Below are 115343 nucleotides of genomic sequence, written 5' to 3'. Positions count from 1 at the left end.
TCCTCCGCTGAACCTTCCGACCAGGGCGGGCGCGCTCGGCGACCGCCGTACGGACGGTGCCAAGGCGGGCACCGTCAGGCCCGGGATCGTCGTCGCGAAGGGTGACGACGACTCCGGAGACGGAGGGGGGTCGGGCTCCGGCAAGGGCACCATCCGCCCGACCTCCTGGACGGGGCGCGGCGGAACCGGCGGCGGTGTCTCCGGTGGCGGCGGCTCGGGCGGCAGTGGCGGCTCGGGCGGCGGCGGTGGTTCGGGCGGCGGTTCGGGCCGTTCCGGCCGTTCCGGCGGCTCTGGCGGCTCCGGTGGTTCGGGCGGTTCGGGCGGCTCCGGTGGTTCGGGCGGCGGTTCCGGCGGCGGCGGTGGCTGGTTCTCCGGCGGCGGACGCTCGTCCGGCTCCGTCGACCGCGGCCGCGGACGTTCGGGCGGCGGCTCGGGTGGCGGTTCAGGCCGTTCGGGCGGCGGCGGTGGCGGCGGCTGGTTCTCCGGCGGCGGCAGCGGCGGTTCGGGCGGCGGTTCGGGCGGCGGTTCCGGCGGCGGGAGCGTCCCCCGGCAGCGCGGCCGCTCCGGCGGCGGTTCGGGCGGCGGCCCGTCGCGTCCCGAGCCGGGCGGGCGGCGGCAGCCCCCGCCGCTGTGGGGCAGGAGCGACTCCGACGCCTCCCCGCCGATCCCGTTCTGGCTGCGTCCGGCGGACCGCCGGTCCGGTGAGGCGGATCGGGACGAGTGATGAACCTGACCGACCGGCGGCGCAAGCTCCTGTTCGCGGGTCTCGTCGTACTGCTGGCGGCCGTCGGCGTCTACCTGACGCTCGCCGCGCCGTCGGACGAGCACGACGACGAGCCGCAGGCACGTCCGAGCGCCACGGCGTCGCAGGCGCCCGCGTCGCCGCCGCCGGGGATCCAGAGCACCGTGGACCCGGGCGACTTCGACGTCTACCGGCTGCTGCCGTTCTCCCGGCAGGAGTTCGCCGCGGCGGCCGACCTCGCGCAGCGGTTCGTCGCCGCCTACGGGACGTACCGCTACGACGAGACCCCCCAGGCCTACGTGGCGCAGTTCGCCGGCCTGGCCACCGACGACCTCGGGCAGCGCCTCGGCCAGGGGATGGCGACGCCCGCGATGGTGGAGGAGCGCCGCAAGGAGCAGTTCGTCGCGCAGGGCACCGCGTCCCTCGACGAGGTCCGCGACATCGAGAAGAACTCGATCATCTTCCTGGTGACCGGCCGCCAGCAGGTCACCAGGAGCGGCCGGACGAGCAGCGACAGCAAGCAGTACGCGGTCACCGTGACGAGGGACGGCGGCTCGATGAGGGTCTACTCGTTCGAGCCGGCGGACGCCGGGCAGGCGGGTGACACGGGATGAGCTCGCGGATCCTGCTGCTCGTCGGCGGCATCGCGGTCGCCGGGGTCATGTTCATGGCACTGATCTTCGTCCCGATCCTGTTCGGCGCGGGCCAGTTCCTGTTCGGCGGCGGGGTGGGCGGCGGCGGATGCGTGGACACCGCCGGCGCCGGCGCGCAGCCCGCGGCGGCGAACGACGCCAAGGCGGTCCCGGCCGACTACCTGAAGCTGTACCAGGAGGCGGGCAGGAAGTACGGCATCCCCTGGAACGTCCTGGCGGGCGTCGGCAAGGTCGAGACCGACCACGGCAGGTCGACGATGCCGGGCGTCTCCAGCGGGGAGAACTACGCGGGTGCGGGCGGCCCCATGCAGTTCCTGGCGGCGACGTTCAAGGCGTTCGCGGTGGACGGCGACAACGACGGCAAGAAGGACCGCTACAACCCGGCCGACGCGATCCCGACCGCCGCGGCCTACCTCAAGCACAACGGCGCCCCGACCAGGATGCGCACCGCGATCTTCCAGTACAACCACTCGTGGGACTACGTCGACCTCGTCCTGACCTGGGCGAAGCGCTACGTCGGCGGCGAGTTCAAGGTCGTCCAGGCGAACGGGATCAACTGCGAGGACAACCGGCTCCCGGCCAACGTCAGCGCACTCGTGAAGACGATCATCGCGTTCGCCATGGCGCAGCGGGGCAAGCCGTACGTGTTCGGGGCGAACGGCCCGGACGCCTACGACTGCTCCAGCCTCATCCAGGCCGCGTACCGGCAGGTCGGCCTGAACCTCCCGCGCACGACGTTCGAGCAGTGGCCCTTCGGCGTGAAGATCGCCAAGGGCAAGGAGCAGCCGGGCGACCTGGTGTTCTTCAACTCCGGCCCCGGGACCTCGCCCGACAACCCCGGCCATGTGGGGATGGTCATCGGCGGCGGCAAGATGATCGTGGCGAGCTGCTCGGCGTGCGTGCCCGCGATCGGCGTCAAGACCTACAAGAAGGCGAACTGGATCGGGGTGACCCGCCCGCTCGCGCGGCCCGACTTCAAGAGGAAGGTGTCGGAGCTGGCCGCGCGGCGGTGACCGCCCGGCCGGGTCAGCGGAACCGGCGCCTGCCGATGACGAGCAGGATCTCGCGCAGCGCGTCGGCGGCGTCCCGGACGTCCTCCGGCGGTACCCGGGCCATGACGTCCTCGTGGGCCGTGCCGGACGCGACCAGGGCCCGTTCGGTGACGCGCAGCCCGTCCTCCGTCAGCTGGACGAAGCGGCTGCGGGCGTCGCCGGCGTTGGCCTCGCGTTCGACGTAGCCCGCCTTCTGGAGCCGCTGCAGGACGTTGCTCGTCCCGCCCGAGGTGAGGAACGCCGACCGCGTGAGCTCGCTCGGACGCAGCCGGTACGGCTCGCCCTCCCGGCGCAGCACGGTCAGGACCTCGAACTCGGCGTAGGTGAGGCCGAGGTCGGCGAGCGGCCCACGGAGGGCCTGCTGCACCAGCATGGACACGCGCCCGGCGCGCTTGCTCAGCTCCAGCATCGCGATGAGCGGCTCGGACAGCCCGTCCCGCCGCCACGCGTCCGCCACGGTGTCGATCTCGTCCCTGCGGGCGTCGGCTCCGTCCGCGGGTGCGGGGACGTCGTCCCGGCGCGCACTCTCGTCCTGCACGCCCCGAGCGTACTCGCTCACCGTGTTGCTTTTTAAAAAGCTAACTCTTAAGCTTTCGCGCATGACAACGACTCTGCTGCTCACGAACGGCCTCGTCATCGACACGGCGCCCGAGCCGGCCGTGCTGGGGACCGCCGACGTGCTCGTCGAGGACGGCCGCATCGCCGCGGTCGGCCCGGGACTCGCCGCACCCGAAGGCGCCGAGACCATCGACGCGACCGACCGCATCGTCATGCCGGGGTTCGTCGACACCCACCGGCACACCTGGCAGACCGGGATCCGCGCCTCCGTGTGCGACGGCACGCTCCCCGCGTACCTGCGACGAGTCCTGGGCGAGATGGCGCCCCGCTACCGTCCCGAGGACGTGTACGCCGGGACGCTCGCCGGCGCCCTGGAATGCCTCGACTCCGGCATCACGACGCTGGTCGACTGGTCGCACATCCAGCTCGGCCCGGGCCACACCGAGGCGAACGTCGCGGCGCTGCGGGCGTCGGGCATCAGGGCGGTGTTCGGGTACTGCTACGGCGGCGGCGACCTCGACGCGCTCGCCGCCGAGACGGGCCGCGTCCACCGCGAGTACTTCGCAACCCCCGGCGGCGCGGTCACGATGGCCCTGGCCGCGCTCGGGCCCGAGATCGCGGGGGACGAGCGCGCGCTCGCCGAATGGCGAACGGCCCGCGACCTCGGGCTGCCGGTCACCGCGCACATGGGCGGCCACGGCGCGCCGAGCGCCGCGCGCGGTCTGGCGTTTCTGGAGACCCACGGGCTGATGGACCACCCGGCGACGTACGTGCACGCCAACTTCTACACCGATGACGAGCTGAAGCGGATCGCCGGAAGCGGCGGGACGGTCTCGGTCGCCCCCGGCATCGAGGCCGCCCTGGACATCGGCGCCCCGCCCACCGGACGCGCCCGCGGCGCGGGCGTCCCGACCGGGCTCGGCGCCGACACGGTCGCCTCCGGCCCGGGCGACATGTTCAGCGTCATGCGCGCCGCCTACGTCCTCGAACGGGGCCGCGCGGGCGGCGCCGGACTCGGCTTCACCACCGCCGACGCCCTCCGGATGGCCACGATCGAGGGCGCCGAGGTCGCCGGGCTCGCGGGCGTCACCGGGTCGCTGGCCCCCGGCAAGCAGGCCGACCTGCTCGTCCTGCGCACCGACACCCTCGGCGTCGCGGCGGCCCACGACCCCGTCGCGGCCGTGGTGCTGGCCGCTGACACGCGCAACGTCGACGCCGTCCTCGTCGGCGGCCGGGTGGTCAAGCGCGGGGGAGCGCTGCGGGGCCACGACGTCCCCGGCCTGCTGGCGTCCCTGAAGGAGTCCGCCGCGCACGTGGCGGCCTGACCCGCCGGGAATCGTCGGCCGCACGTGGCATGCTGATCTGCGTGGAGTCAGAGATAACGATCCGCGTCGCCGACGAGCTGCTGATGTTCCTGCCCGCCACCCGGCGGGAGACCCCGGCCCGCGTCCCCTACGACGGGACCTCCACGCTGGGGCACCTCGTGGAGTCGCTGGGCGTGCCGCTGCCCGAGGCGGGTCCGATGACGGCCGACGGCGAGCCCGCCGGGCCCGCCACCAGGCCGGACGTCGGGGCCGAGGTCCGCGTGGCCGCGGTGCCGCGCCCGCAGCCCGTCCCGCTCGACCCGGGCCAGGTCGCGCCCCGCTTCCTGCTCGACGTCCACCTCGGGACGCTGGCCCGGCGCATGCGCCTGCTCGGCCTCGACACCGCCTACCACAACGACATGGACGACCCGGCGCTCGTCGTGCAGGCCAACGAGGAGCGCCGCGTCCTGCTCACCCAGGACCGCGGCCTCCTGCGCCGCCGCGCGCTGTGGTTCGGCGCCTACGTCCGCGGCTCGCGCCCTGACGACCAGCTCCGCGACCTGCTCGACCGGTTCGCGCCCGTCCTGCGGCCGTGGACGCGCTGCACCGCATGCAACGGCGAGCTCGTCCCGGTCGACAAGGAGGAGATCGAGCGCGAGCTGCAGGCGGGCACCCGCCGCAGCTACGACGTCTACGGCCGCTGCGCGGGATGCGGCCAGGTCTACTGGCGCGGCGCGCACGGCGACCGCCTGGAGGAGATCGTCCGCGACGCGACGCGCCTGGTCGACTCCCTCCGGGGCAATGGAACCGGACGGACCGGCGCCGCGGTCTGAGAGAGAGCACGGAGAGGAGCTGGTCGCGATCGATCTCGTGGTGGTGGGGGCGGCGATCCTGTCGGAGGGCCGGCTACTGGCCGCCCAGCGCGCCGAGCCGCCGCACATGGCGGGCGGCTGGGAGCTGCCCGGCGGCAAGGTCGACCCCGGCGAGTCGGACGAGGACGCCCTGGTGCGCGAGTGCCACGAGGAACTGGCCGTGAAGGTGCGCCTGGGCCGCCGCGTGGGCGGCGACTGGCGCCTCGGCGAGCGCAGCCTCCTCCGCGTGTGGACGGCCGAGATCACCGAGGGCGAGCCGCAGGCCCTGGAGCACCTGGAACTCCGCTGGCTGCCCCCGTCCGACCTCTACGCCGTCCCGTGGCTCCCCGGCGACCGCCCGGTCATAGACCTCCTGTCGGCTCAGGGCCTCACCTAGTCCGGCACGGATCGCGCCGACCTCAGCCTCGCCGCAACCACGCGACGACCTGATCGCGCAGTGAGCCGCTAGGCGAGTCGGAGCGATGCCAGCGATCGCCCGCGTTTTTCGACGATGGAGGGCCGCTAGGCCCGAAGGAGGAGAAAGACGCTAGGAAATACGGTTGGCGCCGGCGTAGTCGGAGCGCTCGCTGAGTTTGGAGATCTTCACCACGTCGCCGGTCTGGGGGGCGTGCAGGTACTTGCCGTCGCCCAGGTAGATGCCCATGTGGTGCAGGTTGCCGCCGAAGTAGACCAGGTCGCCGGAGCGCAGCGCGCCGCGCGAGACCTTCGACCCCATGGCGAACAGGTCGCCGGTGTAGTGCGGGAGGCCGGGCTTGCCGACCTGGGTGTAGGCCCAGACGACGAGGCCGGAGCAGTCGAAGCTGCTCGGACCGGCGGCGGCCCACACGTACGGGGAGCCGAGCTTGGTGAGCGCCTTGCGGGCCATCTTCGCGGGCAGGTCCGAGCCCTTCACCGTGGCGGTGAGGCCGGTGCGCGGGTCGCGGGCGTGGGTGGTGGTCAGCTTGTCGAGGCGCTTCATCACCTCGGAGACCTTGGCCTTGGCCGCCTCGCGGGCCTTCTTGGCGTCGTCCCAGGCCTTCTTGACCTGCGCGGTCTTCGCCCGCGCGGTGCGCTGGGCGGCGTCGGCCTGGTCGATCTGCTTCTTCAGCGCGAGGACGGCGGTGGCCTGGCTCTGCGCGAGGTAGGCGCTGTCGGACAGCCCCTCGGCCGACCCGCCGGAGCCGAAGAGGGCGTCGGGGCCGCCGGCCATGTAGTTGGCGGCGGCCAGGCTGCCGAGCCGCTGGCGGGCGGGTTCGGCGAGCGCGCGCAGCCGCTCGGCCTCCCTGGTGGCGTCCTGCTCGGCCTTGCGGGCCTTGCCGAGCTCCACCCGGGCCTTGTTGAACTTCTCCGTGAGGATCTCGGCCTCTTCGTTCAGCGCGTCCAGGCTCTTGCGCAGGCCCTTCTCCGTGGTCGGGGTCGGGCTCGGCGCGGGCGGCGCGGCGGCGTGCCGGGAGGGCTGCGCGGCGCGGGCGACGTTCGGCGCGGTGGCGCCGAGGCCGATCAGGAGCAGGGTGGCGGTGGCGGTCGGCACGACGCGGCGCCGCCTACGGGAATCCGGAACCAAGCCGGTGCTCTCCTCTCCTCGCACGCCTACCGGGTTAGCTGACGGGTTCGGGCCAGGAGTCGCCCTACGACGTGCGTCGATTCACCCCGAGGGTGGTGGGTCCCCGGTTCTCCCGATGCCCGGGAGATTCGGCGTTCCGGTCGCAGTCCCGGGGGATGGGACTCCGGACGACCGATCTCGGAGAGTACAAAGAACGCGCAAAGTTTGCCAATCGGGGCCCCTGGGGCGGGCGTGGCGAACGGCTCGGGATGGGTGGTACGCGCGGCCAAGTAGAATGGGGGCTGCCGCACGTCTGCGGCGTTCCCCGAACTCTCACGCAAGGCGAACCCGCATGCCCATCTCCACGCGCGACGACCTCCGTAACGTCGCGATCGTCGCCCACGTCGACCACGGCAAGACGACGCTGGTCGACGCCATGCTCTGGCAGTCCGGGGCCTTCCGCGAGAACCAGGACGTCGACGACCGCGTGCTCGACTCGGGCGACCTGGAGCGCGAGAAGGGGATCACGATCCTCGCGAAGAACACCGCGGTCCTGCACGACGGGCTGACGATCAACATCATCGACACCCCGGGGCACGCCGACTTCGGCGGCGAGGTCGAGCGCGGCCTGTCCATGGTCGACGGCGTCGTCCTGCTGGTGGACGCCAGCGAGGGCCCGCTCCCGCAGACCCGGTTCGTGCTGCGCAAGGCGCTGGCCGCGAAGCTGCCGGTGATCCTGGTCGTGAACAAGACCGACCGCCCCGACGCGCGCATCGACGAGGTCGTGGACGAGACCTACGAGCTGTTCATGGACCTCGACGCCGACGAGGACCAGATCGACTTCCCGATCGTGTACGCCTCCGGCCGCGCCGGGCGGGCCTCGCTCGACAAGCCGGCCGACGGCGCCATGCCCGGCAGCGACGACCTGGAGCCGCTGTTCAAGGTCATCACCGAGACGATCCCGGCGCCGTCCTACGACCCGGACGCCCCGCTCCAGGCGCACGTGACGAACCTGGACGCCTCCAGCTACCTCGGCCGGATCGCGCTGTGCCGGGTGCACGCCGGCACGATCAAGAAGGGCCAGCAGGTCGCCTGGTGCCGGCACGACGGCAGCGTCGAGCGGGTGAAGATCACCGAGCTGCTGATGACGGAGGCGCTCACCCGCAAGCCCGCCGACGAGGCCGGGCCCGGCGACATCATCGCGATCGCCGGCATCCCCGAGATCATGATCGGCGACACCATCGCCGACCCGGACGACCCGCGCCCGCTGCCGCTGATCACGGTGGACGAGCCGGCGATCTCGATGACGATCGGCACCAACACCGGGCCGATGGCGGGACGCGAGAAGGGCACCAAGGTCACCGCCCGGATGGTCAAGGACCGGCTCGACCGCGAGCTGGTCGGCAACGTGTCGATCCGGGTGCTGCCGACCGAGCGCCCCGACGCCTGGGAGGTGCAGGGCCGCGGCGAGCTGGCCCTGGCGATCCTGGTGGAGAACATGCGCCGCGAGGGCTACGAGCTGACCGTCGGCAAGCCGCAGGTCGTCACCCGCGTCGTCGACGGCAAGAAGCACGAGCCGGTCGAGCGGCTCACCGTCGACATCCCCGAGGAGCACCTCGGCGCCGTCACGCAGCTGATGGCGGTCCGCAAGGGCCGCATGGAGCACATGACCAACCACGGGACGGGCTGGATCCGGATGGAGTTCCTCGTCCCGGCCCGCGGCCTGATCGGGTTCCGCACCGAGTTCATGACCGAGACGCGCGGCACCGGCATGGCGCACCACGTCTTCGAGGACTACGAGCCCTGGTTCGGCGAGCTGCGCACCCGGCCGTCCGGCTCGCTCGTCGCCGACCGCTCCGGCGCCGCGACCGCCTACGCGATCACGAACCTTCAGGAGCGCGGCACGTTCTTCGTCGGCCCGACCACCGAGGTGTACGAGGGCATGATCGTCGGGGAGAACTCCCGCGCCGACGACATGGACGTCAACATCACCAAGGAGAAGAAGCTCACGAACATGCGGTCGTCCACCGGCGACGAGCTGGAGCGGCTCACCCCGCCCCGCAACCTGTCGCTGGAGGAGGCACTGGAGTTCTGCCGCGAGGACGAGTGCGTCGAGGTCACCCCGGCCGCCGTCCGCATCCGCAAGGTGGTCCTGGACGCCAAGGAGCGCGAGCGCACGCGCGCCCGCACCAAGCGCGCCGGCTGAGCAGGGGCCCACGCGAAAGGGGCGGCCCCGCGGTTCTCCGAGAACCGCGGGGCCGCCCCCTTTTCGCTCGTGGCGCTCAGTTCAGCTGGACGGTGCCCGTCACGTCGGCGGCCAGACGGAGCTGGTCGCCGTCGCGGAGCGGGGCCTCCACACCGCGGGGGAGCCGCTCGCCGTTGACGAACGTCCCGTTGGTGGAGCCCTCGTCGCGCACCCACGCCGTGCCGGACGGGTCGAGCCACACCGTCGAGTGGCGCCGCGACACGTTGTCGTACTGGGTGAACGTGGCCGCCACCGGCGACTGGCCCGCGTCCCGGCCGAGGACCAGGTGCTGCCCGACGGAGACCTTGAGCTCGCCCGTCGGGAACTGGACGCGCAGGATGGGCGTGCCCTTCTGCGGCAGCGGGCGCAGGCACGAGTCGCATTGCGCGGCGCCCGGGTTGGTCAGCACCGCCTCGCAGTACGGGCACATGAACGCCGTGCTGTCGGGTGCGGGCGGGCGCTGGCCCTGGCCCTGGTTGTGCTCGTGCGGCAGCAGCGTCGCCTCACGGCCGTGCGGCGGCAGCGGAGGCTGGCCCCCGTGCTGCGGCTGGCCCCCGTGCTGCGGCTGGCCGTGCTGGGGCTGACCGCCGTGCTGGGGCTGACCGCCGTGCTGGGGGCCTCCGTGCTGCGGCTGCCCGTACGGGGAGTGCTGCTGCGGCGGACCGAACTGGTGGTCGCCCGGACCGGGCTGCGGAGCGCCGTACTGCTCCTGCGGCTGGTACTGCGGCTGCTGGTACTGGTCCTGCGGCTGCTGGTACTGGTCGGCCGCCGGTGACTGCTGCTGTTGCGGCGCGCCCCACGGATCCTGCTGCTGCTGGGGCATGCCCCAGGGGTCGGCAGGCTGCTGCTGCATGGGCGACTGGCCCCCGTGCTGGCCATGCTGCGGCTGACCGTGCTGCCCGTGCTGGGGCTGCCCGTGCTGGGGCTGGCCGTACTGGGGCTGCCCCTGCTGGTCGGCGGGAGGCTGCTGCATGGGCGGCCCCCACGCGTCCGGCTGCTGCTGCTGCTGCTGCGGACCCCAGGGGTCCTGCGGCTGCCCGGAGGGACCCTGCTGGTTCGGGGCCTGCTGCTGGTACGGGTCGTTCGGCTGAGGCTGGCCGTACTGGGGCTGGCCGTGCTGAGGCTGGCCGTACTGCCCCGGCTGGGGCTGCCCGTGCTGGGGTTGCCCGTACTGCCCCGGCTGAGGCTGGCCGTGCTGAGGCTGGCCGTACTGCCCCGGCTGCGGCTGGCCGTGCTGAGGCTGGCCGTACCCGCCCGGGCCCGGTTGGGGCGCGCCGCCGGCGCGCGCCAGGTTGGCCCCGCAGCTCATGCAGAGCAGATCACCCGGCTGGACCGGTTCGTCGCAGACCGGACAGTTCAAGGTCGCCATGACACATCCCCCGAGCGCACGCCGGCGCGGTCGAGCCTCGACGTGAGGTGCTCCATGTCACCCCGTCGCGGGATCCCGATGTAGAACACCCGCCTTCCCTCCGGCCCTTCGTCCACGGACACCTGTACTCGGGGCCCTCTTCCTTCAGTGTCGCCGACTTCAGTGTCACCGACGCCGGCCACTGCCCCGTACCGCTCGCGTCCCAGCGGGGACACCGGCACGACACGCTGGTTGGCCGACCCCCTCCAGAGTAGAGAGCCGTCCTCTGGGTGTCGCCCCTTCGGGTTGAGCCGGTCGACGTAGGGCCCCGTGACCACGGCGTCACACATGTCCACGATCTCGCGCGTCACACCGGCGCGCGAGAGCCGAGAGTAGACATATCCGCTGTACACCAATATGTCCATCGCAATCGTCTCACGGCCTCGGGTCTCCCGCCACGCGCGGATCCCCCGCACCAGGGCCGCGAGCGCGGCCGGCTGCTGGAAGGGTTCTCCGCCCGAGATGGTCACCCCGTCGACCGGTTCCGGAAGGGACGCGAGCCATCCTAGGACCGCCTGGACGGGGATCGCCCGCCCCGGGTCCGCGTCCCACGTGTCGCGGGAGAGGCAGCCGTCGCAGTGCAGCGTGCAGCCCTGCGTCCAGATTCCCGCACGGGTTCCGGGGCCGAGTGTGGTCACCGGATAGTGCGCCTTGGCGAGCAGGAGCGTCTCGCCCGCGCCCGCTCCGGACGCGGCGGGCCGGCCCGTGCTCACTGGAGGTCCAGATGCACGATGCTGCCCTCGCGCCGGATGCCCGTGACGGTGACCTTCTCGTCTGGGACGAGCTCCCGGTCGAAAAGCGCGCGCGCCAGCGGGTTGACGAAGTGCGACTCCAGGGCCATGCCGATGCCGCGCCCGCCCTTGTCGAGCTCCTCCGTGCACCACCGGCGGAGCGTCTCGAGCGCCTCGCCCTTCACCGCCAGGACGAGCCGGTGCTCGTCGGTGACCCGCCGGCAGATGTTCGCGAACTGCAGGTCGAAGATCTTGTGCGCGGCCTCGGCGGAGATGAAGTCGAACACCACGATGTTGTCGCCGAACCGGTTGAGCAGCTCCGGCCGGTTCAGCACCTCGGTGAAGTGGTCGGCCACGGCGCCCTTGATGCGCTGCTCCACCTCGTCGTAGGTCATCCCGGTTGTGATGTTCTGCACACGTTCGGGGGTACCGAGCGGGAAGGGGTCGCGGGCCGTCAGGTCGCGCCCCGGCACGTACATCCCGAGGTTCGAGGTGAAGATCAGGATCGACTCGGAGAAGTGCACGGTGTTGCCGCGGCCGTCGGTGAGGCGGCCGTCCTCCAGGATCTGGAGGAACTTGTCCAGGATCCGGGGGTGCGCCTTCTCGATCTCGTCGAAGAGGATCACCCGGAACGGGTCCTCGCGGACGGCGTTGGTCAGCTCGCCGCCCGCCTCGTGGCCCACGTACCCGGGCGGCGACCCGATCAGCCGGTCGCCGGACCCCTCGCCGGAGAACTCGCTCATGTCGAAGCGCAGGTAGGCCGACTCGTCCCCGAAGACCAGCTCGGTGATCGCCTTCGCCAGCTCCGTCTTGCCGGTGCCGGTCGGGCCGGCGAAGAACAGCACCCCGCGCGGCCGGCTCCCGGACCGGGTCGCCTGCGCGCCCGACAGGCCGAGCACCGCCCGCTTGAGTATGTCGAGGGTCTTGGTGACGGCCTGCGGCTGCCCGATCACCCGCTCCGGGACGCGCTTCTCCCCGTCCAGCACCCGGCGGCGCAGGTGGCCGCGGCTCCACGGGTTGTCGAGCACGCCGAGCTTGTAGGTGCGGACCGCGTCCGGCAGGTCGGCGAGGTCGACACCCCGCTCCTTCGCCAGCCGGGTCACCTCGATCATCGACTGGAGGGTGAGCCCGTCGGCCTGCTCGGCGAACGCGTCGCAGGCCGCCGCCGCGGCCTCGTCGGCGGCGACGTCGCCGACCCCGAACGCGCGGGCCAGCAGCCGCGCCGTCTCCTGCCGGTCGCCGAGGTGCGGGCGCGGGATCGTGATCTCGCGGATGTTCTCGTTGTCGGCGGTGAGCCACGGCGGCAGGTCGCCCGGCCGCTCCACCAGCCAGACGACCGGGTTGTAGAGCGGCTTCGGCCGCGCCCCGGCCACCCGGACGGGGCGGGCGCTGCGCGACAGCTTCGCGCAGAACCGGAAGAAGTCGCGCTCGGCCGGCTCCAGGTCGGTGGGGGTGCGGGCGATGCGCGACGCCGAGTCGATCACGAACGCGGCGCGGACGTTCTCCTTCGGGCGGGCGACCCCGGCCAGGTAGCGGGTCAGCCCCTCCAGCGACGGCTTCTCGTCCGCCTTGGTCTTGCCCAGCAGCCGCTCGGCCGCGGCGGCCGCCTCGGCCCCGGCGGCGTCCTCGGGACCGGGGACGATCTGCAGCCCGTCGACCGGGTCGTACACGGCCATGAAGGACGCGCCGCTGGAGCGCAGCGTCTCCCACAGCAGGGCGCGCAGCGGGAGGAGCTGGGCGGGCGCGCCGTCCGCCGCGGGGGAGAGGAAGCTGTCGTAGAGGTTGCCCGACAGGACGTACTGGGAGTGCACCGAGAGGGTCGCGTCCAGCTCGCGGATGAATGGCGGCCAACCCTGCAACCGCCCCCCGAGGGTAGGCGAATCAATGCTCATCTAGCGTGCTCCCCAATCCGCTCCGTCCGTGCCTCCGCATCTCACTTGTGACGCTCGCGAGAGCGCTCGCGTTGGCCGACTCGGCCCCTAGTCTGCCTGTTCCGGGTCGAAACCGGCAGCTCACGGACGCCCGGGTCGAGGCGCCAGCCCACGTCGGAGCGGATCCCCGCGTCCGCGAGGCGCTCGCGCGCCGCCTCGAACGCCTCGCACCACTCGCGCTCGCGCTCGACGTCCAGCCGCCGGTCGTCCTCGCTCTCGGCGGGCCGCTCGCGCACCATCGACGCCCGCACGTGCGCCGCGTCCTCCACGCGCATCCGCACGCTGTGGTCGGGCCAGCCGCCCCTGGTCAGCGTCAGGGTGCCGTCCTCGGCCGTCAGCGTCTCGAACCCGGCCTGGACCTCGTACCCCATGTCCTCGAAGGCGGCGGTGATGGAGTCGAGGACGTACCGGCGCTCGGCCTCGGCCTGCTCGGCGGCCTCGCGCTCGGCCGCGCGGCGCCGCTCCTCCTCGCGCCGCTCCCGTGTGCGGCCGTTGGCGTCCTGGATGCGCAGCCGGACCTCCTGGAGGACGCCCTCCGCCTCGTCCGCCGTCGCGACGCCGGCCAGCAGCCGCGCCGCCTCCGCCACCGCGCGCCGCTCCTCCTCGGCGGCGTCGGGCAGCAGCCGCGCCATGATCCGCTCCAGGTTCCCGCGGACGTCGCCGTCCTCGCGCCGGGGCGGCGGGGGGCCCTGCCCGAGGTCGGCCGCCAGCCCTTCGGTGGGCACGGCGAAGATCTGCGTGCTGACCTGCGCGGCGAGGTGCTCGGACAGGCGCCGCTCGGCCTCGTCCAGGACGGGGTCCGTGGCGGCGCACCAGGCGGTCAGCTCCGCGGGGGACAGGCCGGCGGGGTCGAGGGGCTCGGGCAGCGCCACGTCCGCGCCGATCTTCGCGCGGGTCTCGGCCAGCGCCGCGATGCGGGCGCTCCGCTCCACGACCTCGCGCAGCGCCCGCTCGTGCGTCTCCACCTCGGCGAGCGCGGCCGCCCGTGCCTCCGCCCGTCCGGCGGCGCGGGCCGCCAGCGCCTCGGCCGCGCTCGCGGCCAGCCCCGCGCCGCGCCCGAGGACGCGGTTCATGCCGAGGCTCAGCACCACCGCGGCGTCCAGCGCGATGTCGGCGTCGATCCCGCTGCTCACAGGGCTCCTCCGTTCTTGCGCGCCAGCCGCCAGTGATGCAGCCGCACGCCCGCCGCGACCACGTGCGCGGCGGGAACCGCGACCATGACGAGGATCCACAGCATGCTCGCGATCGACGTCAGCGCCCCGATCACGAGGAGGAGCAGCACCGCCGGCACCGTCGCGACGAGCAGCGCGATCACGCAACCGGTCCGGCAGCCGCGCCGGCCGCCGCGCCGCGCGGCGCCCGACATCGTCTGGGACGCCTGGGACAGGCCGCGGCCGCCCGCCCCGAGGATTCCGGAGACCATCGCCCACGGCCCCTGCCGGAGATAGTCCGCGCCCTGCGTGCGCGCCACGAGGACCTCGGTGCCGCAGTGCACGGCCCACGCCAGCACCGATATGACGGCCAGGACCCCGAACGAGATGCCGGAGGGGGAGGAGCTGTGGAGGCCGACCGACGAGGTGCCGTCGCCGTCGCCCCCGCCGAACAGCGACCCGACGACCCAGCTGCCCGCCAGCCAGAACGGCAGCAGCGGAACCGTCAGCGCGGCCGCCTTCGCCATGGCGGCGCCGCGCCCCGCGAGCCGCCGGCGTTCGAGGTCGCTCCACCGCGCGCGCAGCGCCTCCTCGCGCTGCGCCGCGGCGTGCCGCTCGCGCGCCCGGGACTCGGTCTCCGCGACCGCCTCGGGCGCGGCGCGCGCGACCGCGAGCAGCCGCAGCGGGTCGTCGCCCGCGCCGTCCGCCATCCAGATGAGCCACGGCACCGGCTCGGAGACGGACGCGCGCGCCCGCGCCGCGCCCTCGGCGATCAGACGGTGGGTCTCCGCCGGGCGCGCCGCCAGGGCGAGCAGCGTGAGCAGGACGACGGGCGGCTCCTCGGCCTCGGCACCGGGCAGGCGCCTCGCCAGGCCCGGCGGTGTGGCGCCCTGCTCGCGCAGCCAGCGCGCCAGGTCGTCCCAGGCCGCCACGTGAGCGCGCCACTGGTCGTCGACGCGGGCCAGGTCCTCGCCGCCCTCGAACCCGGCGAGGACGTGCAGCAGGCGGTGCCTCCACAGCGCCCGTCCGATCAGGCAGGCGGTGCGGTGGTCGGGATGGCGCCGGTCGTCCGCCAGCGCCGCCAGCCCCGGCAGGTCGCCGGAGCCGGTCCGGCGGCCGAGGAAGTGCGGGGGCAGCGACGGATCAAGCCACAGCACCAGATGCAGGAGCTTCACGTCCGGCGGCAGCGCCGTCGTCAGGTAGCCGTCGACGAGTTCGGCGCGGCCGTCGCCGGTCACCCGCGCCAGCCACTCCCGCAGGCTCCGCCACGCCTCGCCCGCCTCGCCGCGCCCGAAGAAGTACTGGGCGGCGTGCTCCCAGCTCCCGACGAGCGCGCGCGCCAGCTCCCGCCGGTCGGAGTAGCGCCGCCCCTGGAACGCGAGCCCGTCACCCGCCTCGACGCTCTCCTCGGCGACCTGCGGGGAGCCGCCGTCCAGCCACTGCCCCACCTGCTCGCCCGTCCACCGCCTGCGCGGATCGCGGGTCAGCAGCCCCTGGCACAGCAGCCGCAGCCGCGGGTCGCGGACGTCGTCCGCGCCGACAGGCCGCGTCGCGAGATGGTCGACCACGACGGTCTCGCTCAGCCCCTCGAACGGCGCCCGGCCCGTCGCCAGCTCCCGGACGATCATGCCGAGCGACCACCAGTCGCGCGCCGGCGACACCTGGCCGGACAGCGACTCCGGCGCCGCGTAGGCCAGCGTCCGCGACGACGAGGCGAACACCACGCTCTGGTCGAGCACCCTGCTCAGCCCGAAGTCGGCGATCGCGAGCCGCAGCGGCTCCCTCTCCAGCACCAGGACGTTCTCGGGTTTGAGGTCCCGGTGGACGATGCCGGCCCGGTGCAGGGCCCGGAGGCCGTCGGCGAGCTGGGCGGCGACATCGCCGACGGCCGCCGCGGACAGCGGCCCCTCGTCCATCAGCGCCCGCAGGTTGCCGTCAGGCGCGTACGCGGTGATCTCGTAGTCGCGCCCGCCGGCGTGCCCGGTCTCCAGGATGCGCAGCACGTTCGGCGCCTGGAGCGCGGGCAGCTTCGCCCACACCTCCCGGTCGGCGCGGTACCCGCGGCGGAAGATCTTCGCCACGAACTCGGCGCCGTCGTCGTCGCGCACCAGGAGCAGGTCGGACTCAGCGCCCTGCACGGGCAACTCGGCGACCACCGTGTAGCGCTCGCCGAGCTCGGCCGGCAGCCGTACCAGCGGATCCCCAGGGCCGTGGCCCTCCCGCCTGGTCGGCGACGCCGGGCGCGGCCCGGGCACCGCCGCGTCCCGCCTCGTCGTCCCGGCGTCGCGCCGGGTGTCGTGCGGCGGAGTGCCATCGAACTCGCCCACAGCAGTCCCGTCCAGCCTCGTCCTCGACGGCCCGACGATACCTGATGATCTTGAACTGGTTGACCGTCGTCTCCAGTGTGGAGGCCGCTACCCGGAGACTCTAGGGCCTGGCCCCGCCGCTCGCCTGATCCCGCCGCGCGACGATCCCGTATCGCGCGCGGACGGGGGCGAACGCCCGGACCGGCGGCACCAGGGCTCTGGTGCCGCCGGCCTGCGCGGACGGTGCGAGGCGCGGCGCCGGACCGCGCCGGGATCAGGCCACCGGCGCGCCGGTGGTCGGCTGCACGGACCGCACCTCGGCGTGGTGCGGCTTGGCGGCCAGGCCCGGGAGGCCGGTGGTCGCGGTGCGCAGGCGGGCGATTCCCTCGGCCTGGAGGTCGCCCAGCATGATGTCGTAGGCCAGGTCGCGCACCGTGTCGGCGCCCACGGCCGAGTGGAGCATGGCGCCGATGGTCTCGGTGAGCACCCGCTCGTAGGACTCGAACTTCACCGTCTCGGCCACCGCCGGGTTCCACTCCAGCTGGTCGCCGGCCGTGACGTGCAGCTGCAGGCCGCCGGTCACCGGGTCCACCTGGTCCAGGTCGATCTCGGCGGCGACGTGGCCGCGGGCCGCCGGCGTCCCGTCGTCGGTGAACAGCAGCACCGGCACCGCGAAGGTCACCCGCTCGGAGGGCTTGCGCTGCCGGACGGCGTTGCCGCGCGGCGCGGCCGGGACGTCGATGTGGTCCAGCTGCGAGAGCATGCGGAACGTGGCCAGGCCGAGGATGCTGTTGATGGCCAGCGCGGTCGCCCGGGTCACCGTTTCCATCTCACCGGGCTTGCGGGTGAGGTAGCCGCTGAAGCCGTAGGCGATGAGGCGGTCGCGGACCGGGGAGCGCAGGAAGATCCGCAGCCGCACTCCCGCGACCGGCAGTTCGAACTCGGTGTCGGACTCGCTGAGCTCGGACCGGACGAAGCCGCCCTCCGACCTCGTCAGCTTGCCGGCGAGGGTGAGCGTCCCCTCGTTGCCGGCGCGGGTGAGGGTGAGGAGGTAGAGGTCGCCGTCGAGCTCGGTGATCACTTCGTCGCCGAGGACGACCGACAGGGCCCGCGCCGTCTCGTTCAGGCCGTGCAGGGTCCTGCGGGGCATGCGCAGCCGCAGCTGGTTCTGCGCCGTCACACGCCCGCCGACGGTGGTCTCGACGTGCTCGACCTCGCGCTCGGCCTGCTTGCCGGTGTAGTTGCGCAGGCTGAACGCCAGCACCTCGTTGTCCGTGCGGACCCCGCAGGTCGCCTTCAGCGCCTTCTTGGCGCTGAGCGGGTAGGGAAGGTCCTGCCGGACGTATCTGGTGGCGTCCACGAACACGGGGACGTCGTCGTCGAAGAGGCGCCGGACGTAGAACTCTTCCTTGGTTTGCGCTGGCACTGTGCACCCTTCTCCGTGTCCTGCCGCCTGCCGCGCGAACGGCCGGCGGTAATCTCGGCACCCGGCCGGACCCGGCCAGGTGCGGCACCGGTCGCCCCGGCCGGTGTCCACTCTTCAGTCATAACCGTTTCGGGCCAGGCAGGATCGGCAAGTACCAGAGGACCGGAGGGCGAGCACCGCCGCACCGGTTGACAAATAAAACATGCGGCTCGCCATCTCGCGTGGACGGTCATGCGTGACACACACGAGCAGCGCGCTGCGAAGCACACCACAAAGGAGACCGGATGCAGCAGTTGACCGATTACGTGCTGGCCGTTCGTACCACCGGCTCACCTCCGGCGCTCGAGGGGATCAAGTCGGTCGACCTGGTTCCGGGCGACGACCAGGACGTGATCGCCGCGACCATCGCCGGCCTGCGGGCGAGCGGCCTGACCGCGGCCGACTTCCGATCGCGGGTCATCTACCTCGCCCCCGAGGACCCGGCCTGCATCGTGCCGTACGCGGCACTGTGCGGCTTCGCCGGCCGCCGCGTCGACGCCTACGCCGGCGGGACCGTCCTCGAGTTCTCGCGGCTGGACCCGCAGGGGGAGGCCTTCCCCGACGCGGGCCGCCCCCCGGGCTACCTGGAATGGGGCCAGGTCGGCGGCCAGGACGCCGAAGGCGTCCCCACCGTGCACATCGGCTCCGGCCCCCAGCAGCTCGTCACCCCGGAGGCCGCCACCGTGATCAGGTACGCGGCGCGGCTGCGCATGGTCCCGCCGGAGGCGGCCAGGGACGCGCTCGCCACGTTCGTGCTCGTCGCGGCGCTGCGGCGGCGGGCCGACGACCGGTTCCCCTACCTGTCCACCGGGAACGAGCCCCCGCCCGTCACCAAGGACGACCCGGCCCAGGGCATCGACCTTGAGAAGCTGCGGCGCGAGGCCGCCAAGTACCGGCAGGAGCTGCGGGCCGGGCGCCGCGGCGCCGACATGGTGCCGCCCGTCCCCGTCTCGCCGCACAACAAGCGGATCGCCGAGGCCAAGTCGGTGGACATCAAGACCGTGCTCACGCGGCTCGGCTCCTCCTCCGACGACGGGAACCTGTGGCACTGCCCCCGTCCGAGCCGGCACAGCAACGGCGACAAGAACCCCTCGATGAAGGTGTACGGAGACAACCGGACGAGGTGCCACCGCTGTGATGCCGAGAAGGTCGGTCCCATCCGGCTGGTCATCGACGTCCTGGGGGTCACTCCGGACGAGGCCGCGAGTTTCATCCTGGACTCCGACCGCGTCGTGGACATGCGCACCGCCTGAGTCGTCCCCGGCGGCCGGGGGGCCGCCAGGGCAAGGGGAGCCGATGGCCGATTCGCAGGGCCGCACGAATGTGGTGCTGCTTACCGTGGACGGAGAACGCGTGGGCCATGTGCACCGCAGTGTCCTCGATCGGGTCGCCGAGATCGCGGGTCGGCTCGGCTGCCGGGACGCGGTCGCGCTGGGCAGCCCGCCGGTCACGTTCGGCGGCTCCTGCGTGCCGCGGCTGCGGCGAAACTTGGAGCAGGTCATCGCCTACGCCGACGCGGCGCAGCGGACGGGCTGGGTATTAGGCGAGATCGCCGTCGCCCCCGGCGATCGAGCGGTGCCGGTGATGGAGACGGCGCAGGGCAGGCTCTGGGCGCATCCCGTCCGCGGCTTCGAGTTGCACGATGCGGCCGGGGTGCGCCGGGTCACCGAACTGGCCGAGATGCCGGGCACCCCCCGGCGCGCCCCCCTGGCCTGTCTCATCGCGCCGCTGGCCGAGGCGGCGGCGCGTGCGCAGGTGCTGGAGATAGGCGATGTGGAGCTCAAGCGCGCCGTGCACCTGAGCTGACCCCAGAGGGGCGCCGTTCGCCGGAGCCGGCGAGTCGGCGCCCCTCGTCAGTCCTGAGGAACCGCGACCGGGGCGCCGCGGGCCCGCGAGGCGGGGCCGCGGATCCGGCGGCGGTCGGTCAGCGGTCGACCAGCCGCTCCGGCGCGGCGGAAGGCCCCGTGACGGCGAATCGCAGCGCCGCGGGGAACTGCGTCTCCGGGTTGGCGATGAGGCCGCCGACCTGCCCCGCGCCCGCCATCTCCTCGGCCACCGCGCCCGGGCGCACGCCGAGCACGTAGTCGGCCTCCATCGGGCTCGCCGCCGTGACGCACCCGGCGGGCAGCGTCGCGTACGCACCGAGGAAGACGCGGCTGCCCTCCGGAATCAGCGAGGCCAGCGCGCGGATGACGATCCGCGCGGCCGGGCCGGTCACGGTCACCGCCTGCATCTGCTGCAGCGCCCCCCGGATCCGGGCGAGCTGGTCCGCGCTGACGACCCGGCTTGCGACGAGGGCGCCCGTGTTCGGGGCCGTGCCGTTCCGCCGGCTGATCACGACGGAGTCGTTGACCTTCGAGACGACGAGACCCTGCTTCTCCCGGGAGGCGGCGATCGTCTTGACCGCCCGGCGGGACGCCGCGAGGGTGGGGAACCCGGGGATCTGGCGGATGCCGTGCGCTCCGCAGACGGTCACCTGGGTCCCGTGGACGTGGACCTCGTCGATCGTCTCGTCTCGCATCAGCTCGCCGAGCAGGTGGGTCCCGTTCAGGACGTGGTACACCCTGCTGGCCATGGCCGGATCCCCGCCCGTGTGCCGGGTGAGGACCTCCAGCCAGAGTTCGGCCACCCGCGGGCGGAGCGCGGTGGCGATGCGCTCCGCCGTGGTCCACGCGGGGTCCGCTGCGAGCGGGGGCTGCGGTGCGGCGCCGTCCGCGGGCTCCTGCGGAGCCTGGGGAGCCTGGCTGGCTTGCGGAGCCTGCGTGGGTTGCGGAGCCTGGGCCGTCTGCGGAGTCTGAGCGGGTGTCGCGGACGGTGCCGCCTGCTCGGCCGCTCCGAAGGGCGTGCTGCGCGTGGTCCGCCACTCCTGCGCGGGAGCGGAGGCCTGGGCCGCCGCGCCCGCCTCCGGGGCGGGCGCGGCTCCAGCGCTCCGCGCGTCCCCGGGGGGCTGCTCGGCCGGCGGGGGCGCGGACTCTCGCGGCTCCTCGTCGCGGGACTTGTTCCGCGCCTTCGGCTTCGCGGCCGGCGCCGCGCCCGCCTCCGCCCCGCTCTTTCCGGTGGCCGGCTGCGCCGCGGCCGCCTGCCCCGCGGCGGGGGCGCCGCCGTTGGAGGAGTCGTCCCAGGCGGAGAACAGCGAAGCCCAGTCGGCCTGCGGACCCTGCTGGCCCTCCTGCGTCCCGGAGCCCGCGGCGGCGCCCGTGTCCGCCGGTGCGGCGGAGGCGGGGGCGCCGGTCACCAGGAGCTTGTCCTGCTCGGGTTTCCCGTCCGGCCCGTCCTCCTCCTGGCCGACGCCGATGGCCGCCCAGAAGTCCATTCCGGTGGCGGGCTCATTTTGCGCTGCCATACAGCCGCTTCCTTTCTGATGATCTGGCCGGCTCGAGAATGATCACTTGGGGTCCATGCCGAGGAGCCTTCTCCAGACGCCGCCCCGGCCGCTTCCCGGCTGCGCGGCCATGGGCTGGCCGAACACCGGGTCCCCGGTGACGAACTGCAGGATCTCGCGGAAGGTCGCATCCAGGTCCGGGCCGACCCGCATCGCGGCCAGCCGGCGGTTGTTGGCGGCCTGCATCCACTCCTGGTCCTCTGGGATCATGCCGACGAACCGCCATCCCGGCATCAGGTCCATGACGTCCTCGGGGCTGCAGTCCACGTCGGCGCGGGCCCGGTTGAGGATGAGCGACAGCTTCTCGGGCGGGACGCCGCCGCTGCGGGAGTGCCGCGCCATGGTGATCGCGCTGAGCCAGGCGCGGGCGGCCTCCAGCGTCACCCGGTTGGGCTCGACCGGGACCAGGATCGCGTCGGCCTCGGGAAGGATCAGGTCGGTGAACGTCAGGTGGAAGAGTTCGGCGACCGGCGTGTCGACGAACACGAAGTCGAACGCCTGCCTCAGCACCGCGATGATCCGCCGGTACAGCATCGCGTTGATCAGCGCGGGGTCGGCCATGGTGACGTCCTGCGGCCCGAGCAGGGCGAACAGGTCGGCGTCCGGAAGGTGCGCGAGATGGGTGCGCACGTTCTCCACCCTGAGCGACCCGTTCACCCGGAGCAGGTCGAGGATCGTCGGCGACTCCACGCTCAGGTACCGCGCGATGTCGGCCTGCTGGAAGTTGGTGTCGACCAGCGCCACGCTCCCGGGGCGGCCGGCCGCCTGCAGATGCCTGGCCGCGTAGACCGACAGGTTCACGGCCGTGGTGGTCTTGCCCACCCCGCCCTTGGCCGAGGCGATGGCGATGACCCGCCCCCGGGCCGGGGCGGCCCCCTCCGACCTGACCGGTGCGGCCGGCGTCGGCTGCGGGCCCGGCCATCCGTTCGAGGACGGCTGGGACGGCAACGCGTTGTGGTCGTGCCTCGTGGCGGAACCCGATTGCGGCCCCGGCTCCGCGGGGGCTCCCGGGACGGGCTGCTGGTCCGCGAACCCCTGCTGACCCGGGGCCGGGGCCGGCCACGGCTGCGGAGCCGGAGCCGGAGCGGAGGGCGGGGGCCCTTCGGGAGCCTGCGGCGGAACGGGACCCGTCCCCTGGGCGAAGGACAGAGGCCGCGCCGGGGCCGGATTCCAGCCCCCGGTAGCGGGCGCCTGCCCAGTGGGCGCCTGGGCGGCGGGCCCCGGTTGGGCGGGCGGCTCGGCGGCGGGCGGTTGGGCGGCGGGCGGTGCGGCCTCGGCGGGTCGCGCCTGCTGCCGCCCGGCGGTCGGAGCCTGCGGCGGGGCCTGCGTCTCGGATACGGCCGGGGCGGGCTCGGCCGGGGCCTGGCCGGTGACCCCGAAGATCGCCAGCAGGTCCGACATCTTGAGCTGCCCGCCGGTGACGTGCACGGCCGGATCGAAGACGTCGCCGCGCTCGGCGAACCGCCCGTGCACGAGCACGGTGAATCCGCTGGCGGCGAGCCCGTTCGCGAGGACCGCCACGTTCGCGCCCGGGAGGTCCTCGACGAATCCCGGGGCGAACATGAAGGCGGCGGGGGAGCCGACCCTCCCGCTCTTGGACAGGTCGCGAAGTTCCGCCGCGGAGGCGGCGTCGTACACCGCGGAGAACCGGCCGGTCTCCCGCAAAGTCCGGGCGACGCCGGGGTCCCCCGCGACGACGAGGTTCGGCGCAGTTGCCATCACTCAGTGTCCTCAGCGCTCTGGTTGTCACCCGGCCGCCGAAGCGGCCGGAATCTCTATTAGCGACTGTGCGGACAATGATGGATGCCGCCAGCCCCAGATGCCGGACTGTCTCCCTGAGAGCCAACACGACCAGGGAGATGACAGCACATGGTCAACCTGAGGGCGGCGCTCGGACGTCTCACCGGGACCAGCCGCGCAGGCCGTTCCGAAGCCGACACCGCCACCATGTGGACCACTCCGTACGCCTGGCGTACCGCCGACGGCGTCTACATCGGCTACAACGGCGAGGTGTGGATGTACCGCACCGTGCGGCTGTCGCCGATGAAGTGGGAGGACCCGGCCGAGCAGCTGTCGATGGCCGCGCCGCTGGCCAGGCTCCTCGGTGACCTGGGGCGGACGTCGCGCCAGCCCGTGGGCGGGCTGGCGACCCTGTCCAACAACCGGAACGTCCACCTGGTCTCGATCACCTGGGACGACCTCGTCACGCCGCCGAAGGACAACACCGAGGAACTGCGCGCGTACCAGGCCGAGGCCTTCGGCTTCCTGGCTCCGAAGCGCGCTCTGTTCGTCGGCGTGCAGCTGCGGTCGTCGCTCATGGACAAGACGTCCCGCGCCGGCAAGGGCTCGCAGGGCGGCATGGCGACGCTGAAGGCGATGACGGACCTGGTCAAGGACTCCATGGCCGACGACGTCCCCGACCTGTCCGACTACCAGAAGGACATGGAGCACATCGCCTCGATCTTCAAGCGGGCGGACGCGCAGCTGCCGACCCGTCAGGAGCTCGACCAGCTGGAGTCCTGGTACAACCTCGGGCGCGGCCCGGACGCGGTGATCGAGGAGATGCCGACCCGGCTCGGCGTCACCGGCATCGGGGAGCTGGAGATGGCCGCGGTCATGCGGTTCGACCAGCCGGTCATGCCGTCCCCTGAGGCCCAGTGGGCGCTGGACGTGATCAGCCATCCCGGCGACGCCCCGCACGTCATCTCGATCCGGGCCGAGCTCGAACCGGCGAACCTGACGCGGGCGCGGGCCCGCCGGGCGCAGCGCCGGATCATGTCCAACATGGAGGAGGAGCGCAAGACCCAGGACCTGGAGAAGGTGGAGCTCTCCCAGACCTTCCAGCAGGCCAAGGAGGTCGAGGACTACCTCGCGAACTCCAACCAGCCCATGCTGGCCAGGTGCAGCTTCATCATGGCCCGTGAGCTGACCGACGCCACCGAGACCTACATGGAGTTCCTGGCCCAGTACTACGGGATCCAGATGAAGGCGCTGGAGCACCGCCAGATCCAGGCACTGGAGGAGACCCTCCCCTGCTCCTCCGTGCGCGTGAACCCGTTCCTGCAGGACGTCAACGTCCCGATGGTCTCGCACGCCGGGCTCCAGGCGTTCTCCGACCTCGGCGACGACGTGGGCGTCTACGGCGGGCTCATCGACCCGGACGGCACGCCGTTCTTCGTCGACCCGCTCGGCGCCCCCCGCAAGAACCTGCCCCCGGTCTTCGGGATCTTCGGCGACCCGGGCAGCGGCAAGACCTTCTTCGCGCAGTCCGTCGCCACCCAGGCCGCGCTGAACGGCCTGCCGGTGATCTTCGTGAACCCGAAGGGCGGCGACTCCCTCTACGGGATGGTGGACTACGTCCAGAGACTGGGGATCCCCGCCGGGCGCGTGTCGATGTCGGCGCTGGAGGAGTCGCCCGGGGCCTTCGACCCGTTCCGGTACGCGCCGCCGACGATCGCGGCCGAGATCGCGAACGTGCACATCCTGTCCGCGCTGGACGACTCCCGCGACGGGCTCACGCTGTCGGAGCGGCTCGCGCTCGGTTCCGGGCTGAAGCGGGGCGCCCTCAACGGCGCGCGCTGCGTCTGGGACGCCCTGAAGTACGTCCCCGGCGACGACGCCGAGCGGGTGCGCAGCCTGGTGGAGCAGCAGATGGAGGCGTCCTCCATGTTCTCCCTCGGCATCGCCCTCCAGCCGCTGCCCCGCCTGGACATGTCGCAGAGGCTGACGCTGGTCGACTTCGACCGCGAACTCGGCCTGCCGGAGGGCAAGACGCCGAGCGAGTACTCGGTGTCGGAGCGCATCGCGCTGGCGGCGGTGCGCCTGGTCATCCGCGCCTCCCTGGAGATCCTCATCGCCAACCGCTCGGGTGTGCTGATCGTGGACGAGGCGTGGACCTTCCTCTCGCAGGCCGAGGGGCTGGCCTCGCTGCAGCGCATCTCCCGGGAGGGCCGGTCGCTGAACATCATGCCGGTGTTCCTCACCCAGCGGATCGCGGACGTGGTGACCAAGGACCTGGAGTCCTACCTCAGCCGGGTGCTGGTGCTGAAGCTGAACGAGAAGCGCGAGGCGGAGACGGCGCTGAACCTGTGCGGCCTGAAGCCGACGGCCGAACGGCTCGCGCAGATCCGCGAGTTCGGCCCGCTCCCGGCGGAGGACGGCAAACCGGCGCGCTGGGCCCGGGGGATCTTCCGCGACCTGTTCGGGCGGCACGCCCAGGTCGTCCTCGGTCCCACGCCGCCCGAGGCGGCGGACGCCTACAGCACGAACCCGGAGGACCGCCGCAGACGCGAGGAGGCCCGCAGGCTCCGCGAGGAGGCCGAGCGGGAGGAGTACGAGGCGGCCGTCGCGGCGGCCGCGCGGATGGAGCAGGCCGGCGCGCTCGCACCGCCGGGACAGGACATCACCGCCCCGGGGCACCCGGGGCGGAACGGCGCGGCCCAGGTTCCGCCGGGGCAGGACGCCGGCGCCGCGGCGTACACGGGGTCCGACCTCACCACGCCGCCGCAGACGGGGGAGGAGCAGAACCCATGGCTCGTCGGCTGAGGCCCGGCCCGGCCCACCGCGGTGACCCGCTGGGCAGGAGCCGTTCCGACCGGGCTGAGCCGGCCCGTGCGAAGGCGGCGGGCCGCCGCCCGCGGCGCGGGCTGCAGCTGGTGGTGTGGGCGCTGGCGCTGACCGTCTTCGGCGGTCTTGCCCTGCTCTCCGGGCAGACCGAGGGTTTCACGTCGGACGGCCGGCCGTCGCAGGCGGCGGCCCCGGCCCCGGCCCCGGCCGCGGCCCCGGCCATGCCCGCCGCGTCGTCGCCGCCGGCCTTCTCCGCCGCGCCGGCGGCGCAGACCGCGGCGGGACCCGGCGGGCGCCTGCTCGCCGCGGCCCCGGGCGGCGACGTCCCCACCTACACCATCAAGCAGGACGGCTGCGACGTCTACAACGAGGCGAGGTCGTTCCTGCCGCTGCACCGGTGGACGTCCTTCGAGCTCTTCGTTGTGGACAACGCCAGGATCTTCAAGACCCAGCGCTTCGTCTCGATGATCGCCAGCCTGATGTTCATGGCGGCGGCCCTGTGCTGGCGGATCATCGGCGTGCTCATGGGGTTCGGCTACTCGTTCGACATGATCTGCCGGGCGGCGGATCCGATCAACTCCGTCGTGCGCACCTTCTCCCTGTACGCGGCGTGGTTCCTGATCCCCGCATGGCTGTTCGTCCTGGCGGCGGTGGTCCGGCGCTGGTCCAGCCACGGCGGCCGCAGGGGACCCGCGGCCGGGCTGCGCCTGATCATGGTGTTCCTGGCCGCGAACGGGTTGATCTTCTTCATGGGCGACCAGGCCGACAAGCACCAGGACAATCCGACCGCGGCGTACACGGCGCCGTGGATGGCCTCGACGGTCCAGGGCTGGTTCGGCACCGCCTCGGACTCGCTCTACAACCTGCAGCAGATCGGCAGGGTCAACAACGGCGTGCAGACCAATCCGGTCTTCTACGACAACCATCCGGAGGGCGGAGCGGGTCCGGTCACCTGTGCGCAACTCGATGAGAAACTCAACGACGAGTACCTGAGCCGGAACGCGGGGACCTCGCTCGCCAGCGGCAAACAGGCGATGGTGCAGGTGAGCAAGATGTGGGAGATCTCGCTCGTCCGCTCCTGGCAGGCCGCGCAGTTCGGCGAGGGCACGAAGGAGTTCCCCTCCCCGGCCCATGCGTCCTGCCGCTGGCTCGAGGCCAACGCCGATGTGGACACCGCCAGCAAGCTGGAGGCCTACGACCTGGCGACCGGCCATCCCAAGGGCACCACCCAGCCGTCGATGGCCCGGGGTTATTTCATCGACCCCGCCGCGGACGAGCAGATGATCATGATCGCCTGGGGTGCCTGCAAGGCCAACGACGACGGGCTCGGCAGCAGCCACACGATCCCGCAGTGGGACAAGGCCACCGACACCAAGAACAAGGCGAAGGCCTGCGAGAAGCTCTACAGCCAGATCACCTACGAGGACGACAAGAGCGGGCATCAGTTCAGCGTCGCCGGCGTCGACCTGCTCTGCTTCCTCTGCGACAACGGCACGATGGGCACGTTCTACTTCAACGGCGACGACGAGCTCAAGGAGAAGCTGGGGAACTGCTACGCGAGCGAACCCGCCTGCCAGGCCGACTGGAACTACGTCAGCGCCTGGCTGGGCAAGAACCAGGCGCAGCGGCTCACCCAGGGCCTGATGTCGATGATCGTCGCCTTCGTCTTCCTGTTCGTCATGGGACCGATGGCGATCGGTATGACCGTCTCGAGCGTGGGCCTGGCGGCACTCGTGATGATATTGCCGCTGACATTACTGCTGATCGGCGCGGGCCTGCCGCAGGGCATGAGACTGCTCAAGCTCACGGGTGCGGCGGCGGCCGGTGACGCGCTCTTCACACTCGGCCTGACGTTCCTGACGATGCTCACCGATACCACGTACCAGGCCATCGAGGCGACCACCGACGATGCCACGCCGAACTTCTTCCAGCAGGTCGCCCAGGGTGCCGCTCCGCTGGTGGCGCTCTACCTCTTCAGGAAGATCAGCAAGATCCTGAGCCTCGGGGACATCTCCACCACCACCGGGGCCACGGGATTCGCATCGGCGATCGTGTTGCGGAGCAGCGGCGACCGGAGACTCTCGCGCAACGCCGGCCAGCAGGTGTCCCAGCGCCTCGGCCGCCTCGGCGCGGGACGGGCCCGGCTGGCGGCCCTGGACGAGCGGTCGTTGCAGCGGCGCATGCTGAACAACCGTGCGACGCGTGCGGTGGCCGGGGCCGCGGGGCGGCGTGCGCAGCGGGCCGTCCGCCCGGTCACCGACTGGGCGAGGGACAGGTACGACGGCGGGCGCGCTCGTCTGCAGCGGGGCCTCAACAACCTGCAGCGCAGGGCCGCCTCGGGGTCGCCCGCGCAGCGGGCGGCCGCGTACGCCGGGCTGACCGCGGGCCTGGCCGGGCTGACGATGGTGGCGCCGCCCGCGGTACTGGCGACGCTGCCGCTCATGGCCTTCACCGGCACCGCCGCGTACGGCCGCGGCCTCCAGGCCGCCGTCAGGGGCATCCCGAACATGCCCGGGATACCAGGCGCGGCACCGGTCGCGACGGGCATGCCCATGGCGCAGGGCGGCCGGACGGGCATGCGGCAGGCCGATGACTGGCACCGCAACATCATCCGCGTCAGCGACTCCGCGGAGCAGCGGCGGCTGACGGCCGAGCACGCCGAGGACGGGCTGAACATGCTGCGGGCCCGGCAGTGGGGCGGAGCGCAGCCCAGCGGCCTCGACCCGGAGTTCACCGGGTTCGTCAACGACGAGGAGAAGATGCAGGCGCTCGCCGACATGGCGAACGCGACGGGTCTGTCGACCGACCAGCTCCTGATGGGCAACCACGGCCTCGCCATTCCCGTTCCGGCGCATGTGGACAAGCGGTCCGGGCAGCGGGTCTTCCCAGAGGGGACCAGCATCGAGCAGGCCTCGCACCCGGTCCACTTCCTCGACCGGTACACCCTGCAGCGCCAGATGGTCGACGGGGTCGAGGAGAACGACGACCAGTACATCGCCCGGCTCACCGCGCAGCTGAGAGAACGCGGCTACGTGACCGACGGCGGTCAGTTCGTCGACGTCTTCGCGGCGCACGGACTCGACACGCGCGTTCCCGAGGTGCGGGAACGCGTGGCGCGCTTCATCTCCGGCGGCAGGGACGAGGAGCTCTCGAGGATCGTCATCACCTCCCGCCGGGCCGAGGACTCGGCCGTCACGGCGTCCCGGCAGTGGGCCGAGATGAGGCTGCCGGATGTGGACGACCGCCGTGCACGCGACATGGAGGCCGTGGAGAACGTGCTCGCCGCCGCGAGCACGGAGATCGGCAGCCTCAACAACAGGCGGGTGGACCTGCCGAACGGGACGACCATGTCGCTCGGTGATCTCCGTGGTCAGCTCAGGACCGACTTCGGCGGCCTGAAGACGATCGCCACGCAGATCAGGGATCTGCACGAGGGACGGGATGCGGGCACGATCCCCCAGGACCTCTTCGACGCGGAGATCGAACGGATCAGCAACCAGCAGCGGCAGGCGGCCCAGCAGGTCGACATGCTGTGCGCGTCGCTCCGTGACGCGGTCGACGCCTCCCGGACGGCGCGCGGTGTCTGCGATCTGCGGGTGAGACTGGCCGATCCGGGCACCATGATCGACGGCGATGAGCTGTCCCGGCTCACCGACCAGATCGCCAGGCAGAACCAGCAGGAGCAGCAGCGGTGGCACGAGGAGATCGACAGGCTGGCCGGCGCCATCTCCAGAAGGCCGCCCGACGCCGCGTCCGCCGCCGAGTTCCTGCGCGACATCGACCGCCTGGAGGACGTTCTCAACAAGGAGTCGGGCAAGGAGCGCCGAGCGAACAGGGATGTCTTCAACCGGCTCAAGGAACTCCAGGACTCCCTGGAGGACAGCAGGCGGATGACGCAGACCGATCCCCGGCTGTCGGCGAGCCGACCGGTCGACATGCGCAGGCTGCTGAGGGACATGTACAGCCGGACATGAGCAGGACGTAGCCCGGGAGTCCCCGAGAACGGAACCGGCCTCCACCCCGTCGCGGGGTGGAGGCCGGCTGCTGTTGTCGGCGTTCAAGTCACGTCCTCACAGGGTCGAGGGGCCCTGTGCCCGTGCGAGCGATCAAGCCACGCCCTCACAGGGGTTGACGTCCTGCTTCTTGGAGCAGTCGTTGAACCGTTCGGCGTACTTCTTGACCGCCGCGTCGAACTTGTCCTCGGAGGGGATGATCGTCCAGTCGTACTCCTCCACTCCGAAGGTGTCGTCGAAGTGCAGCTTCGCGTTCGGTGAACCGTCTCCGACGATGTGGGCGGAGAGGGGCGCCTCGTCGTATAGGCCCTGGAACTGGAACGTGGTGTTCTGGCCCGTGCCGCCGAAGTACTTCTCTTCCTTGACCACCTTGCCCTGGCCGTCGAAGTGCACCAGCGTGTACTTCGCCTGCTCGCCGTCATGGAGGCCGGTCAGTTGACCGGTCGGCATCACACGGAAAGCCAGCATGGCGTGCTGCTCGCCGTGCTCGACCATCGCGATGACCGGACGGGGCTGAGCCTCCGGGGGCTTGGTCGTGGTCACGGTGCCGGGTCGGTCGTCGTCACCGTCCGAGCCGGCCGTCAGAGCGACAGCGGCCCCCACGCCGGTGAGCAGAACGATCGCGGCGAGGATGGCGAGGAGAAAGCGTCGGTTGTTGGGCTTCTCGCTGTTCACGGTCTGTCCTTTCGGTAAAGGCGCGAGAAGCCGGATGATGGACCCGGCCTCTGTACGCGTCTGATGAGACGCAAACAGGCCGGGTCGGCTCTGTTTGCGATGTGCTCATCAATTGTCGCGCACAGCGCCTCATAAGCGCAAGCGAACGATGGGCCTTCCAGGTATTCGACGGGCGCCCTGAACGGACCCGCCAGCATAATGCAAATGGCGGCGCCGTCGATTCCAGTGATCATGATCACATGGAATCGACGGCTGTCACCGTGAGCTTTTCACACCTTGCTGGCGTCGACCCAGCCGACCCAGTAGGCGCTTGTGTAGGCGCGCTCCACCTTGGAGACGTCTCCGGTCCGGTTGGTGTGCACCTTGTAGCCGTCGGCGAGCTGCATCGCGACATGGCCGGAGTGGGGCTCCACCAGATCACCGGGTTTCGCCTGGCTGATCTGGATCTTGTGCATCCATCTCACTTCCCGGAAGGTCCCGGTGACGGGGGCGTTGCTGCCCTTCGGGTACAGGTTCGGGATGGCGCCGCTATCGCGATAGGCCCTGGACACGAAACTGGAGCAGTCTGCCCAGCCCGGGTCGTTGCGCTTTCCCGAGTCGAGCGGGGCGTAGGGCCAGTTGAGATGGTTCAGTGCCCACTTGATGGCCATTGCGGCCTGGGGGGTGCGAGCCTTGGCCACCGAGTCCACGCACAGCTTGTGGATAGTGATCTGGTCGGGATTCGTCGCCTTGTTCACTACTCCATCGTGCAGAGCCCTTGTGCCGACCTCTATCGGACAGCCGTCGGGGCCCACCGTCGTCTGGGTGGTGCCGACGTTCTCGATCGCCCCCCCGCCCGTGGCGAGCGATCCGATCAGTTTCCCGGCGCTGTCGAACGGGGGGATGACGCCGCCGAAGAACCAGGCGTACTCGACGGCGACCTGCTCCAGGGGGAGCAGTACCCCTTCGGTGTTCCCGAGCCGGGACCATGCCTCGGCGGCGTCCTCGCCCACCGGCGCGCCGACCGGCTTCAGCGGCCGCAGCGCCAGACGCGGGATGACCAGGGTGTCCTCACCGACGACCGGTGGCATCTCCGTGTTGGCGTCCTCCCGGCCTTGGTAGTAGTTGCCCAAGCCGTTGAGATTGGCCGAGTTCGCCCCGTCCGTCAGTCCCGCGGCGATCTGGGCGAGGGTGGCGTTGTATCCCGGGGCCCAGGACCCGATCATGCATTTGGGGTCGCTGCCCGGGTCGGTGATGCCGTGGGCCTTCTCCAGATTCTCGAGCTTCGTCTCCCACTCGCTGTAGACCGTGTCGATGCCCGGGGGCTTCTTCAGCGAGGCGAACTCGTTCGCGTACGGGGCGATGTCGGTCAGGAACTTCCTCATCACCGCGGTGCACTCGTCCGTCCCCTCGAACGTGTTCTGGCCGGGGCCGATCAGAGAGAACAGTTCGAGGTCGGTGCCCATGGCGATGCTGAGCTTCTGCCAGCCGCCGATCATCGGCTGGAAGACGCCGAGGTCGTGCGGGCGCTCCTCCGGGGGGACCTTCTCGACGGAGAGCACCAGCTTGGCGGCCCCGGCGATGTTCTTGTCCACATCGCACCGGTCCTCGACGCCGGCCTCCTCCGCCTCCTTCTTGGTCATCGGGAAGATGCCCTGGCGCGAGTCCTTGCCGTTGTCGCACCCCTCGGTCTTCCACTTGCCGGCGCCGTAGCTGACCGACATCGCCTCGTTGACGAGCGTCTCGACGGCGGCGGCCCGGTTGTCCTGTACGGAGTACTTGAACTGGCCCTCCATGTACTTCCCGCCGGTGACCAGATAGAGGTCCTGGATGCGGTTGGTCTCGCAGCGCCAGATCGAAATGATCTTGAAACTGATCGACCAGGGCTTCTCCGGGTCGTCCGGTGTGGGGACGGCGCAGGGACCGTCGGGGTTGGCCGTGCGCTCCACGAAGATGCCGGAGGTCGCGATGACCTTGCTCCAGTACTTGCGGGCGTTCGCCTGGTCCTTCTCGTCGCCGTCGGGCTTCCACTGGGGACTCTTCGGGTCGCGGTGCACCCTCTCCGCCGCCTTGACGAGCTCGAAGGCGACGAAGTACGAGGACTGGCACGGATTCTGGGGATCGAGGCCGTGCAGCCGCATCTGTCCCGCGGCGGCGGGGCTGAGCAGGTACGGTCCGGAGCCCTGGCTGCCCTTGCCCCCGATCTTGGGGTCCGGGTTGGGGACGTCGCATCCCCAGGCGTAGGTGCCGGGGCTCGCCGCCGTCCCCGAATCCGCGCGGAGCGCGGCGGTCGTCGCGGAGGGCCCGCCGGGCGCGGCGCGGAACGAGGCGGGCTGGACGCCGCCGGAGCCGGCCGGGTGCGCCTGTGCCGCGGCCCGCATCTTCGTCATGACGCCGTCGACGTACTTCCAGGCCGTCGGGTTGAAGTCGCACGCCGCCGGGCACTGGTCCCACTTCTCCGGGTAGGGGCCCCAGCTCCCCGTGAAGTGGTCGACCGCCACCGGCTGCCACTTGTGGTACTTGTTCCACTTCTGGAGGATGTCCCGCTTCGCCCGCTCGTCCTGGATCTCCGGAGGGGCGTCGCAGGCTCTCGCGTAGCCCCTGTAGTTGTTCCAGGTGCTGGTGATGTACTGGTAGGCGCCGCAGGCGCTGCTCTTGCTCGTCCCGGCGCTGCGGTCGTAGTGGCCGCCCGACTCCTGCATCCGCAGGGCCCAGAGGAACCAGCCGAGCTGGTGGCTGAGATCTCCGTCCGGCGGCGCGACGTGGCCGTTCTCGGTGCCGGGCACGGTGGCGGCCGAGCCCGGGCCGGTCACCCCCTGGACCGGGCCCGGACCGGCGCCGACGGTGTTGCTGACGTTCACGTCCACGCCGCCGCCGTCGCCGGAGCCGTTCCCGCCGGGGACCTCCTTCGACTTGCGGCCCGGGTCGCGGTCGATGTTGTCGTACGGGCTGTAGCGGGCGAAGTCGGTCTGCGCCTTGGCGAGACCCGCCAGAATGGTCCAGGGGACCTCGGAGTAGTCCTGCGCGTTGCCCGAGGTCTGCTCCGACGCCTTCTTGAGGATCTGCTGCCAGTTCCCGGGGAAGTACTCGGCGACCTTCACGTCCGAGGCCTGCTCGGGTTGGGACTCGGGGACGTCGTCGTCCATGCCGACGCCCAGGATCAGAGCGGCGATCAGAACGATGGACAGGAACGCGGCGAAGATCGGCAGTCCTACGGCCAGCAGTACCTTGAGCTTGCCCCGCTCGGTCTCGCTGCTCGACCCCGAGCCGCTGGCCGTGTCCTTCCTGTTCTTCTGCTTTTTGTCCTTGGTGTACTTGCTCTGGAAGCCCTCGAAGAACGCCTCCGTGTGATCCGGCGCCAGCGCCCGGGCGGCCATCCCGGCGACGGAGTTCTTCATGCTGCGAACCCCGAGCCAGCGGACGAACCTGTTGCCCATGAGCCTGTCGTAGAGTCCGGGCGCGTAGGCGTCGGCAGCGCGCGCGAGCGCGAAGTTGGCGCCCTGGCCCGTGCCGTGGGCGACCTTCTTGCCTGTGGTGTCACCCTTCGGCAGCGTCAGGCCGAACTGGCCCAGTGCCTCCTCGGCGGCGTTCGTCGCGGCGTCCTTGGCCGCGGCGCCCGCGGCCTGCTTGATTCCGTCCCAGCGGTTCTCGCCGCTTTCCGAGTCCTTGCCCGGAGCCTTCGCGGCGCCTCCGGCGGCGCCTCCGAGGGCGCCGTTGGCGGCTGCGCCGCGCCCGGTGAGCGGATTGAGCTTGGTGAGGTTGACCTGCCCGCCCCGGAGCGCCGCGTCGCCGTAGGGATTGATCCCCTGCCCGTCCACGCCGCGGTCGCCGGCGGACTGGGCGGCGAGGATGTCCGCCGAGTTCTGCGGCTGCTGAGCCGCTGCGGCGATCCGTGGGTCGGATTCCAGTGCGGCGACATCCTCCGGCTCGAGCACGGCCGTGTCGTCCGGAAGCGCGCCCTCCGCCACCGGCTGCGGTGCCGTCGACCCGGACGGCGGCGGACCCTCCTGCTCGGGTGGAGCGGAGGGCGAGTCGCCGAGCAGTTCACCGCCCTCCAGAGGCGGCGGTGAGCTCTCGGAGCCCTTCCAGGGGCTGCTGTCCTCGTCCATCCAGGGCATTAGCCGCTACCTCGGTTCCGGTGCCATGCTCGGCTCTCCACTCACCCCCCGGCGCGAGAGATGATCGAACATGACCGTCCGAGGATTCGCGGTCGGGGCAAGGGGGTCCCGCGGTACCGGGCGGAGCCGCTAGCCCGCCCGCATGGCGTATCCGTCGCCGTCGGGCTCGACGAGGAGGTCCACGACATCCGGCCTCGCCCCACCCGGATGCGTGATCGTCGCGCTGAACAGGTACTGGCTGTTGCCGGTCCTGGTGGGATCGGCGACGGTGATCCCCTTCACCGCCGATCCCGGCGGCATGCGAACCTTGGCCGGAGACGGCCGCGCCGTACCGATGAAGGGGATGCCCTTCCAGTCGCCGCTCACGGTGGCCTTGGCGGCGGCCGAGGCCACGTTGAGGGCGCCGGCCGGGACGACCGTCGCGCCGCCGCCGGTCATCAGAACCCTGGCGGCGGCGGTGGCCGTGAAGTCCTTCGCGGAGACCCCGGTCGGAAGCGCCTGCGAAGGGCCCGCGGGCGCGGTGGGCGTCGTGTCGTCCGGGGTGGGCGAGGCACTGAGAGCGCGGGGATCGAGCGTCTGGACCGGGTAGCGCGGCGCCTGGTTCGCGGCGGTGGCGGCGCCGGAGGAATCACCGCGGTCGAGCACCGCGCCGACCACCAGCATCAGGACGATGCCGCCGACGCCGGCCCACACCGCGATGTTCCACCACTCGGGCAGCTCGGTCTCCTTGGCCAGGCGGCGCCGCCGGAAGCCCTGGCGGGCGTAGTCGGTCAACTTCGGCATGTCTCTGACCGTCGCCCGCGAGTGGGTCAGGGCAACCGGCTGACGGGGATGTGTCGCGAATCGTTATGGCGTCCGGGCCGCGACCGCGCACGGTCCCAGGCATGAGCGAGGAGGACGACCGCGTCAGGGGGCCGGCGATGCTGGCCGCGACCAACATGCTGAAGCCGCCCCCGGCGGTGATCGGAAGCCTGAACAAGGAGATCACCCTGCCGCGCACGGTCAGGCTGACCACGCTCATCGCGGTGGTCATCGGAGCGGCGGCCGGCTTCCTGATCGCCTTCTTCGTCCTGGGGCCGGGGTTGAACGCGCTGATGTACGGCCCCGTGCTCGGCGGGGCGGCCGGCTGGGCGACGGTCAACCTGTCCCCGCTGCAAGGGGAGTCGCTGGCGACGTGGCTGGGGCTGCAGATCAACGGGACCCGCACCCGCAGGCTCTACGTGGACGGCCGGCAGGTCCGGCTGTACATCGGCATCGCGCCGCTGCGCCGCACCGCCGCGGGCACCGTCCGCATGCTCCCCGGAGGCGTTCAGGTCGACGCCGTCCGCTGGGACCCGCGCGGCTACCCGCAGCAGGAGATCCCCGGGGCGAACCGGCTGCGCACGCCTCGCCGCAAGGGCCGCGGGCTGACGGCGTCCACCCGGCTGTCCAGCGGACGCGGCCGCGCCCGGGGCGATCGCCGCCGCGGGTGAGCCGGCCCGTACTTGCACATCCGTGTGAGGGCCGCACGGTCCTGGCTGCAGCGTGACAAATAGAGGAGGGACGATGCCGGAACAGTCACCCACTCGTTTCACCATGGTGCCCGCCCGGCGTTCCAGTGAGCCGACCGCTCGCAGGCGGGCCAGGAGGATCCTGAGTGCGCTCTTCCTCGCCGCGGGGCTGAGCCTCGTCGCCGTGGTCATCGCCCTCGCCAAGGGGAGCAACGAGCCCGACCTGTCAGGGGTGGACCCGCAGGGCCGCGACCTGGCCTACACCGCTGCGGTGAACTTCCTGGCGGCCAAGAAGCAGGACGTTCCGCACGCCGACACCTTCGACCCGGAGGAGGCGTACGTCGAGCAGACCTCCGGCGGGACCGGCACACCGCTCGCCTACCGCTCGCTGAGCTGGGTCGGGTTCTCCCCGCAGCATTTCGGGTCGGAGAAGCTGGGCTTCACCGACTTCGAGGTCCACCACTTCCTCGTCGTGCTGGACGCCCCGGCGCAGGGCGCCACCCAGGCTCCGTCCGCGCCGCAGGGCGGCAGGCCGTCCTCGTCGCCGAGCGGTCCGGCGTCCGCCGCGGGAGTGACCGCCACGCCGTCCGCCGGGTCCACGCCCTCCCCGCAGGGCAGCCCCACGATCTCGTCGGGTCCCACCCCGTCCGGCGGCGATGCGTCGCCGTCACCGTCGGCGGCCTCGGACGTGCTCCAGCTGGACGTGACGGTCCTCCTCGACCCCTCGGGGCCGCGGCTGGCGGCCGCGCCCGGCTTCTCGGTCTGGAAGAACGGAGCGGGCAAGCCGAAGGGAAAGGGCGACTACACCAATTACGGCTCGCTGTCCGTCGATGTCAGCGACGCGTCCAAAAACCAGATTCTGCGGTGGGCGGCGGCGTACGCCGCCGGTGATTCGACCGGCCTGCTGGCCGTCACGGGCGACCAGGACGCCGCGCACCGCTACGAGGGGCTGTCGGGCTTCGGCCTGGCGAACTCGTCCCAGGCCGTGCAGATCCTCTCTGCGATCAAATCCACCGACGCGCAGCTCATCGTCCGGGTGCGGCTCATGCTTGCCAAAGCGCAGCCGGTCGGGACGGTTTCTGGAAAGAAGGGCAACGTTCCCCCATTCACGAGCTTCGCCGACTTCGATCTTCTGGTGGGCGCGAACGGGGCCCAGCCCCCGGTGCTCGCCTGGGGGCCGGCCGGTTCCGCGGCGGATCTTCAGCCCTACTTCAACGCACTCAACAACTGACCGGGAACTCCCAAAAATGGAGGGAATGAGGATGTCGGCTCCTGGTTTCTACGTACTGGCGGCACCGATCGGGGACACAGGTGCCAACAGCTTCCTGAACGACTCGCCCGCGGGTAAGGCGCTGGTCGCGATCTGCGGCGCCGTCGCGGTCGTCATCGTGGTCTTCGCCGTGTTCCGGATGATCAATGGCATCGGCCGCGGCCGTCCGGGCGAGGCGTTCAAGTCGCTCATCTTCGGTCTGCTCATCGGCGGCCTTCTGTTCAACCTCAACCTCACGCTCACCGGGGTCAACATGATGGGCGACCTCGTCGGCAAGATCTTCACGAGCGTCGACAAGGTCAGCAACAGCGGCAACTGACGCAGGCCTCCCAGCGTAAGGAGTGAACGTGGCGGACCCGAGAGGGCCGGAGAGCAGGCCCACGGACCTGGCCGGTGGCGGCTATGTCTTTCCCACCGTGGTCCTCCTGGTGTTCGCGGTCATCCTGACCGTGCTCATCCCGGCCCTCTGCGCCTGGGTGCTGCTCATCCTGCTGCGCCGGTTCCTGGCCAAGCGGGACTGGGCGATCGTGATGCTCTCGGGCGTGGTGGGATTCGCCCTGCGGGCCAAGGAGAACGCGTACGCGTACGGCTACTGGCTGGCCAGCTTCGCGGACTTCGGCCCGGGGCAGCCCGGGAAGGTGCCCGTCACCGTGCTGCTGTCGCTGACCGCGGTGCTCGCGGGCCTGCTGGGGATGATCGTCGGCAGGGCCCGGGGGTCGGCAATCATGGCGCTCTCGTCCTTCCTCCGCAAGAAGAAGAAGTTCTTCGACATCCTCGACGGCACCTGGTTCCGGCAGAAGGAACTGGCGGACGATCCGATCACTCCCCGGGACGGCCGCCGGGAGATGCTGAAGAAGCGGGTCTCCACGCGGGTGACCGTGGCCGACATCCCGGCGGTGCACGGCCCGTACGCCACGGAGAAGGCCAGGAAGACGCCGCTCAAGGCCAAGACCATCCCCCTCGGGCTCGGAGCCAACGACCGTCCTGTATGGCTGAGCGCCCAGGAGATGGGCATGCACGGGGCCGTGGTCGGCTCCACCGGCAGCGGTAAGACCGTCACGCTGATGTGGATCATCGGGGCGGCGCTCGACATGGGCTTCGACGTCACCGTCCTCGACATGAAGGAGGACACCGAGCCGGGCGGTCTGCGCGACTTCCTGCGCGCCTACGCGCAGACGCACCGCATGCCGATGCAGGAGATCGCGCTGGGCGACGAGCAGCCGGCCTTCTGGTTCAACGCCCTCGCGGGCATGTCCGCCGACGAGGCGTTCGACACCATCATGACGATGGTCGAGTTCGACGACGCGTACTGGCAGGCGCTGAACCGCAAGGTCCTCCAGCAGGTCGTCCAGATGCTCCACGAGGCCGCCGAGATCGCGCCCGACCGGTTCGCGCCGCCCAACATGCTCGAGATCGGCAAGATCATGGAGCAGGGCGAGAGTATGAAGGGCGCCGTCAAGGAGCAGGTGCTCGCGATCGACGCGGTGCGCGGCTTCGGCTCCTGCACCGAGCGCTACACCAACGTGCTCCGGCCGTCCCGTGACGAGGCGGCCTCCGCCGCCAGCTTCGGCACCAAGCTGACCGGGCTGTACGACTCCGGCGCGGGCCGCCGCATCCTGGTCCCGGCCCAGGACCGGCAGATGATCGACGTCCGGCGGGAGGGCCTGACCTACATCGGGCTCAACTCCCTCGGCCAGCCCGACATGTCGAAGATCCTTTCCTCCTCGGCGCTGCAGCGGCTGTCGGTGTACGCCGCCCAGCGGATCCAGGGCCGCGCACCCAAGGACCGGCCGCGACTGATCGTGGTGGACGAGGCGAACTTCATCGACCGTGAGATCGCCATGAACATGCTCTCGCGAGTCCGGTCCGCGCTGTTCAGCATGATCCTCTGCACCCAGGGCCCGACGGACTGGATCGACAAGGACGGCGACGACTGGTCGCGGCTCACCCAGAACATCAACTGGCTGGTCGCCATGGCCCAGTCCTCCCCGGAGGCCGCGGAGAAGTGCGCGGAGTTCCTCGGCATGCGCGACAACAACAAGCTCGGCGAACGGGTCGACCAGACGGGCCAGACCCAGAACCTGCAGGCCATGGGGGAGGAGCAGTTCATCGTCTTCCCGAAGGAACTGCGGGCCCTCGGCACCGGTGAGGGGTACCTGCGGGTCAACAAGCCGGCCAGCCGGGTCGAATACGTGATCATCCCGATGCGGAAGCAGGAAATGGAGCGGTACCAGCCGCCCGCCCCGCAGGGCGTCCCGGAGACACTTCCCCTGGAGGCGCCGCAGGGGACGAGGGGGCGGGTGTGAGGCCGCCGAGACGCGGCCCGAAGGACGGGGCGCGGCCGGAGGACAAGGCGCGCCCGAAGGACGGGGCCCCGCCGGAGGACGAGGCGCGGAGGCGGCGGATCGACGTGCTGCCGGTCGCGCTGGAGGCCTCGATCATCGTGCTGCTCGGCTTCGTCCTCGCGGGCCTCTCGATCGGGCTGCTCATCCTCCAGTACGGCGACGTGGTCACCTTCGACGCCGGGGACGTGGTGACCGCCGGAGCGGCGGGCGTCTTCGCCGCCGCGGTCGTCCGGCTGAACGTGCGGCTGCACCGGCGCTGGAAGAAGACGATCGGCCGCTTCACCGCCGCGGCCGCGTTGTGCGCCCTCGCCGCCGCCGCGGGTGCGCTCGTGGTGCTGGTGCCGGGCGAGTGCCCCGGCGGACTCTTCAGCACGGGCCGGTGCGGGGTGCGCGAGGCGGCCGCCTGGGGGCAGGTGGCCGGGCTTGCCGCGGTGCTCAACTTCATGATCGCCGGCCTGGCGCTGACGATCTGGCGGCTCGTCCGGCGGCTCGGCCGCGAGGTCCGGGACGTGATCCGCGACGGGTCGGAGCAGGGCGTCATCTGGTTCAGGGCGCTGAAGGACTTCCGGGGGCGCCGGGGCGGCCCGCGCACGGGCGACGGGGCGCCGCGCGGCGCGCGGGACGCGAAGGGCCGCCCCACGCCGCGCCGCGCGGACGCCGAACGCGCCCGCCGCAAGCGGCTCCGCGCGCGGGCCTGATCAGCGACGCCCGAGACGGGCGTCCAAGGGAGATCCATGTACGAGGTCGGACGGGCCGGAGACTTCGTCTCCCGGCAGATGTGGCGTCACCGGACCCTGGGGGTCGCCTACGCGGCCGGGGCCGCCACGCTGGCTCTCACGGCCCTGGGGGCCCTCTTGGGAGCGCTCCTGTCGGACGGGAGTGTGCTGAGGGCGTCGGCGGCCGTCGCCGGGGCGGCCGCGGCGGCGGGTTGCGTGTACGCGTGGCTGCGAGCGACGCGGTCCCTGGCGCAGGCCCGCCGGTCGGCGGTGGGCGCGCGGTCCGAGCGCGAGGTGCGCACGGCCGTCCGGCGCACGGACTCGCTCGCCGCGGCCTACGGACTCGTGCTCGGGTCCCGCGGCGGCGACTGCGACACGGTGGTCTTCACCCGCGGCTGCGGGGTGGCGGCGATCGAGGTGAAGACGGGGCACGGCCGGGTCTCCGCCGAGGGCGGCACCATGCGGGTCGGCAAGCGCGTGCTGCACGGCGACCCGGCCCGGCAGGCGGCCAACCAGGCGCGGAGGCTGTCCCGCAAGCTGGGCGGCAGGGCGGTCCTGGCGGTCGTGTGCGTGCCGGGGATGCGGAACCGGCCGTTCTCCACGCCCGCCGGCGTCTGGGTGTGCTCGGCGGGGGATCTGGGGGAGGTCCTGGACCGCGCTCCGCGCGTCTTCGGCGCGGCGGAGGAGGCACGGGAGACGATGCGGAGCCTCTGGCACGCGACCCCGGCCTGACCGGCCGGGTCGCGACGTCCGCCGAACTCCCCGGCGTGCCGCGGATCGGCTACGGCACGTCCGGGCGCCACATGAGCGAGGCGGTGACCAGCAGGACGCCCATGCAGGCGATGAAGACGGTGATGAGCGTGGGCAAGAGTTCGAAGGTGCCGGGCCCCCGCAGCCGACCGGGCAGCCCGCGGCGGACCGCGCCTCCTGCCGCGGCGTCCTGCGTCATCTCCGGGTGGACGTCATCGCCGGTGTGCTCGTCGAAGAACCAGGCGTTCTGCACGGTACCGGCGCTGCCGCTCTGGTCGGCGGCCTGCGCCCCGCGCGGGGTCTGCGCCGACGGGAACGCGCCACCGGCCTCGGGGAAGCCGGGCGGTGCCGCCGCGGGCGCCGCACCGGCCGCGTTCGAGGCTCCGTAGCCCGCACCGGGTGCGGTGGCATGCGGGGGACCCGCCGGGGCGCCGTAGGGAGTACCGGGCGCAACCGGCGGCACGCTCTGGTTCGGCGGCACACCGGGCTGCGCGTTCGGCGGGACGCTCTGCGGCGGGGTCGGCGGGGTCGGCGGGGTCGGCGGGACGCTGTGCTGGGGGCTTGGCGGGACGCTCTCCGGCGGGGCGGGGCGGGTGTTCCCTTGGCCGAAGGGGGCGCTGGAGCCGGGAGCAGGCGTGCCGGGGGCGGAAGCGCCGGGAGCGGACATGCCAGGAGCGGGCGTGCCGGGAGCGGGCGTGCCGGGAGCGGCTGTGGGACCGCTCCAAGTCTCGCTGCCTGCCCCGGAAGGCGCCGGTGAGGCGGTGCTCCAGGAGTCCCAGGTCCCGAGAGACGCCCAAGGGTCGCTGTGCGCGGGTTTCGGGCTCTCCTTGGGCCGTCCGGACGCGGAGGGCTTCGCGCCGGTCGCCGGCGGCGCGGCGCTCGGCTCCTGCCCGGCGGCGTCCGCGGTGTCATCGATGATGATCCACGGCGTCGCCTCCTCGGCACCGCCGCCCGCTCCCGCGCCGGGGCCGCCCGCGTGGTCCCGCCCGTCGTTCATCCTGCCCGTCCTTCGATTCTCCGGGTGCCCTCGGGTGTCTCGACGACCGGCTGGAGCAGCTTGGCCAGCGCTTTCTGCTGGATCTGCCGCACCCCTTCGCGGGACAGCCCGAGTCGTTCGCCGATGACGCGCAACGCCTGCTCAGGCTCACCGTCCAGTCCGAACCGGCGCGTCAGTACGTACCGTTCGCGGGGGTCGAGCAACGGCAAGCCGCGGCTGCTGAGGGCGCGCAGATCGAACCGGAGCAGCACCTCGTCCTCGAGGCTCGGAGAGGTGTCGGGGAGCCGGTCCTCCCAGGCGACCTCGTCCTCGCCCGGGCTGCCCGCGACCGTGTGCAGGCTGTCCAGCCGGGGGGCGTCGAGCACGCGGCGCACCTGGGCCTCGGTCACGCCGGCGCGGCGGGCGATGTCGGCGTGGTCGATCGGGGCGTCCGGCCCGGCCTCCTCGAGGAACGCGCGCTCGGCGGCCAGGATGGCCGGGCGCTTCTCGAAGTCCCCGGGGTTGAGGTTGGGGTGGTCGGCGTCGCGGACGGCGCGCAGCACCTCCCGCTGGATCGGCTTGAAGGCCCAGCTGGCGAAGGGGCCTCGGGCGCGGTCGTAGGAGGCGATCGCCCACAGCAGGCCGACCTTCCCGGCGCTCTCGAAGTCCTCGATGTGCTCGCTGGACTTGGAGGTGAACATGGTGACGTACCTGCGCACGAGACCGAAGTTCGCGATCATGATCTCGAGCGTGAGGTCCTCGAACTCGCGCTCGACCCGCCGCAGCACCATTTCCGAGAGCATGTCGAGCTCACCGGTGTCGGCCCGCGCGCGCAGCGCGGTGAGCCGCTCCTGGAGCTCCTGGCGCCGGGCGAAGAGCTCGTCGTTGCGGGTACGGAACTCGTCGGCGGTGGGGCGCTCGCCGCGCGCTGGCTGCTCGATGTCCATCCGTCTCCCTCGGCTGGTCGGGATAGCGAGGCTGGAGTTGTAGCTATGCACGTTCGATGCCGGACGGCCCGGGAACGGTCGGAGCTGAAACAGATCGTTGATACGTTCGCAGGCCCGTCGGACGGTCGCGAGGCTCCCTTTCCGCGGGCGATGGGGCGGGCGCCGGGGGGCCCCGACGGAAGATCGCAGTTGAGCGCTTTGCCGGGAGAGGGGGCAACTGTCCGGAGCGAAAGCGCGGTGACAAGTTCGTTGACAGGAAATTGATCTGCTATAGATCTTCTGTTGCCATGTTGATGGCTGCTTGGTGTGCGCCCGGTGTGCCCGATCATGGAACTCGCAACCAGTTCGCCGCGTCGGGTTGCGGATCTCGGATCTGACGGACTCTAGAGGTCAGGGGGTACGCGCTTAGGCTGCGGTGAGAACAGGCGGTGCCACGGGCCCCGTCTGCCGACGAAAGGAAGAGTGACGGTGCAAACGATCCTCAGCGATCTCGGTCTGGAGTCCCCGCTCGTCGGGACGACGGTGACCGCACACATCAGGTCGAGCGGGCCGGACGGATTCCGCTGCGCCGTCTATGACGTCGCGACCGGGGAGGCCCGCGACGCCCTTCTGCCGCGCGCCGACGCCTTCGACCTCCCCGAGGGGGTCGCCCCGCCCGAACTGGCGCCGGGCGGCAAGGTCGTCGCTCTGGTCGTCGGCGTGGCCGCCGGCGCGGACCCGGGCTCCGAGCGGCTCATGCTCTCGGTCACGGCGCCCGAGCTGGTCGAGCGCCTGCTGGCGGGGTTCGTCGACGAGCTGCTCAACGGCAAGGTCGTCATCAAGGCCATCGCCCGCGTCGCCGGGACCAAGACGAAGATCGCCGTGGCGCCCACCGTCGCCGGCGTCGACGCGCGGGGAGCCTGCATCGGCCGCGGTGCGAGCCGGCTCAAGGGGGCGCAGAACCTGCTCAACGTCGGCTACGGCAGGGAGCGCCTGGAGATCATCGAGTACGCCAGGGACCCGGCCGCCTTCCTGGTCAACGCCATGAACCCGGTGCAGGTCACCGACGCGCTCGCCGAGAGCGGGAACGCGGTCGTGGCCGTGGAGGAGCACCAGCTCTCCGGCGGCATCGGCGAGGGCGGCCTGAACGCCCAGCTCGCGGGGCGGCTGACCGGGCACTACGTCCGTGTCGTCAAGACCGGCACCGACCTGCGCGAGGCGCTCGACCAGCTCGTGGCCGACAAGGCCGCCGCGGAGAAGGCCTGAGGGAGACCGCCGTGGTCCCGGTGGTCGTGCACGCCCCGGCGGGGGTCCCGCCCGGCGGCGTAGAGGATCTGTGCGGTCCGGAGGGCGGAGCCCTCGACCGGGACACGCTCGTCGCGGCCGGCCAGGCGCTGACGTGGCGGTCGGTCTACACCAGCGGGTCGCTCACCGCGATCCCGCTGACCGCCGCGTCCGCGGTGATCATCGGCCACGACGTGGAGACGCCGCCGGAGCTGTGGCATGACAGGTTCACCCGGGGCTTCGCCCACCGGATGGCGGGCGAGCTCACCATCGCCTCGGTCACCGCGGGGCTGCTCGGCGAGACGGCCTCCAGGAACCGGGACGAGGACGCGAAACTGCTCGGTTCGGCGATCGACGGGCTCGCCCGGCTCCTCACCGAACTGGAGGAGACGCGGTCGCCCGGCGAGAAGGCCGCCCGGATCGTGGCCGACACCGTCCGGACCCACACCGCGCTGCTGGGCGCGCTCGCCCACCAGCAGGTGTCGGCCCGGGACGAGGGCGACTTCACCGTCCACACCGTGCGTTCGGTCGCCCGGCACCTGACCCGCTCGGATCTGGAACCGATGCGGACGAGGATCGGGCTGCCGTGGCCGGCGCGGGTGACCAGCGGGGTCGGCGACCATCTGGGGCTGGCCCGGTGGCGGGCCACCATGCAGTCCGACGGCGACCAGATGTGGTGCCGGCTCGAGGCGCAGAACGTCCTGGTCACCGAGTTGTGGCTGCGGAATCCTCAGGAGCGGCCGGGATGAGGTACCCGAAACCCGTCCGTGTGACGATCACGCCGTCGCCGAGTTTGCGGCGCAGCCGGGACACGTGCTCGGCCAGCGTCCGGGAGACCCCCCGGTCGGTGCCCCACACGTGCAGCATGATCTCTTCCTTCGAGACGGCCCGGCCGCGGTTCACCGCCAGGAACTCCAGGACGGCGTACTCCATGGGCGCCAGCCGCACCTCCGCCCCCTCGCGGAACACCTGCCGGGCGGTGAAGTCGACCCGCACCGGCGGGATGTCGAGCAGGTCGCCGCGGGTCTCGCCGACGTGCCGGGCGATGCTTCCCGCGCTGCGCCGCAGCAGCGCCTGGATCCGCGCGATCAGCACCTCCGGGTGGAAGGGCTTGACGACGTAGTCGTCCGCTCCCAGCCGCAGCCCGAGCGCCTGCTCGTGCGGCTCGGCGCGGGCGGTCAGCAGGATGATCGGCGTGGTGTTCCCCTGGTCGCGCAACTGGTCGATCAGGGAGAGGCCGTCGATGTCGGGGAGGTTGATGTCCAGCAGTGCGAGGTCGATGTCCCCGCGGCGCAGCGCAAGCCGGGCCAGTTCGCCGTTGGCCACCGACTCCACCTGGTAATGGCGCTTGCGCAGCAGACCCGACACGAGCTTGACGAGACGCGCATCATCATCAACTACCAGGATCCGCGCCATGGCGCCATGATAACGGGGGTGCGACCGTCATCCGGAGTGGCAGGGAACAGGATGGTGTGCCGCTGGGCCGCCGTGTGCTGTACGGCGTGGTCGCGGCCTTCGTGGTGCTCACGGTCTTCGGGATGAGCGGCTCGCCTTACAACCGCGTCGGTCCCGGGCCGGCGATCCAGGTCGGCCGCCCAGAGGGCGGATCGTGGTCGGTGACGACGGCCCGCGTCCAGCGCAGCAACTGGTTCCAGTGGGGGAAGGCCGAGCTCGCCGGGGAACGCGTGATCCGGGACGCCGGAAGCGGGCGGGGCGGCGGACACGGCGGCGGGACCGGTCCGGCGCCGGTCGGCGACGCCATGAGCACGGCCCAGACGCACGCCGCGCTGGTCGCCGCCCAGCTCGCCGCCGGGCGGGCGCCGGTGAGTGCCGCCGGCCTGCAGGTGGCCGCGGTGTCCGGGCCGGCCCGCGGCGGCGGCCTGCGGCCCGGCGACGTCCTCCTCGCGGCGGGCGCGGGCGACGACCTGGCCCCGCTGCGCGCACCGGCCGACCTGGAGACAGCGACCGCCGGGCGCAGGACCGTGCACGTGCTCGTCGTCCCGCTCATGGCCGCTGACACGTGGGGGAGGGCCGAGGTCCGGCGGATTCCCGTCGGTCGGCTGGCCGCGACGCAGACCGGCCCCACCGCCTCGCTCACCGCCTACCCCCTCGGCCCCGTCGAGGGACCGTCGGCCGGTCTCGTCCTGGCGCTGGCCCGCCTCGACGCGCTCACCCCGGGCGACCTGACCGGCGGGCGACGCGTCGCCGGAACCGGCGCGATCGGCCTCGACGGCGAGGTGACCGGCGTCGGCGATGTCCCCGAGAAGGTGCGCGCGGCGGTGAAGGCGCGCATGGACGTGTTCCTCGTGCCGGTCTGGCAGCATTCCGACGCGGTCGCGGCGGCCAGGGGGACCGGCCTGCGGGTCGTTCCGGTCCGCACGGTGTCGGAGGCGGTCCACCACCTCTGCGCCACCGAAGGACGCGCTCCGCTCTGCTGAGGTCCCGGCTCCTCAGGGGTGGCGGAGATGGGGCAGCAGCGCGGCGAGCAGCCGCCGGTCCACGACCGGGTCGCTCTCCGCGAGCCAGGCGGCGATCCGCTCGCGGACCTGCTCCAGGTCACCGGCGAGCAGGTCGCCGTGCTCGGGTTCCGGGAACTTCACCCTGGGCGAGCGCGCGGGGTCGTCCGGAAGCACGGCGACGAACCCGCGGACCCGCACGCCGCGCGGCACCACCCTGCGGAGCTCCTTCACCGCGGCGCCGATGCCGGTGTCGCCGCGGGGGAACGGACGCCCGACCGTCGTGAGCGTGCCCTTGCTCGTCCAGGCGTAGGTTCCGGCGGGCCAGCGGCGGGCCATGACGACGGCGAGCCGGTCGCCCCGCAGCAGGACGTGTTCGACATAGTGCGGCGCCTGCCCCGACGGCTGCGGCGCCGTGAGCGCGTGCACGATCCGGACCCCGTCGAGTTGGGCGAGCCTCTCCAGCCCGGAGGCGCTTTCCCGCGCCACCACCTGGCGGGCGACGTCGCCGTCGAGACCCGCCCCCGGCACGTTGAAGATCTGGTAGTCGAGCGAGTCGGGGGCGATCAGCCGGTCGAGTTCGCGGCCCTTCCGGACGAGGTGCGGCGCCGCGGCCAGGCCCGCGGCCCCCGCGGCCAGCCCGACCAGTGCCGCGCAGAGCGTCCAGAAGCCGCCGCCGTCGGCCTCGTTCGCGGCGAGCGCGGCTCCTCCCGCGAACGTCAGCACGCACACGGCCCAGAGCCAGGACAGGGACCGCAGCGTGGCCTCCAGGGCGATGAGCGGCATCGCGACCAGCGGGAGGACCAGCAGGAGGAGGAACCCGACCGGGAGCCCGGAGGGCCATAGCGCGTACACCGCGGCCACGAACACCACCGACCAGACGGCGACGGCCGCGACCTGGATCCAGTGGGCGCCGAACCGGGGACGGACGCGCGGGGGCGAGGAGGGCGGGGGCGCTCCGGGCGCGGCCTGCTGCGGTTTCGTGAAGGAGGGACCGGGCCCGGAGGAGCGGCCGTCCGCGGGCCCCTCCCGTCGCGTCCCGGCCCCCGCCCCTGCCCCCGCCCCCGGCCGCGGCGGCGGCTCGGGCTCGGGGGCCGGTTCGGGCTCTGGACGCGAGCGGGGCGGTTCGGGCGGGACCCTCCCGCCGCGAGCGTCGTAGGCGGCCCGCGCCGCCGGATCCTTCAGCGTGTCGTACGCCGCCTTGACCAGCCGGAACAGCCCGGAGGTGCCGCTGGCGTCGGGATGCACCGCGCGCATCGCCCGGCGGTACGCCCGCGTGATCTCCTCGGCCGTCGCGGTCCGCTCCACGCCGAGGAGCTCGTAGTAGTCCGGCTCATCATTCTTCATCGCATCCCACTCGTCATCGGTCCTCCCTCCCGACCGTCCGGGAATCACCCCCCGCGGCTCGTCCATCCCACCGCCCCGCGCGTCGCGCCCGGCCGGTACCGGCCCCGTGTCCGGGCATGCGTGGTCGGGTGCGGCGGTCCCCGGACGGTTTCCAGTGAGTCACTACAAACAAGAGGGAGGCGTTATCGATGACCGATCCTGATCGGACATCATGTGCCTGTCTGATTCACCAGAGGAATCAGACGGGCGACCCGGATGTCGACGTCCTCGTCACGTGGGTGAACGAAGGCCGCTGGACGATGACGGGAGACGATCTGCGGGCCTGGTCCTGCACCGTGGGCCAATGGCACACCTTCCGGTCTCCGGAATTCGTGATCTGCGGCCTGTCTCGCGGCGAGCGCCGTCACATCCTCGTGAAGGCCGTCATCGCGATGGAATACGGCCTGCCGAAACTGGGCGAGGTCGACACCCAGCTGACGTCCCTGAAGGTGAAGACCGTCAGGGTCCACCAGAGCTGGTACGGATCGCCGCTGCTGCGCATCCCCCGTGCGTTCTACGGCGGCGAACTGCCCGAGTACCGCCAGCTCATCTGGGCCGAGGGCGCCGAGGGCTTCCCCGGCGACGAGGGTTTCGACGCGGGACTCCTCGAACGCCAGCCTGATCTGGCCATTCCCCTGCCGGATCACCCGAAATGCGTCTGGACGGCCCTGCGATAACTGGGCAGGGCCCCGGACGCCGGACACGAGGCGCCCCACGTCGACGACGTGGGGCGCTTTCTGGCGCAATTCGGCAGCCGGGCTCAAACCATAGATGCCCCGGCGGGAACGGCGTCAGCCGTCCCCACCGGGGCACCGTTTCACTCACTCCCTCCGGCAGGAGGAAGTGCGGGTGTCCCCGGTGGAACGGCCGTGGCCGTTCCACCGGAGACGGTGGTTCCCTTCAGTGGCCGCTGGGCGGCTACCGCAGGTAGCTCTCCGGAAGCAGGTCGACCGGGTCGACCCACTCTCCGTAGTGGAGCCCCGAGATGCCGAGCCGGTCATTGACCGTCACGACGCGTCCCGGGTCCTTGCGGTACATGACGGCCCCCAGTTCCTGGGGGACGAAATGCGAGAAGGGGTAGACGGCGAACGAACCGCCGCGGAACGTGAGCTTGCCGTGCTCGGTGAGGACCCTCGTCCACTCCTGCACGAAGTGCTCGATGGTCTGTTCCACGTAGTCGTTGACCGACATGACGGCCCCGTCGAGCATCCGACGGAGGACCGCCACCACGTAGGAGGCTCCGCACAGTTCCTGCACCGTGCTGAGCTCCGGTTCGAGGGGCTTGCCTGCGAACTTCACCTTCGTCCGGAGTTCCGGGTCGAGGATGAGGTTCCAGAGCTCGTCCCCCGAGTTCCGCATCATGTTCACCAGCTCCTGGAGGGCCGGGGCGTGCCGCCCGGGCTTCATCTCCACCAGGATCTGGTCCAGCGGTTCGAGTTCGTCACGGTCGATGATCTGCCCCGGGTCGAAGCGGTCGCCGAGGACGTCCCGAAGGACGTCCACGGTGCGGCTGCTCCCGAGGCGGCATCGCCACGTGACTTCGTCGCGCCACCGGTCGTAGGCGCGGGCGGAGATCTGCTCCTGCTGCATCGCCGTGAGCGTGTACAGCCAGTAGGCCCTCCACGGCACATCGATCACGACCGAGTACCGGACGCTCTCCGGGGAGTGGACCATCGCGTTCCCGGCGAACGTCGCCGCCAGGTACGCGAGGTTCTCCTCGTAGAAGGAGAGCCGCCGGTCGAATCCGGCCGAGACGATGAACTCCTCCACGGTCCCTTCCGCACCGTGCGAGCCGAGCTGGAACGCGGTCCGCCGGCCCTCATGGTTGGTCGAGATCGTGGCCCTGTTGGAGCCGTTGCAGCCACCCAGGACGATGGACACGGTCTCCGGCCTGTCGGCCAGGACCCTGCCCGGTTCGCCCGAGATGAGCACGTGCTCAGAGGCCCTGCCGAGGTTGAACCCAGCGTAGGCGCCCTGCACGTACACGGAGAGGTTCTTCCTGTAGCGAACCTCGTAGATGAAGCTCCCGTCCGCGACGGCTTCCGGATCCGCCGTCAGCCTCAGACCCGTTGCCAGGTCCACGACCTTTCGGCGTGCCTTGGTCGAGGTCTTGCCCGAGCCGAAGTCCAGGAGCCCGAAGGCACCCTTCATCTGCTCGGGGGACCACAGCCAGTTCGGCGTGATCAGGTTGCGCTCCCGTCCCAAGAGAACCGGGGTGATGCGGGACGAGCCGGGCCCTGCCGGATCCGACTCGGTTGCCCAGCGGATGAGACCGCCGGATTCCGGGCGTGCCATATGGCACACCTCCTTGTGGGTTGTGCTGCGCCCGGACCTAGCCCGGACGACGTGACTCGGAAGCCACTCACGTGGTTGAGCCACGCATAGTTGACTGTGCCGATCGGAGGAGAATTGGCAAGTGCGAATCGAAATGACGTCTGTGTAACGGAGATAACAAAAAACACGGCCAGCGGGGACGCGAAGAGGCGGGAACGGAGCAGTGCTCCGTTCCCGCCTCAGGAGTGAGGTCAGCGGCCCGTCAAACGATCAGACGGCCGCCGGCCACGTCAGGCGCTGGCGATCACGCTCTTGGGCTGGTCGCCCTTCAGCGTGACGCGCAGTGCCGCCAGGACCACGATCGCGATCCCGCCCCAGACCCAGAGACCTGCGGCCTGGTTGTCGGACAGGAGCCCGAAGAACACGCCCGCGACGCCGATGAACGCGGCGATCGGGGAGTCCAGGAGGTACAGGACCCCCGTCACCCGGTCGCTCACCTTGCCGGTGGCCCAGTCCTGCAGAATGGCGGGGACGGTGATCGCGAGAACACCGGCGATCACCCCGGTGACGATGACGTCCTTGGAGAACGCCACCTGCAGGCCGCCGCCCATGAACTTCCCGGTGAGCCAGACGGCGAAGACGGTGAGCGGGACCGACAGGACGTTGGCGACGGCCAACCCTCCCTTGGTCTTCGTCTCGTCCATCTTGCCGAAGACGCACACGATGTAGTTCCAGAAGCACACGGCCGAAGCGACCGCGGCGACCAGACCGATGAGCGTGGCGGCGCTGAAGTCGTCCAGCCAGTGCCACGGCTGGTTGACCATCACGACGCCGCCGAAGGCCGCGACCCGGAGTGCGAGCTGCTCCCAGGCCCATACCCGGCGAGAACGCTGCTCGTCCTTGAGGCTCTTGAGGATGCCCCAGAACCCGACGGACAGTGGCCCGAGGGCCACGATCGCAGCGGTCACACCGAGGCCGAGCTTGGCGACCGCGATGACGTAGGCCACCCCGATCACGCCGTTCGAGAAGGCGGTGCGGACGATCGGCACCCACATTTCGGCGCCGAACTCCGTGATACCGAGACTTCCCTTCCCGCGCACGTACTCGACGAGCAGCACGTACCCGACGAGCAGCACGCTGCCGAAGATGGACATCCACAGCGCCGCCGCCAGCGGATCGACGCGGCTGCTCACTCCGAACCCTGCCTGCTGGATCGCGAGTTCGAGCACGATCAGCCCGCCGCCGACCAGACGGAGGCCGCGGGATACTGCTTCCTCTGACATGAGGAACCCCTCTTTGCGTGGCGCCCCGGCCTAGCCGGGGCACAGGTGGTGGTTCCGAAGAACCGCCATGCGTCCATGACCGATCGGCCAGGACGCATCGTCGGTTCCTCGGGAACCTCGGATACATCCCGGCCGCACGCGGCCAGGACACCGACTGACTTCAGGAGCCAGTCAAGGAGAACAGTGTCGAGACACTCGAAAGGTGCAATGAGGTGGTGCTCTCTAATTGCCCAATGGGAAACCTGAGGTCTCGGATCAGCGGAGAAACGAAGGGGGCGGGGAGGATGGCTCCTCCCCGCCCGGGTTCGTTGGGTGCGCCTCGCAGCGCGTTCGGTCAGTTCTTCGTCGTGGAGACCGCCCACAGGGTGATCAGTTCGGCGACGAACGTGGTGGCCCCCGCGATGGCGCAGGCGAGGACCATCTGCCAGGTCAGGAAGGTGGCAAGGCCCACGGAGGGCAGTGCCAGCAGGCTGACCACGGCGGTGAGCAGGCTCCCGGCCACCACGCTCAGCACGGGGTGGGGAACGTCGCTCGTCGCCTTGCGCCGCGCGGACCGGATCGCCTCCGCGGTCTTGATGTAGCAGAAGCCCACCGCCCCGAGGAGCAGCGGAACGCTCAGCGCGGTCCAGTCCAGGTTCTCGGCCTTCACGACCAGGTCCTGGTTCAGGCCGAACGCCAGCAGCATCGCCATGGTGCCGAGCGTCGGGTAGATCGCGATCCGGATGATCTCCTTCTGGTACCTCGCCAGGCTCGCGGCGACCTCGGCTCTGCCCGCTCGGCGGACGCCCGCCGTCCTGCGGAGCCGCGGGCAGCGAAGGGCCACCAGGAAGAGCAGGGCGGCGATGGCGTTCGCCGCCGTGATCACGCCCGTGGCAGTGGTGATGGTCGCCTCGGGCTGCGTCCACCAGACGCCCCACACGGCTGCGATGACGATGAGCCACGCGAGTACGGCGGGTAGGACCCGGGTGTTGCGGGCCCTGTTGGATAGGGACATGGTCGTCTCCCTCTGTCGGTTGAGGCGGTATCTGCCGGTCCCGAGGACTCGGCAGGCAGCGATGACCGTGCGGAGCGGAGGTGCAACGGCAACCGCGGTGCCGGAACTAGACGATCTGGGGAGGACTCACAGGAAAACGCCCGGTGGGGACGGCAATGCCTTCAGGCCGTCACCTGGGAACGCGATGCGAGGAACGCTTACGCGGAACCGAAGAGCTGCGTCCAGTAGGTGCCCGCCTTGCCGCCGCCCTGGAAGCCGACGCCTATATGGGTGAAGTCGGGCTTGAGGATGTTGGCGCGGTGCCCGGGGCTGTCCATCCAGCCCTGGACGACCTCGGCGGGGGAGCGCTGGCCGCAGGCGATGTTCTCGCCGATACCGAGGTGCGTGGAACCGGCGGCGCGGGCGCGGTCCCAGGGCTGCGTCCCCTCCGGGGAGGTGTGGGAGTAGAAGCGGCGGGTGACCATGTCCTCGCTGTACGCCTGGGCGGCCGCGGTCAGCCACGGATCGTCGGCGAGCGGCCGGAGCCCGTGGGCGGCCCGGTGGGCGTTGGTGAGCGAGACGACCTCGGCGGCGAAGCGCGACCGGCCGGCCGGGGAGAACGGCGCCGCCCACAGGATCGTCCAGTAGAGGTCGCGGTCGCGGCCCCTCCCGGTCGCGTGGCCGATGCCGACGTCGCAGAGCTCTCCGTTGCGCAGGGCGTCCACCGCCTGCCCGCCGTCCAGGTAGTACCGGGTGAACTCCTCCAGCGAGCGCGGACCCGACACGAACTGCTCGTCGATGGTCAGGTAGACGTAGCCGTGCAGGGTGACCTGGTCGAAGACCGACATGCCGTCCGGTCCGTCGGCGTCGAGCCTGCGCTGCGCCGCCATGGCCGCGGCGTGCGCCTGCGCGGCCGCGGTCAGCCGGCCGTCCAGCGTGACGGGCGGCAGCCCGCTCCGGGAGCGCCGGGAACCGACCTCGCTGGCGAAGGAGTTCAGATGCCGGACGGAGACCGGCGGCAGCGCGGGCCGGGCGACGGCCGGCGGGGGCGGGGGCAGAGGTGGCATGGCCGGGGGCGGGGGAGGCGGAGGTGGCATGGCCGGAGGCGGGGGAGGAGGCGCGGAGCCGTCGTCGGTGACGTCGACGCCGAAGTCGCGGGCGAGCCCGGCCAGGCCGTCGGCGTACCCCTGGCCGATGGCGCGCAGCTTCCACTGGTCTCCGCGCCGGTAGACCTCCACCAGCAGCAGGACGGTCTCCGTCGCCGGGCGCGGCGGGCTGAACCGGGCCACCACCGCGCCGTTGCTCCCGACCGCCCGCAGCGCGGGGGCGGGCAGGCGGTTCAGTGGAGTCCCGGGGTCGGCCGCGCTGAGGACCACCGTCACCCGGCTGGCTCCGGCCCGCAGCCGCGACGGCTCCACCACCACGGCGCCGGCCCCCAGCCGGGCCCCCGGAGCGGAGGGCTGGTTGTAGAAGACGAAGTCCTGGTCGCCGCTCACCTTCCGGTCGTCGCCGGTGATCAGCGCGGACAGGTCGAACGGCCCCGGCACCTCGATCGAGACCGCCCCGCCGGGCAGCGGAAGATTCCCACCGGCGACCAGCTCGCGCATCGCGATCCCCCGTCCTCGTCGCGCCGACCGGACAGGCGCTCGTCAAGGACCGTACGAGAGCGCACCGCGGTGGCAAGGGAGCTGACAGGACGCCTCGACGGCCCCGCACGAAGTGTGGCCCCTGGATCGCTCCAGGGGCCACGGGTGGGGTGGTTGCGCCGCAGTCGGCGACTACGGCGCGGTGGTCACCGCTGGGTGATGATGCGCAGCCTCAGCAGCATCGTGAGCGTGCCCAGTGGGCCGCGCACGAGCAGATCGGAGCGCGCCTTCACGGCGGTGTTGCCGGACGTGCCCACCTTGAGGGTGGGGACGCCCTTGGACCGGAGCCCGTCGAGGACGTCGAAGGCCGCCAGGTCCGGCTCGCTGTCACCCGCGTAGAGAACCACGGAGGGCTCCCACGGGAGAGAGGCGACGAACCAGGCGAGGGAGTCCCTCTTGTTGACCTTCGGACCCAGCTCGATCACGTTGTGACCGGGCAGGCACACCAGGCCGGTCTCCTCGGCCAGGTGCGTGAGGCCGGCGACCAGCGCGGCGACCGTGCTGTCGTCCGTGCCGGCCGCGTAGTGGATGGCGCGGAAGTGGGACTTCACGTCCTCGATGCTCGCGTCGGCCAGGCCGGCCTGCGCGAACACCTCGGGCAGCATCGCGTCGACCACGTCCAGCGTGGCCGGGCGGTCGACCGGCTGGGTGAGCCGGCCGTCGTGGTACCACTCGCACCCGAACTGCCCGAGCACGTGGAGCCCGTCGCCGAGGAGGCCGAAGCTCCGGACCTGCTCGACCGACCGTCCGGTGAGCATGCCCGTGACGCCGGTCTGCGCGACGAGTCCGTCGAGCACCGGGCGGTACCGGCGGTCGACGTTCGGCATGGTCGGGTACTTGACGACATCCCACATCGTCCCGTCCCCGTCCAGCATGACGACGGCGCGCTCCGGGTTCTGTGCGAAGGCCTCCCAGGCCTTCTTGCCCTCCTCCGACACGAAGGTGAGCACGTTGCTATCTGCGTTCATGAGCTGCTGCTCCTTCTTGTTTGACCTGTGGCGCCCTGCCTTGCACGCCACACAGGTGGTTGTTCTGTGACGACCGGATGCCGCCACTGGGCCATACCGTCCCTGACCAGGCCAGAAGTGCAACCCAAAAGATCATCCGTCCGGAGGATCACGCGGATGCCGCGCCCTGGGCCCCGGCGACTCCGGCATGGCGGCGGTCCGAGTGGAAGATCCGGGTTGCCGTCGCGCCGTGTTTCGGGACTGTTAACAGTGCCGACTCGCCGAGTCGGCTCGCCTGCCCCTCAGGGCAGGCGAGACACGAAATCCACTCCGGTCTAGGGCCGGGTGGTACGCAACACAAGGAGGACCTCGTGTCCGAAATCATTGCCGCGGTTGGAAGGAACCGCGGCCCCATCCTTCGGTGGGCGGTGAAGTTCCTGGTGGGCCTGGCGATCGTGGTTCTGATCGGCAGCCTCTACTCCCAGGGAATGGGAGGCGCGCTCACGACGGTGGCCGACATCCCCTTGGCGGGGGCCGAGCTCATCGTCCTGGGCGGAGTGCCCATGCTGGCCGTCATCATGGTGGCCAGGTACTGGGGTTACGGTCTCCAGATGTTCCAGATGGGGACCCGTGGCCAGGAGAGGATCACGATCTTCGCCACGATCCGCGGGGGGTTCACCGTCGACGCGGTGATCTACCGGCGGGTCTGGATCGGAATCCTCGGCCTCACGAGCATGGGGATCAACATCGGGATCGCCTACGCCGATCGCAGCATCGGCACCGGCCCCCGTACCGCCTTCATGGTGCTCTGCACCGCGATGGCGGGCGTGTCGGTCCTCGTGGCCGAGCGCCTCATGAACCAGCTCGTCATGCGGGCGGTGCTGATCGGCGGCGTCGTGTTCGCCGTGGCACTGACCAGCAGCGACGGGCGGGTCGACGCGGTCGGACTCCTGTCGGCCGGCATCGTCGGTCTCCACATGTACGCGGTGCAGAAGGGCCTCACGGCCCTCGGCACCGAGGCGTTCGACACCGACGAGATGAACAAGAAGATGAGCCAGCGGTACCGGGACATCGGAATGCTGCTGGCCAACGTCATCACGTTCTTCCTCATGCTGGCCTACGCGGGCTGGAAGCACGTCTGGCCCACCCCGGACCACTTCGAGGGTTCGCCGCTGCCGCTGTGGATCCTCTACCTGGCGGTCCCGGGGCTGATCATGGTCATCCCGATCCTGGGGATGAACTGGGCGCGCAACCAGCTCAGCGAGACCTGGAACGCGATGCTCACCTCGACGGCTCCCGTCTGGGGCGCCCTCGCGGCGCTCATGCTGGGAGGCTTCGGTTGGCCCAACACCCCGACGCTCGACGCCTCGCAGTGGGTGGGCATCGGGATCGTCGTCCTCGCCGCCGTCGGCGCGGGGATCGACGTCGCGGTCCGCGAGCGCTGGTCCAAGCGGTTCGACCAGATGGACCGGGAACTGGCGCAGGTGTACGCCGAGCTCGAAGCGGCGAACACCGAGCGGGAGAGGGCCTATGCCGACCGTGACGCGGCCTACGTCGACCGCGACACGGCCTACGCCAAGCGCGACGCGGCGGAGGCCGAGCGTGTGCAGGCAGGTGTCCTGTTCCGCGAGGCGGACGCCGAGCGGCGCGAGGCGAAGGCCACGTGCGAGCGGCTCCAGGACGAGCTCGACGCCCTGATCGCGGAGGCTCAGGCTTCCGCGGCTTCCGGCGCCGGATCGGTCGACTGGAAGTCGGGCACGCTGGACGTCGATCCTGACGGCCGGGCCCGCTTCTTCAAGGTCGCCGGGCTCACGGCCCAGGTCGGCGACGTCACCTTCGAGGCCAAGTACCTCTCCGAGGGGTCCCTCGGCGAGGGCGGCTTCGACGGCCCGGTGACCGGCGGTACGGTCGGGAACCGGGGGCGTGTCGTCACGTTCGACAGGGGCAACCTTCAGGTTCGCCCCGACGGGAGCTACTCGATCGAGAAGCTCACCGGTCCTGTCGGCGCTACCAGCGCCGAGTAGGTCCACCATCCAGGAGATCCGGCCCTGACCGGCACCGCGTAGAGGCGGATGCGGGGTGAGGGCTGGCCCCCTCCTTCGCATCCAACGAAACGCGGCGCCGGTACTCGGCAGATGCCGTGGTGGAGTCGGGTGCGGGGAGGAATGGCCACTCCCTCGCATCTCGGCGAAACCATGGCATCGGCCTCGGCAGATGCCGCGGTGCAGTCGGATGCGAGGAGGGATTAGCCACCCCACTTCGCGTTCCGGCGGCACCGCTGTGTCGGCCTTGGCGGACACCGCGGAGTGGCCGGGTGCGAGGAGGGGAAGGCCAACCCCGATCCGCATCTGACGACCCGTTTGGTGTCCGAGCCGAGCCAGGCACGGAACCTCACGGGGTGCGGAGGCGGCGAGACCGCCTCCGCACTCCATGACGAACGGAGGGGGGTTCCCTCCTCTCCGTTCTCACCATGCGGAGGGGTCGCCCCCTTCGTTCTCCATAACCACGTCGGGGGGACGCCCCCGACGTCCAGCACGACCTACGGCCGGTCCGCCCAGGACCGGCCGTAGCCTTTTCCGGAGCCGGGGGGCGCGCATGCCACGGCTGCCGACGGAAACGGAACCGGCCCGCGTCCAGAAGACGCGGGCCGGGTGAGGGTGGCCGTTGCCGGCCACCCTCGTGGTTGGAAGCGGCCGTTGCCGACCGCGTCCCGGCGTTACGGCCGCTCGGGCCCGATCATGACCTTGCGGCCTCGATCAGGTCCAAACGGCGTCGTCTGATCAGATCGATGCCGATCCCAGACGTCGTCCTACTGGTCGTATGCGCCGTTCTCGACAGCCTCCGGAGGAGTGCCCCGGTAACCGCGCAGGCCCGCCGGGATCTCCTCCACGAGGGTCGTGGAGACGCCGTACATGATCTCCGCGATCTTCTTGCCGCGGTTGAACTCCTCGACGAGGCAGCGGAGGAATGCGAGGTGGCCCGGCGCGAGGAGGCTGAACAGGTGCAGTGCCTCCAGCGTCACCCTGTCCGGGGCCACGCTGCCCGGCGTCACGGTGACCGGCGGCTCGGATCCAGCGGTACGTTCCATGAGCTCTGCCCCTCTGTGATTTGAGCGATTAATCTCGTGGCCCCGAGGGCCACAGACGGTGTCCGGCGGGCGCCGGACACCGTCGACCGTCCCGGAACCTCCGCGAAACGCAACCTCACCGGACGCACACTGAAGGTCTACGCAGCTGAGACGGCGTGTCCGAAGGTCGTTGAACGCGACCCGCGCATCCTGCGAACGGTACGTGTCCGAGAACGGCACGGAAATGGAATGCGGAGGCGGCAAGACCCCTCCGCATTCCATGCCGAACGGAGGAGTTCCCCTCTTCTCCGTTCTCCTTGCCTACGCGCAGGGTCGCCTTCCGCTATCCATAGTTCATGCCGGAGGTTCGCCCCCGACGTCCGGCACGACCCACGGCCGGTCCTTCCAGGACCGGCCGTAGCTATTTGTGCCCCTTCGGGGAGCACATCCCGTGTAGAAAAAGAACCGGCCCGCACCTGGAACAGGGCGGGCCGGTCTTGTTGCGACTGTTTCAGCGGCCACGCCCCGAGAGGCGTGAGCCGAATCTTCAGCTTTGTTGCGGTCGGGACCGGCCCGGGTCGTGGGACCCGGACCGGTCGGACGGATTCAGTCGAGCCGGCCCGCCGATGATGGCGCGGGCCGGTGTGGGGCCTACGCGGCCGCGTCCTCGGAGCGGTTGTACAGCGCAGCGACGAATGCCGCACGCTCGAGGCCGTAGGCGAGCGCCGTGACGAGGGGGTACCCCTGGTCCGGATTGCCCAGGTGCAGGCGCAGGTTCCCCTGCACCATGAGCTCCTCGGACCACATGCCCAGGTCGTTGCGACCGAGCAGGAGGTCCGCCATGACGGCGTCGGCACGTTCCAACTCGCCGAGCCGCAGGAAGACCTGTGCCACCCAGCCGGTCACGTTGTTGAACGTGCCCTCCTCCTCCGACGTGATGCCGTCGCCGAAGGACGCTGCGTGGTACCGGACGTGTCCCGGGCCGATCCGAAGCCCCTGGAAGGGGTTGCTCGGGTCGTCAGAGGGCGCGTCGATGGCGCGAACCGTGGCCTCCACGAGCCGCCTGTCACTCGGGTCGTCGAGGTTGAACACGTCCTGACCCATGAGGAAGGCCAGGAGGATCGACGAGTCGAGGACGTTCAGCCCGGGGGCGGCCACGATGACGCCCTTGTGGACGCAGTTCTTCAGGACCCAGCGCTTGACCTTCTTGGCCAGCTTCCTGTACTTGCGAGCCATGAACTCCCAGCCCAGGGACTCGAAGATCTTGGCGGCGAAGTGCAGGGCCTGGGCGTTCAGGAGCTGGGCCGACGCGTAGACGACGAACGACTCGCCGGCCTGGCGACGGACCTCCCAGACCCCCGAACAAGCCTTGAAGGCCGCCCGCGCGGCCTGCTCGGCCAGGCCGACCACCAGGCACTGGAGCTCCGGGTCGAGCATGCCGCGCTGGGTCGCGCGCCACAGGTGCTCCAGCGGGTACACCCACCGGTCGTGCTGGTCCTGGTCTCCCGCTCCGTTGCCGTAGCGGAAGATGGAACCGCGGTAGCCCAGCTCGGGGACGATGTGCTCCCCCTGCTGAGCCACGTTCTCCCCGCGCGGCCCGTACATGATCTTCGTGTCCGTGCCGAAGTCCGGGATGGACTTGTACCACTCCACGATGTCCCGAAGGACCTCGCGGTCTCCCAGGTCGTCCAGGATGGACACCGTGAGCCCGCCGTCCCGGAGCCAGTGGAAGAAGTAGTCCCACGTCCGGATCGCCTGGCGGAGCCAGTCCGGGATGTCCTCGGGGAGGCTGCGCCCGAAGGCCGCGAAGAACGTCCCCGCCCGGTGGCCGAGGCCCCGGAGCAGGATCGCCCACCTGGTCATGTCGGACGCGGTCTCGTTGTCGGGGATCCGGTCGAGGGTCTGGACCCAGCGGGCCCAGCCGTCGTCGGACTCCCTGACGAGCTGCTCGATCTCCTCGTCCGACCTCGGAACGGGGTTGTCGCGCCACCCGAGCCAGATCCAGGCCTTCCCTTCCGCCTCCAGGGCCAGGCGGCCCGTGACGGAGGTCATGCCGTCGTCGAACTCGAGCTCCATGTTGGTGGCGAAGACCAGCTTGCGGCCCTCGACCTCCGCCTCGGCGACGATGTACTCCCCCAGCCTGAACTCCGTGACGGTCCAGACGAGCGGCTGCTCGCCCCGGTACCCGTAGCACAGGGCGAGGTCCAGGCGGGCCTTGACGGACCCCCGCTCACAGGTGAGCAGGCGCACCATCTGGCCGAAGTTCGAGGATCCGGGCGATCCGACCATCAACGCCTGTTCCCGGGCGGTTCCGGTCTTGCTCACCCACGTCGACACCAGGGTGTGCGACAGGTCCTCGTACCTGCGGTTGGCCGGGAATTCCCTGTCCTCCAGCGCGAGCCGGAGGCCGGTCTTCCACGGCGCGTCGTACAGCGCGGTGATCATCGGGACGCCGTCGGCGTCTCCGAAACCCGCTGCGACGACGCATGACCTACGGTCGACGAGGAAACCCTCGCCCAGACCGTTGGCGAGCACGGCGAGGTCGCGGATGTCCGGAGACTTCAACGAGCCACGCCACTTGGAAGGACTCCGTTTCATGGGTCCTGTCCTCCTGTTGTTTGGAACGATCCATCTCGTGGCCCCTAGAGCCACAGACGGTGTCCGGCGGGTGCCGGACACCATCCGGAGATGGTGCCGGCGGGTGCCGGACACTGTTAACCGTCCCGAAACCTCCGCGAAACGCAACGAGAAATATTTGCCGGATCGGTTGAACGGTCGCGAACGGCGCGCCTAATAGGCGACGAGCTGGCGCTCTGTCAAGAGCCAATACGAAAATGTCGCCTGATCGTGCCTGCCAATGTGGATTGGTCCCATCGGCGGCCGTTGTGGGGTGCGCTCTCCGGTGCCACTCGAGTTGTGGGTTCGCGGTATCGGGCGTGGCGATAGAGGCACGGGACGTGACGACGAAAACGGCGGGAGCCTCCGGGGAGTTCTTCCGGAAGTTCCCGCCGTCTCGGTGGGCCCTCGCCGGCGGTTCACGACGCCGCGGCTTTCAGGGGAGGGTCCGCACTCTTGCAGCCTAGTGCCGGAAATGGCGTCAAGAGCATTTCGTAAGGGCCTGTTCATCGGGCGGCAACCTGCAGGTCTTCGCAGCTGAGTCGGCATGCCTGAAGATCGTTGAGCACGACCCGGCTTCACGGAGTCGTATCCGTTCATCGGTGCGACAAAGGGAGCCGGGTCACGACCGGTTCTCTTTGTGCGCACCCTCGCTCAAGGAGTTCCGGAAATGACAAACAAGAATTCTGCACGCACGCGCTACCCCTGGTGGGGCGTGGTGCTCGGACTATCGGACCGGCTCAGCTCCGCGGGGGGCAAGGCCATCCTGGACAACCGGCTGATCGGCGCCAATGGGCTGCAGGTGCACCAGGCGACGGCGCTGGAGGCGACCTTCGGCGGTCTCCTGCTGCTGCTCCGCATCTTCCTCTGGAAGCTGACCGGGAAGGGCGGGGACGACAGGCCGGCCGCCGAGATGCCGCGCCGGTCGCGGCGGCTCTTCGCCCTGATGACCTTCGGGGTGATCGGCGCCGACAAGGCGCTGCTGTTCGCCGCCCTGGCGATCATCCCCTTCAGCACCGCTGGAGGGATCTACTACACCGTCCCGCTTCTCATCCCCGTCATCGCGGGGTTCAGGAGCGGGAACAGGGGACGAGCCGGGCTTCTCGCGCTCTTCGCGGCGGCCGCCGCGGTCGGCGTGGTCCTGCTCGTCCAGCGGGACGGGGCGACGCCGGGAAGCGGCTACCCGCTCGGGGTGATCTTCGCGCTCCTGGCGGGCGGTCTTCGGACCCTGTACCTCCCCGTCACCGACCGGCTCATCAAGGGTGCGGGCCGGTTCTACACCGAGACGGTGATCGGCTGGTCGACGCTGTCCGTCGGCCTGCTCGCCGGCGGCATCGTCATGCTCACCGGAGGCTTCGCCTTCCTGAGCTGGGGGATCGTCCTGTGGGCGGTACTCGCGGGGCTGCTGAACAACACCCTGACCCGCATCATCCAGATGCCGGCGAGGGAGCACGCGGGCGACGCCGTGTACGCGGTGATCCTCACCGTGAGTCCGCTGATCGCCACGCTCGTCGGGCTGGCCTTCCTGGACACGCGGATCCTCCCGATCCAGTGGGCCGGGGTCGTCGTCATCACGGTGGCCGCGGCAGCGGTCGCCCAGATCAGCCTCAGCCTCAAGGACCGGAGTCCCGCGCCGCTCATCGAGCTGTCGTCGGCCGGCCCCGAGGCCGTCCTGCAGCACGCCCTGGAGGAGCGCGGCAAGGTCCTGGAGACGCTCGAAAGGCTGACCCAGGAGTTCGCGGACTGCGAGGCGGCCGTCGCCCAGGCCACTCGCCGGGTGGCCGAGGCCAGGCTCGCGAAGGCTCGCGCCGACGCGGAGAAGGCGGAGTCCACGGCGGTGAAGGCCCGGACCGAGGCGCAGAGGGCCACGGCCCAGGCGCAGACCGCCGCGGCCCAGCAGGAGGCCGCCGAAGCCGCGGTCAGGACGGCCATGGAGGAGCTTCGCCGCGCTCAGGCGAACACCCCGGCGACGGAGTCCTGACGGCGGTCGCGGCGGCAGGCGCATCGCCCGCCTGACGGCGGGACGTACACCGCCCCAGAGGCGGAGCAGGCGGGTGGAGACGGCCCTCTCCGCACACCTGGACACTGTCGGGGGCCGGGCCGGCCAACCCGCGCCCCCGAACCGTGGAATCCATCCAGCGTGACGCCGGCCAGCGCCACGCATTCACATATGACGGCGGGAGGACCAGTCCTCCCGCCGTCCCTTCTTTCACAGCCCTGCGCCGGACCGGGTCTCGTCGGTCTTGGCCGGGACCGCCTCGTGGCAGGCGACGCTGTGCTCGCCGGTCAGCGGCAGCAGCCGCGGATCCTCGGTGGCGCACCGGTCGACCGCGATCGGGCAGCGGTTCCGGAACGGGCAGCCGTCGGCGGCGGGCAGGGCGTCCGAGGCGCCGGTGGTCCGGTGCGCCGTGCCGAGCCGGGGGACGGCGTCGCGCAGCGCGGCGGTGTAGGGGTGGGCGGGCGCGCCGAGCACGGTGCCGATCGGCCCGGACTCCACGATCCGCCCGGCGAACAGGACGTGCACGGTGTCGCAGAGCCGGTCGACGATGGCCAGGTTGTGGGTGATCAGCAGGTAGCTCAGTCCGTGCTCGTCCCGCAGCCCCGACAGCAGGTCCAGGACGTGGGCCTGCACGGTGACGTCCAGGGCGCTGGTCGGCTCGTCCAGGACGAGCAGCCGCGGGTCGACCGCCAGCGCCCGGGCGATGACCACGCGCTGCCGCTGCCCGCCGGACAGCTGGTGGGGACGGCGCCCGGCGAGGGCAGGATCGAGGCCGACGTCGGTGAGCAGCTCCGTCACCGACGGGAGGTCCCCGTCCTTGCCCCCGGGCTCGCCGCCGGCGCGGCGCCGCCGGATCCGCAGCGCCTCGGAGATCGAGGCGCCGACGCGCATCCGGGGATCGAGGGCCTCGCTGCCGTCCTGGAAGACCGGCTGGACCTGCGAGCGGTACAGCGCCCGCCCCGCCCGGTCGAGCCGGGCGATGTCGCGGTCGCGGAACAGCACCCGGCCGCGGTCGGGCTTGACCAGGCCGAGCAGCGCCCGGGCGATGGTGGTCTTGCCGGATCCGCTCTCCCCGATGACCGCCACCCCGCCGGAGTTCTCCGGCACCGTGAGCGAGACGCCGCGGACCACCGGCGTCCGGTCGTAGCTGACGTTGAGGTCGTCCGCGCTGAGCATGGTCACTCCCCGATCGCGGGGACCGCGTCGAGCAGTTCCCGGGTGTAGGCGGCGGAGGGGCTTTGCAGGACGCCGGCGGCCGGCCCCGCCTCGACCACCTCGCCCTGCCGCATGACGACGACGTGGTCGGCGATGCCGGACACGACGGCCAGGTCGTGCGAGACGAAGACCAGGGCGATGCCGTGCTCGTCGCGCAGCCGGGCCAGCAGGTCCAGGACGGCGGCCTGGACGGTGACGTCCAGCGCGCTGGTGGGCTCGTCGGCGAGGATCACGTCGGCGCGCAGCGCGACGGCCATCGCGATGGCGAAGCGCTGCGCCTGGCCGCCGGAGACCTGGTGCGGGTAGCGGCGCAGCAGCCCCGGGTCGAGCAGGACGCTGCGCAGCGCCTCCTCGGTCCGCTCGCGGGCCTCGGCGCCGCGCAGCCCGTGCCGGGCGAGCACCCGTTTGAGCAGTGTCCCGAGCCGCATCGTGGGGTTGAGGGACGCCTGCGGGCTCTGGCTGACCAGGGCGATGACCGAGCCGCGCATCCGCGACAGCGTCCGCTCGTCCGCCGTCACGACGTCCGTGCCGTTGACGACGATCCTTCCGCTGACCTGCAGCCCGTCGGTCAACCCGAGCATCGCGTTCAGGGCGGTGGTCTTGCCCGAACCGCTCTCGCCGACGATCGCGGCGCACTCGCCGGGGCCGACGCTCAACTCGTCGAGCGAGGCCAGCAGCAGGTCGCCGGCCCGCACCCGCAGGTTCTCCGCAGTGAGCACCGCTTTCATCGGGTGACCTCCCGCCGGGGGTCGAGGGCCGCCCGCAGGCCCTCGCCGAGGACGTTGAAGCAGAACGCGGTGATCACGATGGCCAGGCCCGGGAACGCGACCACCCACCAGTTCGTGGTGAACAGGCTCTGCCCCTGCTGGACCATCAGCCCCCATTCCGCGGTGGGCTCCTGCGGCCCGAGGCCGAGGAAGGACAGCGCCGCGGCGGTGAGGATGACCCCGCCCGCGTCCAGGGACAGCTGGACCAGCACCGGGGTCAGCGAGTTGGGCAGGACGTGCCGCAGCACGATCCGCGTCCGGGATCCGCCGAGGCAGCGGGCCGCGTCGATGAAGCCGCGCGATCTGATGGACGTCGCGGCGACCGCGCTCATCCGGGCGTACCAGGGCCACCAGGAGGCGGTGATGGCGATGATCGCCCCCTGCGTCCCCGGATGCAGCACGAGCGCCAGCGCCACCGACAGCAGCAGCGCGGGAAAGGCCAGGAACACGTCGGTGATCCGCATGATCACGTCCCGGACGATCCCGCCCGCGTAGCCGGCGACGACGCCGAGCAGCACGCCGATGACCGCGGACAGGGCGAGCACCGCGACGGCGATCGTCAGTGAGGTGCGCGCCCCGTAGAGCACCCGGGTGAGCAGGTCGCGGCCGACCCCGTCCGTCCCGAACCAGTGCTCGGCGCCCGGCGCCCGCAGCGCCTGGGCCGGATGGGTCGCGTCGGTCCCGTCGCCCGGGTAGGGCGCCAGCAGCGGAGCCGCGAGCGCCGCGATCACGATCAGGGCGAGGACGACGGCGCCGAGGGCGGCCAGCCGGTCGGTGCGGGCCGCCCGCAGCGCCCGGTGCACGGGCCGCGCCCGTAGGGGCGCGGCGGGGGTGTCGAGAGCGGTCATCTGATCCTCACCCGCGGGTCGATGGCGGCCTGCGCGAGGTCCACCAGCAGGTTGACGATGACATAGGTGAACGCGATCGCGATGGTGACGCCCGCGATGGCGGGGGCGTCGGACGAGCGGATCGAGTCGGCGGCGTACCGGCCGAGCCCCGGCCAGTTGAAGATGGCCTCGACGAGGAAGGCGTTCACCAGGGAGAACGCGAAGACGAGCGCCAGCAGCGCCAGCACCGGGCTGAGCGCCGGCCGCAGCGAGAACCGGGTCAGCACCTGCCATCGGGTGAAACCGAGCGCGCGTTCCAGGCGCGCGTGGTTCTGCGTGGACTCCTCGATCAGCGCGGCGCGGGTCATCTGGGCGACCACGCCGGTCGGGTAGGCGGCGATCGCCGCCGCGGGCAGCACCAGGTGGGCCAGGGTGCTGCCGAGGACCGGCCAGTTCCCGGTGATCAGCGCGTCCACCGCCGTGATGTTGGTGTACAGGTGCAGCGGGCTGGTGCCGTCGAGCGAGGGGTCGTACTCGCCGGCGACGGGCAGCCAGCCCAGCTTGGTGGCGAACACGTTCTGCGCGAAGAGCGCCAGCAGGAAGACCGGCACCGACACGCCCGCCATCGAGGTGATCCGGATGGAGCCGTCGGCCGGACGGCCGCGGTACCGGGCGGCGAGCACCCCGAGCGGGATGCCCACCAGCACCGCGATGATCACACCGGCTCCGACCAGCTCCAGCGAGGCGGGGAAGGCGGTGGAGATGTCGCCGAGCACGTCCTGGCGGGTGTGCAGACTGATGCCCCAGTCGCCCCGGACCAGCGAGGAGAGGTAGTCCCACAGCTGGAGGGGCAGCGTGTCGTCCAGTCCGAGTTCCGCGCGGGTCCGGGCGAGTTCGGCGGCGGAGGCCCGGGGCCCGGCGTAGGTCACCGCCGGGTCCCCGGGGACCAGCCGCATCACCACGAAGGTGAGCACCACGACACCGGCCACGACGAACGCGGCCTGTGCCAGGCGTCGGAGCAGGTAACGGGTCATGTCACGCAGCCGGGCTGATCTCGTGGGCGAACACGACGTTGGGGTACGCGGGGTCGTCGGTGTAGCCGTCGACGTCCGCCGAGTACGCCCGCTGGTACTGCTGGACGAACAGGGGCGCGGCGACGGCCTGGTCGACCAGGAGCTTGCGCTGGAGCGAGGCGTACGACGCCTCCGCCGCGGAACGGTTCGTCGCGGTCAGCTCCGGCAGCTTGTCGATCTCGTCGTCGATGCCGGAGTCGTCGAGGTAGGTGAGGTTGAAGTTGACCGGGTCGGCCGAGCGGAACAGGTTCAGGAACCAGCTGTAGGCGTCCGGGTAGTCCGGGTACCAGTACATGACGAAGACGTCCTGGCGCTTGGACGCGTCCTTGCTCTTGGCGCGGTCCCACTGGGCGTCCCACTGCATCGGCTTGGCCTGCAGCTTCACGTTCAGCCCCTTGAGCGCGGAGCTGAGCAGCGTCACGAACTTCTGCTGGTCGTCGTCGCCCTGGGCGTAGGTGAGGTCGAGCGTCAGCGACTTCTTGCCCGGCCCGTACCCCGCCTCGTTCAGCAGCCGCGTCGCCGCCGCCGTGTCCTGGCGACCGGCCAGGCCCGGGGTCGCCCCGGTCAGCCCGGTCGGGACGACGCCGCTGGCGGCGGTACCCGAACCCTTCAGCGTCGACACGAGACCGTTGTAGTCGATCGCCGCCTGGACGGCCTTGCGAAGCTTGACGTCCTTCAGCGGACCGGACTCGGTGTTGAAGAACGCCAGGAGGTTCTGGAACGACGGCACCGACTGGGTCCCGAGGCTCTTCATCCCCTTCGCCTGGGCGAACAGCTGCGGGTTGAGCCTGTGCACATAGGTGACGTCACCGGCCTGCAACTGCTGCCACGCGGTGGTGACCTGCGGGGTGTTGCGGAACTCGACGCTCGTGTAGTGCGAGCCCTTCCAGCCGCCCCAGTACTCCTTGAACTGGCCCAGCCGGACCTCGGCCTCCTGCCCCTTGTTCCAGGAGGCGACGGTGTACGGGCCGGTGCCGGTGTCGTGGCCCTTCGCGACGTAGTCCTTCAGCTCTCCGCCGCCGGGCGCCTTCGTGTCGTAGATGTAGGAGGCGTAGCCGGAGGAGGAGACGAGGTCGAGCGGCGCCGCGTACTTCAGCTCGAACACCAGCGTGTGCGGGTCCGGCGTCTCGATCGACTTCACCGGGTCCCAGATGTAGGCGGCGCCGCCCTTCATCTTCATCGTCCGCTCGATCGCGGCCTTGGCGGCGCTGGAGGTCAGCGCCGTGCCGGTGTGGAACTTCACGCCGTCGCGCAGGGTGAACGTCCACTTCTTGCCCTCGTCGGACGAGGTCCACTTGGTGGCGAGCCGCGGCTCGACCTTCTTCGCCTTGGTGTTGTAGCGGGTCAGCGACTCGTAGACGTTCTGCATCGCGATGATCTCGTTGGAGTACGAGGTCGCGGGATCCCAGTCGGTGACGACGTTGAGGTTGAACGAGTAGACGAACGTGCTGGACGAGGAGGCCGCCTTGCGGACGGCTCCGCCCGAGCAGCCGGTGACGGTCACGGCGAGTGCCGCCGCGAGCGCCAGTGATCTTATGCGCCGGGACATGACGGGATCTCCTTGCTGGGGGGACCGGACAGGGGGAGTGGGGGGCCGGGCTAGAGGTTGCCGAGCGGGCCGGCGGCCTTGACCCGCAGCCGCAGCGCGGGTTCGGGCAGGTAACTCATCGGTACTTCGGTGATCTCCACGACCTCCACTCCGGCCGGATCGGCTCCGGCCTGCACGGCCCGGCGGCCGGCGAGTTCGGACGCCTCCGCGATGGCCTCCCTGCGGCCCTCGCCGGCCGGGATGATGGTCTCAATGGTCCCGCTGACCATGGCGATCGCCGCGCCGACGGCGTTGGCCACGTCCCCGTGGGCGGGGCGGATCACCTCGGCGACGCCGGGCAGGGAGTCGGGGATCAGGAACGACCCGCCGCCCACCGCGATCAGCGGCTGGTCGGTCTTGCCGAGGGTCATCCGGTCGACCGCGTCCGCGAGCATCTGGTCGGCCGTCTCCACCGCCGAGCCGAGCGTGCCGCGCAGCCGTTCCGGGATCGGCGTGCCGGCCGGCGCGCCGCGCCCGGCCAGCGCCCCGGCGTCGGTCATGGTGGGGGTGTCGCCGCCGAAGGTCAGCGCCTCCTCGGTGATCCGGTACCCGACCGACCGCGGCCCGACCGCCCCGTCCGGCCCGACGACGGTGCCGCCGCCGAGCGCGAGCGCGAGGATGTCGGGCATCCGGAAGTTGGTCCGCACCCCGCCGATCTCGACGCCGGCCGACGACTCCCGGGGGAAGCCGGCGTGCAGCACGCCGAAGTCGGTCGAGGTGCCGCCCACGTCCGCGATGATCGCGTCGGTGAGGCCGGACAGGAACGCCGCGCCCCGGATGGAGTTGGCCGGGCCCGAGCCGATCGTCAGCACCGGGTACCGGACGGCGTAGTCGATCGCCATCAGGGTGCCGTCGTTCTGCGCGAAGTAGGTGGTGACGTCCAGTCCCCGCTCGGCGAGCGTGTGCTGCAGCCCGTCCCACACGGCGCTGATGACCCGGTAGAGGGCGGCGTTGAGGATCGTGGCGTTCTCCCGCTCCAGCAGCCCGAGCGTGCCGATCTCGTGGCTCATCGAGATGGGCACCGCGTCACCGAGCTCGTCTCGGACGATCTCGGCCGCCTCGATCTCCTGGTCGGAGAAGGCGGGGCTGAACACGCTCGTCAGCGCGATCGCGTCGGCCTCCTCGGCGATGTCGGCGAGCACGGCGCGCAGCGCGCCGGTGTCGAGCTCGGAGATCGGCCTGCCGTCGACGTAGTGGCCGCCGGGGAGCACGGCCGTGCGCGCCGTGATCGCGGCGGACAGGTCCGCCGGCCAGGACTGCGCCGGGGGCACCGAGGTGGTGGCCGGGCCGCCGAGCCGGATCGCGGCCACCTTGCCGAGTCCGCGCCGCTCCAGGATCGCGTTGGTGGCGTGCGTGGTGCCGAGCATCACCCGGCCCACCCGCCGGACGTCGTCGCCGAGCCGGTCGAGCACCGCGGTCAGCGCCGCGTGCAGGCCCGAGGTGACGTCGGGGGTGGTCGCCTGCTTCGTCCTGGCCAGGACCTCGCCCTTGGCGCTGAGGACGACCGCGTCGGTGTTGGTGCCGCCGACGTCGACGCCGATGCGCAGGTCCTGGGCGGCGGCGCCGGACGTAGGTTCAGCCATGGTTGAGCTCCTCCACGGGCGTGTAGTCGATGTCGTAGCCGAACGCCCGCGGGCCGGCCGTGGCGAGACCGCGCTCGGTCCGCCAGATCGGGTCGCACGGCCAGGACAGCACCGCCACCCGCTGTCCGTAGCGCAGCGACTCGGTCGAGATGGCGCCGGCGGTCTGCGCGTCCACCACGGTGATCAGGTCGGGGACGCAGGCGCGCGGCCGGCCGTCCTCCAGCGCGATCAGGTTCTCGTTCTGGATCTCCACCCGGAGCAGGCGGCCGCGGTCGTCGCCCGTGCCGTCGACGACCAGGCTGCCGCGGACGAACCCGCCGCCCGTCCGCCGCTCAACGTCGATGACCTTCCCGGTGATCAGGACGGTGGCGTCCAGCGTCGCGCACAGGGAACCGAGCGGGTCGGAGCCGTCCCGCACGGCGTGGCCGATCGCGAGGGCCTTGCTCACGGTCCCCTCGATGACCGCGCCCCGGGCCTGCGCGCCGGTCAGCACGTAGTCGGCCATCAGCGCGGACGCCCCGCTGGCGACGCAGACCGCGCGGGAGATGCGCTCCGACCACAGCCCGTCGACGGGGCGGACCATGGTGACGTTGCCCTGGACGTCGGCCAGGACGACGATGTTCACCGGCCGCTCCGCCACGTACATCGCGACCATCTGGACCTCGGGGAACGCCCGTCCCATGCCGTCGGCGTCGACCAGCGGCAGGCCGAGCCGCGCCGCCCAGCCGACCGGCCCGACGCCGTTCGAGCCGCCGATCTCGCACGCCATCACCGCGGCCACCGGACGGCCGAGGATCCGCTCGACCTCGTCCCGGATGAGCAGCGGCTCCTCCCCGCTCATGAGCATCTCGTGGGCGACGGTGGGCGCTCCGATCCCTGACAGCGGAAGGACGAGGCTGTCGTCGGGCACCTCCGACAGCGGGATGAGCGGCACCTCGCCGAACTCGTCGATCGCCCGGACCGCGGTCAGCGTGCCCGTCTCGACGTCCCCGCCGCCCCCGGTTCCCAGGATCGCGCAGCCGCGGGCGAGCGCCGGAACGTCGTCGAGAGTCACGCGACCGGTCCTCGAAGGTGTCATCTGCATGCTGGAAGAATGTCCCCACCGCCTGACCTGGCGGAAGGGTGGAGGGCACAAGGTTTCGCCAGTGTTTGTGCCAGTGGCACAATGCGGGGGTGTCCTTTGTCGCGGACCTGGTCGGGGCCGGTTCCCGGCTCCCCCTCACCCTGCTCGCCGGCCCGGCCGACGCCGTGCCGCTCACCTCCGTCACCGCGGTCGAGGTGCTGGCGCGGCTGCGGCGCGCCCCGGAGGGCGCACTGGTCGTCGTGACGGGCCGGTCGGCCGCGAGGGCCGCCGGATACGAACTCGACATCGCCGTCCGGACCGCCGCCGAACGCGGCGTGCCCGCGCTGGTGCTCATCGGCTGCGGACCGCTGCCGATCACCGCCGCCCGGCTGGCCGAACGGGCACGCCTGGCCGTGCTCGCGGCCGAAGAGGACTGCGACGTCGCCGAGCTCGTGCTCTACCTCGGCCAGGTGATCCGCGGCGACGCCGCCGACTCGCTCGCCCGCGCGCAGGCCGCGCTGCGGATCGTCCGCGAGGTCGGCGATTCCCCCGGCGCCGCCGGCGGCGACCGCGTCGCCGCGCTGCTGGAACGGGTCGGGGCGGTGCTCGGCCGAACCCTGACGACGACCGACGAGCCGGCGGGGCCGGCCGGCGTGGAGCCGATCTGGGTGGCGGGCCGCCGCCAGGGCGGCGTGACGGGTCCGCCCGACGACGCTGTCCGGCTGGTGCTTCCCGCGGTGGCCGCCGCGATCGGCCGGCTGCGGCAGTTCGCGCTGGAGCGGGAGACCGCGCCAGGCCAGACCCGGTCCGACATCCTCACCGAGTTGATCGTCACCGAGCGGGCCCAGGCGGGGGCACTGGCCGACCGGGCCCGGCTGCTCGGCCTGGCCGTCGACGACCTGCACACCGTGATCTGGATGACGCCGGACAGGCCGCCCGGCCCGGACCCCGCCGAACTCGCGGAACTGCGGCGGCTGTTCGACACCCTCACCCTGCGCACCCACCAGGCCCGGCAGCCGTCCGGCGAGGCGTGGAACCTGGCCCGCCTCGCCGCCGACATCGTGCTGGTCGGCACCGCCCGGACCGAGATCCGCCAGCCGCGCGCCCTCCTGCTGATCGACTCCGTGCGGGCCGCCGTGGCCGAGGAGCATCCCGGCACGGTGCTGCGCTTCGGGATCGGCACGGCGCAGCGCGGGATCGAAGGGCTGCGCCAGTCGGCCACCGAGGCCCGCGCGGCCGCGGCGATCGCCGTCCGCTCCCGCGAACTCGTCCACGCCTTCGACGCCGCGGGCATCAACCGGGTGCTCGCCCAGATCGCCACCTCGCCGCTCAGCCTCCGGGTGGTCGACGACCTGCTGCGGCCGCTCGACGCGCTCGGCCCGGAGCGGTCGGCCGAGGCCATCGCCACGCTGTGCGCCTATCTCGACGCGCGCGGCTCGTTGAAGGCCGCCGCCTCCCGGCTGGCGCTGCACCCGAACGCGGTCAACTACCGGATCAGGAAGATCGTCGAAAGGCTCGGCGCCGACCTGACCGACCCCGACACCGCGTTCGCCCTGCACCTCGCCTGCCGCGTCCGCCTCCGCGACTGACCCGGCGGCGGCCGGACGAGAAGAAGAACCGCCCTCGCCCCGGATGTCCGGGACGAGGGCGGTCTGTCGATCAGATCACCGCGGCCTCAGGCCGCGCCTTGATCACTTGGTCTCGACGTCGATGACGCCCTCGTCGGTGATGACGATGGTGCCCTCTTCGTTCTTGCCAATTTCCTTGGACATATCAATACCCCGTTTCAGTTGCAATCACATGTGAACAAAATGACGGGTCGCGAGGACCCGCATAGTGGACCGTGCGGAAGCCCGCCGAGGCGTCAACACGCTTTCTGGAATTTCTTCGAGCCGGGCGGGGGACTCCCGATCGGCGGCAGAAAGAAGTACCGGCCTCCACCCCGTCGGGGTGGAGGCCGGCCACTGCGTCGCCCGGATCGGTGGATGCCGGGCGTAGGTCAGGCGGTGGGCGGGGTCTCCTGGAAGTCCACCACGGCCCAGAAGGTCTTGCCCCGGCCGCTGTGGCCGAAAGCGCCGCACCGGAAGGTGCGCGAGATCAGCCGGACGACCCAGTTCCGCAGCGATCCCGCCGCGTCGGGCAGCTCGGGCATCTCGGGGTCAGGGCTGAACACCGTGATCAGGGGGTAGTGGAAGCCCCCGTCCTCGAACCAGCCCAGGGACAGGGTGCAGGCCGGCACGTGGGCCTGCACCACTCCCCGCATCGGCTGGCCGGATCCCTTGGCGATGCCGATCAGTTCCGTCACGATGTCCAGCACGTTGTTCTGCACCCTGCGGGGCAGGTCGGCGTAGATGCCGGACACCGCGCTCTCGACCGTCTTGGCCGTGGGCACCGCGTACGTGCACAGCTCGTCCCCGTTGAAGGCGGGCGCTCCAACGCCCATCTCGAACTCGGAGAACGGCCGCGGACGGTGTCCGATGACTCCGGTCAGGTCGCGCATGGAAAATGCTCCTTCGGTCTTGGTTGCGTGGCGAGAACTGGGAAGGTCCTCGCGGGGTCTACCGTCCGGACGCGATCACGGACGGCAACCTCCGGGGGCGTGAGGTGCGCGGACGAGAACCGGCCTCCGCCCTCGTGAGGGGGAGGCCGGTCGGGTCGGCGTCGTCTGGCCGCGTGCCCTCCGGACGGACGTGCCGGCGGCGCGGTCAGGAGGAGGTGGGGTGGTCCAGTTCGTACTCGGCCACCACGCACTTCCCGCTCTTGGTGGAGATGGCCCCGTAGAGGGCCAGTTGCTCGCGGATCATTGCCAGCCCCCGGCCGTCGAGGGCGGAATGGTCATCGAGGCCGCGAGCCCAGTCGGGCGGTGTCGGGTTGGGGTCGTACACCTCGATGCGGAGGTAGTACGACTTTCCGCGCCTGATGCCGGCCAGCTTCAGGACCACGTCCGCGGGGAACGCGTCCATGCTCTGGATCTCCTCGTCGGTCAGGTTCAGCCCGTGCCGGTAGGCGTTGGTGACCAGTTCGGTCACGACGAGCGTCGCCAGGTCCTCCCTGTCCGGCTGGCCGGCAAGGAGGATCTTCACCAGCCTTCGGGATGCCGCGGGCTGCGGGCCCCGCCTGGTGTGCCAGGAACCCACGCATGTGAATCCCCGCTCGGATACCTCGATCATGAGGTTCCTCTCTTCTGGATCTGTTTTGGATGGCCGCGAGACCTCGGAGATCTCGCGGAGTCGACCGTCCTCGCGTGCTCGTGTCCGGCAAGGAGCGCCGGGAGCGAGCCCGGCGGCCGGCAAGGAGAGCGGCCAGGGGCGGCGACCGTCGCGCCGGTGGAGTGTTGCGGCCGTTCGCGGTGGCCGCACGGTCTCTTGTGGATGCCCTAGGGGCCTCCACGACCTGTCGAAAAACAAGAAGGAGACGAGGATGACGGTCGAAGAATCGGCGCGGCGAGACGGTTCGGCACCGGGTCGAGAGGAACTGGCCGGTGTGTTCGGGGTCGCGCACGACGACCCGCTGTTCGAGCAGGCGCTGACGCACCGCTCCTTCGCCTACGAGAACGGCGGCCTCTCCGCTGACCAGCGCTTGGTCTTCGTGGGGGAGGCGGCTCTGCGAATGAGCATCACCGACCTCGTGTTCCACCGCCACCCCGAGGACGCGGAGGGTCCGCTGAGCCGGTTGCGGGCCGCAGCTGTCGCCGTTCCGGCGCTGGCGGGAGTGGCCCGATCGCTCGGAGTCGGGCCCCACATCCGGCTGGGGCGCGGCGAGCAGGCCGGCGGTGGAATGGACAAGGACTCCATTCTTGCCGACACGCTGACCGCGCTGATCGGAGTGGTTCACCTGCAACGCGGCATGGACGGAGTCTCCGCCCTGGTGCGCCCGTTGTTCGGCGAACTCGTCGGACGGCTGGCGCTGCTGGGCGAGGGGCTGGACTGGAAGAGCGCGCTGCAGGCCCTCGCCACCCGCAAGGGCCTGGGGGAGCCTGAGTACCGGCTCCACCGGAGCGGTCCGGAGCACAAGGCGTACTTCACGGTCTGGGTCCTGGTCGGCGGCGTCGAGTACGGCCCGGGCCACGGCAGCAAGGCCAAGGAGGCCGAGAAGCAGGCCGCTGAGGCCGCCTGGCACGCGCTCAACGAGTGAGTGGACGACCGGCTGTTCCCGTGGGCGACGCCCCCGGGGACGGCTCGAGCTGACAGCCTTCCTGTGAGCTCCTGACCGGAGACGGCCCCTTCCCAGGGGCCGTCTCGTTTTCGCCCGTTCTGTTCCTCGCGCCGATCGGAACCGGTTGCGCCTTCCGCCGGTCTCCGGACGGGTCCTCAGTGTGTTCTACCGTCGGAGTCCCGGGTTGGGTTGCATCGGGCTGATCGCCCGCATCGTGCTCCTCGTGATGATGGGCATCGTGTTGATCATCTGCGTGGCCAACCGTTCCTGGCTGCAGGCGAAGGCGGTCAACGCGATCTACGAGGACCGGCCCCGGATCCACGCCGGCAAGTACTTCGAGCCCGGTGCCACCGCGGTGGAGGACGGTGTGCGGCAGACGGCGGTGATGATCGACGACAAGCCGCACGTCCGGGTGAAGTCGCCGCCCGAGGAATGGCTGGACGAGCACAAGGGGGCCAAGTGCAAGAACCATGTCTGCACGGCCCCCGCGACCCATGAGTCGTTCACCGGCGGCGGCGCGATCGACATCGGCAGTGTCCTCGCCGGGCTGCTGCTGTGCTATTTCGTCTGGCTCCTGGTCAACGGCGATGACGACTACGACCCCCGCTACGACCCTCGTTATGACCGCCGCTACTACCGCCGCTGACCGTCGTCCCCGACTCGGCCGGCGCCGGTGATGTCGGTGTGGGTCTTCGTGGTCGTGATGGTCGCCTTCGGCGGGGCCTCCGTCTTCGGCGGGGTTCACCAGTACCGGACCAGCCGCGCGTTCCTGGCCCGCGCGCACCGGGTGCCGGGAATCGTCGTCGGGATCCACCGGGTCCCGGGGGACGACTCCTACGATCACTTCCCGGTGCTGCGGTTCCGGACGCTGGAGGGCGCCGAGATCGAGACGGTCGCCCAGAGCAGCGGCGGGTCCTTCGAGTTGGAACGGCTCGAGGGCCGTCCGGTCGCCGTCCTCTACGACCCGCGGGATCCGCGGGCCGCGCGGATGGACACGAGGTCCGGCCGGGCCCTGGCCGCTTCGGCGGGCGCGGTCGCCGTCGGCTGCGTCTTCGCGCTGGTCGGCATCGCCGTCCTGATCGCTGCCGTGACCTAGCCCGAGGACGGTTGACGCTCCGGGCGGTTATGGTGCCGGGGGCCGTGCAGATGCCGGATCGGGGCGAGGGGCGATGGTCGCGTTCATGTTGGTGCCCGTCGGGTTCGTGGTCGGCGTGCTCGCGGCGCCGTTGGCGGCGCCGTACGCGGGCGAGGTCACGCGCCGGAGCCGGGCCGTGGCGGGGCTGGTCACGGCGGCCCTGTTCGGCGTGCTCGGGTGGCGGGTCGGGATGGAGCCCGTCCTGCCCGCGCTGCTGTACCTCGCGGCCGCCGGCACCCTGCTCGGCTTCGTCGACGTCGCGGTGAGGCGGCTGCCCGACCGGTTGACGCTCCCCTCCTACGGGGTCGCGGCGGCGCTGCTCGCCGCGGCCGCGCCGTTCAGCGAGGACGGCCCGCAGCGGTTCGCGCACGCGCTCGTCGGCATGGCCGCGCTGTTCGCGCTGTACTTCGCGCAGGCGCTCGCGGTCCCGTCCGGGATCGGGATGGGGGACGTCAAGCTGTCCGGCGTGCTCGGCCTCTACCTCGGCTGGTTCGGGCGGGACGCCTGGATCGCCGGCCTGCTGACGACCTACCTGCTCGGCGGCCTCGCCGCCCTGGGCATCATGATCGTCCGGCGGTCGCGCAAGGGCGAGTTCCCGTTCGGCCCGTGCATGCTCGCCGGTGCGCTCGTCGCGGTGCTGTCCTTCGCCGCGACGGGCTGAGGCGTCAGTCGCAGAGCCCGCGCCCGGCTCTCACCCCGCCGTTGATCTTGTTGATGGCGGGCGGAGCGAGCCGCAGGCCGTTCCGCCCGATGACGAGCCGCACCCCCGCCGGCGGCCCGGCCGGATCGGCGGTGAGCAGCGCGTCGGGGACGTCCCGCGCGAGCGCCGTCGCCTGCGCCTCGCCCGACGGCGCGTAGACGATGCGGCTCTCCGGCGCGGCGGCGGCCTTCTCCGCCTTCCCCGCCACCTTGTAGCCCCGCAGCCGCAGCTGCCGCATGACCCGCTTCACCAGGGGGTCGCGTGCCCCCGCGTCGACGACGGTGACGTGCACCTTGCCGGGCGCGGGCGGCTGGGGCGCGGCCTGGGCGGGCTTCGGGGGCTCGGCGGGCAGCCGGTCGTCGCGCCGGATCGCCTCGAACAGCGGCTTCGCCAGCTCCTCGTCCCACTGGACGCGGTTCGGGTCGGGCGCGTACCCCTTCACCGGGACGGTCACGAACCGCACCTGGCCCGCGCTCATCCCCTTGAGCCCGTCCGCCAGCTTGCGCATGCCCGCGAGATCGAGGTCGTCGTCGGTGGTCATCGACTTCGTCGCGGCCTTGAGGAACTTGTACGTCTTCGCCGGGTCGGTGAGGACGGACCCGCTCGTGGCCTTGTCGACGACCGCCGCCATGAACTTCTGCTGCCGTTCGATCCGCTCCAGGTCGGAGCCGTCGCCGAGCGAGTAGCGCGCCCGGACGTACCCGAGCGCGTCGTCGCCCTTCACGGTCTGCTTGCCAGCCTTCAGGTACAGCTCGGCGCGCGGGTCGTTCACGGGCTTGTCCACGCAGATCTCGACGCCGCCCAGAGCGTCCACCATCCGCTTGAACCCGGCGAAGTCGACCTGCACGAAATGGTCGATGTGGATGCCGGTGGCCGACTCCAGCATCTTCCAGGTGCACGTCGGACCCGCGTACGCGAACGCCGCGTTCAGCATTCCGAACTGCGCCGGGACGGTGCCGCCCTTCTCCTTCTCGCACGACGGGATCTTCACCATGGAGTCGCGCGGGAAGCTGATCCCGACCGCCTGGTCCCGGTTCGGCGACAGGTGCAGCAGGATCGTGGTGTCCGACCGCGCCCCCGCCATTCCGGGCACCGCGTACTCGGAGTTCTCGCCCTCGCGCGTGTCGGATCCGATCAGGAGGATGTTGAGCGACTTGTTCAGCTTCTTCGGCCGGTTCACGCCGAGCTTGTCGCTGACGTGCTTCTGCTCGATCCCGCCGACCAGGTCGTGGTAGAGCCACGCCGCCGCGCCGCCCCCGGCCAGCAGTACGGCGACCGCGCCGACCGCGACCCGGCGCAGCCCTTTCCGCCGCCGTCCGCCCCGCCCGGTCCCGGCGGGCGGGGCCTCGTCCGGCCGGCCTTCCTCCGCCGGGGCGTCCTCCGCCCCGGCGTCCTTCCCTTCGCCGGCCACCGGCTCTTCCGGCGCTTCGGCGCCCCCGTCGTCCTGGTCGGACGTGTCCGGGCCGGCAGGGGATTCGGCGGGCGGAGCGCCGCCGTTCTCGTCGTCTTCCTCCGTCATCGAGCCGCCGGATTCGGCGGCCGTCTCCGCGTCCCCGGGTGCGCCGGGCGCGTCCGAGGCCGCCGGTTCCCTGCCGGAGTCCGCGGAATCGTCGCCGGGCCCCGGAGCCTCCGGCGCGGTGCCGCCGCCGGTTTCCGAGGCCGCCGGTGTCGTACGGGCGGCCTCGTCCCCCGCGAGGTCTTCGCGGCGCGGGTCTTTGTCGCTCATCGGTCCGTTCCGGGGCCGGCCCTGTGGGGGCACGTGGTCTGAGTCGGGTCAGTCTAGGGAGGGTCGGACCGCGGGGAGTCTGTGCCTCCTTTTGTTAGATGCGCAGAACGTCCGTTCTGTTGACAAGGAGGCGGGAATCCGGGGACCCGTGCCGGGCGGTTTTCCGTACGATCGGTGCCGTGGACTCGGGGTGGGTGATCGGCGGTCGGTTCGCCATGCTCGACCGGATCGGAGCGGGAGGGACGAGCCGCGTGTGGCGCGCCTACGACCACGCGGAGACGCGGTACTGCGCGGCCAAGCTCGTCCGGCAGAAGGGGCCCACGTCCATGCTGCGGGTCGTCCGGGAACGGGCGCTGCGGCTGGCCCATCCCCATGTGCTGACGCCCTACGCCTCGTGCATGGCGTACGACGACGTGCTCCTCGCCATGGACCTCGTGCGCGGAGGCTCCCTGGAGACGCTCCTCGGCGACTACGGCAGGCTGCCGCCCGAGTACGCGGCCGAGGTCCTCGACCAACTGCTGGCCGCGCTCAGCCACATCCACGGCGCCGGGGTCGTCCACCGGGACGTCAAGCCCGCCAACCTGCTGCTGGAGCCGAGCCCGGTCGGGGCGCCGCACGTCCGGCTGGCCGACTTCGGGATCGCGCTGGGGGAGGACGACCTGCGCTTCACCACCACCGGGTTCGCGGTGGGGACGCCGGGCTACCTCGCGCCCGAGGTGCTCGACTGGGACCGGCCCGGCCCGCGCCAGGACCTGTACGCCGCCGGCATGGTCGCCTGGCGGATGCTGACCGGGGCCGGGGACCCGGTGCCGCGCCAGCGGATCGGCCCGCCGCCTCCCGGGGTGCCGCCCAGGCTGTGGACGGTGGTCGCCCATCTGTGCGAGGCCGACCCGGCGCGGCGCCCGGGCCACGCCGACGCCGCGCGCCGGGAACTGGACGCGTGCGGGTTGGAGCTGCGGTTCCCCGTGCGCACGCTGGACGGCGAGCCCCTGCAGGTCTTCGACCACCTGGGCCCGCCGCCCCGCTGACCCGTCACTCCGCTCGTGTCACCGCACGGGGACGTTGGGGATCTGCCCGAAAGGCCCCGCGTTGAAGGTCACGGCCCGGACGCCCGCGGGGGGAGCGGGCACATAGAAGAAGCCGCGGTTGCCGGCACCTGGATCGTGCCTGAACGCGGCCCGGCCGGGGTCGACGTAGGCGCCGCCGTCCTTGCCCAGGCGGACGCCGCGGTAGACGAGCCGCGTGGCCGGGTCGGTGACGGAGAAGTCGCCGAAGGGCCCTCCGCCGGACGTCGAGTAGCCCTCCAGCTCGCTCGGTCCCCCGTCGGGGCCGAGGTTGACGATGTCGAACACGGCGACGAGGTAGGCGCCGTCGCGGTAGAAGGGCTTCACGTCGATGCGGCGCTTGTCCCCGGCGCCCTGGCCGAAGGACGCGTGGCGACTGGCCACCGTCGGGCCGTCCGGACGGAACGGGGCCGGTGGGCCGGCGTCGCCGCCCGGGTTCGCCCGCGGTCCGCCGGACGCGGTGGCGCCCGTCCCGGTCGCCTGCCGCCTGATCTGGTAGGAGATCTCGACGCGGCGGTTCTTCTGGCGGGCCTGCGCGTCGTCGAGCCCGCCCTCCTTCGCGACGGGCTCGGCCTCGCCCTTGCCTTCGGCCCTGTACTGGTAGGCGGTGCCGAGGCGCGCCTGGAGCTCCTTAAGGACGGCGTCCGCGCGGCGTCGGGAGAGGGACATGTTGTAGTCGTGGCCGCCCTTGCCGTCCGTGTGCCCGGTGATGAGGACCGGCGGCTTGGACGGGTCGGCCTTCGCCCTGGTCTCGGCGGCCACCTCGTCCAGGATCGCCTTGGCCCGGGCCGAGAGCGTGGCCTTGTCGAAGTCGAACAGCACGTCGGTGCGCAGGCCGACCTTCTCCTCGGTGGCGCTGCTCGTGGTGGACTTCACCTCGCCCTCGGTGATGCCGTAGAGGTCGAACGCGCCGCCCTTCGCCGGTCCGTCCAGCCCGCGCACCGGCCACGCCACCCGGCTGCCGGGCGCGGGCCTGTCGAAGAAGTCGGGAACCGGGGCGGCCGGCTTGACCGGGCCCTGGCCGTCGACCACGGGGACCCCGGTGAACTCTCCGGCGCTCGTCGGGGTGACGACGGTCATGCGGTCCAGCGACGCGGGCAGCGCCGGGAACGCCAGGATCGTCTCGTAGCGCGCTCCTGGGAAGGCGGACATGATGAACAGGTCGCTCCCCACGGTCTTGCCCTCGCCGTTCCCGTCGTAGAGCGGTGTGTACGCCTTGTGGCCGACGGGGTCGACCAGCATGAAGTGCAGGTTGCCGTACGCCGATCCGCCGATCGCGGTCCCGAAGGAGAAGTGCGCCGGCTCCGTGCCCGGGTTCGTCAGGTAGAAGCGCAGCACCGAGCGGTCGCCGCGCCGCTCCACCTGCTGCATCTCGATCCGCGAGTGGCCGCCGCCCAGCGCCGACCAGGCGTCCTTGGCGATGGGGCCGGTGTACGGCTTCGGCCTCTCCTCACCGCCGCCCGAGCATCCCGCCAAGACCATCGGCAGGAGGAGTAAGGCGGGGACGATTCTTCCAGTGCGCATGGGGGCACCTTTCGAGTCGGCTTCTACGGATGCGCGATGCGGGATGCGGGGTGCGGTGCGGGACTCTAGCGGGCGGCGGAGATGACCACGCGGCGGTTCTTCGCGCGGCCCCCGGGGTCGTCGGAGCCGTCCGGCTTGGTGTTGGGGAAGGCCGGTTTGGTCTCGCCGTAGCCGGCGGCCTTGAGACGGGACCGGTCGATGCCGCCCTCGGTGGCCAGCCAGTCGACGATGGCCTTGGCGCGCCGCTCGGAGAGGGCCTGGTTGGCCGCCGTGTCGCCCTTGGCGTCGGTGTGGCCGTCGACCTGGACGGGCGCGTCGGACGGCACCTCCTTGCGCAGCGACTTGACGATCTCCTTCAGGCCTTCCGCGGCGGCGGGCTTGATGTCGGCCTTGCCGAAGTCGAAGAGGACGTCCGACTCGATGTTGTAGGCGATGCTGTCGTCGCCCTTGATGACCTGCCCGGGGCCTGCGACGTAGGACTTGAGGGTCGCCCCGGGGACGCTGACCCCCGGGATGCTGACGCCCGGGACCGACACGCCCGGGACGGTGGCCGACGGGATGCACTCGCCCTTGTCATTGCAGGCACGCGGACGGTACAGCGAAGCGCGGTAGACGGAGGACCGGTAGAGGGAGGACCGGTAGAGCGACGCCCTGTACACGGAGCTGACGTACTCGCCCTCCTTGGACGGCCTGGTCTGGCAGACCTCGTCCTGCGTGACGGCCGGCTGGGTGACCGCTTCGCTCGACACGGACCCCTGCTCGACCGGCGGGACGTCGATCCCAGGGGCCGTCACACCGGGGATCCGCGCGGCGGGGATCGTCACGCCGGGGATCGAGGTCCCCGGAATGGCGACCGCTCCAAGGCAGCCGCCCGGGGCGGGCCTGTGCTCGACGCACTGGGCCGGGACGCGCTGGGCGGGGATGTCCACGCCCGGGACCGTCACGTCCGGGATCCGCCGGCCACCGATCACGGCGCCCGGGATCCGCACCGGATCGCTGTGCACGGCCGGGATCTCGACGGCCTGGATCAGCTCGCCGCCGGTGCAGCTCGTCGGCTCGGGCGTGGTGGCGGACGGCGACGGTGAGGGTGATGCCGAAGCCGCGGCCGTCCGGTCATGGCCGCCATCGGCCTTCTCCGGTTCGCCGCCGCACGCGGCCAGGAGCAGACAGGCCGCCAGGAGGACGGCGGGTCCTCGCGATATGCGCCCTCGCACGGTGGTTCAGCCCTTCTCGTAAGTGATCTCGACGCGGCGGTTCTTGGCGCGCCCTTCCGGGTCGTCCTTGCCGCCCTGCTCGTTCGGGGCGACGGGCCTGGTCTCGCCGTAGCCCCTGGCCTCGATCCGCAGGCCCGTGCCCTTCAGGGCGTCCGCCAGCGCGGCCTCGACGGCTTCGGCGCGCCGCTCGGACAGCGCCAGGTTGTAGGCGGGCTCGCCGACCGAGTCGGAGTGCCCGGACACCTGGACGGCGCCCCGGGCGCCGCGGAGGCGGGGAGCCAGCGCGGCCACGCGGCGGCGGGCGGCGTCGGTGAGCGTCGCCTTGCCGAAGTCGAACAGGACGTCCGCCGAGATGCGGACGGTGACGTGCCCCCCATCTGCCTCTTCCTCCTCCAGGGGGACGACGGACTGCCGGAGGTCGATGCCGTACACGGCGGTGCCGGCGCCGATGGAGAGGACGCTCTGGGCGAGGTTCTGGTCCGGCACGCTGGGGTCGGCCCCGGCGACGCCGGTCCCCGCCACGACGGGGACGGCGAGGGCGAGGGCCAGGGCTCCCGCGAGGACGGCCGGACGCCGCGGCGCGCGCCTCACCGCTGGACCGGGACGTCGCGGAACGTGGGCCACGAGCCGATCTGCACGTCGATGGCCTTCACGTTCTCGGGCGGGGCGGCGAAGGTGAAGTAGAACGGGGTGGCCTGGTCGTTCGTCATGCGGGTGAAGATGTCGTCGGTCTCCAGCTCCTTGCCCCCGGAGTCCTTCACCACGACGTACCGCTTGAGGTTCACCGGGTCGATCAGCGAGGTGCCGAGACCGTGCTCGCCGTTCAGCCCGTAGGCGTTGATCCGGCCCGGCTCGCCGCCCGGGACATGCGGGGTGAGCCGCACGGTGAGGGTGGCCAGCCTGCCCTTCACCTTGAGGCCCATGACGGCGATGTCGACCTTGGCTCCGCGCGCGGCGGGACTGTCGAAGGTGCCCTTCACCACCGGCTCGGTGGCGTTGTCGACGCTCGCCTTGCCCACCGAGCCCTCGGCGCCCCCGCCCCCGGACGAGGGCGACCCCGTCCCGGGCAGCGAGCAGCCGCCCAGGCCGCCCGCCACGAGCAGGGCCGCCGCGGCGGCGGCCGCCAGGCGATGTGCCAGCCCCATCGTCCGAACCTCCCGATCATCACATATGCAAATCGCTGTTTCCCGTGGCAACATGGCATCCTGCACGGCTCGCAAATGGGACCACCATGTGCGGCCGTGAATCTATCGTTTGCATTTGTGAATCGTCAAGGGGGTCGGCGGGGTGAGCGTCGCCGAGGACACGATCGCCCGGAACCGCGCGCTGCAGACCGAGTGGTACGGCGAGCCGCTCGGCGACCGGGTCCGGCCGCTGCTCGGCCGCCTCGCGATGTCGCAGTCCGGGCTCGCCGGCGTGCTCGGGCTGTCCGCGCCGATGCTCTCCCAGCTCATGTCGGGCCAGCGCGCCAAGATCAGCAACCCGGCCGTCCTGCACCGGCTGATGGCGGTCGAGGAGTTCGTGTCCGGTCCGGGCTTCGACGCGCTGCCCGCCGCCGACGTCCGGGCGCGGCTGGAGGAGATCAAGGCGGAGTCCGCGGCCACCACGTCGGGGGTGCGCGGCGCGGCATCCGGACGCGTTCCGGCGGGGCCCGGGCCCGCGGGCACGGGAGGCGCGCCGGCCCTCGGAGGCGCGGAGCGTCCCGCGGACACGGCGGGGCGCGCGGACGGGCGCGGTGCGGCCGAGCCGGCGAGGCTCGTCCAGGCCCTGCTGCGCGAGGTGGCCTCCGCCGCCGAGATCGAGGCGGCCGCCGCGCTCATCGCGGGCCGCTTCCCCGACCTCGCCGAGGTGCTGCGGGTGTACGGCACCGGCCGCACGGGCGAGGCCGAGGCGCACTTCGCCCGAACGGTGCTGAAGCAGACACCGGACGACCGGACGGTCATGCCGCGGCGGTCTCGTCTCGATTCTGTTTGATCATAACGACTGGTTATGGCTCCCGAGGGCCGCCAAGGGGCGCTGAGCGGGCTAAAGTCTGTGGTCAGGCTCACATATGGGTCTGCCTGTTATGTATGTCACAGGTCCAGGCGGGTGGCGTAAGGTCGCTTCGCTGGAAGCGCACACAAGGCGTCACCGCCCGGATGCGGCACCGGCTCCGGCCGCCGCCGCGGCCCGGCCGGGGGCGCCCGACCGGCGACCGAGGCGCGGACGGCCGCATGGTGCGCGCGGACCGTGGTACGGGGACACGACGACCCGAGCTCAGGAGAGCGATCGATGACCACTGTGGAGGCGCCGGCCAAGTCGCGCGCCCAGATCAAGGAACGCACCCTCCGCAAGGACAACTGGCGCCTGTATCCGGTCACGACCTTCGTGATCTTCACGGCCTGGGTGGTGTACGCGACCGTCCGGGCCTTCTGGGGCGCCGCGTTCTACGTGCCGGAGTTCCACTACCTGACGCCGTTCTACTCCCCGTGCCTCAACGACATCTGCAACGGCGTCACGGTGAACGGCCACACGGGCGACGCGGCGGAGTTCGGCACCTTCCTGCCGGCGAGCACCCGCGGCTGGATCCCGTTCGCGGCGATCTCGCTGCCGTTCCTGTTGCTGTTCCGGCTGACGTGCTACTACTACCGCAAGGCCTACTACCGCTCGTTCTGGGCCGCGCCGTCCGCGTGCGCCGTCCGCGAGCCGCACGCCAAGTACACCGGTGAGCGCCGCTTCCCCCTGATCGGCCAGAACCTGCACCGGTACTTCTGGCTCGCCGCCGTCCTGATCTCCCTCGTCAACACCTGGGACGCGGCGCGCGCCTTCCACGGCAAGGACGGCGGGTTCGGCATCGGGCTCGGCACGATCATCCTGGTCGCGAACGTGGTCCTGCTCTGGCTGTACACGCTGTCGTGCCACTCGTGCCGGCACATCGTCGGCGGGCGCCTGAAGAACTTCTCCAAGCACCCCTTCCGGTACCGGATGTGGGGCTGGGTGTCCAAGATCAACCAGCGGCACGGGATGTACGCCCTGATCACCCTGGGCTCGCTGGTGGTGGCCGACCTGTACGTCGCGCTGGTCGCCAGCGAGACCATCTCCGACCTGCGTATCTTCAACTGAGGCCGAGGAACATGACTGAGATCGAGAGGCACTCGTACGACGTCGTGGTGATCGGTGCCGGCGGCGCCGGGCTGCGCGCGGCGATCGAGGCGCGCCTCCAGGGCAAGCGGACCGCGATCATCTCCAAGTCGCTGTTCGGCAAGGCCCACACCGTGATGGCCGAGGGCGGGGCCGCGGCGGCGATGGGCAACGTCAACGCCAACGACAACTGGATGGTCCACTTCCGCGACACCATGCGCGGCGGCAAGTTCATGAACAGCTGGCGGATGGCGGAGCTGCACGCCAAGGAGGCCCCGGAGCGCATCTGGGAGCTGGAGCTGTGGGGCGCGCTGTTCGACCGCACCAAGGACGGCAAGATCAGCCAGCGCAACTTCGGCGGGCACGAGTACCCGCGGCTGGCGCACGTCGGCGACCGGACGGGCCTGGAGCTGATCCGCACCGCCCAGCAGAAGATCGTCGCCCTCCAGCAGGAGGACCACGCCGAGCACGGCGACTACGAGGCCAACCTGAAGGTCTGGGCCGAGACCACGGTCACGCGCCTGCTGAAGGACGCCGACGGCAGGGTGTGCGGCGCGTTCGGCTACGTCCGGGAGACCGGCAGGTTCGTCGTGTTCGAGGCGCCCGCCGTGGTGCTGGCGACCGGTGGAATCGGCAAGGCCTTCAAGGTCACGTCGAACTCCGGGGAGTACACCGGGGACGGCCACGCGCTGGCCCTGCTCGCGGGCGGATCGCTGCTGAACATGGAGTTCGTGCAGTTCCACCCCACGGGGATGGTCTGGCCGCCGTCCGTCAAGGGCATCCTCGTGACGGAGTCGGTGCGCGGCGACCGCGGCGTCCTGCGCAACTCCGAGGGCAAGCGGTTCATGTTCGACTACATCCCCGAGGTCTTCAAGAACCAGTACGCCACCACCGAGGAGGAGGGCGACCGCTGGTACGACGACCCCGACAACAACAAGCGCCCGCCCGAACTGCTGCCGCGCGACGAGGTCGCCCGCGCGATCAACTCGGAGGTCAAGGCGGGGCGGGGATCGCCGCACGGCGGGGTCTTCCTCACCGTCGTCGACCGGATGCCGGGCGGCGCCGCCGAGATCGTCAAGCGGCTGCCGTCGATGTACCACCAGTTCAAGGAGCTGGCGGACGTCGACATCACCAAGGAGCCGATGGAGGTCGGCCCGACCTGCCACTACGTGATGGGCGGGGTCGAGGTCGACCCCGACACCGGCGCCGCGAAGGTGCCGGGGCTGTTCGCGGCGGGCGAGGTCTCCGGCGGCATGCACGGCTCGAACCGGCTCGGCGGCAACTCGCTGTCGGACCTGCTGGTGTTCGGCCGCAGGGCCGGGCTCGGCGCGTCGGAGTACGTGGACGCCCTGCCCGCGCGCCCGGTCGTCCCCGGCGCCGAGATCGAGGCGGCGACGGCCGAGGCGATGGCCCCGTTCGAGCGGGAGAGCGGCGAGAACCCCTACGCCGTCCACGCCGAGCTCCAGCAGACGATGAACGAGCTGGTCGGCATCATCCGCAAGGAGGAGGAGCTCCAGCAGGCGATCGCCTCGCTCGGCAAGCTCCGCGAGCGGGTCGCGAACGTCAGCGTCGACCCCGTCGCGGTCGGCGACGGGCGCGGCTACCACCCGGGCTGGCACCTCGCGCTCGACCTGCGCAACATGCTGCTGGTGTCCGAGGCGGTCGCGAAGGCGGCGCTGGAGCGCCAGGAGAGCCGCGGCGGCCACACCCGCGACGACTACCCGGTCATGTCGCCGGAGTGGCGGAAGGTGAACCTCGTCTGCTCGCTGGCCGGCGACCCGTCCGCCCCGCACGTCGAGCTGGTCCGTCAGCCGCTCACCCCGATGCGGCAGGACCTGCTCGAGCTGTTCGAGACCGATGAGCTGAAGAAGTACCTGACCGACGAGGAGCTGCCGGGGCGCCCCGCCGCGCAGGCCCCCGCGGCGCAGGCCCCCGCCGAGGACGCCGCGGACGCGCCGGGCGCGGGCGCCGCCGACGCCGCGCAGAACGAGGAGGACGACCGATGAGCTACGAGGCGAAGTTCAAGGTCTGGCGCGGCGACGACGGCGCGGGCGAGCTCACCGACTACACGGTCGAGGTGAACGAGGGCGAGGTCGTCCTCGACATCATCCACCGGCTCCAGGCCACGCAGGCGCCCGACCTCGCCGTCCGGTGGAACTGCAAGGCCGGCAAGTGCGGCTCGTGCTCCGCCGAGGTCAACGGCATGCCGCGGCTGCTGTGCATGACCCGGATGTCGACCTTCGAACCGGACGAGACCATCACGGTCACGCCCGTCCGCACGTTCCCCGTCATCCGGGACCTGGTCACGGACGTGTCGTACAACTACCAGAAGGCGCGGGAGATCCCCTCGTTCGACCCGGGCGACGCCAAGCCGGGCGAGCTGCGCATGCAGCAGGTGGACGTCGAGCGCTCGCAGGAGTTCCGCAAGTGCATCGAGTGCTTCCTGTGCCAGAACGTCTGCCACGTCATCCGTGACCACGAGGAGAACAAGCCCGAGTTCGCGGGCCCGCGCTTCCTGATGCGGATCGGGGAGCTGGAGATGCACCCGGCGGACCAGGCCGACCGGCGCAACATCGCGCAGGACGACCACGGCCTCGGCTTCTGCAACATCACCAAGTGCTGCACCGAGGTCTGCCCCGAGCACATCAAGATCACCGACAACGCGCTGATCCCGATGAAGGAGCGCGTCGTCGGCCGCAAGTACGACCCGCTGGTGTGGCTCGGCAGCAAGCTCGGCATCGTGCGCAAGGGCGAGGACACCCCGTCCGCCTGATCGTGCGCGCCGGGCCGCCGGAACGGCCTTTCGCGAACGTCCCCCGCCGCCCCGCGCGACGGGGGGCGTTCGCGTTTCCGCCGCTTCCCGTATCGGGGACGCCGCTCTGGCGTGCGGCGCTCCCGGTGGCCCGGCGGGCGGCGTGCCCCCGGCCCGCCGCCCGCCGTTCCGCCGTTCCCCGTGAACGCCGTGGACGCCTGGACGGCCGCCCGGCCGTGCACGCCGCGTACAAGACTGGCGCACCCTCGAACGTTCGAGTAGGGATAAGTGCACACAACGCGTGATTGAACCGTGATTCTTTCCCGGGAGGCGGGAACGCTCCATGCCCTTTAGCGTTGTGGGCATGAGCGCCCTCGAACCGGGTTCGTTCCTCGCCGATCTCACCCAGGCGGAACGCGAGGACCTGGCGGCACGCGGCCGCGTCCGCGACTTCGGGCGGGGGGAGACGCTCTTCACCGAGGGGGAGGAGCCCGGCTGGGTGGCGGTCCTGCTGCAGGGCCGGGTCAAGGCGTGCTCCTACCGCGAGCTGGGCGGCGAGACGCTGCTGGCGGTGCGCGGCCCGGGAGCGCTGCTCGGCGAGGTCGCCGCGATCGACGGGCTGCCCCGGTCGGCGACCGTCACGGCGCTCGAACCGGTGCGGGCGCTCGCGGTCACGGCCGAGGAGTTCATGGCCTTCTTACAGGCCCACGGCCGCGTCTCCATCCTCATCATGCGGATGCTGTGCCAGCGCTGGCGCGACGCCGACCGCAAGCGCGTCGAGTTCGGCATGTTCGACGCGACGGGACGGGTGGCGCAGCGCCTCGTCGAGCTGGCCGAGCGGTTCGGGGTCCCCTACGACCGCCGCACCGGCGCGGCGGCCGGGCACGGCGGCGAGAGCGTCCGGATCACGCTGAACCTGTCGCAGGAGGAGCTCGCGGGCTGGGTGGGCGCGTCCCGCGAGGCCGTCAGCAAGGCGCTGCGCACGCTGCGACGGCACGGCTGGATCGAGACGGGCCGCCGCCGCCTCATCGTCCACGACCTCCAGGCCCTGCGCCGGCACGCGCGCTGACCGCGCTGACCGCGCTGCCTGCCCGCGGGAAGGCGTCCTCACCCGGTGCGGAACGCGCGGGACGGCGACCCGTACGCTGTGCAGGATGCAGTTGCAGCAGCTCGCCTATTTCGTCGCGGTCGCCGAGGTACGCCACTTCACGCAGGCCGCCGAGCTGCTGCGCGTCGCGCAGCCTTCGCTGTCCAAGCAGATCCGCGCGCTGGAGAACGAGCTGAACGTCTCGCTGTTCAGCCGCGCCCGGGGCAACATCACCCTCACACCGGCCGGTGAGGCGCTGCTGCCGCTGGCGAAGCGCATCCTCGCCGACGTCGACACCGCGCGCCTGGAAGTGCAGGAGCTGGTCGGCCTCAAACGCGGCCGCGTGCGGCTCGGCGCCACGCCGTCCCTGTGCGCGGGCCTGCTGGCGGACGTCCTGCGCCTCTTCCACGACACCTACCCGGGGATCCAGCTCATCGTCGAGGAGGGCGGCTCGCGCGACCTCGTCCGGGAGCTGACCCGCGGCTCGCTGGACATGGCCCTGGTCATCCTCCCCCTGCACGGCGACCCGCCCCTGGACACGACCCCGATCCTGCGCGAGTACCTGGTGGTGGCCTCCCCGGCGGGGGCCGAGCCGGGCGCCCCGAGGACCGCTCAGCTCCCGCGCCGCTCCTACCTGCGCATCGAGGACCTGCAGAACCGCCCGCTGGTGATGTTCCGTCCCGGCTACGACCTGCGCGAGGCCACCATCAGCGCGTGCCGGGCCGCCGGGTTCGAGCCGAGGTTCGCGGTCGAGGGCGGCGAGATGGACGCCGTCCTGCGCTTCGTGGAGGTCGGCCTCGGTATCGCGGTCGTCCCCAGCATGGTGCTGGCCGGACGGCCCGGCCTGCGCGGAACCCCGCTCGTCCTGGCCGACGAGGAGGCCCGCCGCGGCCGCCACGGGCCCGGCCTGCTCCGCACCATCGCCCTCGCGCACCGCAAGGACGTGGAGCTCACCCACGCGGCCCGCGCGTTCCAGGAGACGCTCCAGACGTTCCTCGTGGAGGCCGCCCAGGCCGGAACCCTTCCCGCCGGCGTGGAGACCCTCGTCAGCGCCTGATCCCGGGGCCCCGCTCCGTCACGCGTGCGGGTCGAGGGAGCGCAGGCGGGGGGTGGGGCGCGGGTGCTGGAGGTCTTCGAAGATGGCCAGGGCCCGCATCCAGCAGTCGCGGGCGGCGTCCGGGCGGGACATCTGCATGTGGGCGCGGCCGAGGTTGTAGAGGGCCTCGCCCTGGCCCGGGCGGTCGCCGAACTCGCGGAAGACCTCCAGGGCCCTCTCGTAGTGGGCGATGGCGGTGTGCAGGCGGCGCAGGCCGTGGTGGGCGTAGCCGAGGCCGTGCAAGGTCCAGCCGATGGTCCGCTCGTCGGCCTCCAGCGCGATGCCGTGGGCCTGCTCGAAGTGGTCCAGGGACGAGCCGAAGTCGGCGAGCCCGGCGTAGGCGTAGCCGAGGGCCGTCAGCGCGCGCCCGGTGTTGCGGCGGTCGCCCAGCGCGGCGGCCAGCAGGACGGACCGGCGGTGGTGGCCGACCGCCTCGCGGTAGCGCTGGAGGCGCCGGCAGGCGTAGCCGAGCCCGTGCAGCGCCCACGCCTCGCCCCGGACGTCCCCGAGCCGGGAGAAGACCTTGCACGCCGCGGTGAACAGTTCCGCGGACTCCTCGAACCGCCAGCGGTTCTGGCTGGCGTAGCCGAGGCCGCCGAGCGCGTAGGCGACGCCGCGGTCGTCGCCGAGGAGGCGGGCGGACGCGAGGCCGGTGCGGAGCGCCTCGTACCAGTCGGTCCAGGGGCTGCGCAGGAGGAGGAACGTCCACAGGGCGAGCGGGAGCCGCCAGGCGATGTCGTGGTGGCCCTCCTCCGCGGCGACGCGGGCGGCGGCGACCAGGTTGAGCCGCTCGGTCTCGCACCAGCGCATGGCCTCGTCCGTCGAGGCGAAGGGCAGGGCGCGGTCCGGCTCGTCCGGCAGCGTCAGGGACGCGGTGACGCGGTCCGGGCACAGCAGGCGGCGCGCGTTGTCGGCGGTGCCGAGGTACCAGCCGAGGACGCGGCGGACGGCGGCGGAGCGCTCCCGCGGCGCGAGCCCCGGCTCCCCGGCCGGGGCGGGGACGTCGTACCGGCCCTCGGCGCGCTCCGGCAGGCCGAGGCCGTCGAGCAGGACGCGGGCCTCGGCGTCCGGGACGTCGAGGAGCGCGGCGGCGGCCGGGACGGAGATCTGCGCGCCGGGATGGAGGGCGAGCAGCCGGAGATGCCGGGCGGTGTCCGCATGCGGCCAGGTGTCCGGCGGCCGCATCCAGGCCCGCTCGCGGAACTCCTTGACGGCGACCCGCGCGGGCCGGAAGGCGGCCGCCCCGCACGCGGGGTTCTGCCGCACGACCTCCTCGAAGAACCACCCGGAGGTGATCAGTGCCAGGACGCCGGGGGAGGCGCTCAGCGCGTCCTTGAGCGGGGGCGCCGACAGAAGCCGGAACGCCTTGTTGATCGCGGTGCCGGCGACGCCGTGGTCGTCGTGGTGGATCTCGCCGGCGTGCACGGCGACGCGCACCCTGATGCGGGCGCCCGGCTGGGCCCCGCGGTTGTGCCGTTCGATCAGGGTGGCCAGCCGCGCCGGGAAGGGGCCGGCCACCAGCTCCTTCGGCACGTCCGGCCCGATGAGGATCATGGCTCCGTCGCCCCGGTCCTCGCAGTAGCAGGAGGACGCGGGCACGCCGGAGTCGTCGAGGGCCCTCCGCAGGGCGCGGTATAAGCCCGCCCGGATGGCGAGCTGGTCCCCGTTGGTGCGGCGCCCGAAGCCCTCGACGTCCAGGCACAGGATCGTCCGGTGCACAGCCGGACCCGCCCCGTTTGCACAGTGCATCAGCTCATGCATATGCACCCCCTTATGCATGTGCGTGAGCATGCTACGGCATGATCACCGCCTGTCGAAGCGGTTGCGCCGTGCTCTTTCCGGGCGGGTCCGGGCTCCTCTCGGTCGGGCACGCGCTCGTGTCAGGCGGTCAGGAGATCCTTCAGCAGCCGGGTGCGGACGTCGTCGTCCCCGTCCCGCGGCGGATGCCAGGGGCACGCGATGTCCAGCGCGGCCACCCGTCCGGTCGCCATGATCCGCCGGACGGCCCCGACGACCGCGTCGCGGGACGGCCCGCCGCCGACGGGGAACTTCAGTCCGGGCAGCTCGGCGGCGTCGACCACGTCCACGTCGATGTGCACCAGCAGCGGGCCGGGAGGCAGGACCCCGCCGCCGGGCTCCCCGCCCTCACCCACGTCGTCGACGCCGCAGCGCCTCACATTCGAGGACGCGAGGAACTCCGCCTCGGCCGGGTCGAGGTCGCGGGCGTCGACCAGGAGCGCCCGGTCATCGGGCAGCGTGCGCAGGCCGAGCCGGTCGGCGAGCAGCGCGGTGTCGGCGCCGAGGATCTGCCGGAGCGGCATCCCGCCGATGTAGCCCGACGTCGAACTCTCCACCGTGTGGACGTCGCCGTGCGCGTCGAACCAGACGACGGACGCGTCCACCCCGGCCTTCTGCACGCCCGCGAGGACGGCCTCCGCGGTCAGGCAGTCGCCCGAGACGACGCGCGGCATCGACCCGCCGCCGATCCGGTCGGCGACCTCGGCCACGACCGGCTGGAACAGCGCCGCGACGCGCTCCCACACGTCGCCGCCCGGGAGTTCGGGCTCCACCGCGACGACGTCGAGGCCGGACAGGGGGAAGGACGCGTCGGGAAGCCGTTCGTCCTGGTGGTAAGGAACCAAAGTGACCGTCATGCGGACACATTAGAACGGTCCCGCCCGGTACTCCGGGCGGGACCGAGAACAGGGGGCCGCGGCTACCGCTTCTTCCCGCCGGCGGTCGCCTTCAGGTAGTCGTGGTTCAGGCGGCCGATGACGTCCAGCGGGATGCCCTTCGGGCAGGCGACGGTGCACTCGCCGGTGTTGGTGCAGCCGCCGAAGCCCTCCTCGTCGTGGGTGTCCAGCATGGACACGACGCGGTCCCAGCGCTCGGGCTGGCCCTGCGGCATCAGGCCGAGGTGGGTGACCTTGGCGCCGAGGAAAAGGGCGGCCGAGCCGTTCGGGCACGCCGCGACGCAGGCGCCGCAGCCGATGCACTCGGCGGCCTCGAACGCGCGGTCGGCGTCCGGCTTCGGGACGGGCGTCGCGTGCGCCTCGGGCGCGGTGCCGGTCGGGGCGGTGATGTAGCCGCCCGCCTGGATCATCCGGTCGAACGCCGACCGGTCGACGACCAGGTCCTTCACCACCGGGAACGCCTTGGCCCGCCACGGCTCGACGTCGATGACCTCGCCGTCCTCGAACTTGCGCATGTGGAGCTGGCACGTGGTGGTGGCGCGCTCCGGACCGTGCGGCGTGCCGTTGATGACCAGCGAGCACATGCCGCAGATGCCCTCGCGGCAGTCGTGGTCGAAGGCCACCGGCTCCTCGCCGGAGGCGATGAGCTTCTCGTTGAGGACGTCCAGCATCTCCAGGAACGAGGCGTCGGGGGAGACGTCGTCGAGCTTGTACTCGACCATCCTGCCCTTGTCCCCGGGGCCGCTCTGGCGCCAGACGCGCAGTGTGAGCTTCATGATTACTTGTACGACCTCTGCGTGGGCTTGACGTACTCGAAGTTGAGGGCCTCCCGGTGGAGGACGGGCTGCTCGCCCTCACCGGCCCATTCCCAGGCGGCGACGTAGCCGAAGTTGTCGTCGTCGCGCTTGGCCTCGCCCTCCTCGTCCTGGCTCTCGGCCCGGAAGTGGCCGCCGCAGGACTCGGCGCGGTGCAGCGCGTCGATCACCATCAGCTCGGCCAGCTCGAAGAAGTCGGCGACGCGGCCGGCCTTCTCCAGTTGCTGGTTCAGCTCCTCGCCCCTGCCGGTGACCTTGACGCGCGTCCAGAACTCCTCGCGCAGCGCCGGGATGAGGACCAGCGCCTTGCGCAGCCCCTCCTCGGTGCGCTCCATGCCGCAGTACTCCCACATGATGTGGCCGAGCTCGCGGTGGAAGGAGTCGACGGACCGGTCCCCGTCGACCGCCAGGAGCCGCTCGATCCGCGTCCGCACCCGCTGCTCGGCCTCGCTGACCGCGGTCTCGGCGACCGGCGGGAGGCTGTTGCGGGCGATGTAGTCGTTGATCGTGTTCGGCAGGACGAAGTAGCCGTCCGCGAGGCCCTGCATGAGCGCGGACGCGCCGAGCCGGTTCGCGCCGTGGTCGGAGAAGTTCGCCTCGCCGATGACGAACAGGCCCGGGATCGTGGACTCCAGGTCGTAGTCCACCCACAGGCCGCCCATCGTGTAGTGGACGGCGGGGTAGATGCGCATCGGCGTGTCGTAGGGGTTCTCGCCGGTGATGCGCTCGTACATCTCGAAGAGGTTGCCGTACTTGGCCTCGACCTTGTCCCGGCCGAGGCGCGCGATGGCGTCGGCGAAGTCGAGGTAGACGCCGAGCCCGCCGGGGCCGACGCCGCGCCCCTCGTCGCAGACGTTCTTCGCCGCGCGGGACGCGATGTCGCGCGGGACGAGGTTGCCGAACGACGGGTAGATGCGCTCCAGGTAGTAGTCGCGCTCGTCCTCGGGGATGTCGTACGGCCTGCGCGTGTCGCCGGCCTTCTTCGGCACCCACACGCGGCCGTCGTTGCGCAGCGACTCCGACATCAGCGTCAGCTTCGACTGGTGGTCGCCGCTGACCGGGATGCACGTCGGGTGGATCTGGGTGTAGCAGGGGTTGGCGAACAGGGCGCCGTGCCGGTGGGCGCGCCAGGACGCGGTGACGTTCGAGCCCATCGCGTTCGTGGACAGGAAGTACACGTTGCCGTAGCCGCCGGACGCCAGCACCACCGCGTCCGCCGTGTAGTGCTTGACCTCGCCGTTGATCAGGTTCCGGACGACGACGCCGCGCGCCCGCCCGTCCTCCATGATCAGGTCGAGCATCTCGTGCCGCGGGTAGAGCTCCACGTTCCCGGCGTCCACCTGCCGCATCAGCGCCTGGTAGGCGCCGAGGAGCAGCTGCTGGCCCGTCTGGCCGCGCGCGTAGAAGGTGCGCGACACCTGCGTGCCGCCGAAGGAGCGGTTGTCGAGCAGGCCGCCGTACTCGCGGGCGAACGGGACGCCCTGCGCGACGCACTGGTCGATGATCTGCCGGGAGATGTCGGCGAGCCGGTAGACGTTCGACTCGCGGGACCGGAAGTCGCCGCCCTTGACCGTCTCGTAGAACAGCCGGTACACGCTGTCGCCGTCGTTGCGGTAGTTCTTGGCGGCGTTGATGCCGCCCTGCGCGGCGATCGAGTGGGCGCGGCGCGGGGAGTCCTGGAAGCAGAACTGCTGGACGTGGTAGCCGGCCTCGCCGAGGGTGGCGCCGGCCGAGCCGCCCGCCAGCCCCGTGCCGATGATGATGATCTTCTTTTTGCGCTTGTTGGCCGGGTTGACCTGCCTGGCCTCGAACTTGCGGGTCGTCCAGCGGTCCTCGATGGGGCCGGCGGGAGCCTTGGCGTCGGCGATCGGCTCGCCGGACGTGTAGAAGCCGTGCGTCATGTCCGCGGAGGTCATCTGATCAGCTCACCCATCCGAACGTGATGGACAGGGGGACGGCGACGAAGCCGAGCGTGACCGCTCCGGCGACGGTCGCGGCGAGCCCCCGCAGGGCGTTGTGGCTGCGCGGGGTGCGCAGCCCGAGCGTCTGGAACGCGCTCCAGATGCCGTGGTGGAGGTGGAGGCCGACGAGCAGGACCGCGACGACGTACCAGACCGTGATGTACCAGCGGGACGGGTCGAAGTCGGCGACCATCCGCTCGTAGGGGGTGGCGTCGGCGCCCTTGGGGTTCAGCGCGAAGAACGTGAGGTCCAGCAGGTGCCAGACGACGTAGACGGCGATGATGACGCCGCCGTAGCGCATCGTCCGGGTGGCATAGCCCTGCGCGTGCGACTTCTTGCGCGACTGGTACTTCACGGGGCGGGCGGCCGAGGCGCGGCGCGCGAGCGACACCGCCGACCACATGTGCAGGAGGACCGAGGCGCCGAGCACGAGCTCGATGACCGTCAGGACCGTCCGCCGCGGTACCGCGGGCTCGCCCATCGTGCGCAGCCAGTGGGCGTAGTGGTTGAACTCCTCCGCGCCGAGGAAGATCTTCAGGTTCCCGACCATGTGCAGGACCAGGTACAGCACGAGGATGCCGCCGGTGACGGCCATGACGGCCTTCTTGCCGACGGTCGACCGGTAGATCGCAGGTATCGCTATAGCCACGACCTGCACGCTATGTCCGGTTCTGCGATTCTTTCCAAGTCATGAGCGCACTTGTGGCGATAGCCGCAGGCTATGAACACACGCGGCGGGGGACTTGTGTCCGTTCCGTGACACCCGTCCGGGTGAGGGACTTCACAGCGGGTGCTGGAACTCCACCGGGGAGTGACCCACAAGACATTGACGGAGGTCAGACGCTTGTGGTGCGCGGCCGAGCTTCCGCCGAGGCCCTCTCGGCGGGCCTCCGCTCAGGCCTGCCGCGACAGCAGGAGGACGGCGAGGTCGTCGGTCAGCGCGTCGCCGTTGAGGAGCTCGACCTCGGTCACCAGCGCGTCGATCAGCGACCGTCCGGCAGCGCCGCCGGTGCGCGCGGTGCGGGCCAGGTCGACCAGGCCCTCGGTGCCCAGCCGGGCCGAGCCGTCGCCGACGCGTCCCTCGATCAGGCCGTCGGTGTAGAGCATCAGGCTCCAGGACTCGCCGAGGTCGATCTCGGTGGTCGGCCACTCGGCGCCGGGCACCAGGCCGAGCGCCGGGCCGTGCGCGTAGTCGGGGAGCGCCGTGACCTCGCCGCCCTCGCCCGGCGCCCCGCGGAACAGCAGCGGCGCGGGGTGGCCGGCGAGGTGCATCCGGGCGGTCCGCCGGGACGGCGCGATCGTGACCATGCAGAGCGTGGTGAAGATCTCCTCGCTGCGCCGCTCGTGCCCGAGGACGGTGTCGAGGGTGCCGAGGAGCTGCTCGCCGGTGTGCCCGGCGAGGACGAGCGTCCGCCACGCCATCCGGAGCTGGACGCCGAGGGCCGCCTCGTCGGGCCCGTGCCCGCACACGTCCCCGATCATCAGGTGGACGGCGCCGCCCTCGGTCTGCACGGTGTCGTAGAAGTCGCCGCCGAGCAGCGCCCGCCGCCGGCCGGGCCGGTAGCGGGTGTGGTGCCGCAGCGACGGGTCCTCGATCAGCGGGACCGGCAGCAGGCCCCGCTCCAGCCGCGCGTTCTCGCGGCCGAGGATGCGGGCCTCGACGAGCCGCCGCTCGGTCTCCTCCGAGCGCTTGCGCTCGATGGCGTAGCGGATCGCGCGGGCCAGCAGCGGGCCGTCGACCTCCTGCTTGACCAGGTAGTCCTCGGCGCCCGCGGCGACCGCCCTGACCCCGAGGCGGCCGTCGTCCAGGCCGGTCAGCACGACGACGGCGGCCGGGCCGGACAGCGCGAGCACCTGGCGCAGGCCCTCCAGGCGGTCGATCCCCGGCGTGGACAGGTCGACGATGATGCACTGGGTGCGCCGCGTCAGCATGCGGCGCGCGGAGTCCAGGTCGCTCGCGACGGTGATCTCCGTGTCCAGGCCGCTGTCGGCGAGCATCTTCTCCACCATGAGCACGTCGGTGGGGTCGTCGTCGATGAGGAGCAGGTCGATCCTGTCCTCGGTGCCTGGCGTGAGGGGATGCGTCTGGTGACTGATGGTGCTCACAGGTCATTCCGGAATGTCGGGCTGGCGACGGCACGGGCAACGACCGGGTCGTCCCGCCTGTTCCTGCGGCCGCAGGGAGCGGTACGGGCCGCGCCGGGGCGGCGGCATGGGCCCAGCCGCCAGTGTCCCGGCTCATGGAGCGGAGGAAGCATCGCTCCGTACGGTGACGACTTTAGCGTGCCACCGCGGCCGGGCGCATCCCCCGAGCATGGCTTGGCGGGCGTTTCCGGACCGTCCGAAACCTGGTCACCTGCTGAACTACCTGCTGAAAAACCAGTCGTGCGCCGAGGACCGCTCTGCGTAGCCTCGTCGCGTGAAGCCGTTGCCAGAGAAGGTTCCTGGCGGCCCCGGCCACGTCACCCGAGGGAGAGCGGACCCGCTCGACCCCTGGACCGCCTCCCGCGCGGAGCGCGGAGCCCCGGCGCGCTACCTGCTCGGGCTGCTGCGCGTCCAGTGGCGCAGCGTGACCGCGGGCGCCCTCTTCGGCGTGGCGTGGATGCTCAGCCAGGCCCTGATGCCCGCCGCGCTCGGCCGCGCCATCGGCGACGGCGTCGCGGCGCGGGACGAGCGCGCCCTCGTGACGTGGTCGGCCGTCCTGCTCGGCCTGGGCGCCGTCCAGGCCGGGACGGGCGTGCTCCGCCACCGGTTCGCCGTGTTCAACTGGCTTTCCGCCGCCTACCGCACCGTCCAGCTCGTCACCCGGCAGGCCACCCGTCTCGGCTCGACGCTGCCGAAGCGGCTGAGCGCCGGCGAGGTGGTGAGCATCGGCCTGTCCGACGTGGCGCACATCGGCGACACGATCGACATCGTCGCGCGCGGGTCGGGCGCCGTGGTCGCGATCGTCGTGGTGGCGGGCGTCCTGCTGTCGACGTCGCCGCCGCTCGGCCTGATCGTGCTGGTCGGCGTCCCGCTGATCATGGCGGCCGCGGCGCCGCTGCTGCGCCCCTACCGCGAGCGGGAGCAGGCGCACCGCGAGCTGGTCGGCGAGCTGACCACGCACGCCACCGACCTGGTCGCGGGCCTGCGGGTGCTGCGGGGCATCGGCGGCGAGGCGCTGTTCTCCGGCCGCTACCGCGCGGAGTCGCAGCGGGTGCGCGCGGCCGGGGTGGCGGTCGCGCGGGCCGAGACCCGGATGAACGGCGCGGAGGTGCTGCTGCCCGGCCTGCTGGTCGCGCTGGTCACCTGGGTGGGCGCCCGGTTCGCCGTGCGGGGGGCGATCGGCGTCGGCGAGCTGGTCGCCTTCTACGGGTACGCGGTGTTCCTGATCGTCCCGCTGAAGACCCTCGGCGAGGCCGCCAGCAAGATCACCAAGGGGCTGGTGGCGGCGGGCCGGGTCACCGCGCTGCTGCGGCTCGACCCCGAGCTGCCCGCCGCCGGGACGGCCCGGCCGCCCGCCGGCGCCGAGCTGGTCGACATCGCGTCCGGGCTGGTCGTGCGGGCGGGCCGGGTCACCGCGGTCGCGGCGGCCGACCCCCGCGACGCGCAGGCGATCGCCGACCGCCTCGGCCGGTACGCCGAGGGCGAGGTCGACTTCGGCGGCGTACCGCTGCGCGCGGTCGCCGACGTCCGGCGGCGGATCCTGGTCGCGGTCAACGAGGACCGGCTGTTCTCCGGCCCGCTGGCGGAGGCTCTCGCGCCGGAGGCCGGAGAGTCCGCGCTCTGGGCGGCGGTCCGCGCGGCCTGCGCCGAGGACGTCGTCGACGCGGTCGGCCTCGACGCGCACGTGGCCGAGGCAGGGCGCGAGTTCTCCGGCGGCCAGCAGCAGCGCCTCCGCCTTGCCCGGGCGCTCGCCGCCGACCCCGACGTCCTCGTCCTTGTGGAACCCACAAGCGCGGTGGACGCGCACACCGAGGCGCGCATCGCCGAAAGGCTCGGCGAAGCGCGCGCGGGCCGCACCACCGTGGTGTGCACGACGAGCCCGCTGATGCTGGACCGCGCCGACCACGTCGCCTTCGTCCATGAGGGCCTGGTCGTCGCAGAGGGAACACACCGGGAGCTTCTGGACGCCGAGTCGCGCTACGCGGCGACCGTCACCAGAGGCGAGGCGGCGGAGAGGGCGAAGACGTGAGCAGCCGGATCCTGCCGGTCGCGACCCCCGCGCAGGTGCGGGCCTACGCGCGGCGGCTCGTGCTCCGGCATCCGCGCGACCTCGCCGTGGTGCTGGGCCTGCACGCGCTGGCCGCCGCCACCGGGCTCGTCACGCCCCGGCTGCTCGGCGCGCTGGTCGAGGACGTCCGCGACGGGCGCGCCGACATCGACACCACCGGCCTGGCCATCGCCGGGTTCGTGATCGTCCAGGGCGTGCTGATCCGGTACGCCTACCTGGCGTCGGCGAAGCTGGGCGAGCGGGTGCTGGCCGAGCTGCGGGAGGAGTTCGTCGACCGGGTCCTGGCGGTGCCGCTGTCCACGGTCGAGCGCGCGGGCACCGGCGACCTGGTCACCCGCGCGTCCCGCGACGTGGACACGCTGAGCACCTCCGTCCGCTACGCGATGCCGGAGACGCTCGTCGCCGCCGTCGTGGGCGGGCTCACCGTCGCCGCCCTGATGCTGAACGGCCCGCTCGTCGCGCTGCCCGCGCTGGTCGCCGTGCCCCTGCTGGTGGCGGTGATGCGCTGGTACCTGCCCCGCGCCCACCGCGGCTACCTGCGCGAGAACGCGGCGTGGGCGCGCATCGGCGACGGGCTGACCGAGACCGTCCAGGGCTCCCGGACCGTGGAGGCCCTCGGCCTCGCCGAGCGCCGCCACGAGCGCGGCGACGCCGACATCGCGGCGTCCTACAAGGTGGAGCGGTACACGCTGGGCTTGCGCACGGTGCTGTTCCCGGTGATGGAGATGAGCTTCGTCCTGCCCGTCGTGTCGACGCTGCTCGTGGGCGGCCTGCTCTACATCAACGACATGGCGACGCTCGCGCAGGTGACCGCCGCGACCCTGTACGCCCAGCAGCTCATCGAACCGGTGGACACGCTCCTGCAGTGGCTGGACGAGCTCCAACTCGGCGGCGCGTCCCTGGCACGGTTGCTCGGCGTGGGCAGCGTCCCGCCCGACCGCACGCCGGGCGGGGAGCGGCCCGACGGCGAGCGGATCACGGCCCGCGACGTCCACTACTCCTACCGTGCAGGCCACGACGTCCTGCACGGCGTCGACCTCGACCTGAGGCCGGGCGAGCGCCTGGCGATGGTCGGGCCGAGCGGCGCGGGCAAGTCGACGCTCGGCCGCCTGCTCGCCGGCGTCGACGGCCCGCGCGCGGGCGCGGTCACCGTGGGCGCCGGCGGCGGCGTCCCCCTGGTCGCGCTGCCCCTGGACGACCTGCGCGGCCATGTCGCGCTGGTCACCCAGGAGCACCACGTGTTCCGCGGCACCCTCCGCGAGAACCTCGTGATGGCCCGCGGGGACGCCACCGACGACGACATCGCCGAGGTCCTCGCCGCTGTCGACTGGGACGGCCCCGGCCTCGACACGCTCGTCGGCTCGGGCGGCGAGACCCTGTCGCCCGCCCAGGCCCAGCAGCTCGCGCTGGCCCGGCTCGTCCTCGCCGACCCGCACACGCTCGTCCTGGACGAGGCGACGTCGCTGCTCGACCCGCGCGCCGCCCGCCGCCTGGAACGCTCGCTCGCCGCCGTCCTGGACGGCCGGACCGTCGTCGCCATCGCGCACCGCCTCCACACCGCCCACGACGCCGACCGCGTCGCGGTGGTGGAGGACGGCCGCATCACCGAACTCGGCACCCACGCCGACCTCCTGGCCGCCCAGGGCTCCTACGCGGCCCTCTGGGCCTCCTGGAGGAGCTAGTCCGCCAGGGCTTCCTTGAGGAAGGAGACCTGGATGTGGAGGAGGTTCTCGGCGACCACCTCTTGCGGGGTCATGTGGGTGACGCCCGACAGGGGGAGGACGGTGTGCGGGCGGCCGGCGGCGAGTAGGGCCGACGACAGGCGCAGGGTGTGGGCGGCCACCACGTTGTCGTCCGCGAGGCCGTGGATGATCATGAGCGGGCGCTTCAGGTCGGGGGCCCGGTCGAGGAGGGAGTTGGCGGCGTAGTTCTCCGGCTCCTCGTCGGGGTGGCCCAGGTACCGCTCGGTGTAGTGGGTGTCGTACAGGCGCCAGTCGGTGACCGGGGCGCCCGCGACGCCGGCGTGGAAGACGTCCGGGCGGCACAGGACGGCGAGGGCCGCGAGCCAGCCGCCGAACGACCAGCCGCGGATGCCGACGCGGTCGAGGTCGAGCGCGGCGGGGTGCTTGCGGGCGGCCTCGATCAGCGCGCTGATCTGGTCCTCCATGACGGGCTCGACGAAGTCGCCGCGCACGGCGCGCTCCCAGGCGGGGCCGCGTCCGGGGGTGCCGCGCCCGTCCGCGATCACGACGGCGAAGCCCTGGTCGGCGAGCCACTGCGCCTCGCAGTACATGCGCTGGACGGCGAGGACGCGCTGGGCGTGCGGCCCGCCGTAGGGGTCCACCAGGACGGGCAGCCGGCCGTGGCCCGGCTCCCAGCCGGTCGGCAGCAGCACGGCGGTGCGCAGGTCGCGGTCGCCGGAGCGCAGCAGCTCCACCCGCGGCGTGATCACGGGGGTCTCGGCGAACGAGACGACGGGGTGCACGGCGGACGGCGTGCGCACCTCGGCCTCCGAGCCGGGGCGGTCGAGCCGCGCGCCCGCGACCACGGTGACGCCGCCCGAGCGGGTGCCCGAGAAGACGCCCTGCCCCTCGGTCAGCCGGGTCACCTCGCCGCCCTCGTAGGAGTAGAGGTGCACCTCGGTCGGCTCCTCCGAGGCGGTGAACAGGACCGACTCGCCGTCCACGCCGAGGACGGAGCGCAGTTGCAGGCCGCCGGGCGTGACGGGCTCTCCCGCGACGGTGAGGCGGCGGGTGTCGGTCCCGGGGTCCTCGGTGGCCCAGACGAGGGCGCCGCCGTGCGTCCGCGCGGGCAGGCCGGGGATGATCTCCGTCCAGACCGGGTCGTGCTCGGTGTGCAGCAGGGACGTCTCGCCGCTGGTCGGATCGACCTTCAGCACCCGCTGGGAGCGCTGGTCGCGCGGCTGCACGACGATCAGCAGGCCGTGCCGGTCCCAGACGGCGGTCACGAGGTAGGGGAACATGCCGCGGTCCCAGGCGACCGCGAGCCGCCCGCCGTCGACCTTCAGCAGCACCAGGGACACCAGGGCGTTCGGGGTGCCCGCCGCCGGGTAGGCGATCTCGGACGGCTCCCGGTCCGGGTTGGCCGGGTCGGCGATGTGCCAGCGCTGCACGGGCGTCTCGTCCACGCGCGCGACCAGCAGGGTCCCGCCGTCGGGTGACCACCAGTGGCCGCGCATCCGGCCCATCTCCTCCGCCGCGACGAACTCGGCGAGGCCGTAGGAGACCTGGTCGGACTCGGGCTCGACGAGCGCCCGGTCCTCCTCGCCGTCTCCGCCGTCCAGGCCGACCACGCGCAGCGTCCGGCCCGACACGTAGGCCACGCGGCGGCCCGCCCCGTCCACGCGCGGGTCGAAGACGGGCGCCCGGGCGGGCAGCTCCCGGACCAGCGCGGTGCCGAGGTCGACGGCGTAGAGGCGCCCGCCCAGCGTGAAGACGGCCTGCTCCATGGCGCGGTCGGTCGCGTACCCGACGATGCCGCCCGCCTGCTCGCGGGCGCGCTCGCGCCGGGCCCGCTCCTCGGCGGGCAGGTCCTCCTCGCCCGGGACGTCCAGCGCGGCGGGGTCGGCGACGCACTCCTCCTCGCCGGTGGCGGTGTCCAGCGTCCACAGGCAGGTCACCGGGTCGTCGCCCGCCCGGGTGCGCAGGAAGGCGACGCGCGACCCGTCCGGCGCGATCTGGAAGGCGCGCGGGACGCCGAGGCCGAACCGTCGCGTGCGGGCGCTCTGCCGCGGATAGCTGATGCTCATGGCAACCGAGTCTGCCAGGACGGTCGGCGAGTACGGCGCACGGCGGCCTCCTGCCCTCTATGATCACGGGTCGTCGCGTAGCGGCCGGGGAATGTCCCGTGCCCGTGTCCGCGCTCGCGTAAGCTCAAAGCTTCCCCAAGCACTTTCATCGTCGCGGGCTGAGGAGTGGTCAATGACTGAGCTGCAGCCGGGAGACCCCCGGCGGCTCGGTTCCTACGAGATCGTCGACAGGCTCGGCGAGGGAGGCCAGGGCGTCGTCTACGGCGGCGTCGACGCCTCCGGGAACCGCGCTGCGATCAAGCTCCTGCGCGCCGACCTGGCCGGGGACACCATGGCCCGCAACCGGTTCGTCCGGGAGGCGCAGGCGGCCAAGCAGGTCGCCCGGTTCTGCACCGCGCAGGTCCTGGAGGCCGACGTCGCGGGCGACCAGCCCTACATCGCCAGCGAGTACGTCCCGGGGCCGTCGCTGTACAAGCAGGTCACCGAGACCGGCCCGATCAGCGGGGCGCCGCTCGACCGGCTCGCGATCGGCACCGCGACCGCGCTGGTGGCGATCCACCAGGCCGGGATCGTGCACCGCGACTTCAAGCCGCACAACGTGATCATGGCTCCGGACGGGCCCCGCGTCATCGACTTCGGCATCGCGCGGGCCCTCGACACCGGCCAGACCAACGCGACCAAGGCGATCGGCACCCCGTCCTACATGGCGCCCGAGCAGGTGGCGGGCGCGACGCTCACCGAGGCCGTCGACGTCTGGGCCTGGGCCACCACGATGGTGTTCGCCGCGACCGGGCACCCGCCGTTCGGCGACGACACCGTCGTCGCCGTGATCAACCGCGTGATGCACGAGCCGCCGTCGCTGGAGGGCGTGCCCGCCGACCTGCACCGGCTGATCGCCGCCTGCCTGGCCAAGGAGCCGGAGCGGCGGCCGACGGCGCAGCAGATCATGATGGCGCTGATCGGCAGCGGCCCGGGCGGCGGCCCCGGCGTCATCCCCGGCGCCGGGCAGACCCGCATGGACGACCCGGCCCAGGCCACCTCGATGCTGGCCGAGGGGTCGACGCTCGCCGCGGGCGGCCTCGCGGGCGCGGGGATGATGGCGGGCGCCACCCACCCCGGCGGCGGGGCCCCCGGCGTCGCGCCCCGCGACTACACCGGCACCCTCCCGCCGGCGGGCCCGCCGACCGGCACGGCCCGGCGGGGCGGCTACAACGACTGGGAGCCCGAGCGCAAGTCCAAGTGGCCGATCTTCGGCGCCGTCGCGGCGATCGCCGTGCTCGCCCTGGTCGTCGGGCTGTTCATGGCCACCCGGGGCAACGGCGATCCGAGTACCAACCCGACCACCCCGGTCGTCAGCGACTCCGGGTCGGCCTCGGAGTCGCCGACGTCCGAGGAGCCCGACGAACCGACGCCGACCCGCACCCGGACGCGCCAGAACACGCCGACGCCGCGGACGTCCTCGCCGACGCAGGAGCCGCCGACCAGCCGTCCCCCGACGACCGACACGCCGACCACCGAGGCGCCGCCGAGCACGCCCACCGCGCCCAGCACCGGCACCGGTGGCGGCGGTACCGGCGGAGGCGGCGGTGACGGCGGCGGCACCGGAGCGGGCTCCGGCGGCGGTGGCGGGGGCGGCGGAAGCGGCTGACCCGGGCCCGCGGCGACCCTTCCGGGATGTGCGGGGCAGGGCGGTCATCGCCGCCGTGCCGGGCCCTGAGTAGGCTCGGGGACTATGAAGGAGCCGCGGATCCTGTTCGTCCACGCCCATCCGGACGACGAGTCCATCGGAACCGGGGCGAGCATGGCCAAATACGCCGCCGAGGGCGCCCACGTCTGCCTCGTCACCTGCACCCTGGGCGAGGAGGGCGAGGTCATCCCCGAGGAGCTGCGCCACCTGGCGTCCGACAAGGAGGACGCCCTCGGCGAGTACCGGATCGGCGAGCTCGCCGCGGCCTGCCAGGCGCTCGGCGTCCGCGACCACCGCTTCCTCGGCGGTCCCGGTCGCTGGCGCGACTCCGGCATGATGGGCGCCCCCACGAACGACGACCCGCGCTGCTTCTGGCAGGGGGACGTCACGACCGCCGCGCTGGACCTCGTGACCGTCATCCGGGAGGTCCGCCCGCAGGTGATCGTCACCTATGACGAGCGCGGCAACTACGGCCATCCCGACCACATCCAGGCGCACCGCGTCACGTGGCGGGCGTTCGAGCTGGCCGCCGACCCGTCCCACGAGGACGGCGCCGAGCCCTGGCGGGCCGCCAAGGTCTACGCCTACGCCACCCCGCGGACGGTCCTCGCCCGCGCGATCGCGGTGATGCGCGAGGCCAGGCTGCCGTTCGCCCGCGTCGCCGGGCTGGAGGAGCTCGGCTCCGGCGTCCCGGACGGGGAGGTCACCACGGTGGTGGACGCCCGCGCCCACCTGCCCGCCAAGCTGGCCGCGCTGCGCGCCCACCACACCCAGATCACGGTGGCGCCCGAGCAGGTCGGGCCCTTCTTCGCGCTCTCGAACAACCTCGGGCAGCAGGCGTTCGGCACCGAGTACTTCATCCTCCAGGCGGGCGAGCTCGGCCCGGTCGGCCCCGGCCGCCGCGAGCGGGACCTGTTCGCCGGCCTGACGAGCACGGGGGACTGACCGGCCCCGGTACCCTGACCTCCGTGGAAAAGGACGACGAGGCCCGGGTGCGGCTCGCCAAGGACGCCCCCCGGGCGGACGAGGGCGCGCGGGACGCCGAGGCCCCGGCCGGCGCCGCCGGGACCGGTGCCCCCGATCTCCCGGACGCCGCCGGCGCCGACCCGGCCGCGGGTGCGACCGCCCTGGAACCGGACGGCGGCGAGGGCCCCGGCGAGGCGCTGGTGTCCGGCGCCGCCTACGCCGCGCTCGGCATCCTCGGCGGCGTGTTCGGCGTGGTCGGCTCCTTCGTGCAGGACTGGACCATCGGCCCCGTCCCGCTCGCGGCGCTCGTCCTGGTCGGGCTGGTCTTCGCGATGGCGTGGCTTTCGGGCAAGGGCATGGGCGGGCGGCTCGGCGCGACGGTCCCCGCGCTGGCCTGGGGCGTCGTGGTGTTCGTCCTGTCGTTGCGCCGCCCGGAGGGCGATCTCATCGTCCCGGGGACCCTGGCCGGGTCCGTGTTCATCATCGGCGGCATGGTCGCCGCCGTGATCGGGATCATGCTGGTGCCGCCGGCCCGCCCGCCGGGCGACTGGCTGCTCGGCAGGGCGGGCCGCGTTCGCGGGTAGAGCCGGGGACCGCCCGCCGGGGCGGCCCCCCGTTCTCAGCTCGCCATGGGGGCGGGTTCGGGATCCTTCTGCAGGGACGTGCCCGCCTGGTGGCCCTTGAGGGTGAGGCAGGCGGCGGCGCTGAGCAGGATGACGCCGATCGGCAGCCACATCGTCGGTTTCATCGCGTGGACGAAGCCGTGCGAGAACACCTGCCCGGCGATCTCCTGGACGCGGTGGGCGACGCTCGGCGGGACGCCGGGCGGCAGCTGCTGCCTGGTCCCGCTCTGACCCGCGCCGACCTCCAGGCCGCCCTTGGCGGCGTTCGCGAAGCCCTTGACGAAGCCGCCGCGCACGTCCGGCGGGAGCGCCGCCGACCGGGAGGCCGCCTCGTCCCGCAGCGAGGAGGCGAGCTGGTTCTGCAAGACGGCGCCGACCGCGGCGCTGCCGAGCACCGACCCCACCTGCCGGATCATGTTGTTGACGCCGGACGCGGCGCCGGCGAGGCGCGGCGGGACGTTCCGGGTCGCCTCGGTGGCCATCGGCGCGAACACGCCCCCGATGCCGAGGCCCGACACCACGAGCGGGGCGATGAACGCCGTCCAGTGCGTGCCGACCTGGGCGACGACCAGGATCCACGCCATGCCGACGCCGTAGAGGGTGAGGCCGGTCATCAGGATGAACTTGCCGCCGATGCGGTCGGACATCCGGCCCGCGACCGGGGCGAGGAGCATCGACACCAGCGAGGACGGCGCCATGACGAGTCCCGCCTTGAGGGCGCTGAAGCCGAGCACCGACTGCAGGTAGATCGTCATCGGCAGGAACATGCCGATCATGCCGACCGAGACGGCCGCGCCGACGAGGTTCAGGATCGTGAAGTTGCGGTCCCTGAACAGCGAGAACGGCACGAGCGGCTCGCGGTCCTGGCGGCCCCGCTGGTGCAGCACGAAGATCACGAAGAGCGCGAGCCCGGCGGCGATCAAGCCCCAGATGCCCTCGTTCCACTCGTACTTCTGGCCCTCGGTCAGCGCGAACGTGACGCAGAACAGGGCGGCGGACGCCAGCAGCACGCCCGCGACGTCGAACCTGTGCCGGACGGTGCGGGTGTGGCCGGGCAGGATCGGCACGGCCATGGCCAGCACGAGGACGCCGATCGGCAGGTTCACGAAGAAGATCCATCGCCAGTCGAGGCTGGTGACCAGGAGCCCGCCGACCGTCGGCCCGGCGATGGTGGACACGCCCGCGACCGCGCCCCAGACGCCGAGCGCGGCGCCGCGCCGCTCGGGCGGGAAGACGCTGATGATGATGGACATGGTCTGCGGCATCAGCAGCGCGGCGCCGAGCCCCTGCACGGCGCGCGCCGCGATCAGCTGCGCCGGATCCTGGGAGATCCCGCACGCCAGGCTGGACAGGGTGAACAGCGCCACACCGGCGATGAACAGGTTCTTCTTGCCCCACAGGTCGCCGAGGCGGCCGGCGGTGATGAGCAGCACCGCCAGCACCAGGATGTAGGCGTTGACGACCCACAGCACCTGGTCCAGCGAGGCGTCAAGCTTGTCGATCATGCTCGGGATCGCGATGTTCACGATCGTCAGGTCGAGCAGTGTCATGAAGAATCCGAGGGAGAGCGTCAGCAGGATCGCCCACGGATTGCCGCTCCATCGCTTCATCGGGCCCCCTAGTCGTCGGTGCGTCGTGGTCGGGGCCGCGGGTGGCACACGGCCCGCGGCTCGGTGTCGTCGAAGGTGAGGCGGCCGGACGCCAGGTCGTCGACGAGCGACCGTACGTAGTCGAGTTCGGCGCGCACGCGCGCGATCTGCCACTCCTGGTCGATCAGCTTGTAGCGTTCGATGCCCCGCTTGCGGAGGGAGTCGTTCGCGGCCTGGTGGCCCGCGAGCGCCGCCTCCAGGAGCACGGTCCGCTTGCCCAGGAGCCGGGCGACCTCATCCTCGGGCAGCAGGTTGATGAACGCCAGCGCGGTGCCGAAGAGCGGGAACTCCTCGGCCGGGCGGGCGAGCAGCTCGGCCAGGCGGAACTGCGCGGCGTCGCGGCCCGCGCTGGTCTCCGCGTAGACGGTGCGCTCGGGGCGGCGGCCCTCCCGGCTGGTCTCCAGCGGCTCGATCAGCCCGCCCGCGGCGAGCCGCTCCACCGAGTGGTAGAGCGAGCCGTGCGTGATCTTCACGGCCTGGTCGTAGGCGTGGTCGCGGATGCGCTGCTGCATCTCGTACGGGTGCATGGGCCCGTCGCACAGCATGCGCAGCACGGTCAGCGCGAGCGGCGTGAGGGGTCGGGACATACCGGAGCCTTATAGTCGAACTCGATTAGTCCACGTAGACTAATCCACTCAGACCGCTTTCGCCATCGTCTCTGCTTATCCGGTTTGTCCGAGCAGGTCAGCGCACGGTGTCCACGGTGTTGGCGGCGCCGTTGCGGGAGACGTAGTCGCCGACCCGGTCCTCCCGGACGGCGGTGAACAGCTTGGCGACGCCATCGTCGTCCAGCAGTACGACACTCTGCCGGTCCCGTTCCGCCAACTCCGCGACCGGGGCCGTCAGGTACTCCGTCAGCGAGGTCCGCAGCAGCCGCTGCGCCAGCCCGCGCAGCGTGCCGGAGGTGACCGAGTCGTCCACGCTGACCGAGCGGGTCGCGGCCCGCACGAACCGGTCCATCCTGATCGGGTTGCGGGTGTCCAGCGCCTTGGCGGACAGCGCGTGCAGGAACGCCTGCTGGCGCTTGACGCGGTCGAGGTCGCCGGCCGGCAGGTTCCAGCGCTGGCGGACGAAGTCGAGCGCGTCGGCGCCGTTCAGGTGGTGCCGCCCCGCGTGCCAGGTCCGGTTGTACTTGGGGTCGTGGGTCGTCTTGACGACGGTCACGTCCACGCCGCCGAGTGCGTCGGTCATCTTCACGAACCCGCCGAAGTCCAGCGCGGCGTAGTGGTCGACGCGCACGCGCGTGAGCTGCTCCACCGCCCGGATCAGCAGCGGCGGCCCGCCGTAGGCGAACGCGGCGTTGATCTTGGTGGTGCCGTGCCCCGGGACCGGGACCCAGGAGTCCCGGGGGATCGCGATCACCGAGACCCGGTCGCCGCGCCCGGACAGGTGGACCAGCATGATCGTGTCGGCGCGGGCGCCCATCGCGGGGACGTCGGGGCGCCGGTCGGAGCCGATCAGCAGCCAGTTCTCGCCGCGTCCGGACGCCGGGGGGCGCCCGCCGGAGCCGGGCAGCGCGCCGGACACCCGCCGGATCTCCCCGTTGTAGAAGCGTTGCAGGAAGTACAGGCCGCCCGCGAGCATCAGCACGAGGCCCACCGCCAGCCCCGCGCACCCCATGACCACCCGGCGCCGACTCGTGTTGCGCAGCATCCCCACACCCTCGCGGCGGAACGCCGCGAGGGCGGCCGCGCCGTGCGGGGGCTGGCCGAGCCTTGGGGGATCCCGGTGGTCGCGGTGACCGAAACGCCCCACCCGGCGTGCGGGCCGGCGGGCCTGGTCCAGGAGGGGGGTGGAACAGGAACGCCGCCGGGCGCCGTTGACCGGCGGCGTTCCAGGCCGGTGGCCGGTGCTCGCCGGCCGCGCCGTCAGCCCTTGAGGGCGATCTCGAGCTGGTCGAGCGCCCAGTCGAGCTCGTCGCGCTCGATGACCAGCGGCGGGGCGAGGCGGAGCGTGGTCTCGTGGGTCTCCTTGGCCAGGACGCCGAGCTCCATCAGCCGCTCGCTGACGGGACGGGCCCTGCCGTGCAGCTCCACGCCCGCCCACAGGCCGCGGCCCCGCACCTCGCGGACGAGGTCGCCGGGCAGCCGCCCGAGCCGGTCGTGCATGTGCGCGCCGAGCGTCCGCGAGCGCTCCTGGTACTCGCCGGTCTTCAGGATCGCGACGACCTCGCGGCCGATGGCGCAGGCGAGCGGGTTCCCGCCGAAGGTCGAGCCGTGCTGGCCCGGCTTGAACACGCCGAGGACGTCCCGGTCGGCGACGACCGCGGAGACCGGCATGATGCCGCCGCCGAGGGCCTTGCCGAGGATGTAGACGTCGGGCACGACGTCCTCGTGCTCGACCGCGAACGTGGCGCCGGTGCGGCCGAGGCCCGACTGGATCTCGTCGGCGATCATCAGCGTTCCGTTGGCGGTGCACAGCTCGCGCACCGCGCGCAGGAACCCGCTCGGCGGGACGTTCACGCCGGCCTCGCCCTGGATCGGCTCGACCAGCACGCCGACCGTGTCGCCGTCCATCGCGGCCTTGAGCGCCTCGACGTCCCCGTACGGGACGGTCCGGAAGCCCGGCGTGTAGGGGCCGTAGGAGTCGTGGGCGTCGGGGTCGGTCGAGAAGCTGATGATGGTGGTCGTGCGGCCGTGGAAGTTGCCCTCGAAGGCGATGATGTTCGCCTGCCCGGCCGGGACGCCCTTGACCTCGTAGCCCCACTTGCGGGCCGTCTTCAGCGCGGTCTCGACGGCCTCGGCGCCGCTGTTCATCGGCAGGACCATGTCCTTGCCGCACAGCTCGGCGAGCTCGGTGACGAACGGGCCGAACTGGTCGTGGTCGAACGCGCGGCTCACCAGCGTGACGCGGTCCAGCTGCCGCCGCACGGCCTCGGTCAGCCGCGGGTTGCGGTGCCCGAAGTTGACGGCGGAGTAGGCGGCGAGCATGTCGAGGTAGCGGCGCCCCTCGACGTCGGTCAGCCAGACGCCGTCCGCCTCGGAGACCACGATGGGAAGGGGGTGGTAGTTGTGCGCGCTGTGGTCCTCGGACATCGCTCGCAGCTGGTCGGTCGGCGTCACGACGCTCCTTCGCGGCTCGGCCCGGCCGGTTCGGGCCGGGGCATGGCAGGGACACCGGGCGCGGGCCCGGTGCCGAGGGGGAGGAGGCCGGGCGGTTCAGGTGGCCGCCGGTCCCTACCCAGCGTATGTTCGAAAATGACTGCCGACCAATGACGAAAACCGACTTGGGGGGTGTTATTTGTTGCGTCTTGACGAGCTGGACCGGCGAATCGTTGCGCGGTTGCTGGAGGACGGGCGCGCCTCGTACGCGCAGATCGGTGACCGGGTGGGGCTGTCGGCGCCCGCGGTGAAGCGGCGCGTCGACCGGCTCCGCGCGGATGGCGTGATCAACGGCTTCGCGGCCGTGGTCGACCCCGCCGCGCTGGGCTGGACGACCGAGGCGTTCATCGAGATCTTCTGCACGGGGGCGACGTCCCCCGAGCAGATCTACTCCAGCGTCCGCGGCCATCCGGAGGTCGTCGCGGCGTACACGATCAGCGGCGACGCCAGCGCCCTCGTGCACGTGCGGGCCCGCGACATCCAGCACCTGGAGCAGGCGCTCGAGCGGCTGCGCCGCGAGGACAACATCACCGCGACCAAGACGGCGATCGTGCTGTCGCGCCTCATCGGCCGCCCGACCGACGCCCCGTCGGCCTGAGCCGCCCCTCGGGTCGCGGAGGGCTCTCGCCGCCGGAGCCTGTTACCGCCCAGTAGGCTGCCGCCATGGACTTCGCGACCGCTGACCTCATCGACGACTTCGGGGACGAGCTGCGCAGCTGCGAGACGCAGTTCCGGCAGTACGGCGGGCGGAGGGCGTTCGCCGGACGGGTCGCGACGGTGCGCTGCCACCGCGACAACGGCCTGGTGAAGAAGCTGCTCAACACGCCGGGGGAGGGCCGCGTCCTGGTCGTGGACGGCGCGGGCTCGCTGGCGTCCGCGCTGATGGGGGACATGATCGCCGCGTCGGCGGTGGCGAACGGCTGGGCCGGGGTCGTGATCAACGGCGCGGTGCGGGACGTGGCGGCGCTGCGCGAGCTGGACCTGGGCGCGAAGGCCCTCGGCTCGAATCCGCGCAAGAGCGCCAAGGACGGCGCGGGCGAGACGGACGTGCCGGTGGCGTTCGGCGGCGTGGAGTTCCGGCCCGGCGACTGGCTCTACAGCGACGAGGACGGCATCGTCGTCGCGGAGCGTGAACTCCCCCTACGGAGCGCGTGAACTCCCGCTCGGGGCGTGCGAACCTCCCTTCCCGGGCGTGCGGACCGCCGCCGGGAGGGCCTCCTCCCCTTGACCTGGGAGCATGGTGTGAGCTGCCAGGGCTTCCGGCGCGAGATCGTGTAAGTCGGCCCTAGCCGGGCGCGGGAGCGCGTCCTTACCGTCTCCCCGCAACCCACCCGAGGTAGGGGAGACATGCGCGCCAAGAAGATTCTGCTGGTGCCCGCGGCGGCGATGGGGCTGGTCGTGGGACTCGCGGCCGTCCCGGCTGCCGCGCAGCCGAGACCCTCGATCCCGAAGCCGACCCCGAACCCGTGGCAGATGCGGCACTGGCCAAGGACGCAGCCGTGGCAGCGGGCCGAGCCGTCCGCCCGCACGTTCGCGGCGGGCGCCCCGCGCCCGATCGACCCCCAGAACTACGAGCTTCCCGACACGATGACCTGGGACGACTACACCTCGATCCCGGGCACGTCGTGGTCGGACCCGGCCCGCAAGGGGTCGGTGAAGAACTTCAACGTCGCGGTCGTCCTCGCCGACTACCCGAACCAGCCGTTCGAGGTCACGCAGCCGAAGAACTCGTCGGTCTTCGGAAACCCGGTCGAGGTCGGCGACGTCCCCCGCGAGCGGGTGGCGAAGTTCTACCAGGACTTCCTCAACAAGCCGCAGCAGCTCAACCACGGCCACACCCTCCACGAGTACTGGATGGAGGACTCCGGCGGCCGGTTCGGGGTGGACCTCACCGGGTTCGGCGCCTACAAGATGCCCGCCAAGGACCACGAGTACGGCGTGGACGGCATGCAGGGCGGCACGGGCTGCCCGACCGGCGACACCTGCGGCCGCGACCTGCGCAAGGACGCGCGGGACGCCTGGGTCGCCGACATCGGAGAGGAGGCGGCGAACAAGTTCGACTTCGTCTTCTTCCTCAGCGCCGGGCAGGACGAGTCGTCCACCTGGCAGGAGTTCGGCGAGATGAAGTTCGGCACGAAGGAGCGGGTGCCGGACGAGTGGGGCCCGGGCGACCCGAGCCTGACGAACTGGGTGAAGACCCGGTACGTCCCCTGGACGTCCTGGCAGGCGGGCTCGACGATCTGGCCGAACGCCATCCCGGGCGTCTCCTCGACCCAGGCCGAGAGTTCCGGCATGTCGGTCTACGCCCACGAGTTCAGCCACATCCTCGGGATCGGCGACAACTACAACAACCCCTACGGCATTCCGCCACGCCGCGCCTACAGCGGCCCTTGGGACATGCTCAGCCGCGGCACGTTCAACGGGCCGGGCGGCCCGCACAGCCGGTGGACGATCCCGGCGACGGGCGGCGGGTCCATGGGCGCGCAGCACATGCTCCGCAACAAGCTGAAGCTCGGCATGGTGGAGACGGGGAACGTGCTCCAGCTCAGCCGGGACGCGCTCGCCGCGTCCGGCATGGCCGTCGCCAACGTGACCGCCCGGTCGGTCGATCCGGGCAAGGGCGGCCTCACCGGTATCAACATCCAGCTCGGCACAGGCGGCGACAAGAGCCCCAAGTGCGACACCGGCACCGACCCGCTGTGCGACGGCGGCGGCTACGACAACTACACCCTCGAGGTCGTCGACCGGATGGGCACCGACTCCTTCACGCCCGACTCCGGCGTCCTGCTGGCGAAGACGAAGGACCAGGACCGCGCCCCGTTCATCTGGGTGGAGGACGCCAACCCGCAGGACATCGACAAGGTCGACTTCGTCCTGCCGGACGGCACGCCGCAGAAGATGACGATCGGCGACTACCGCCAGCTCTCCGACGCGCTCTACCACGCCGGAACGGGCTCGGGCAGCGAGTACGAGTACGTCGACCAGGCGAACCGGCTGCACTTCTACGTCCTGAACCTCAAGCGCGACCGCAGGGGCGTCCTGTCCTACACGGTCGCGGTCGGCTCGCTGGACGGCGCCGGGCCGCAGCGGCGCGGTGTCC

The 115343-nt window shown here is 71.9% G+C and carries 94 protein-coding genes and 1 riboswitch (2 of these 95 running past the window's edge); of the genes, 45 read left to right on the top strand and 49 right to left on the bottom strand.

The window, feature by feature from the left end; all coding sequences use genetic code 11:
* The 3 genes in view from FKD65_RS15625 to FKD65_RS15615 are tightly spaced (each overlapping or abutting the next) and all read left to right on the top strand, a layout consistent with a single transcriptional unit that may run on beyond the window.
* A protein-coding gene (locus tag FKD65_RS15625) for a type IV secretion system protein (RefSeq protein WP_141578200.1) crosses the window boundary here: on the top strand, positions 1-724 show its 3' portion. Its footprint begins 1838 nt before the window's first position; only the last 724 of its 2562 coding nucleotides appear in the window; its start codon lies beyond the left edge, outside the window; the stop codon is at positions 722-724.
* Positions 724-1356: a hypothetical protein gene (locus tag FKD65_RS15620; protein ID WP_141578199.1), complete on the top strand. Its 633-nt coding sequence runs from the start codon at positions 724-726 to the stop codon at positions 1354-1356. Before FKD65_RS15625 ends, FKD65_RS15620 begins: the two co-directional genes overlap by 1 nt.
* Positions 1353-2408: a bifunctional lytic transglycosylase/C40 family peptidase gene (locus FKD65_RS15615; RefSeq protein ID WP_141578198.1), complete on the top strand. Its 1056-nt coding sequence runs from the start codon at positions 1353-1355 to the stop codon at positions 2406-2408. The genes FKD65_RS15620 and FKD65_RS15615 overlap by 4 nt, the downstream gene beginning before the upstream one ends.
* 13 nt (positions 2409-2421) lie before the next feature.
* Here the strand turns inward: FKD65_RS15615 and FKD65_RS15610 are convergent, their stop codons facing one another.
* Complete coding sequence (locus FKD65_RS15610; RefSeq protein ID WP_168221058.1) at positions 2422-2985, bottom strand: MarR family winged helix-turn-helix transcriptional regulator; 564 nt, start codon at positions 2983-2985, stop codon at positions 2422-2424.
* A gap of 61 nt (positions 2986-3046) precedes the next feature.
* Here FKD65_RS15610 and FKD65_RS15605 point away from each other — a divergent pair, with 61 nt between their 5' ends.
* The 3 genes from FKD65_RS15605 (at position 3047) to FKD65_RS15595 (ending at position 5557) form a co-directional block, all read left to right on the top strand.
* Positions 3047-4330 (top strand): amidohydrolase family protein, encoded by a 1284-nt coding sequence (locus tag FKD65_RS15605; protein ID WP_141578196.1) that lies wholly within the window; start codon positions 3047-3049, stop codon positions 4328-4330.
* Positions 4331-4413: 83 nt separating this feature from the next.
* Complete coding sequence (locus FKD65_RS15600; RefSeq protein WP_240810327.1) at positions 4414-5142, top strand: Mut7-C ubiquitin/RNAse domain-containing protein; 729 nt, start codon at positions 4414-4416, stop codon at positions 5140-5142.
* A complete protein-coding gene (locus FKD65_RS15595; RefSeq protein WP_141578194.1) occupies positions 5111-5557 on the top strand; it encodes a (deoxy)nucleoside triphosphate pyrophosphohydrolase in 447 nt (148 codons plus the stop codon). The genes FKD65_RS15600 and FKD65_RS15595 overlap by 32 nt, the downstream gene beginning before the upstream one ends.
* Positions 5558-5707: 150 nt before the next feature.
* Here the strand turns inward: FKD65_RS15595 and FKD65_RS15590 are convergent, their stop codons facing one another.
* Positions 5708-6691, bottom strand: a complete 984-nt coding sequence (locus tag FKD65_RS15590; protein ID WP_240810164.1) for a C40 family peptidase — start codon at positions 6689-6691, stop codon at positions 5708-5710.
* 40 nt (positions 6692-6731) lie between these two features.
* Positions 6732-6868: riboswitch (cyclic di-AMP (ydaO/yuaA leader) on the bottom strand.
* Positions 6869-7055: 187 nt separating this feature from the next.
* On the opposite strand from FKD65_RS15590, the gene typA reads away from it, so the two are divergent.
* Positions 7056-8909, top strand: a complete 1854-nt coding sequence (typA, locus tag FKD65_RS15585) for a translational GTPase TypA (RefSeq protein WP_141578192.1) — start codon at positions 7056-7058, stop codon at positions 8907-8909.
* 76 nt (positions 8910-8985) lie between these two features.
* On the opposite strand, the gene FKD65_RS44230 is transcribed toward typA, so the two are convergent.
* Positions 8986-9378: an FHA domain-containing protein gene (locus FKD65_RS44230; RefSeq protein WP_168221057.1), complete on the bottom strand. Its 393-nt coding sequence runs from the start codon at positions 9376-9378 to the stop codon at positions 8986-8988.
* 54 nt (positions 9379-9432) lie between these two features.
* Between FKD65_RS44230 and FKD65_RS44225 the strand changes: the two genes are divergently transcribed.
* Positions 9433-9723 (top strand): hypothetical protein, encoded by a 291-nt coding sequence (locus FKD65_RS44225; protein ID WP_168221056.1) that lies wholly within the window; start codon positions 9433-9435, stop codon positions 9721-9723.
* Between the two features lie 9 nt (positions 9724-9732).
* Complete coding sequence (locus tag FKD65_RS44220) at positions 9733-10401, top strand: hypothetical protein (protein WP_168221055.1); 669 nt, start codon at positions 9733-9735, stop codon at positions 10399-10401.
* On the opposite strand, the gene FKD65_RS15575 is transcribed toward FKD65_RS44220, so the two are convergent.
* The 5 genes from FKD65_RS15575 to FKD65_RS15555 all read right to left on the bottom strand — a co-directional run bounded on the left by FKD65_RS15575 (position 10305) and on the right by FKD65_RS15555 (position 17901).
* Positions 10305-10994, bottom strand: a complete 690-nt coding sequence (locus FKD65_RS15575) for a 4Fe-4S single cluster domain-containing protein (protein WP_240810163.1) — start codon at positions 10992-10994, stop codon at positions 10305-10307. The two genes, FKD65_RS44220 and FKD65_RS15575, sit on opposite strands and share 97 nt — an antisense overlap.
* A 71-nt stretch (positions 10995-11065) precedes the next feature.
* A complete protein-coding gene (locus tag FKD65_RS15570; RefSeq protein ID WP_141578189.1) occupies positions 11066-12979 on the bottom strand; it encodes an AAA family ATPase in 1914 nt (637 codons plus the stop codon).
* A gap of 41 nt (positions 12980-13020) precedes the next feature.
* Positions 13021-14151, bottom strand: coding sequence for a response regulator receiver protein (locus tag FKD65_RS15565; protein ID WP_141578188.1), 1131 nt, complete (start codon positions 14149-14151; stop codon positions 13021-13023).
* Entirely contained in the window at positions 14148-16496 is a 2349-nt protein-coding gene (locus FKD65_RS15560) for a serine/threonine-protein kinase (protein ID WP_141578187.1), read from the bottom strand. The genes FKD65_RS15565 and FKD65_RS15560 overlap by 4 nt, the downstream gene beginning before the upstream one ends.
* Before the next feature lie 253 nt (positions 16497-16749).
* Positions 16750-17901, bottom strand: a complete 1152-nt coding sequence (locus FKD65_RS15555) for a hypothetical protein (RefSeq protein ID WP_141578186.1) — start codon at positions 17899-17901, stop codon at positions 16750-16752.
* A gap of 284 nt (positions 17902-18185) precedes the next feature.
* Here FKD65_RS15555 and FKD65_RS15550 point away from each other — a divergent pair, with 284 nt between their 5' ends.
* The gene (locus FKD65_RS15550) at positions 18186-19193 is read left to right on the top strand and encodes a hypothetical protein (RefSeq protein ID WP_141578185.1); all 1008 of its coding nucleotides are present in this window, start codon (positions 18186-18188) and stop codon (positions 19191-19193) included.
* A gap of 43 nt (positions 19194-19236) precedes the next feature.
* Entirely contained in the window at positions 19237-19746 is a 510-nt protein-coding gene (locus FKD65_RS15545) for a hypothetical protein (protein WP_141578184.1), read from the top strand.
* Positions 19747-19864: 118 nt separating this feature from the next.
* Here the strand turns inward: FKD65_RS15545 and FKD65_RS15540 are convergent, their stop codons facing one another.
* Positions 19865-21283: a hypothetical protein gene (locus FKD65_RS15540; RefSeq protein WP_141578183.1), complete on the bottom strand. Its 1419-nt coding sequence runs from the start codon at positions 21281-21283 to the stop codon at positions 19865-19867.
* Between the two features lie 42 nt (positions 21284-21325).
* Positions 21326-23041: an AAA family ATPase gene (locus tag FKD65_RS15535; protein ID WP_141578182.1), complete on the bottom strand. Its 1716-nt coding sequence runs from the start codon at positions 23039-23041 to the stop codon at positions 21326-21328.
* A gap of 150 nt (positions 23042-23191) precedes the next feature.
* On the opposite strand from FKD65_RS15535, the gene FKD65_RS15530 reads away from it, so the two are divergent.
* A complete protein-coding gene (locus tag FKD65_RS15530) occupies positions 23192-25867 on the top strand; it encodes an ATP-binding protein (RefSeq protein WP_141578181.1) in 2676 nt (891 codons plus the stop codon).
* Positions 25852-29862, top strand: a complete 4011-nt coding sequence (locus FKD65_RS15520; protein ID WP_168221054.1) for a SoxR reducing system RseC family protein — start codon at positions 25852-25854, stop codon at positions 29860-29862. Before FKD65_RS15530 ends, FKD65_RS15520 begins: the two co-directional genes overlap by 16 nt.
* 132 nt (positions 29863-29994) lie before the next feature.
* On the opposite strand, the gene FKD65_RS15515 is transcribed toward FKD65_RS15520, so the two are convergent.
* The 3 genes from FKD65_RS15515 to FKD65_RS15505 form a co-directional block, all read right to left on the bottom strand.
* Positions 29995-30576: a hypothetical protein gene (locus tag FKD65_RS15515; RefSeq protein ID WP_141578178.1), complete on the bottom strand. Its 582-nt coding sequence runs from the start codon at positions 30574-30576 to the stop codon at positions 29995-29997.
* Between the two features lie 269 nt (positions 30577-30845).
* Complete coding sequence (locus FKD65_RS15510; RefSeq protein ID WP_141578177.1) at positions 30846-34664, bottom strand: NlpC/P60 family protein; 3819 nt, start codon at positions 34662-34664, stop codon at positions 30846-30848.
* 138 nt (positions 34665-34802) lie between these two features.
* A complete protein-coding gene (locus tag FKD65_RS15505) occupies positions 34803-35456 on the bottom strand; it encodes a hypothetical protein (protein ID WP_141578176.1) in 654 nt (217 codons plus the stop codon).
* A gap of 101 nt (positions 35457-35557) precedes the next feature.
* Between FKD65_RS15505 and FKD65_RS15500 the strand changes: the two genes are divergently transcribed.
* The 6 genes from FKD65_RS15500 (at position 35558) to FKD65_RS15475 (ending at position 41226) form a co-directional block, all read left to right on the top strand.
* Positions 35558-36145, top strand: coding sequence for a hypothetical protein (locus tag FKD65_RS15500; protein ID WP_141578175.1), 588 nt, complete (start codon positions 35558-35560; stop codon positions 36143-36145).
* 73 nt (positions 36146-36218) lie between these two features.
* Positions 36219-37394 carry a hypothetical protein gene (locus tag FKD65_RS15495; protein ID WP_141578174.1) on the top strand — a complete coding sequence of 392 codons (1176 nt, stop codon included), beginning with the start codon at positions 36219-36221 and terminating at the stop codon, positions 37392-37394.
* A 31-nt stretch (positions 37395-37425) separates the two neighbouring features.
* Positions 37426-37752: a hypothetical protein gene (locus FKD65_RS15490; protein WP_141578173.1), complete on the top strand. Its 327-nt coding sequence runs from the start codon at positions 37426-37428 to the stop codon at positions 37750-37752.
* A 28-nt stretch (positions 37753-37780) separates the two neighbouring features.
* Complete coding sequence (locus tag FKD65_RS15485; RefSeq protein WP_141578172.1) at positions 37781-39739, top strand: helicase HerA-like domain-containing protein; 1959 nt, start codon at positions 37781-37783, stop codon at positions 39737-39739.
* Entirely contained in the window at positions 39736-40476 is a 741-nt protein-coding gene (locus FKD65_RS15480) for a hypothetical protein (protein WP_141578171.1), read from the top strand. Before FKD65_RS15485 ends, FKD65_RS15480 begins: the two co-directional genes overlap by 4 nt.
* 36 nt (positions 40477-40512) lie before the next feature.
* On the top strand, positions 40513-41226 hold the full coding sequence (locus FKD65_RS15475; RefSeq protein ID WP_141578170.1) for an NERD domain-containing protein: 714 nt from the start codon (positions 40513-40515) through the stop codon (positions 41224-41226).
* Between the two features lie 49 nt (positions 41227-41275).
* Here FKD65_RS15475 and FKD65_RS44215 read toward each other — a convergent pair whose 3' ends face one another.
* Together FKD65_RS44215 and FKD65_RS15465 are read right to left on the bottom strand one after the other, a co-directional pair.
* Positions 41276-42241, bottom strand: coding sequence for a hypothetical protein (locus tag FKD65_RS44215; RefSeq protein WP_168221053.1), 966 nt, complete (start codon positions 42239-42241; stop codon positions 41276-41278).
* A complete protein-coding gene (locus FKD65_RS15465; RefSeq protein WP_141578168.1) occupies positions 42238-43167 on the bottom strand; it encodes a sigma-70 family RNA polymerase sigma factor in 930 nt (309 codons plus the stop codon). The genes FKD65_RS44215 and FKD65_RS15465 overlap by 4 nt, the downstream gene beginning before the upstream one ends.
* A gap of 462 nt (positions 43168-43629) precedes the next feature.
* Between FKD65_RS15465 and FKD65_RS15460 the strand changes: the two genes are divergently transcribed.
* On the top strand, positions 43630-44412 hold the full coding sequence (locus FKD65_RS15460; protein WP_141578167.1) for a hypothetical protein: 783 nt from the start codon (positions 43630-43632) through the stop codon (positions 44410-44412).
* A gap of 11 nt (positions 44413-44423) precedes the next feature.
* Positions 44424-45179, top strand: a complete 756-nt coding sequence (locus tag FKD65_RS15455; protein WP_141578166.1) for a hypothetical protein — start codon at positions 44424-44426, stop codon at positions 45177-45179.
* Here FKD65_RS15455 and FKD65_RS15450 read toward each other — a convergent pair.
* Positions 45136-45846 (bottom strand): response regulator transcription factor, encoded by a 711-nt coding sequence (locus FKD65_RS15450; protein WP_141578165.1) that lies wholly within the window; start codon positions 45844-45846, stop codon positions 45136-45138. The two genes, FKD65_RS15455 and FKD65_RS15450, sit on opposite strands and share 44 nt — an antisense overlap.
* Positions 45847-45902: 56 nt before the next feature.
* On the opposite strand from FKD65_RS15450, the gene FKD65_RS15445 reads away from it, so the two are divergent.
* The gene (locus tag FKD65_RS15445) at positions 45903-46868 is read left to right on the top strand and encodes a S16 family serine protease (RefSeq protein ID WP_141578164.1); all 966 of its coding nucleotides are present in this window, start codon (positions 45903-45905) and stop codon (positions 46866-46868) included.
* Between the two features lie 12 nt (positions 46869-46880).
* Here FKD65_RS15445 and FKD65_RS44910 read toward each other — a convergent pair whose 3' ends face one another.
* A complete protein-coding gene (locus tag FKD65_RS44910; RefSeq protein WP_205718672.1) occupies positions 46881-48233 on the bottom strand; it encodes a J domain-containing protein in 1353 nt (450 codons plus the stop codon).
* A gap of 188 nt (positions 48234-48421) precedes the next feature.
* Between FKD65_RS44910 and FKD65_RS15430 the strand changes: the two genes are divergently transcribed.
* Entirely contained in the window at positions 48422-48949 is a 528-nt protein-coding gene (locus FKD65_RS15430; protein WP_141578163.1) for a DUF4262 domain-containing protein, read from the top strand.
* Positions 48950-49190: 241 nt separating this feature from the next.
* Here FKD65_RS15430 and FKD65_RS15425 read toward each other — a convergent pair whose 3' ends face one another.
* The 5 genes from FKD65_RS15425 to FKD65_RS15405 all read right to left on the bottom strand — a co-directional run bounded on the left by FKD65_RS15425 (position 49191) and on the right by FKD65_RS15405 (position 55416).
* The gene (locus FKD65_RS15425) at positions 49191-50567 is read right to left on the bottom strand and encodes a hypothetical protein (RefSeq protein WP_141578162.1); all 1377 of its coding nucleotides are present in this window, start codon (positions 50565-50567) and stop codon (positions 49191-49193) included.
* 269 nt (positions 50568-50836) lie between these two features.
* The gene (locus FKD65_RS15420) at positions 50837-51829 is read right to left on the bottom strand and encodes a hypothetical protein (protein ID WP_141578161.1); all 993 of its coding nucleotides are present in this window, start codon (positions 51827-51829) and stop codon (positions 50837-50839) included.
* Positions 51830-52163: 334 nt separating this feature from the next.
* The gene (locus FKD65_RS15415) at positions 52164-52823 is read right to left on the bottom strand and encodes a hypothetical protein (protein WP_141578160.1); all 660 of its coding nucleotides are present in this window, start codon (positions 52821-52823) and stop codon (positions 52164-52166) included.
* 197 nt (positions 52824-53020) lie between these two features.
* Entirely contained in the window at positions 53021-54409 is a 1389-nt protein-coding gene (locus FKD65_RS15410; RefSeq protein WP_141578159.1) for a CAP domain-containing protein, read from the bottom strand.
* A gap of 185 nt (positions 54410-54594) precedes the next feature.
* Positions 54595-55416, bottom strand: a complete 822-nt coding sequence (locus FKD65_RS15405) for a trehalose-phosphatase (protein ID WP_141578158.1) — start codon at positions 55414-55416, stop codon at positions 54595-54597.
* A 350-nt stretch (positions 55417-55766) separates the two neighbouring features.
* Here FKD65_RS15405 and FKD65_RS15400 point away from each other — a divergent pair, with 350 nt between their 5' ends.
* Positions 55767-57419: a hypothetical protein gene (locus FKD65_RS15400; RefSeq protein WP_141578157.1), complete on the top strand. Its 1653-nt coding sequence runs from the start codon at positions 55767-55769 to the stop codon at positions 57417-57419.
* 785 nt (positions 57420-58204) lie between these two features.
* On the opposite strand, the gene FKD65_RS15395 is transcribed toward FKD65_RS15400, so the two are convergent.
* Positions 58205-58483, bottom strand: a complete 279-nt coding sequence (locus tag FKD65_RS15395) for a hypothetical protein (protein WP_141578156.1) — start codon at positions 58481-58483, stop codon at positions 58205-58207.
* A gap of 630 nt (positions 58484-59113) precedes the next feature.
* Complete coding sequence (locus tag FKD65_RS15390) at positions 59114-61027, bottom strand: glycoside hydrolase family 15 protein (protein WP_168221052.1); 1914 nt, start codon at positions 61025-61027, stop codon at positions 59114-59116.
* A 721-nt stretch (positions 61028-61748) separates the two neighbouring features.
* On the opposite strand from FKD65_RS15390, the gene FKD65_RS15385 reads away from it, so the two are divergent.
* On the top strand, positions 61749-63059 hold the full coding sequence (locus tag FKD65_RS15385; RefSeq protein ID WP_141578154.1) for a hypothetical protein: 1311 nt from the start codon (positions 61749-61751) through the stop codon (positions 63057-63059).
* A gap of 228 nt (positions 63060-63287) precedes the next feature.
* On the opposite strand, the gene FKD65_RS15380 is transcribed toward FKD65_RS15385, so the two are convergent.
* Genes FKD65_RS15380 through FKD65_RS15350 form a run of 7 tightly spaced genes read right to left on the bottom strand, consistent with a single transcriptional unit; the run spans position 63288 to position 71184 of the window.
* The gene (locus FKD65_RS15380; protein ID WP_240810162.1) at positions 63288-64253 is read right to left on the bottom strand and encodes an ABC transporter ATP-binding protein; all 966 of its coding nucleotides are present in this window, start codon (positions 64251-64253) and stop codon (positions 63288-63290) included.
* Between the two features lie 2 nt (positions 64254-64255).
* Positions 64256-65020 carry an ABC transporter ATP-binding protein gene (locus FKD65_RS15375; protein WP_141578152.1) on the bottom strand — a complete coding sequence of 255 codons (765 nt, stop codon included), beginning with the start codon at positions 65018-65020 and terminating at the stop codon, positions 64256-64258.
* Positions 65017-65907, bottom strand: a complete 891-nt coding sequence (locus FKD65_RS15370) for an ABC transporter permease (protein WP_141578151.1) — start codon at positions 65905-65907, stop codon at positions 65017-65019. The genes FKD65_RS15375 and FKD65_RS15370 overlap by 4 nt, the downstream gene beginning before the upstream one ends.
* Entirely contained in the window at positions 65904-66920 is a 1017-nt protein-coding gene (locus FKD65_RS15365) for an ABC transporter permease (RefSeq protein ID WP_141578150.1), read from the bottom strand. The genes FKD65_RS15370 and FKD65_RS15365 overlap by 4 nt, the downstream gene beginning before the upstream one ends.
* Before the next feature lies 1 nt (position 66921).
* Positions 66922-68508, bottom strand: coding sequence for an ABC transporter substrate-binding protein (locus FKD65_RS15360; RefSeq protein ID WP_141578149.1), 1587 nt, complete (start codon positions 68506-68508; stop codon positions 66922-66924).
* 50 nt (positions 68509-68558) lie between these two features.
* Entirely contained in the window at positions 68559-70130 is a 1572-nt protein-coding gene (locus FKD65_RS15355) for a hydantoinase/oxoprolinase N-terminal domain-containing protein (protein WP_141578148.1), read from the bottom strand.
* On the bottom strand, positions 70123-71184 hold the full coding sequence (locus FKD65_RS15350) for a DUF917 domain-containing protein (RefSeq protein ID WP_240810161.1): 1062 nt from the start codon (positions 71182-71184) through the stop codon (positions 70123-70125). The genes FKD65_RS15355 and FKD65_RS15350 overlap by 8 nt, the downstream gene beginning before the upstream one ends.
* 119 nt (positions 71185-71303) lie before the next feature.
* Here FKD65_RS15350 and FKD65_RS15345 point away from each other — a divergent pair, with 119 nt between their 5' ends.
* Positions 71304-72782, top strand: a complete 1479-nt coding sequence (locus FKD65_RS15345) for a helix-turn-helix domain-containing protein (RefSeq protein WP_141578147.1) — start codon at positions 71304-71306, stop codon at positions 72780-72782.
* 410 nt (positions 72783-73192) lie between these two features.
* Here the strand turns inward: FKD65_RS15345 and FKD65_RS15340 are convergent, their stop codons facing one another.
* Together FKD65_RS15340 and FKD65_RS15335 are read right to left on the bottom strand one after the other, a co-directional pair.
* Entirely contained in the window at positions 73193-73693 is a 501-nt protein-coding gene (locus FKD65_RS15340) for a hypothetical protein (RefSeq protein WP_141578146.1), read from the bottom strand.
* 205 nt (positions 73694-73898) lie between these two features.
* Positions 73899-74276, bottom strand: a complete 378-nt coding sequence (locus FKD65_RS15335; RefSeq protein ID WP_141578145.1) for an ATP-binding protein — start codon at positions 74274-74276, stop codon at positions 73899-73901.
* 337 nt (positions 74277-74613) lie between these two features.
* Here FKD65_RS15335 and rnc point away from each other — a divergent pair, with 337 nt between their 5' ends.
* From rnc to FKD65_RS15315, 4 genes are all read left to right on the top strand, one after another.
* On the top strand, positions 74614-75327 hold the full coding sequence (rnc, locus tag FKD65_RS15330; protein ID WP_168221051.1) for a ribonuclease III: 714 nt from the start codon (positions 74614-74616) through the stop codon (positions 75325-75327).
* Between the two features lie 205 nt (positions 75328-75532).
* Entirely contained in the window at positions 75533-75994 is a 462-nt protein-coding gene (locus FKD65_RS15325) for a hypothetical protein (protein WP_141578143.1), read from the top strand.
* A gap of 30 nt (positions 75995-76024) precedes the next feature.
* Complete coding sequence (locus FKD65_RS15320) at positions 76025-76444, top strand: DUF3592 domain-containing protein (protein ID WP_141578142.1); 420 nt, start codon at positions 76025-76027, stop codon at positions 76442-76444.
* Between the two features lie 85 nt (positions 76445-76529).
* Positions 76530-77144 carry an A24 family peptidase gene (locus tag FKD65_RS15315; RefSeq protein WP_240810160.1) on the top strand — a complete coding sequence of 205 codons (615 nt, stop codon included), beginning with the start codon at positions 76530-76532 and terminating at the stop codon, positions 77142-77144.
* A gap of 4 nt (positions 77145-77148) precedes the next feature.
* Here the strand turns inward: FKD65_RS15315 and FKD65_RS15310 are convergent, their stop codons facing one another.
* Positions 77149-78909, bottom strand: a complete 1761-nt coding sequence (locus FKD65_RS15310; RefSeq protein WP_141578140.1) for an LCP family protein — start codon at positions 78907-78909, stop codon at positions 77149-77151.
* A gap of 179 nt (positions 78910-79088) precedes the next feature.
* Here FKD65_RS15310 and FKD65_RS15305 point away from each other — a divergent pair, with 179 nt between their 5' ends.
* Positions 79089-79937, top strand: coding sequence for a serine/threonine-protein kinase (locus tag FKD65_RS15305; protein WP_168221050.1), 849 nt, complete (start codon positions 79089-79091; stop codon positions 79935-79937).
* Positions 79938-79955: 18 nt separating this feature from the next.
* Here the strand turns inward: FKD65_RS15305 and FKD65_RS15300 are convergent, their stop codons facing one another.
* The 4 genes from FKD65_RS15300 to FKD65_RS15285 form a co-directional block, all read right to left on the bottom strand.
* Entirely contained in the window at positions 79956-81497 is a 1542-nt protein-coding gene (locus FKD65_RS15300; protein WP_141578138.1) for an OmpA family protein, read from the bottom strand.
* A gap of 65 nt (positions 81498-81562) precedes the next feature.
* Positions 81563-82711, bottom strand: a complete 1149-nt coding sequence (locus tag FKD65_RS15295) for an OmpA family protein (RefSeq protein ID WP_141578137.1) — start codon at positions 82709-82711, stop codon at positions 81563-81565.
* Positions 82712-82717: 6 nt separating this feature from the next.
* Positions 82718-83302: an OmpA family protein gene (locus FKD65_RS15290; RefSeq protein ID WP_141578136.1), complete on the bottom strand. Its 585-nt coding sequence runs from the start codon at positions 83300-83302 to the stop codon at positions 82718-82720.
* Positions 83299-83856 carry a hypothetical protein gene (locus FKD65_RS15285; protein WP_141578135.1) on the bottom strand — a complete coding sequence of 186 codons (558 nt, stop codon included), beginning with the start codon at positions 83854-83856 and terminating at the stop codon, positions 83299-83301. The genes FKD65_RS15290 and FKD65_RS15285 overlap by 4 nt, the downstream gene beginning before the upstream one ends.
* A gap of 142 nt (positions 83857-83998) precedes the next feature.
* On the opposite strand from FKD65_RS15285, the gene FKD65_RS15280 reads away from it, so the two are divergent.
* From FKD65_RS15280 to FKD65_RS15255, 6 genes are all read left to right on the top strand, one after another.
* A complete protein-coding gene (locus FKD65_RS15280) occupies positions 83999-84685 on the top strand; it encodes an XRE family transcriptional regulator (RefSeq protein ID WP_141578134.1) in 687 nt (228 codons plus the stop codon).
* A gap of 297 nt (positions 84686-84982) precedes the next feature.
* Positions 84983-85813, top strand: a complete 831-nt coding sequence (locus FKD65_RS15275) for a hypothetical protein (RefSeq protein WP_141578133.1) — start codon at positions 84983-84985, stop codon at positions 85811-85813.
* A gap of 11 nt (positions 85814-85824) precedes the next feature.
* The gene (locus FKD65_RS15270) at positions 85825-87837 is read left to right on the top strand and encodes a fumarate reductase/succinate dehydrogenase flavoprotein subunit (protein WP_141578132.1); all 2013 of its coding nucleotides are present in this window, start codon (positions 85825-85827) and stop codon (positions 87835-87837) included.
* On the top strand, positions 87834-88604 hold the full coding sequence (locus FKD65_RS15265) for a succinate dehydrogenase/fumarate reductase iron-sulfur subunit (protein WP_141578131.1): 771 nt from the start codon (positions 87834-87836) through the stop codon (positions 88602-88604). The genes FKD65_RS15270 and FKD65_RS15265 overlap by 4 nt, the downstream gene beginning before the upstream one ends.
* Before the next feature lie 343 nt (positions 88605-88947).
* Complete coding sequence (locus FKD65_RS15260) at positions 88948-89652, top strand: Crp/Fnr family transcriptional regulator (RefSeq protein ID WP_141578130.1); 705 nt, start codon at positions 88948-88950, stop codon at positions 89650-89652.
* 85 nt (positions 89653-89737) lie between these two features.
* The gene (locus tag FKD65_RS15255) at positions 89738-90727 is read left to right on the top strand and encodes a LysR family transcriptional regulator (protein WP_141578129.1); all 990 of its coding nucleotides are present in this window, start codon (positions 89738-89740) and stop codon (positions 90725-90727) included.
* An 18-nt stretch (positions 90728-90745) separates the two neighbouring features.
* Here FKD65_RS15255 and FKD65_RS15250 read toward each other — a convergent pair whose 3' ends face one another.
* The 6 genes from FKD65_RS15250 to FKD65_RS15225 all read right to left on the bottom strand — a co-directional run bounded on the left by FKD65_RS15250 (position 90746) and on the right by FKD65_RS15225 (position 98341).
* Positions 90746-92515 (bottom strand): tetratricopeptide repeat protein, encoded by a 1770-nt coding sequence (locus FKD65_RS15250; protein WP_141578128.1) that lies wholly within the window; start codon positions 92513-92515, stop codon positions 90746-90748.
* Positions 92516-92646: 131 nt separating this feature from the next.
* Positions 92647-93420 carry an arginase family protein gene (locus FKD65_RS15245; protein ID WP_141578127.1) on the bottom strand — a complete coding sequence of 258 codons (774 nt, stop codon included), beginning with the start codon at positions 93418-93420 and terminating at the stop codon, positions 92647-92649.
* A 62-nt stretch (positions 93421-93482) separates the two neighbouring features.
* Positions 93483-94235 carry a succinate dehydrogenase/fumarate reductase iron-sulfur subunit gene (locus FKD65_RS15240; protein ID WP_141578126.1) on the bottom strand — a complete coding sequence of 251 codons (753 nt, stop codon included), beginning with the start codon at positions 94233-94235 and terminating at the stop codon, positions 93483-93485.
* Between the two features lie 2 nt (positions 94236-94237).
* Positions 94238-96175 carry a fumarate reductase/succinate dehydrogenase flavoprotein subunit gene (locus FKD65_RS15235; RefSeq protein ID WP_141586847.1) on the bottom strand — a complete coding sequence of 646 codons (1938 nt, stop codon included), beginning with the start codon at positions 96173-96175 and terminating at the stop codon, positions 94238-94240.
* A gap of 19 nt (positions 96176-96194) precedes the next feature.
* Complete coding sequence (locus FKD65_RS15230) at positions 96195-96884, bottom strand: succinate dehydrogenase cytochrome b subunit (protein WP_141578125.1); 690 nt, start codon at positions 96882-96884, stop codon at positions 96195-96197.
* 245 nt (positions 96885-97129) lie between these two features.
* Positions 97130-98341, bottom strand: a complete 1212-nt coding sequence (locus FKD65_RS15225; protein ID WP_141578124.1) for a PP2C family protein-serine/threonine phosphatase — start codon at positions 98339-98341, stop codon at positions 97130-97132.
* A 313-nt stretch (positions 98342-98654) separates the two neighbouring features.
* On the opposite strand from FKD65_RS15225, the gene FKD65_RS15220 reads away from it, so the two are divergent.
* Entirely contained in the window at positions 98655-100409 is a 1755-nt protein-coding gene (locus FKD65_RS15220; RefSeq protein ID WP_368367254.1) for an ABC transporter transmembrane domain-containing protein, read from the top strand.
* Entirely contained in the window at positions 100406-102130 is a 1725-nt protein-coding gene (locus FKD65_RS15215; protein WP_141578123.1) for an ABC transporter ATP-binding protein, read from the top strand. Before FKD65_RS15220 ends, FKD65_RS15215 begins: the two co-directional genes overlap by 4 nt.
* Here the strand turns inward: FKD65_RS15215 and FKD65_RS15210 are convergent.
* Positions 102127-104217 (bottom strand): S9 family peptidase, encoded by a 2091-nt coding sequence (locus FKD65_RS15210; RefSeq protein ID WP_141578122.1) that lies wholly within the window; start codon positions 104215-104217, stop codon positions 102127-102129. The genes FKD65_RS15215 and FKD65_RS15210 overlap by 4 nt on opposite strands.
* Positions 104218-104389: 172 nt before the next feature.
* Between FKD65_RS15210 and FKD65_RS15205 the strand changes: the two genes are divergently transcribed.
* From FKD65_RS15205 to FKD65_RS15195, 3 genes are all read left to right on the top strand, one after another.
* On the top strand, positions 104390-105865 hold the full coding sequence (locus FKD65_RS15205; RefSeq protein ID WP_141578121.1) for a serine/threonine-protein kinase: 1476 nt from the start codon (positions 104390-104392) through the stop codon (positions 105863-105865).
* A gap of 84 nt (positions 105866-105949) precedes the next feature.
* Positions 105950-106849, top strand: a complete 900-nt coding sequence (gene mshB, locus FKD65_RS15200; RefSeq protein ID WP_141578120.1) for an N-acetyl-1-D-myo-inositol-2-amino-2-deoxy-alpha-D-glucopyranoside deacetylase — start codon at positions 105950-105952, stop codon at positions 106847-106849.
* Positions 106850-106872: 23 nt separating this feature from the next.
* Complete coding sequence (locus FKD65_RS15195) at positions 106873-107454, top strand: DUF6113 family protein (protein WP_141578119.1); 582 nt, start codon at positions 106873-106875, stop codon at positions 107452-107454.
* A gap of 35 nt (positions 107455-107489) precedes the next feature.
* Here the strand turns inward: FKD65_RS15195 and FKD65_RS15190 are convergent, their stop codons facing one another.
* From FKD65_RS15190 to rocD, 4 genes are all read right to left on the bottom strand, one after another.
* Positions 107490-109103, bottom strand: coding sequence for a DHA2 family efflux MFS transporter permease subunit (locus FKD65_RS15190; RefSeq protein WP_141578118.1), 1614 nt, complete (start codon positions 109101-109103; stop codon positions 107490-107492).
* An 8-nt stretch (positions 109104-109111) separates the two neighbouring features.
* Complete coding sequence (locus FKD65_RS15185; protein WP_141578117.1) at positions 109112-109729, bottom strand: PadR family transcriptional regulator; 618 nt, start codon at positions 109727-109729, stop codon at positions 109112-109114.
* A 97-nt stretch (positions 109730-109826) separates the two neighbouring features.
* Complete coding sequence (locus FKD65_RS15180) at positions 109827-110795, bottom strand: LCP family protein (protein WP_141578116.1); 969 nt, start codon at positions 110793-110795, stop codon at positions 109827-109829.
* Positions 110796-111010: 215 nt separating this feature from the next.
* Positions 111011-112177, bottom strand: coding sequence for an ornithine--oxo-acid transaminase (rocD, locus tag FKD65_RS15175; protein WP_168221423.1), 1167 nt, complete (start codon positions 112175-112177; stop codon positions 111011-111013).
* A 208-nt stretch (positions 112178-112385) separates the two neighbouring features.
* On the opposite strand from rocD, the gene FKD65_RS15170 reads away from it, so the two are divergent.
* From FKD65_RS15170 to FKD65_RS15160, 3 genes are all read left to right on the top strand, one after another.
* Positions 112386-112841 carry an Lrp/AsnC family transcriptional regulator gene (locus tag FKD65_RS15170; RefSeq protein WP_141578114.1) on the top strand — a complete coding sequence of 152 codons (456 nt, stop codon included), beginning with the start codon at positions 112386-112388 and terminating at the stop codon, positions 112839-112841.
* A gap of 65 nt (positions 112842-112906) precedes the next feature.
* Positions 112907-113398, top strand: coding sequence for a ribonuclease E activity regulator RraA (gene rraA / locus FKD65_RS15165; RefSeq protein ID WP_141578113.1), 492 nt, complete (start codon positions 112907-112909; stop codon positions 113396-113398).
* Positions 113399-113590: 192 nt separating this feature from the next.
* On the top strand, positions 113591-115343 hold the 5' portion of the coding sequence (locus tag FKD65_RS15160; protein ID WP_240810159.1) for a M6 family metalloprotease domain-containing protein. It continues 314 nt past the right edge of the window; the window shows 1753 of its 2067 coding nt (coding positions 1-1753); its start codon is at positions 113591-113593; its stop codon lies off the right edge, out of view.

The organism is Actinomadura sp. WMMA1423 (assembly GCF_006547145.1).
Classification (GTDB): Bacteria; Actinomycetota; Actinomycetes; order Streptosporangiales; family Streptosporangiaceae; genus Spirillospora.
This window is presented reverse-complemented; position numbering and strand designations above follow the sequence as displayed.

Coding starts and splice junctions, on each gene's coding strand:
- FKD65_RS15490 (WP_141578173.1), top strand. CDS start 37,426: ATGTCGGCTCCTGGTTTCTACGTACTGGCGGCACCGATCGGGGACACA.
- FKD65_RS15205 (WP_141578121.1), top strand. CDS start 104,390: ATGACTGAGCTGCAGCCGGGAGACCCCCGGCGGCTCGGTTCCTACGAG.
- FKD65_RS15570 (WP_141578189.1), bottom strand. CDS start 12,979: ATGAGCATTGATTCGCCTACCCTCGGGGGGCGGTTGCAGGGTTGGCCG.
- FKD65_RS15190 (WP_141578118.1), bottom strand. CDS start 109,103: ATGAAGCGATGGAGCGGCAATCCGTGGGCGATCCTGCTGACGCTCTCC.
- FKD65_RS15545 (WP_141578184.1), top strand. CDS start 19,237: ATGGCCGATTCGCAGGGCCGCACGAATGTGGTGCTGCTTACCGTGGAC.
- FKD65_RS15475 (WP_141578170.1), top strand. CDS start 40,513: ATGTACGAGGTCGGACGGGCCGGAGACTTCGTCTCCCGGCAGATGTGG.
- FKD65_RS15270 (WP_141578132.1), top strand. CDS start 85,825: ATGACTGAGATCGAGAGGCACTCGTACGACGTCGTGGTGATCGGTGCC.
- FKD65_RS15495 (WP_141578174.1), top strand. CDS start 36,219: ATGCCGGAACAGTCACCCACTCGTTTCACCATGGTGCCCGCCCGGCGT.
- FKD65_RS15530 (WP_141578181.1), top strand. CDS start 23,192: ATGGTCAACCTGAGGGCGGCGCTCGGACGTCTCACCGGGACCAGCCGC.
- FKD65_RS15370 (WP_141578151.1), bottom strand. CDS start 65,907: ATGACCGCTCTCGACACCCCCGCCGCGCCCCTACGGGCGCGGCCCGTG.
- FKD65_RS15250 (WP_141578128.1), bottom strand. CDS start 92,515: ATGCACTGTGCAAACGGGGCGGGTCCGGCTGTGCACCGGACGATCCTG.
- FKD65_RS15285 (WP_141578135.1), bottom strand. CDS start 83,856: ATGGGGCTGGCACATCGCCTGGCGGCCGCCGCCGCGGCGGCCCTGCTC.
- FKD65_RS15375 (WP_141578152.1), bottom strand. CDS start 65,020: ATGAAAGCGGTGCTCACTGCGGAGAACCTGCGGGTGCGGGCCGGCGAC.
- FKD65_RS15185 (WP_141578117.1), bottom strand. CDS start 109,729: ATGTCCCGACCCCTCACGCCGCTCGCGCTGACCGTGCTGCGCATGCTG.
- FKD65_RS15255 (WP_141578129.1), top strand. CDS start 89,738: ATGCAGTTGCAGCAGCTCGCCTATTTCGTCGCGGTCGCCGAGGTACGC.
- FKD65_RS15595 (WP_141578194.1), top strand. CDS start 5,111: ATGGAACCGGACGGACCGGCGCCGCGGTCTGAGAGAGAGCACGGAGAG.
- rnc (WP_168221051.1), top strand. CDS start 74,614: ATGACGGTCGAAGAATCGGCGCGGCGAGACGGTTCGGCACCGGGTCGA.
- FKD65_RS15605 (WP_141578196.1), top strand. CDS start 3,047: ATGACAACGACTCTGCTGCTCACGAACGGCCTCGTCATCGACACGGCG.
- FKD65_RS15310 (WP_141578140.1), bottom strand. CDS start 78,909: ATGAGCGACAAAGACCCGCGCCGCGAAGACCTCGCGGGGGACGAGGCC.
- FKD65_RS15340 (WP_141578146.1), bottom strand. CDS start 73,693: ATGCGCGACCTGACCGGAGTCATCGGACACCGTCCGCGGCCGTTCTCC.
- FKD65_RS15300 (WP_141578138.1), bottom strand. CDS start 81,497: ATGCGCACTGGAAGAATCGTCCCCGCCTTACTCCTCCTGCCGATGGTC.
- FKD65_RS15180 (WP_141578116.1), bottom strand. CDS start 110,795: ATGCTGCGCAACACGAGTCGGCGCCGGGTGGTCATGGGGTGCGCGGGG.
- FKD65_RS15320 (WP_141578142.1), top strand. CDS start 76,025: ATGTCGGTGTGGGTCTTCGTGGTCGTGATGGTCGCCTTCGGCGGGGCC.
- rraA (WP_141578113.1), top strand. CDS start 112,907: ATGGACTTCGCGACCGCTGACCTCATCGACGACTTCGGGGACGAGCTG.
- FKD65_RS44910 (WP_205718672.1), bottom strand. CDS start 48,233: ATGAAGAATGATGAGCCGGACTACTACGAGCTCCTCGGCGTGGAGCGG.
- FKD65_RS15510 (WP_141578177.1), bottom strand. CDS start 34,664: ATGGACGAGGACAGCAGCCCCTGGAAGGGCTCCGAGAGCTCACCGCCG.
- FKD65_RS15355 (WP_141578148.1), bottom strand. CDS start 70,130: ATGGCTGAACCTACGTCCGGCGCCGCCGCCCAGGACCTGCGCATCGGC.
- FKD65_RS15500 (WP_141578175.1), top strand. CDS start 35,558: ATGAGCGAGGAGGACGACCGCGTCAGGGGGCCGGCGATGCTGGCCGCG.
- FKD65_RS15535 (WP_141578182.1), bottom strand. CDS start 23,041: ATGGCAACTGCGCCGAACCTCGTCGTCGCGGGGGACCCCGGCGTCGCC.
- FKD65_RS15425 (WP_141578162.1), bottom strand. CDS start 50,567: ATGGCACGCCCGGAATCCGGCGGTCTCATCCGCTGGGCAACCGAGTCG.
- FKD65_RS15430 (WP_141578163.1), top strand. CDS start 48,422: ATGACCGATCCTGATCGGACATCATGTGCCTGTCTGATTCACCAGAGG.
- FKD65_RS15615 (WP_141578198.1), top strand. CDS start 1,353: ATGAGCTCGCGGATCCTGCTGCTCGTCGGCGGCATCGCGGTCGCCGGG.
- FKD65_RS15415 (WP_141578160.1), bottom strand. CDS start 52,823: ATGTCCCTATCCAACAGGGCCCGCAACACCCGGGTCCTACCCGCCGTA.
- FKD65_RS15505 (WP_141578176.1), bottom strand. CDS start 35,456: ATGCCGAAGTTGACCGACTACGCCCGCCAGGGCTTCCGGCGGCGCCGC.
- FKD65_RS15235 (WP_141586847.1), bottom strand. CDS start 96,175: ATGACGCACGGCTTCTACACGTCCGGCGAGCCGATCGCCGACGCCAAG.
- mshB (WP_141578120.1), top strand. CDS start 105,950: ATGAAGGAGCCGCGGATCCTGTTCGTCCACGCCCATCCGGACGACGAG.
- FKD65_RS15380 (WP_240810162.1), bottom strand. CDS start 64,253: ATGCTCAGCGCGGACGACCTCAACGTCAGCTACGACCGGACGCCGGTG.
- FKD65_RS15245 (WP_141578127.1), bottom strand. CDS start 93,420: ATGACGGTCACTTTGGTTCCTTACCACCAGGACGAACGGCTTCCCGAC.
- typA (WP_141578192.1), top strand. CDS start 7,056: ATGCCCATCTCCACGCGCGACGACCTCCGTAACGTCGCGATCGTCGCC.
- FKD65_RS15540 (WP_141578183.1), bottom strand. CDS start 21,283: ATGGCAGCGCAAAATGAGCCCGCCACCGGAATGGACTTCTGGGCGGCC.
- FKD65_RS15385 (WP_141578154.1), top strand. CDS start 61,749: ATGACAAACAAGAATTCTGCACGCACGCGCTACCCCTGGTGGGGCGTG.
- FKD65_RS15365 (WP_141578150.1), bottom strand. CDS start 66,920: ATGACCCGTTACCTGCTCCGACGCCTGGCACAGGCCGCGTTCGTCGTG.
- FKD65_RS15620 (WP_141578199.1), top strand. CDS start 724: ATGAACCTGACCGACCGGCGGCGCAAGCTCCTGTTCGCGGGTCTCGTC.
- FKD65_RS15405 (WP_141578158.1), bottom strand. CDS start 55,416: ATGAACGCAGATAGCAACGTGCTCACCTTCGTGTCGGAGGAGGGCAAG.
- FKD65_RS15260 (WP_141578130.1), top strand. CDS start 88,948: ATGAGCGCCCTCGAACCGGGTTCGTTCCTCGCCGATCTCACCCAGGCG.
- FKD65_RS15275 (WP_141578133.1), top strand. CDS start 84,983: ATGACCACTGTGGAGGCGCCGGCCAAGTCGCGCGCCCAGATCAAGGAA.
- FKD65_RS15315 (WP_240810160.1), top strand. CDS start 76,530: ATGTTGGTGCCCGTCGGGTTCGTGGTCGGCGTGCTCGCGGCGCCGTTG.
- FKD65_RS15265 (WP_141578131.1), top strand. CDS start 87,834: ATGAGCTACGAGGCGAAGTTCAAGGTCTGGCGCGGCGACGACGGCGCG.
- FKD65_RS15450 (WP_141578165.1), bottom strand. CDS start 45,846: ATGGCGCGGATCCTGGTAGTTGATGATGATGCGCGTCTCGTCAAGCTC.
- FKD65_RS15395 (WP_141578156.1), bottom strand. CDS start 58,483: ATGGAACGTACCGCTGGATCCGAGCCGCCGGTCACCGTGACGCCGGGC.
- FKD65_RS15240 (WP_141578126.1), bottom strand. CDS start 94,235: ATGAAGCTCACACTGCGCGTCTGGCGCCAGAGCGGCCCCGGGGACAAG.
- rocD (WP_168221423.1), bottom strand. CDS start 112,177: ATGTCCGAGGACCACAGCGCGCACAACTACCACCCCCTTCCCATCGTG.
- FKD65_RS15420 (WP_141578161.1), bottom strand. CDS start 51,829: ATGTCAGAGGAAGCAGTATCCCGCGGCCTCCGTCTGGTCGGCGGCGGG.
- FKD65_RS15520 (WP_168221054.1), top strand. CDS start 25,852: ATGGCTCGTCGGCTGAGGCCCGGCCCGGCCCACCGCGGTGACCCGCTG.
- FKD65_RS44215 (WP_168221053.1), bottom strand. CDS start 42,241: ATGAACGACGGGCGGGACCACGCGGGCGGCCCCGGCGCGGGAGCGGGC.
- FKD65_RS15550 (WP_141578185.1), top strand. CDS start 18,186: ATGCAGCAGTTGACCGATTACGTGCTGGCCGTTCGTACCACCGGCTCA.
- FKD65_RS44230 (WP_168221057.1), bottom strand. CDS start 9,378: ATGTGCCCGTACTGCGAGGCGGTGCTGACCAACCCGGGCGCCGCGCAA.
- FKD65_RS15465 (WP_141578168.1), bottom strand. CDS start 43,167: ATGGACATCGAGCAGCCAGCGCGCGGCGAGCGCCCCACCGCCGACGAG.
- FKD65_RS15210 (WP_141578122.1), bottom strand. CDS start 104,217: ATGAGCATCAGCTATCCGCGGCAGAGCGCCCGCACGCGACGGTTCGGC.
- FKD65_RS15600 (WP_240810327.1), top strand. CDS start 4,414: ATGTTCCTGCCCGCCACCCGGCGGGAGACCCCGGCCCGCGTCCCCTAC.
- FKD65_RS15410 (WP_141578159.1), bottom strand. CDS start 54,409: ATGCGCGAGCTGGTCGCCGGTGGGAATCTTCCGCTGCCCGGCGGGGCG.
- FKD65_RS15360 (WP_141578149.1), bottom strand. CDS start 68,508: ATGTCCCGGCGCATAAGATCACTGGCGCTCGCGGCGGCACTCGCCGTG.